Annotated in this window: 95 protein-coding genes, 1 tRNA gene and 14 pseudogenes (2 of these 110 cut by a window edge); 36 read left to right on the top strand and 74 right to left on the bottom strand. The window is 67.9% G+C overall.

The window, feature by feature from the left end; translation table 11 throughout:
• The 3 genes from ACFQE0_RS11845 to ACFQE0_RS11835 form a co-directional block, all read right to left on the bottom strand.
• On the bottom strand, positions 1–298 hold the 5' portion of the coding sequence (locus ACFQE0_RS11845; protein WP_378969801.1) for a hypothetical protein. It extends 122 nt beyond the left edge of the window; the window shows 298 of its 420 coding nt (coding positions 1–298); it begins with the start codon at positions 296–298; its stop codon lies off the left edge, out of view.
• A gap of 101 nt (positions 299–399) precedes the next feature.
• On the bottom strand, positions 400–1767 hold the full coding sequence (locus ACFQE0_RS11840; protein WP_378969799.1) for a glutamate--cysteine ligase: 1368 nt from the start codon (positions 1765–1767) through the stop codon (positions 400–402).
• A 280-nt stretch (positions 1768–2047) separates the two neighbouring features.
• The gene (locus ACFQE0_RS11835; protein ID WP_378969796.1) at positions 2048–2800 is read right to left on the bottom strand and encodes a 16S rRNA (uracil(1498)-N(3))-methyltransferase; all 753 of its coding nucleotides are present in this window, start codon (positions 2798–2800) and stop codon (positions 2048–2050) included.
• Positions 2801–3017: 217 nt separating this feature from the next.
• On the opposite strand from ACFQE0_RS11835, the gene ACFQE0_RS11830 reads away from it, so the two are divergent.
• Entirely contained in the window at positions 3018–3566 is a 549-nt protein-coding gene (locus ACFQE0_RS11830; protein ID WP_378969794.1) for a hypothetical protein, read from the top strand.
• Positions 3563–4527: pseudogene (gene ubiA / locus ACFQE0_RS11825) on the top strand (4-hydroxybenzoate octaprenyltransferase). Before ACFQE0_RS11830 ends, ubiA begins: the two are co-directional and overlap by 4 nt.
• Positions 4528–4539: 12 nt before the next feature.
• Here ubiA and ACFQE0_RS11820 read toward each other — a convergent pair.
• Positions 4540–5016, bottom strand: coding sequence for a DUF6101 family protein (locus tag ACFQE0_RS11820; RefSeq protein ID WP_378969792.1), 477 nt, complete (start codon positions 5014–5016; stop codon positions 4540–4542).
• A 406-nt stretch (positions 5017–5422) separates the two neighbouring features.
• On the opposite strand from ACFQE0_RS11820, the gene ACFQE0_RS11815 reads away from it, so the two are divergent.
• Positions 5423–6238, top strand: coding sequence for an inositol monophosphatase family protein (locus ACFQE0_RS11815; protein WP_378969790.1), 816 nt, complete (start codon positions 5423–5425; stop codon positions 6236–6238).
• A 16-nt stretch (positions 6239–6254) separates the two neighbouring features.
• Here ACFQE0_RS11815 and ACFQE0_RS11810 read toward each other — a convergent pair whose 3' ends face one another.
• Together ACFQE0_RS11810 and ACFQE0_RS11805 are read right to left on the bottom strand one after the other, a co-directional pair.
• Positions 6255–6485, bottom strand: a complete 231-nt coding sequence (locus ACFQE0_RS11810) for an AsnC family transcriptional regulator (protein ID WP_378969788.1) — start codon at positions 6483–6485, stop codon at positions 6255–6257.
• 153 nt (positions 6486–6638) lie between these two features.
• Positions 6639–6848, bottom strand: a complete 210-nt coding sequence (locus ACFQE0_RS11805) for a cold-shock protein (RefSeq protein ID WP_378969785.1) — start codon at positions 6846–6848, stop codon at positions 6639–6641.
• Positions 6849–7212: 364 nt separating this feature from the next.
• On the opposite strand from ACFQE0_RS11805, the gene ACFQE0_RS11800 reads away from it, so the two are divergent.
• Positions 7213–7608, top strand: coding sequence for a hypothetical protein (locus ACFQE0_RS11800; protein ID WP_378969783.1), 396 nt, complete (start codon positions 7213–7215; stop codon positions 7606–7608).
• A 15-nt stretch (positions 7609–7623) separates the two neighbouring features.
• Here ACFQE0_RS11800 and ACFQE0_RS11795 read toward each other — a convergent pair whose 3' ends face one another.
• Positions 7624–7827 (bottom strand): hypothetical protein, encoded by a 204-nt coding sequence (locus tag ACFQE0_RS11795; RefSeq protein ID WP_378969781.1) that lies wholly within the window; start codon positions 7825–7827, stop codon positions 7624–7626.
• A 164-nt stretch (positions 7828–7991) separates the two neighbouring features.
• Between ACFQE0_RS11795 and ACFQE0_RS11790 the strand changes: the two are divergent.
• Positions 7992–8571: pseudogene (locus ACFQE0_RS11790) on the top strand (type 1 glutamine amidotransferase domain-containing protein).
• 6 nt (positions 8572–8577) lie between these two features.
• Here ACFQE0_RS11790 and ACFQE0_RS11785 read toward each other — a convergent pair.
• Positions 8578–10209: a calcineurin-like phosphoesterase C-terminal domain-containing protein gene (locus tag ACFQE0_RS11785; protein WP_378969778.1), complete on the bottom strand. Its 1632-nt coding sequence runs from the start codon at positions 10207–10209 to the stop codon at positions 8578–8580.
• A 124-nt stretch (positions 10210–10333) separates the two neighbouring features.
• Positions 10334–11662, bottom strand: coding sequence for a L,D-transpeptidase family protein (locus ACFQE0_RS11780; RefSeq protein WP_378969776.1), 1329 nt, complete (start codon positions 11660–11662; stop codon positions 10334–10336).
• Between the two features lie 412 nt (positions 11663–12074).
• On the opposite strand from ACFQE0_RS11780, the pseudogene rcdA reads away from it, so the two are divergent.
• Positions 12075–12606, top strand: a pseudogene (gene rcdA / locus ACFQE0_RS11775) (protease adaptor protein RcdA).
• 31 nt (positions 12607–12637) lie between these two features.
• On the opposite strand, the gene ACFQE0_RS11770 reads toward rcdA, so the two are convergent.
• From ACFQE0_RS11770 to rpmE, 8 genes are all read right to left on the bottom strand, one after another.
• The gene (locus ACFQE0_RS11770) at positions 12638–13891 is read right to left on the bottom strand and encodes a cytochrome P450 (protein WP_378969773.1); all 1254 of its coding nucleotides are present in this window, start codon (positions 13889–13891) and stop codon (positions 12638–12640) included.
• Positions 13892–13916: 25 nt separating this feature from the next.
• The gene (locus ACFQE0_RS11765) at positions 13917–15206 is read right to left on the bottom strand and encodes an NAD(P)/FAD-dependent oxidoreductase (protein WP_378969771.1); all 1290 of its coding nucleotides are present in this window, start codon (positions 15204–15206) and stop codon (positions 13917–13919) included.
• A complete protein-coding gene (locus ACFQE0_RS11760) occupies positions 15199–15396 on the bottom strand; it encodes a ferredoxin (protein WP_378975436.1) in 198 nt (65 codons plus the stop codon). The genes ACFQE0_RS11765 and ACFQE0_RS11760 overlap by 8 nt, the downstream gene beginning before the upstream one ends.
• An 829-nt stretch (positions 15397–16225) precedes the next feature.
• The gene (locus ACFQE0_RS11755; protein ID WP_378969769.1) at positions 16226–17683 is read right to left on the bottom strand and encodes a peptidoglycan L,D-endopeptidase MepK; all 1458 of its coding nucleotides are present in this window, start codon (positions 17681–17683) and stop codon (positions 16226–16228) included.
• A 182-nt stretch (positions 17684–17865) separates the two neighbouring features.
• Positions 17866–19878, bottom strand: coding sequence for a L,D-transpeptidase family protein (locus ACFQE0_RS11750; RefSeq protein WP_378969767.1), 2013 nt, complete (start codon positions 19876–19878; stop codon positions 17866–17868).
• Positions 19879–20145: 267 nt separating this feature from the next.
• Complete coding sequence (locus tag ACFQE0_RS11745) at positions 20146–21513, bottom strand: ABC1 kinase family protein (protein ID WP_378969764.1); 1368 nt, start codon at positions 21511–21513, stop codon at positions 20146–20148.
• A gap of 90 nt (positions 21514–21603) precedes the next feature.
• A complete protein-coding gene (locus ACFQE0_RS11740) occupies positions 21604–22011 on the bottom strand; it encodes a type II toxin-antitoxin system death-on-curing family toxin (protein ID WP_378969762.1) in 408 nt (135 codons plus the stop codon).
• A gap of 104 nt (positions 22012–22115) precedes the next feature.
• The gene (gene rpmE / locus ACFQE0_RS11735; RefSeq protein ID WP_378969760.1) at positions 22116–22415 is read right to left on the bottom strand and encodes a 50S ribosomal protein L31; all 300 of its coding nucleotides are present in this window, start codon (positions 22413–22415) and stop codon (positions 22116–22118) included.
• 240 nt (positions 22416–22655) lie between these two features.
• Between rpmE and ACFQE0_RS11730 the strand changes: the two genes are divergently transcribed.
• Positions 22656–24515 (top strand): ABC transporter transmembrane domain-containing protein, encoded by a 1860-nt coding sequence (locus ACFQE0_RS11730; RefSeq protein WP_378969757.1) that lies wholly within the window; start codon positions 22656–22658, stop codon positions 24513–24515.
• Between the two features lie 8 nt (positions 24516–24523).
• Here ACFQE0_RS11730 and ACFQE0_RS11725 read toward each other — a convergent pair whose 3' ends face one another.
• The 3 genes from ACFQE0_RS11725 to ACFQE0_RS11715 form a co-directional block, all read right to left on the bottom strand.
• Positions 24524–25537: a peptidoglycan -binding protein gene (locus ACFQE0_RS11725; RefSeq protein ID WP_378969755.1), complete on the bottom strand. Its 1014-nt coding sequence runs from the start codon at positions 25535–25537 to the stop codon at positions 24524–24526.
• The gene (locus ACFQE0_RS11720; protein ID WP_378969753.1) at positions 25537–26526 is read right to left on the bottom strand and encodes a flagellar motor protein MotA; all 990 of its coding nucleotides are present in this window, start codon (positions 26524–26526) and stop codon (positions 25537–25539) included. Before ACFQE0_RS11720 ends, ACFQE0_RS11725 begins: the two co-directional genes overlap by 1 nt.
• Before the next feature lie 82 nt (positions 26527–26608).
• Positions 26609–27277, bottom strand: a complete 669-nt coding sequence (locus ACFQE0_RS11715) for a class II aldolase/adducin family protein (RefSeq protein ID WP_378969751.1) — start codon at positions 27275–27277, stop codon at positions 26609–26611.
• Between the two features lie 481 nt (positions 27278–27758).
• Between ACFQE0_RS11715 and ACFQE0_RS11710 the strand changes: the two genes are divergently transcribed.
• Together ACFQE0_RS11710 and ACFQE0_RS11705 are read left to right on the top strand one after the other, a co-directional pair.
• Positions 27759–28802: an HD-GYP domain-containing protein gene (locus tag ACFQE0_RS11710; RefSeq protein WP_378969748.1), complete on the top strand. Its 1044-nt coding sequence runs from the start codon at positions 27759–27761 to the stop codon at positions 28800–28802.
• Positions 28803–28920: 118 nt separating this feature from the next.
• Entirely contained in the window at positions 28921–29415 is a 495-nt protein-coding gene (locus tag ACFQE0_RS11705) for a CAP domain-containing protein (RefSeq protein WP_378969746.1), read from the top strand.
• Positions 29416–29419: 4 nt separating this feature from the next.
• On the opposite strand, the gene ACFQE0_RS11700 is transcribed toward ACFQE0_RS11705, so the two are convergent.
• The 7 genes from ACFQE0_RS11700 to ACFQE0_RS11670 all read right to left on the bottom strand — a co-directional run bounded on the left by ACFQE0_RS11700 (position 29420) and on the right by ACFQE0_RS11670 (position 37492).
• Entirely contained in the window at positions 29420–30376 is a 957-nt protein-coding gene (locus ACFQE0_RS11700) for a right-handed parallel beta-helix repeat-containing protein (protein WP_378969743.1), read from the bottom strand.
• A 9-nt stretch (positions 30377–30385) separates the two neighbouring features.
• Positions 30386–32203: a single-stranded-DNA-specific exonuclease RecJ gene (gene recJ, locus ACFQE0_RS11695; RefSeq protein WP_378969741.1), complete on the bottom strand. Its 1818-nt coding sequence runs from the start codon at positions 32201–32203 to the stop codon at positions 30386–30388.
• A 103-nt stretch (positions 32204–32306) separates the two neighbouring features.
• Positions 32307–33707, bottom strand: a complete 1401-nt coding sequence (locus ACFQE0_RS11690; protein WP_378969738.1) for an NAD(P)(+) transhydrogenase (Re/Si-specific) subunit beta — start codon at positions 33705–33707, stop codon at positions 32307–32309.
• A gap of 4 nt (positions 33708–33711) precedes the next feature.
• Complete coding sequence (locus ACFQE0_RS11685; RefSeq protein WP_378969736.1) at positions 33712–34167, bottom strand: proton-translocating transhydrogenase family protein; 456 nt, start codon at positions 34165–34167, stop codon at positions 33712–33714.
• A gap of 21 nt (positions 34168–34188) precedes the next feature.
• Entirely contained in the window at positions 34189–35334 is a 1146-nt protein-coding gene (locus tag ACFQE0_RS11680; RefSeq protein ID WP_378969733.1) for a Re/Si-specific NAD(P)(+) transhydrogenase subunit alpha, read from the bottom strand.
• A gap of 181 nt (positions 35335–35515) precedes the next feature.
• On the bottom strand, positions 35516–35809 hold the full coding sequence (locus ACFQE0_RS11675; protein ID WP_378969731.1) for an aa3-type cytochrome c oxidase subunit IV: 294 nt from the start codon (positions 35807–35809) through the stop codon (positions 35516–35518).
• Positions 35810–36007: 198 nt separating this feature from the next.
• On the bottom strand, positions 36008–37492 hold the full coding sequence (locus tag ACFQE0_RS11670; protein ID WP_378969729.1) for a sigma-54-dependent transcriptional regulator: 1485 nt from the start codon (positions 37490–37492) through the stop codon (positions 36008–36010).
• Positions 37493–37741: 249 nt separating this feature from the next.
• Between ACFQE0_RS11670 and ACFQE0_RS11665 the strand changes: the two genes are divergently transcribed.
• Positions 37742–39622 (top strand): M3 family oligoendopeptidase, encoded by a 1881-nt coding sequence (locus ACFQE0_RS11665; protein WP_378969727.1) that lies wholly within the window; start codon positions 37742–37744, stop codon positions 39620–39622.
• A 62-nt stretch (positions 39623–39684) separates the two neighbouring features.
• Here the strand turns inward: ACFQE0_RS11665 and ACFQE0_RS11660 are convergent, their stop codons facing one another.
• From ACFQE0_RS11660 to ACFQE0_RS11590, 15 genes and pseudogenes are all read right to left on the bottom strand, one after another.
• Positions 39685–39939 carry a hypothetical protein gene (locus tag ACFQE0_RS11660; protein WP_378969725.1) on the bottom strand — a complete coding sequence of 85 codons (255 nt, stop codon included), beginning with the start codon at positions 39937–39939 and terminating at the stop codon, positions 39685–39687.
• 193 nt (positions 39940–40132) lie between these two features.
• Positions 40133–42819, bottom strand: a pseudogene (gene ppdK / locus ACFQE0_RS11655) (pyruvate, phosphate dikinase).
• Positions 42820–43170: 351 nt separating this feature from the next.
• Positions 43171–43323, bottom strand: a complete 153-nt coding sequence (locus ACFQE0_RS11650; RefSeq protein ID WP_378969723.1) for a DUF3096 domain-containing protein — start codon at positions 43321–43323, stop codon at positions 43171–43173.
• A 136-nt stretch (positions 43324–43459) separates the two neighbouring features.
• On the bottom strand, positions 43460–44572 hold the full coding sequence (gene pufC, locus ACFQE0_RS11645; RefSeq protein ID WP_378969721.1) for a photosynthetic reaction center cytochrome PufC: 1113 nt from the start codon (positions 44570–44572) through the stop codon (positions 43460–43462).
• 10 nt (positions 44573–44582) lie between these two features.
• Positions 44583–45561 (bottom strand): annotated as a pseudogene (gene pufM / locus ACFQE0_RS11640) (photosynthetic reaction center subunit M).
• An 85-nt stretch (positions 45562–45646) separates the two neighbouring features.
• On the bottom strand, positions 45647–46471 hold the full coding sequence (gene pufL / locus ACFQE0_RS11635; protein ID WP_378969718.1) for a photosynthetic reaction center subunit L: 825 nt from the start codon (positions 46469–46471) through the stop codon (positions 45647–45649).
• Between the two features lie 66 nt (positions 46472–46537).
• Positions 46538–46726: a light-harvesting antenna LH1, alpha subunit gene (gene pufA / locus ACFQE0_RS11630; RefSeq protein WP_243958276.1), complete on the bottom strand. Its 189-nt coding sequence runs from the start codon at positions 46724–46726 to the stop codon at positions 46538–46540.
• Between the two features lie 10 nt (positions 46727–46736).
• On the bottom strand, positions 46737–46973 hold the full coding sequence (gene pufB / locus ACFQE0_RS11625; RefSeq protein WP_238204760.1) for a light-harvesting antenna LH1, beta subunit: 237 nt from the start codon (positions 46971–46973) through the stop codon (positions 46737–46739).
• Positions 46974–47097: 124 nt separating this feature from the next.
• Positions 47098–47319 carry a hypothetical protein gene (locus ACFQE0_RS11620; protein WP_378969716.1) on the bottom strand — a complete coding sequence of 74 codons (222 nt, stop codon included), beginning with the start codon at positions 47317–47319 and terminating at the stop codon, positions 47098–47100.
• A gap of 29 nt (positions 47320–47348) precedes the next feature.
• Positions 47349–48814, bottom strand: a pseudogene (gene bchZ, locus ACFQE0_RS11615) (chlorophyllide a reductase subunit Z).
• Positions 48814–50367 carry a chlorophyllide a reductase subunit Y gene (gene bchY / locus ACFQE0_RS11610; protein ID WP_378969713.1) on the bottom strand — a complete coding sequence of 518 codons (1554 nt, stop codon included), beginning with the start codon at positions 50365–50367 and terminating at the stop codon, positions 48814–48816. The pseudogene bchZ and the gene bchY overlap by 1 nt, the downstream one beginning before the upstream one ends.
• A gap of 3 nt (positions 50368–50370) precedes the next feature.
• Complete coding sequence (locus ACFQE0_RS11605) at positions 50371–51375, bottom strand: chlorophyllide a reductase iron protein subunit X (RefSeq protein WP_378969711.1); 1005 nt, start codon at positions 51373–51375, stop codon at positions 50371–50373.
• Entirely contained in the window at positions 51372–52310 is a 939-nt protein-coding gene (bchC, locus tag ACFQE0_RS11600) for a chlorophyll synthesis pathway protein BchC (RefSeq protein WP_378969708.1), read from the bottom strand. The genes ACFQE0_RS11605 and bchC overlap by 4 nt, the downstream gene beginning before the upstream one ends.
• Before the next feature lie 98 nt (positions 52311–52408).
• Positions 52409–53542: a methyltransferase gene (locus ACFQE0_RS11595; RefSeq protein WP_465264088.1), complete on the bottom strand. Its 1134-nt coding sequence runs from the start codon at positions 53540–53542 to the stop codon at positions 52409–52411.
• A gap of 14 nt (positions 53543–53556) precedes the next feature.
• Complete coding sequence (locus ACFQE0_RS11590; protein ID WP_378975432.1) at positions 53557–54426, bottom strand: polyprenyl synthetase family protein; 870 nt, start codon at positions 54424–54426, stop codon at positions 53557–53559.
• Between the two features lie 100 nt (positions 54427–54526).
• On the opposite strand from ACFQE0_RS11590, the gene crtD reads away from it, so the two are divergent.
• Together crtD and ACFQE0_RS11580 are read left to right on the top strand one after the other, a co-directional pair.
• Positions 54527–56062 carry a 1-hydroxycarotenoid 3,4-desaturase CrtD gene (crtD, locus tag ACFQE0_RS11585; protein WP_378969706.1) on the top strand — a complete coding sequence of 512 codons (1536 nt, stop codon included), beginning with the start codon at positions 54527–54529 and terminating at the stop codon, positions 56060–56062.
• 20 nt (positions 56063–56082) lie between these two features.
• A pseudogene (locus ACFQE0_RS11580) lies at positions 56083–56918 on the top strand (carotenoid 1,2-hydratase).
• On the opposite strand, the gene ACFQE0_RS11575 reads toward ACFQE0_RS11580, so the two are convergent.
• Both ACFQE0_RS11575 and ACFQE0_RS11570 read right to left on the bottom strand, forming a co-directional pair.
• Positions 56890–57120: a hypothetical protein gene (locus tag ACFQE0_RS11575; RefSeq protein WP_378975745.1), complete on the bottom strand. Its 231-nt coding sequence runs from the start codon at positions 57118–57120 to the stop codon at positions 56890–56892. The pseudogene ACFQE0_RS11580 and the gene ACFQE0_RS11575 overlap by 29 nt on opposite strands.
• Before the next feature lie 152 nt (positions 57121–57272).
• Positions 57273–57782: pseudogene (locus tag ACFQE0_RS11570) on the bottom strand (glycosyltransferase family 87 protein); the annotation flags it as partial.
• A gap of 84 nt (positions 57783–57866) precedes the next feature.
• On the opposite strand from ACFQE0_RS11570, the gene ACFQE0_RS11565 reads away from it, so the two are divergent.
• From ACFQE0_RS11565 to ACFQE0_RS11520, 10 genes and pseudogenes are all read left to right on the top strand, one after another.
• Positions 57867–58016: a hypothetical protein gene (locus tag ACFQE0_RS11565; RefSeq protein ID WP_378975743.1), complete on the top strand. Its 150-nt coding sequence runs from the start codon at positions 57867–57869 to the stop codon at positions 58014–58016.
• A gap of 370 nt (positions 58017–58386) precedes the next feature.
• The gene (locus tag ACFQE0_RS11560; protein WP_378969703.1) at positions 58387–59592 is read left to right on the top strand and encodes a glycosyltransferase family protein; all 1206 of its coding nucleotides are present in this window, start codon (positions 58387–58389) and stop codon (positions 59590–59592) included.
• Positions 59589–60848, top strand: a complete 1260-nt coding sequence (locus ACFQE0_RS11555) for a glycosyltransferase family 4 protein (RefSeq protein WP_378969701.1) — start codon at positions 59589–59591, stop codon at positions 60846–60848. Before ACFQE0_RS11560 ends, ACFQE0_RS11555 begins: the two co-directional genes overlap by 4 nt.
• On the top strand, positions 60845–60979 hold the full coding sequence (locus ACFQE0_RS11550; RefSeq protein ID WP_378969699.1) for a hypothetical protein: 135 nt from the start codon (positions 60845–60847) through the stop codon (positions 60977–60979). The genes ACFQE0_RS11555 and ACFQE0_RS11550 overlap by 4 nt, the downstream gene beginning before the upstream one ends.
• 20 nt (positions 60980–60999) lie before the next feature.
• On the top strand, positions 61000–62745 hold the full coding sequence (locus ACFQE0_RS11545) for a glycosyltransferase (RefSeq protein ID WP_378969697.1): 1746 nt from the start codon (positions 61000–61002) through the stop codon (positions 62743–62745).
• Complete coding sequence (locus ACFQE0_RS11540) at positions 62742–64583, top strand: ABC transporter ATP-binding protein (RefSeq protein WP_378969694.1); 1842 nt, start codon at positions 62742–62744, stop codon at positions 64581–64583. Before ACFQE0_RS11545 ends, ACFQE0_RS11540 begins: the two co-directional genes overlap by 4 nt.
• Positions 64583–65452, top strand: a complete 870-nt coding sequence (locus ACFQE0_RS11535; protein ID WP_378969692.1) for a hypothetical protein — start codon at positions 64583–64585, stop codon at positions 65450–65452. The genes ACFQE0_RS11540 and ACFQE0_RS11535 overlap by 1 nt, the downstream gene beginning before the upstream one ends.
• Positions 65449–67329, top strand: a complete 1881-nt coding sequence (locus tag ACFQE0_RS11530) for an ABC transporter substrate-binding protein (protein WP_378969690.1) — start codon at positions 65449–65451, stop codon at positions 67327–67329. The genes ACFQE0_RS11535 and ACFQE0_RS11530 overlap by 4 nt, the downstream gene beginning before the upstream one ends.
• Positions 67326–68341 (top strand): annotated as a pseudogene (locus tag ACFQE0_RS11525) (ABC transporter permease). Before ACFQE0_RS11530 ends, ACFQE0_RS11525 begins: the two are co-directional and overlap by 4 nt.
• Positions 68338–69482 (top strand): annotated as a pseudogene (locus ACFQE0_RS11520) (ABC transporter permease). Before ACFQE0_RS11525 ends, ACFQE0_RS11520 begins: the two co-directional pseudogenes overlap by 4 nt.
• A gap of 4 nt (positions 69483–69486) precedes the next feature.
• Here the strand turns inward: ACFQE0_RS11520 and ACFQE0_RS11515 are convergent.
• Both ACFQE0_RS11515 and ACFQE0_RS11510 read right to left on the bottom strand, forming a co-directional pair.
• Positions 69487–71670, bottom strand: coding sequence for a sensor histidine kinase (locus ACFQE0_RS11515; protein WP_378975430.1), 2184 nt, complete (start codon positions 71668–71670; stop codon positions 69487–69489).
• Positions 71671–71764: 94 nt separating this feature from the next.
• Entirely contained in the window at positions 71765–72031 is a 267-nt protein-coding gene (locus ACFQE0_RS11510) for an Rdx family protein (protein ID WP_378969687.1), read from the bottom strand.
• A 226-nt stretch (positions 72032–72257) separates the two neighbouring features.
• Between ACFQE0_RS11510 and ACFQE0_RS11505 the strand changes: the two genes are divergently transcribed.
• The 4 genes from ACFQE0_RS11505 to ACFQE0_RS11490 all read left to right on the top strand — a co-directional run bounded on the left by ACFQE0_RS11505 (position 72258) and on the right by ACFQE0_RS11490 (position 74891).
• Positions 72258–72332, top strand: a tRNA-Val gene (locus ACFQE0_RS11505).
• Between the two features lie 161 nt (positions 72333–72493).
• Positions 72494–74026 carry an acyl-CoA carboxylase subunit beta gene (locus ACFQE0_RS11500; protein WP_378975428.1) on the top strand — a complete coding sequence of 511 codons (1533 nt, stop codon included), beginning with the start codon at positions 72494–72496 and terminating at the stop codon, positions 74024–74026.
• A gap of 5 nt (positions 74027–74031) precedes the next feature.
• Positions 74032–74307 carry a hypothetical protein gene (locus ACFQE0_RS11495; RefSeq protein ID WP_378969685.1) on the top strand — a complete coding sequence of 92 codons (276 nt, stop codon included), beginning with the start codon at positions 74032–74034 and terminating at the stop codon, positions 74305–74307.
• The gene (locus ACFQE0_RS11490; protein ID WP_378969682.1) at positions 74304–74891 is read left to right on the top strand and encodes a transporter substrate-binding domain-containing protein; all 588 of its coding nucleotides are present in this window, start codon (positions 74304–74306) and stop codon (positions 74889–74891) included. Before ACFQE0_RS11495 ends, ACFQE0_RS11490 begins: the two co-directional genes overlap by 4 nt.
• A gap of 50 nt (positions 74892–74941) precedes the next feature.
• On the opposite strand, the gene ACFQE0_RS11485 is transcribed toward ACFQE0_RS11490, so the two are convergent.
• Positions 74942–75394 (bottom strand): ABC transporter ATPase, encoded by a 453-nt coding sequence (locus ACFQE0_RS11485; RefSeq protein ID WP_378969680.1) that lies wholly within the window; start codon positions 75392–75394, stop codon positions 74942–74944.
• A gap of 47 nt (positions 75395–75441) precedes the next feature.
• Positions 75442–76356 carry a metallophosphoesterase gene (locus ACFQE0_RS11480; protein ID WP_378969678.1) on the bottom strand — a complete coding sequence of 305 codons (915 nt, stop codon included), beginning with the start codon at positions 76354–76356 and terminating at the stop codon, positions 75442–75444.
• Positions 76357–76547: 191 nt separating this feature from the next.
• Here ACFQE0_RS11480 and hemC point away from each other — a divergent pair, with 191 nt between their 5' ends.
• Positions 76548–77471: a hydroxymethylbilane synthase gene (gene hemC, locus ACFQE0_RS11475; protein ID WP_378969676.1), complete on the top strand. Its 924-nt coding sequence runs from the start codon at positions 76548–76550 to the stop codon at positions 77469–77471.
• 109 nt (positions 77472–77580) lie between these two features.
• Here the strand turns inward: hemC and ACFQE0_RS11470 are convergent, their stop codons facing one another.
• Both ACFQE0_RS11470 and ACFQE0_RS11465 read right to left on the bottom strand, forming a co-directional pair.
• On the bottom strand, positions 77581–78657 hold the full coding sequence (locus ACFQE0_RS11470) for a phytoene/squalene synthase family protein (protein ID WP_378969674.1): 1077 nt from the start codon (positions 78655–78657) through the stop codon (positions 77581–77583).
• Complete coding sequence (locus tag ACFQE0_RS11465; protein WP_378969671.1) at positions 78638–80158, bottom strand: phytoene desaturase; 1521 nt, start codon at positions 80156–80158, stop codon at positions 78638–78640. The genes ACFQE0_RS11470 and ACFQE0_RS11465 overlap by 20 nt, the downstream gene beginning before the upstream one ends.
• A 130-nt stretch (positions 80159–80288) precedes the next feature.
• On the opposite strand from ACFQE0_RS11465, the gene ade reads away from it, so the two are divergent.
• Both ade and ACFQE0_RS11455 read left to right on the top strand, forming a co-directional pair.
• Entirely contained in the window at positions 80289–82007 is a 1719-nt protein-coding gene (gene ade / locus ACFQE0_RS11460) for an adenine deaminase (protein WP_378969669.1), read from the top strand.
• A gap of 110 nt (positions 82008–82117) precedes the next feature.
• Positions 82118–82543 carry an organic hydroperoxide resistance protein gene (locus ACFQE0_RS11455; RefSeq protein ID WP_378969668.1) on the top strand — a complete coding sequence of 142 codons (426 nt, stop codon included), beginning with the start codon at positions 82118–82120 and terminating at the stop codon, positions 82541–82543.
• Between the two features lie 61 nt (positions 82544–82604).
• Here the strand turns inward: ACFQE0_RS11455 and dprA are convergent, their stop codons facing one another.
• From dprA to petA, 12 genes and pseudogenes are all read right to left on the bottom strand, one after another.
• Positions 82605–83792 (bottom strand): DNA-processing protein DprA, encoded by a 1188-nt coding sequence (gene dprA, locus ACFQE0_RS11450; RefSeq protein ID WP_378969667.1) that lies wholly within the window; start codon positions 83790–83792, stop codon positions 82605–82607.
• Positions 83793–83799: 7 nt separating this feature from the next.
• Entirely contained in the window at positions 83800–84405 is a 606-nt protein-coding gene (gene plsY, locus ACFQE0_RS11445; protein WP_378969665.1) for a glycerol-3-phosphate 1-O-acyltransferase PlsY, read from the bottom strand.
• Positions 84402–85706 carry a dihydroorotase gene (locus ACFQE0_RS11440; RefSeq protein WP_378969662.1) on the bottom strand — a complete coding sequence of 435 codons (1305 nt, stop codon included), beginning with the start codon at positions 85704–85706 and terminating at the stop codon, positions 84402–84404. The genes plsY and ACFQE0_RS11440 overlap by 4 nt, the downstream gene beginning before the upstream one ends.
• Entirely contained in the window at positions 85703–86497 is a 795-nt protein-coding gene (hisF, locus tag ACFQE0_RS11435) for an imidazole glycerol phosphate synthase subunit HisF (RefSeq protein ID WP_378969660.1), read from the bottom strand. Before hisF ends, ACFQE0_RS11440 begins: the two co-directional genes overlap by 4 nt.
• A 37-nt stretch (positions 86498–86534) precedes the next feature.
• Positions 86535–87269, bottom strand: a complete 735-nt coding sequence (hisA, locus tag ACFQE0_RS11430) for a 1-(5-phosphoribosyl)-5-[(5-phosphoribosylamino)methylideneamino]imidazole-4-carboxamide isomerase (protein WP_378969657.1) — start codon at positions 87267–87269, stop codon at positions 86535–86537.
• Positions 87270–87303: 34 nt separating this feature from the next.
• Positions 87304–87965: pseudogene (gene hisH, locus ACFQE0_RS11425) on the bottom strand (imidazole glycerol phosphate synthase subunit HisH).
• Between the two features lie 16 nt (positions 87966–87981).
• Positions 87982–88467, bottom strand: a complete 486-nt coding sequence (locus ACFQE0_RS11420; RefSeq protein ID WP_417568581.1) for a DUF2628 domain-containing protein — start codon at positions 88465–88467, stop codon at positions 87982–87984.
• A gap of 18 nt (positions 88468–88485) precedes the next feature.
• Positions 88486–89073: an imidazoleglycerol-phosphate dehydratase HisB gene (gene hisB, locus ACFQE0_RS11415; RefSeq protein ID WP_378969652.1), complete on the bottom strand. Its 588-nt coding sequence runs from the start codon at positions 89071–89073 to the stop codon at positions 88486–88488.
• 84 nt (positions 89074–89157) lie between these two features.
• Entirely contained in the window at positions 89158–90033 is an 876-nt protein-coding gene (locus tag ACFQE0_RS11410; protein ID WP_378969650.1) for an S-methyl-5'-thioadenosine phosphorylase, read from the bottom strand.
• Positions 90034–90141: 108 nt separating this feature from the next.
• A complete protein-coding gene (locus ACFQE0_RS11405) occupies positions 90142–91050 on the bottom strand; it encodes a cytochrome c1 (RefSeq protein ID WP_378969648.1) in 909 nt (302 codons plus the stop codon).
• 14 nt (positions 91051–91064) lie between these two features.
• Entirely contained in the window at positions 91065–92351 is a 1287-nt protein-coding gene (locus tag ACFQE0_RS11400; protein WP_378969645.1) for a cytochrome b, read from the bottom strand.
• A gap of 14 nt (positions 92352–92365) precedes the next feature.
• Complete coding sequence (petA, locus tag ACFQE0_RS11395; protein ID WP_378969643.1) at positions 92366–92938, bottom strand: ubiquinol-cytochrome c reductase iron-sulfur subunit; 573 nt, start codon at positions 92936–92938, stop codon at positions 92366–92368.
• 371 nt (positions 92939–93309) lie between these two features.
• On the opposite strand from petA, the gene ACFQE0_RS11390 reads away from it, so the two are divergent.
• Positions 93310–95229, top strand: a complete 1920-nt coding sequence (locus ACFQE0_RS11390) for a methyl-accepting chemotaxis protein (RefSeq protein WP_378969640.1) — start codon at positions 93310–93312, stop codon at positions 95227–95229.
• A gap of 4 nt (positions 95230–95233) precedes the next feature.
• Here the strand turns inward: ACFQE0_RS11390 and ACFQE0_RS11385 are convergent.
• From ACFQE0_RS11385 to ACFQE0_RS11355, 7 genes and pseudogenes are all read right to left on the bottom strand, one after another.
• Positions 95234–97098, bottom strand: a pseudogene (locus tag ACFQE0_RS11385) (ABC transporter ATP-binding protein).
• Between the two features lie 85 nt (positions 97099–97183).
• Positions 97184–97774, bottom strand: a complete 591-nt coding sequence (locus tag ACFQE0_RS11380; RefSeq protein ID WP_378969637.1) for an AprI/Inh family metalloprotease inhibitor — start codon at positions 97772–97774, stop codon at positions 97184–97186.
• A 179-nt stretch (positions 97775–97953) separates the two neighbouring features.
• Positions 97954–98778, bottom strand: coding sequence for a succinate dehydrogenase iron-sulfur subunit (locus tag ACFQE0_RS11375; RefSeq protein WP_378969635.1), 825 nt, complete (start codon positions 98776–98778; stop codon positions 97954–97956).
• 84 nt (positions 98779–98862) lie between these two features.
• Complete coding sequence (gene sdhA / locus ACFQE0_RS11370; protein WP_378969632.1) at positions 98863–100677, bottom strand: succinate dehydrogenase flavoprotein subunit; 1815 nt, start codon at positions 100675–100677, stop codon at positions 98863–98865.
• 23 nt (positions 100678–100700) lie between these two features.
• Positions 100701–101123: a succinate dehydrogenase, hydrophobic membrane anchor protein gene (gene sdhD / locus ACFQE0_RS11365; RefSeq protein ID WP_378969630.1), complete on the bottom strand. Its 423-nt coding sequence runs from the start codon at positions 101121–101123 to the stop codon at positions 100701–100703.
• Positions 101124–101134: 11 nt separating this feature from the next.
• On the bottom strand, positions 101135–101536 hold the full coding sequence (sdhC, locus tag ACFQE0_RS11360; protein WP_378969628.1) for a succinate dehydrogenase, cytochrome b556 subunit: 402 nt from the start codon (positions 101534–101536) through the stop codon (positions 101135–101137).
• Between the two features lie 130 nt (positions 101537–101666).
• Positions 101667–102918, bottom strand: a pseudogene (locus tag ACFQE0_RS11355) (SLC13 family permease).
• A gap of 627 nt (positions 102919–103545) precedes the next feature.
• Here ACFQE0_RS11355 and ACFQE0_RS11350 point away from each other — a divergent pair.
• Both ACFQE0_RS11350 and ACFQE0_RS11345 read left to right on the top strand, forming a co-directional pair.
• Positions 103546–104274, top strand: a complete 729-nt coding sequence (locus tag ACFQE0_RS11350) for a TonB-dependent receptor plug domain-containing protein (RefSeq protein ID WP_378969625.1) — start codon at positions 103546–103548, stop codon at positions 104272–104274.
• The gene (locus ACFQE0_RS11345; RefSeq protein ID WP_378969623.1) at positions 104241–105548 is read left to right on the top strand and encodes a TonB-dependent receptor; all 1308 of its coding nucleotides are present in this window, start codon (positions 104241–104243) and stop codon (positions 105546–105548) included. The genes ACFQE0_RS11350 and ACFQE0_RS11345 overlap by 34 nt, the downstream gene beginning before the upstream one ends.
• Position 105549: 1 nt before the next feature.
• On the opposite strand, the gene ACFQE0_RS11340 is transcribed toward ACFQE0_RS11345, so the two are convergent.
• Positions 105550–107043 carry an AMP nucleosidase gene (locus tag ACFQE0_RS11340; RefSeq protein ID WP_378969621.1) on the bottom strand — a complete coding sequence of 498 codons (1494 nt, stop codon included), beginning with the start codon at positions 107041–107043 and terminating at the stop codon, positions 105550–105552.
• A gap of 119 nt (positions 107044–107162) precedes the next feature.
• Between ACFQE0_RS11340 and tsaA the strand changes: the two genes are divergently transcribed.
• The 3 genes from tsaA to ACFQE0_RS11325 are packed head-to-tail and all read left to right on the top strand — an operon-like array spanning position 107163 to position 108396.
• A complete protein-coding gene (gene tsaA, locus ACFQE0_RS11335) occupies positions 107163–107660 on the top strand; it encodes a tRNA (N6-threonylcarbamoyladenosine(37)-N6)-methyltransferase TrmO (protein WP_378969618.1) in 498 nt (165 codons plus the stop codon).
• Positions 107657–108184, top strand: a complete 528-nt coding sequence (locus tag ACFQE0_RS11330) for an SGNH/GDSL hydrolase family protein (protein ID WP_378969616.1) — start codon at positions 107657–107659, stop codon at positions 108182–108184. The genes tsaA and ACFQE0_RS11330 overlap by 4 nt, the downstream gene beginning before the upstream one ends.
• On the top strand, positions 108121–108396 hold the full coding sequence (locus ACFQE0_RS11325) for a hypothetical protein (RefSeq protein ID WP_378969613.1): 276 nt from the start codon (positions 108121–108123) through the stop codon (positions 108394–108396). The genes ACFQE0_RS11330 and ACFQE0_RS11325 overlap by 64 nt, the downstream gene beginning before the upstream one ends.
• On the opposite strand, the gene guaA is transcribed toward ACFQE0_RS11325, so the two are convergent.
• From guaA to ACFQE0_RS11310, 3 genes are all read right to left on the bottom strand, one after another.
• On the bottom strand, positions 108351–109907 hold the full coding sequence (guaA, locus tag ACFQE0_RS11320) for a glutamine-hydrolyzing GMP synthase (protein ID WP_378969610.1): 1557 nt from the start codon (positions 109905–109907) through the stop codon (positions 108351–108353). The genes ACFQE0_RS11325 and guaA overlap by 46 nt on opposite strands.
• 66 nt (positions 109908–109973) lie before the next feature.
• Complete coding sequence (locus tag ACFQE0_RS11315; protein ID WP_378969608.1) at positions 109974–110393, bottom strand: hypothetical protein; 420 nt, start codon at positions 110391–110393, stop codon at positions 109974–109976.
• The gene (locus tag ACFQE0_RS11310; protein ID WP_378969605.1) at positions 110390–110746 is read right to left on the bottom strand and encodes a hypothetical protein; all 357 of its coding nucleotides are present in this window, start codon (positions 110744–110746) and stop codon (positions 110390–110392) included. Before ACFQE0_RS11310 ends, ACFQE0_RS11315 begins: the two co-directional genes overlap by 4 nt.
• Positions 110747–110903: 157 nt before the next feature.
• Here ACFQE0_RS11310 and ACFQE0_RS11305 point away from each other — a divergent pair, with 157 nt between their 5' ends.
• The gene (locus ACFQE0_RS11305) at positions 110904–111041 is read left to right on the top strand and encodes a hypothetical protein (RefSeq protein ID WP_378969603.1); all 138 of its coding nucleotides are present in this window, start codon (positions 110904–110906) and stop codon (positions 111039–111041) included.
• 6 nt (positions 111042–111047) lie between these two features.
• Here the strand turns inward: ACFQE0_RS11305 and ACFQE0_RS11300 are convergent.
• Positions 111048–113500: pseudogene (locus tag ACFQE0_RS11300) on the bottom strand (efflux RND transporter permease subunit); it runs 601 nt beyond the window's last position.

Here is a 113500-nt window from a genome sequence, read left to right as displayed (position 1 = left end):
CGTAGCCGTAATCGTAGTAGCCGTAGCGCGGGGCGGCGCTGGCAGCGAGCGCGCCGCCGATGATGCCGAGGGCGGCACCCGCCGCGAGGGCACCAGCAGCCCGGCCGCCGTAGCCGCGGCGGTAGCCGTAACCATAGCCGTAGCCGCGATAGCGGACATGATCGACGGTGGTGTTTTCACCGGCGACCTTCACGGCGCTCTGAGCCGGCAGCGGAGCCGCCTGGGCCGTGGTGAGCGTACCGGCGACCAGCGCCAGCGACGTGACCGTGCCGACGGCGAAGGTAGCGATGCGAGACATGGCCTTATCCTTCAGTTGAACGTATCGGACCCAAAACCACGAGTCCTGCCAAGTCGTTCCACCTGAAATTTCGCGCCCGTCTGCCGCACCAGAGATCAGGATTAAAATACGCACTCGCTGAAGGCGGGATCGACTGACGATTCCCAGCGGGACTCGTATGCGTCGAGCCAATCTTGGCCCCGGGTGCGTCCGGCGGCCACGATCATCTCCAAAGGCTGGAGATAGCCTGTCTCGTCATGGCCGTTGGCATCGCGGCGCGCGCGAGCCTTGAGCCCCGAGCGGGCGATGGCCAGGGCTTCGGCGGCGACCTCACCCAGGGTTCGCTTGGCGATCGGCGTGGCGAGGCCGAGGCGTGGTGCCGTGGCCCGAGCGGCCTCGCGCTGCGAAGCGGTCCAGCCCTTCACAAGGTCGAGGGCGGCATCGAGGGCGCCCTCGTCGTAGAGGAGTCCGACCCAGAATGCGGCCTGCGCGGCAATCATGTCAGGGTCGCCGACGTCGGCTCCGCGCATTTCGAGGAAGCGCTTGAGCCTGACCTCGGGGAAGGCGGTGGAAGCGTGGTTCACCCAATCGGACATCGTAGCCCGCTCGCCCGGCAATTGCGGCAGTCGGCCTTCCATCAGGTCGCGGAACGAGGCGCCCGACACGTCGTGATAGGTGTCGCCGCGCTTCACGAAATACATCGGCATGTCGAGCAGCCAGTCGGCATAAGCTTCGTAGCCGAAGCCCGACTCGAACGCGAAGGGCAGCATCCCGGTGCGGTCGCCATCGGTATCGCGCCAGATCTCCGAGCGGCGGGACAGGAACCCGTTCGGACGCCCGTCGGTGAAGGGCGAGTTGGCGAACAGGGCCGTCGCCACCGGCTGGAGCGCGAGGGAGGCGCGCATCTTCCGCGCCATGTCGTCCTCGGAGCGGAAATCGAGGTTCACCTGCACGGTGGCGGTGCGGAGCATCATGTCGAGGCCGAGACTGCCAACCTTCGGCATGTAGCCCGCCATGATCTTGTAGCGGCTCTTGGGCATGACGGGCGTTTCATCCCGGCGCCATTTCGGGCTCATGCCGAGGGTGAGGAACTTGATCCCCATCGGATCGGCCACGCGCTTGACCGCATCGAGATGTGTCGCGAGCTCGGCCGCCGTGGCATGCACGTCCGGCAGGGCCGCGCCCGACAGCTCGAACTGGCCGCCGGGCTCGATCGAGATCGCGCCACCCTCGCTCGCCGCCAGCCCGATGACGGCGCCGCGGTCGGTGATCGGCTCCCAGCCGGTCTCGCGGCCAAGACCTTCCAGCAACGCACCGATCCCGGCCTCGCCCGCATACGGCACCGGGCGGCGGTCGGCCGCGTAGAACGGGATCTTCTCGTGCTCCGTACCGATGGCGAACCGCTCGCGCGGTTTCTCGCCGGCGGCGAACCACTCGATCAGTTCGGCACGCGTGGTCAGCGGCGTCGTGTCATCGGAGTCGCGCGCCATGCGCTGCCCACCCAGGAAATCTGATCGTTCGGATGGCGGCGCGCCGGTCGCCCGGTCGTCCCGCCCGGCTATACCTCGCCCCGATACCGGGACGTCGGACGGGCGACCGCCAGCCGCGACGGGTCGGCGGCGCGGGCGGCGTCCGACCACGCACATAATTGAGAGCGCCCTGGGGGACAACGCAGACGCCCGCTTCGAGAAAGCGCAGCTGTGGGCGATGTCAGGTCGTTATTCCCAGCCTGGAACCGCGATGTGCGCAGGCACACCAGAAATTCCGTCGTCAGCGACCATCGCCCAACACCGCCTGAACCAGCGCCAACACCGCCACCGCCGCCGTATCGGCCCGCAGGATGCGCGGGCCGAGCGACAGGGCCACCGTGTTGGGCCGGGCGCGGACCGCCACCCGTTCCTCCTCCGAGAAGCCCCCCTCCGGCCCCACCAGCACGGCCAGCGGCGGGCGTCGAGCGGGATCCGCCGCCTCGGACAGGGCCCGCACGGGGTCCGAGATCGGCGCATCCTCGTCACAGAAGACGAGGAGCCTGCCCGGGTCGAGCGTGGTCAATGCCTCTGCCAAGCGAAGCGGCGGGGCGAGTTCGGGGATCGCCAGGATGCCGCATTGTTCCGCGGCCTCGATGGTGTTGGCCTTGAGCCGGTCCATGTTGATCCGGTCGCCTTGCGTGAACCGGGTCAGGACCGGGCGGATCGTCCCCGCCCCCATCTCCACCGCCTTCTGGGCGAGGTAATCGAGCCGCGCGCTCTTTAATGGGGCGAACAGGTAATGCAGGTCGGCGGCGGGATGCTGCGGCCGTGTCTGCTTCACGAGGCGAAGCTCGCCATCCTTGCGGCCCGTGGCGACGAGGCTCGCATGCCATTCCCCGTCGCGGCCGTTAAAGACGAGGACGGGGTCGTCCTCACCGCGCCGCAGGACGTTGATGAGGTAATTCGCCTGGGCCCGCTCCAGAGGGAGCACCGTCCCTACCGCGAGGGGCTTCTCCACGAAGAGGCGTGGCGCTTTGAAATCGTAGGCGGGCATGGCCGGGTGGTCGCGCGGGCCCACGCGCGAGTCAACGGAGCACGCTCCCGTGGGTGTGGCCGTGATGCGACAGAGAGAGGATTTCGCAATCCTCCCCAGGGGCACACGAGAGAAGCACCCGACCGCTCGATTGACGCCACATTCCTATGGCGAAGGCGGTAGCAACGTTCTCGTAACGCTTCGGCGGCACGAGGCAGCGAGCCGAGGGAGTCTCGAAATGACCTACAGGAGCTTCGTGCTGGGAGCGGCGTCGCTGACGGCCGGCCTCCTGGTGTCCGGCAATGCTTCGGCGCAGTCGATGACCATGCCGATGCCTCAGCCGTCGATGTCGCAGCCCGCGCCCGCACAGGCCGCGCCCCAGGCTGCGGCCCCGGCGGGGAACAGCGATTGCGGCGCCATCCAGAAGACGCTGGCCGAGCGCAAGGCGCTGGTGGGCCGGGCCAATGCGGCCTCGACCTCCAAGAAGAAGATGACGCCCGGCGAGGCGTGCAGCCTGTTCGGGCGCCTCGTCTCCAACGGCGCCGAGGGCATGAAGTGGATCGCCGCCAACCGTGAATGGTGCTCGATCCCGGATTCCTTCGCGGAAGGCTTCAAGGCCGACCACGCCAAGGTCAGCGGCATCCGCACCCAGATCTGCGGCGTCGCGGCCCAGGCTGCGAAGATGGAAGCGCAGGCCCGCGCCCAGGCGCAGAATGGCGGCGGCGGCGGCCTGCTCGGCGGACCCGGCCTCAGCGGTTCGTTCAAGCTGCCGCAGGGCGCGCTCTGAGCCCGCTTCCACCCGCCAACGGGGCCTCTTTCCCGGACGGGCGCCCCGCCGACGCGGTTGCGGGCCATTGGGTCGACCGCCACGCGCCACCCGCGTGGCGTCCCTACCTGCGCCTCGCGCGGATCGACCGGCCGATCGGCTGGTGGCTCCTGCTGCTGCCGTGCTGGTGGTCGGCCGCCCTCGCGGCCATCGCCGCCGACCGGACCTTTCCCGACCCGATCGATTGCCTGCTCTTCCTGATCGGCGCCATCGCCATGCGCGGCGCGGGCTCGACCTATAATGACATTGCTGACCGCGACCTCGACGCCAAGGTCGAGCGGACGCGCCTGCGCCCCCTCCCTCCGGGCAGTTGCGGGTACGGCATGCGGCCCTGTTCCTGTTGGCCCAGGCCCTCATCGGCTTCGCGGTGCTGGTGCAGTTCAACGGCCACGCCATCGTGGTCGGCCTGTTTTCGCTGCTGCCGGTGGCGATCTACCCGTTCATGAAGCGGGTGATGTCCCTGCCGCAATTCGTACTCGGGCTTGCCTTCGCCTGGGGCGCGCTGATGGGCTGGGCCGCCGTCTTTGCGCGGCTCGATGCTGCGCCCCTATTGCTCTATGCCGGGACGGTGGCGTGGATCGTCGGCTACGACACGATCTATGCCGTGCAGGACATCGAGGATGACGAGATCGCCGGGATCCGTTCCTCGGCGCGCCTCTTCGGCCGTCGCCTCAAGATGGCGGTGGGCCTCTGCTACGGACTTGCGGCCCTGTTCGTGGGCCTCGCCGCGTGGCGGGCTGGCGCGGGGCTTGTCGGCGCCCTCGGCGTCGCCGCCTTTGCCGGACATCTCGCGTGGCAGGTCCGGCGGCTTCAGGAGCGCGACGGCGTTGGTGCGCTGCGCCTGTTCCGGTCGAACCGGGATGCGGGGCTGATCCTGTTCGTCGGGCTCACGGCCGACGCGCTCGTGAAGGGACTCTCCTAAAGACTGGACCGCTTACGAGCGGGCGATGATCTCGGCCTCGCCGCGGAAGATCTGCGGGCGGGCGGGAAGACGGCCGGTCTTGCGGCGGGCCAGGAAGCGCGGACGGCGGGCGCCGAGACCGGCATGACGGCGGCGAATACGGATACGCCCGAGGCTGAGACGGCCGATCTGCTGCGACACGGGCACGAGGACTCCGTCCTCACGGACGATCATTCGTAAGAGACCGGTGCTGCTGGCGAGGTCTCGCCACGTCGCGACGACATCCTCTTCCATGAATGGGCCGAGGCGCTGGAGCGTTTGCCCCTCTGCGTCGACGAGCAGCAGGTGGAAGCGATCCTCTTCGCAGATCTCGGCATCGTCGTCGGCATAGGCCAGCGCGATGCCGACGGCCGGGCGGGCGGCGGCGAGGCGACCGATCACCGGCAGGGACGAAACCGCGAAGGCGGGCATCGTCAGGGCCGGTTCATTGCGGTGGTCACGCATATCCATCGTTCGAGCCTCAACGCCTTTTCGCGATTCTCGCAAGTGGCGGCCCCAGTCGGGCGATCCGTTATGCGCAGCAAATTCGCATCGCTCTTCCTCGTTACGGCTTAGGGCTCTAGTTAAGCGATTCTGGACAGGGACTTCACTGTCGGAATGCTCAATGCTTCCTTGAATGATCAACGATTTCTTGCGAGCGAGCTTCAACTTCGATTCATCATGCCGTTTGCGGCCATCCAGGCCCGGCCGGTGCGGCGGCACGGTCTTGACGGTCACGCTTGTCGCGATGGGTCATGCGGCTTAGAACGATGGTGAGGATCGGCACCGGTTTCCCCTAGATCGCAGATTTCGGCGTCGGTCGTGCCCTGCACGACGGGCTCCGCGTCGGCGCCGACAAGTCCCGCACAGGACCGCGATGTTGAACTCCTTCACCGACGCGAGCGTGGCAGGCCTGATGCCCGAACTGCGCGCGGTGATGCGCGAGGCGGCCGCCATCGCCAAGCCCTTCTTCAGGCACGGCTCGCAGACCACCGCGCGAATCTGGTCGAAGGCGGGAGGTTCACCGGTGACGGAGGCGGATGTCGCCGTCGACACCTTCTTGAAGATCCGCCTGAGCGAGATGGTGCCGCAGGCCGCATGGCTCTCGGAAGAGACAGCGGATGACCCGGCCCGGATCGGGCGTGACCTCGTCTGGATCGTCGATCCGATCGACGGTACGCGTGCATTCCTGTCGGGGCACCCCGACTGGTCGATCGCGGTGGCGCTTCTCTACAAGGGCGAGCCGCTGATCGGCTTCGTCCACGCCCCCGCTCTCGGCGTGGCCTACGAGGCGGTGCGAGGCCAGGGCGCCTTCCGGGACGAGCAGAAGATCGTGGTCGATCCGCGCACGACGCTGCGCTCGGCGCGGATCACCGGCCCGAAGCCGATGCTCGATCGATTGACCCGCGGTGCGGGCCCGGATCCGGATTTCGTGCGCATCGACCGAATTCCGTCGCTCGCCTTGCGCTTGGTGCGCGTGGCCGAAGGCTCGGTCGATGTGGGGATGATCTCATCGGACGCGCGAGATTGGGATCTCGCGGCGGCCGATCTCATCTTACGGGAAGCGGGCGGTTTGGTCGGCACGATGAACGGCCAAGCGACGGTCTATAACCGGCCCGAACCGATCCACGGCGAACTTGTCGCCCTGCCGACGGCCCTGCGCGATCCCGTGATCGCGGCCTGGGGCGCCTGACGCGCCCCGTTTCCGCTTAGGCGGCCGCCACGGTTTCCCGCAGCGAGACGGCGTTCGGCGCAAGGCCGAGCCGGTCTGCGAGATGCCAGTGAAGCTCGCGCGAGGAATGGTAGTTGTAGGAGCGGTCGATCAGGTGGCTCATGTCCCGGCCGGTACGGCCGGCGTCAGCGAGGCGGCCGACCTTGAAGGTGGGCGCGTCGGTGACGGGAGAGCGAACGCTGCGGCGCCGCGTGTATTCGAACTGCATTAGAATATCGACTTCTTTTCTTGTCTGGACCGGCGCGTCGCTGCGCGCGCGGCGTCGTTTCTCGTTATGAGTCTTCTGCGCTGTCCCGGACGCGCAGGCGCCCGGGACGGCTGTCGAGGGAGCCGGTTCAGGCGGCTCCGGAACCTCGGCCGATCAAGCGGCCTGGAGGTTTGCGGCAGCGTCCTTGCCGCTGCGCTTGTCCTGCAGGATCTCGTAAGAAATCCGCTGACCTTCGACTAGGTTGCGCATTCCGGCGCGCTCGACCGCGGAGATATGGACGAAGATGTCCTTACCGCCGTCATCGGGCTGGATGAAGCCATAGCCCTTGGTCTCGTTGAACCACTTTACAGTGCCGGTATTCACGTAGTGTACCTCGTTCGTCCATAGCTCGTGCGCGCAGCATCGCTGCCGCGAATGCACGACGGTCTGTCTGGCTTTTTCCAGAGCGGCGGGGCGCGAGACATGGAACCTCTCGCGTGAGCGTCGGTCTCGACCGGTGTTGCCCCCCGAGGACTTAGATAGGCCGCCGCTGCGGCAGCAACAAGGCATGGCCGACGTCGCAACTGGACCGGGTATCCGCCGCACCCCTCCGGCCCCTGTGATTTCCCGCCCCGGCGGTGCATATAGAACAGAGGGAACAGCCTCTTACGGCTGGGACAGGGCCTTGCCGCGATCCGACCGAAAAAGTCGGCCGGGGCGGGCGCACACATCGGCTTCCGGGCGGTATATGGCAGGCATCTCGGTCTCGCTGGATGGCGCGAACATCCAGCTTTCGTTTCAGAAAGACGATCAGGCGACGGCCGTGGTGATGGACGCCCGTGCCGCCCGCGCGCTGGTGCGGGCGGTCGGCCAGTTGCTCACCGCGATCGATGATTCCGACGAGGGCGACGAGCCGGAGGGCGCGGACTCGATGGGAGAGGACGTCGCCATGCTCGACGTGACCTCGGCCGCCATCGAGGTCGGCACCGACGAGGATGGACAGGCCGTCGTCGCGTTCCAGGCGGGGGCGCTGCCGCCATTCCAGTTGCGCCTGACGGACGAAGAGGCCCGTCACGTCGCGACGAGCCTCTCCGAAATCCTTAATGCGCCCCGTGACGTGCGCGCCTCTCATGGCGGGCACTGACGCGGGGGCCGAAGGCTACATCCGTGTGCCGGGATCGGTCGGAGAGCCTGGGAACACGTCCGGCTCCGAACCTGGGCCGCCGGGCTCTCCCACGCCGGGATCGTTCACCGGATAAGGCGTGCGCGGTCCGGTCGGGCCGATATCGGGCTCCTGATCGGGCGGCGGCGGGGGCGGCGGCAGATCTCCGGGTATCGGATCGGGGATGCCTGGATTGACCATGAGAATTCTCCTGAGGCGTCCGGGTGAGGGTCCAACGGGGTCGGCACGGCCTTGTTCCGGCGTCTCCGGCGCAGGGCTGATGGGGCCAAGCGTCCCGGTTTGGGACGGGAACGTGCGGTGTGCTGACCCGTTGGCGGGACAAATCAACGAACGGGAGATCCCCCATGACCGACATCAAGCAAGCCAAGGTTCTCATCATCGCCACGGACGGCTTCGAGGAGAGCGAGCTCGACTGTGCCGCAGTCGAAGCTCAAGGAAGCGGGCGCTACCGTCACCGTCGCCGCGCCGAAGTCCCGTCAGGGCGAAACCAGCATCCGCGGCTGGGATAAGACCGATTGGGGCAAGGACGTGAAGGTCGATGCCGACCTCGACTCGGTCGATGCTTCATCCTTCGACGCGCTGGTCCTGCCGGGTGGCCAGATCAACCCCGACAAGCTGCGCCTTGAGCCGAAGGCGCTCGAGATCATCAAGACCTTCCTGACGAGCGGCAAGGTCGTCGCCGCGATCTGCCACGGCCCGTGGCTGCTGATCGAAGCCGGAGCGGCCAAGGGCCGGGACATGACGTCCTTCCCGTCGATCAAGACCGACGTGATCAACGCGGGCGGCAAGTGGCACGACAAGGAAGTCGTCACCGATCAGGGCATCATCACCAGCCGCAACCCGAACGACCTCGACGCATTCTGTGCGAAGATCATCGAGGAAATCGGTGAAGGAAGCCACGGCCAGCGTCAGCTCGCGGCCTGATCGACCCTACCCGCCGCGGGTCACTTCCAGGACCGCGGCGGACCGGATGGGACGTCCGTATTCGTCGCTTCCCTCCACACTGATCCGGTGCGCGCCCGGCGCCAGGTCCGCCGGGAGGCGCGCCGTCCAGATATGGCTCGAGGGAATGGCCTGGACCCACGGCTTCTTCGCCTCGGGATAGCGGGCGAAGAGTTCGGTCACGAACGGGTCGGGTCGTCGCGTGCGGATCATCGGCTCGGGATCACGCCCACCGACTCGTATGGTGAGACGCGTTTTCGGCCCGCCATCGAACACGTTCACCACTGCGATTCCATCGGCGAGGGCGTCCTGCGGGATCGGTGATCGCAGGCCCTCCATCGGCCGCGTGGCGCGCACGATTTCCGTAGCGCCCGTGCGGATCTGGCTCTCGAAGGCGATCCGCATCGTGCCGTCGGGCTCACCTTGGGCGGGTACGTAGCGGGTCGTGTAGGCCGTGCCGCGCACCGAGAGGACATGGAAGCCGTTCGGCGTCCCGTCGCGGCTATCGGCGGAGGGGATACCGGTGCGGGTCTCCGGCCCGCTCCACCACGATCCCGAGACGGCGGTGAGAACGTGGTGGTGCAGATCCTCAGTCAGGTAATGGTGCTCGGTCGTGTGGGTGTGCCCACAGATCGCAAGCACCTTCCGCCCCTTCACGATCTCCAGAAGTGCTGCCCGGTCGGCGGTCTCGTTCTGCTTGCTGCCGGTCGCCGAATCGGTGTGCAGCGGAATATGGGTCGCCAGGACGATGAGGGTGTCGGACGGCACCTGCCCCAGGAGGTTGCGCAGGAACGCGAGGTTCCGCTCGCCGATCCGCCCCTCGTAGGTGTTCGCCCCCGTGGCGACGGGCGGCCCGAGCCAGACGACGTTATCGAGCATCACGAACAGCGCCTTGCCGTGCCGGAAGGCGAAGGACGGCACACCGAAGACGCGCTTCCACGTCTCGCGACTGTAGCGCGCGTCGGGCGCCTGCATGTTCAGGTCGTGGTTGCCGGGGAGAGAGTACCAGGGGATGCCGATCCGCCCGACGATGGCGTTCGACCGGCCGTAGAGCGACAGGTCGTCGAATAGGACGTCCCCGGTAGTGATGCCGAAGGCCGCCGGAATGGCCATCGCGCGGTTCACGGCCGTGTCGCGAACATGATCGAGTTCGTGGCGGCTCTCGGGCTGCGGATCGGTGAAGAGCAGGACGTCGAAATCCTCCGGCTCGTCCTGCTTCGTCAGGATGAAATCAATGGCGGAGGGAAGCGGACCGGTGGGGTCGACGCCCCGGTAGCGCAGGCCGAGGTCCTTCGGCGTGCCCTCCGGCTGGTGAATGAAGCTGTGGCGGACGACGTTGTCGGCGTCGCACGGCAGGGCGTAGCCCGGCGGCTTGATCACGAAGACCGCCCCGTCGCCCGGCATCGGCAGGCGGTAGCGCCCCTGCGCATCGGTGCGGGCCACCTCCTGCCCGTTCGACACGAGCACGCCCGGCAGCGGCGCGCGGCCCGCACCGTCGAGGGCGTAGACTGTGCCCGTCGCCTCGCCGGACTGCGCCGAGGCATGCCCAGCCGCGAGCGTCAGGACGGCGGCACCGGCGATGGTACCGGCAAGGGTCTCGCGACGGGTCAGGGGCGGCATCGTCGGCTCCTCGATTGCGCGGCCGAACCACCAGATTTACGCGACCGTCGCATGACAATTCGACAACGAAAAAGGCCCGCGCTTCGGGGAAGCACGGGCCTTTTCGATTCAGGGGGTCGAGCGATCAGTTGGCGTCTTCGTCGCCCGGCTCGAAGGTCTGCGGCATGGTCGACTCGGCGCTGGCGACCGGGGTCGGGGCGCTGATGGTCGAGGGCACATTCACGCCGTCACGCTTGTAAATGTCGTCGCGGAACTGCACGACGCCGTCCGGGGTCGCCCAGGCGGTGATGTAGGTCCAGTAGACCGGCACCGGCGCCGACAGGGTGGCATCAACGCGCTTGCCGCTCTCGATCGCCTGCTCGACCTGCTCGCGGCCCCAGCCGGGCGTGTCCTTGAGCAGCCACGTGATGTACTCGCGCACGTTCTGCACGCGCACGCAGCCCGACGAGATGAAGCGGAAGTCGTCGCCGAACACGCCCTTGGTGTTCGTATCGTGCATGAACACGCCGTAGGGGTTCGGGATGTTGATGCGGACGATGCCCATCGAGTTGAAGTCGGCGCCCGAATCCTGGCGGTAGGTGTAGCGGGTGCCCTCGTCCGAGTTCCAGTTCACGGCCTTCGGCGAAACTTCCTGACCGTTCGACAGGATGCGGATCCGGTTATCCGTGAGGTAGTTCGGATCCTTCTGCATCTTCGGGATCAGGTCCTTCTTCACGATGGAAGCCGGGACCGTCCAGGTCGGGTTGAAATTGATCTGCGTCGCCTTGGTGTTCATGATCGGCGACTGGCGGTCGATCTTGCCGACACCCGCCGCATGCAGCGTCACGATGCGGCCGTCCTCGACGGTCTGCACCAGGGCCGCCGGGATGTTGGTGATGACGAAGCGGCGTCCGAGATCGCCCGAGTAGGAGCGCAGGCGCAGCACGTTGGTCTCGAGCTGGCGCAGGCGGATTTCCGCCGGCACGTTCATGGCCTGCTCGGTCGCCGCGCTCATGGCGCCGGTCTGGCTGAGGCCGTGACGGGCCTGGAAGCGCTTCACGCCCGCCGCGACGTAGGAATCGAACACGCCGGTATTGGCGGAGGCCGGGTCGAGATCGCCCGTCACGATCAGGCGCTGCCGGACGGCGGCCACGGCCGGGCCCTTCGAGCCGATGCGCAGGCGCTCGGCGCCATTCACCGGGCGCCAGCCGCCGCGCGAGACGATCTCGCGGTACTTCTCGACCATCTGCTCGGTGGCCGCCACGGTCTGGGGCGAGAGGATCGGCACGGTCTCGCGCTGAACCTGCATCGCGGCGGGCGCCGCGTAATCCTGCGCCCATTCGGCCTGGGCGTAACCGGATTGGTCCCGCGCCGGGGCGGCCATGGCGGCGGACGCCGCGGCCGTGCCGAGGGCGAGGCCGAGCAGGGCCGTGAGGCGGGGGGTGGTGAACCGGGTAGGTGCCTGATTGCGCATCGGTGGCTGGCTCTGGTCCAGATTTCGTTTGGCACGGACGGCCTGTGAAGGTGGCCGCACCGTGTCGTGTCGGGTTTTAATACTCCCTATCGAAGGGGCCGGAATGTGGCGCCGCCGTGCGGCGGCGCACGTCGACGTCCGCCTTCCCCCGGGTGCGGCCTGCGCGCCACAGTCGATGAGCCGGATTTGCGATCCACAGGCGGCTACGCAGCGCCGATCACGGAGAGGGCAGCGATCTGCTCAAATTCTCTCGCAGATTCGGCGAACGGCCGATTTGGCGGTTTAAGGTTAACGAGAGGTCAACTTCGCATCGGCGCGTGTAAGGCGCTAGGATTGCGTTGCCACCGCGAGATCCGCCGGGGGTTGGTCCGGCCCGGGACAGACGGGGCCGCTCCGCGGCACAGGAGGCACGATGAACGGATACGACGTCACGTTTCGGGACAACCGGGACTGGGTGGAGTTCGGCGCCAGCTACGTTCACTCGGACGCGTTCAAGGCTTTGTTCCGCGACGGCATGGCCCTCGTGGAAGAGACGGCGGGCTACCTCGACGGTGACGGACGCGACGAGTCGCGCCTGGTCTCGCGGGACGCGACCCTGAGCTACGCCGCCGAAAGCATGCGGCTGACGACGCTGCTCATGCAGATCGCCTCGTGGCTTCTGGTCCAGCGCGCCGTGGCCGAGGGTGAGATGACGCCCGCCCAGGCGACCGAGGAAAAGCACCGGGTGAAGCTCGGCGCCACCGAGCCGCCGAAGGCGGAGGCGTTCGCGCTGCTGCCGCTGCGGCTCCAGGAGCTCGATCATGCGCACCCGCCGCTTGCACTCGCGCATCCTGCACTTGGACGGGCTGATCACCGAAGACCGGCCGACGCCCCGCCCGGTGGAGAGCCCGGTCGCCGCCCAGCAGGGTCTGCTCCATGCCGTGTTCGGGCGGCGCGAGGGCTGAGGGGCCGAGCCCCCGGCCCGAAGCCAAGCCGCTATTCCATCCCCTCGATGGCGACATGCAAATGCTTCGGCCCGCGCAGGGCCGCGCCTGGCCGATAGGGCGGCGGGTCCTCGACAAGGCGGGGGCTCTTCAGGCGGCGCGTCAGGGCGGTGAGGGCCGACTCGGCCTCGAACCGAGCGAGGGGCGCCCCGACGCAGTAATGAAGCGATCCGCCGAATCCGAGATGGCGGATGCCGACCCGATCCGGATTGAATCGGTCGGGCTCGGGGAAGACTGACGCGTCCCGATTGCCGGCAGCGAGCAGCAGCACGAGGTCTGCGCCCTCCGGGATCGTCACGCCGGCGATGTCGATCGGGCTCAAAGTCGTCCGGGTCCGGAACTGGACCGGCGGCTCGTAGCGCAGCAGTTCCTCGACGACCTTTGGCGCACGGGCGGGATCGGCTCGCAGCTTTTCGAACTCATCCGGGTGGCGCAGCAGGGTCAGTAGGCCGTTAGTGATGAGATTCACCGTGGTCTCGTGGCCTGCGACCAGCATCAGCACCGACGTGGCAATCAGGTCGTAATCGCCCATCTTCACCCCCGAGGGCGTCGCCTCGTTGGCGAGACCCGAGAGCATGTCGTCCTTGGGATGGCGTCGCTTGTCCTTGATCAAACCCGCCATGTAATCGGCGATGGCGTCGAAGGTCCGGCTGTTCTCCGCCCGGGTCTCGTCATCCGTAAGGCTGTCGGGTTCGAGCGCCGTGGCGAGCTGCGTCGCCCAGGAATGGAATTGCGGCTCGTCCTCGCGGGGCACGCCGAACAATTCGCAGATCACGGTTACCGGCAGGGGATAGGCAAGGTCGTCCACGGCGTCGAAGCGATGGGCGTCGCGCTTGGCATCGAGCAGTTCCGCCACGAGCCGGTCGGATCGCTCGCGCATCCCCTGCACGCGCTCCCGCGTAAACTGGTGCATCACCGCCGCGCGCAACGTGTCGTGGTCGGGGGGATCACGGAAGATGAAGGGGCGGTGCTGGTCGGTGATCCGGTCCTTGATCGGCTTGATCAGGTAATCCTTCAGCGGATTGCCGGTCTTCGGCCTGTCGGCGGGTGGAAGCGTTTCCGAACTCACCCGCGGGTCACCGAGCAGGCTCGCAACGGCGCTATGACTCGCAGCCACCCACGTGCCTTCCGGCGTGCCGTCATCCTGTCGCGAGACCGGGTTCTGGCGCAGGCGCGCGTAGAGCGGATAGGGATTTGCCCGGTTCGCGGGGTCCTTCACCTGCGACAGGAGGGTGGCGTCGGCCATCTTTTCTAGGCTCCTTGCCCTTTGGTCAGGCGAAGCCCGGATCCTGGATCTCGGGCTCGCGCAGGGGGCGGTCGGTGGTAGCCTCGACCGGGGGGAACGGCGCGGCGGTCGCCACCTTTTCGGCATAGGCGGGAAGCCAACGGGCGCTGTCGACGGACAGGGCCGCGATACAGCGCCCGGCCCGCCCGTAGAGGGCGATGAAACGGCGCTCGGCCGGGTCGCCCTGCACGATGGCGACGGCATCCGCCCCATCGGTGAGACCGACCGACTTCACGACCATGTCTCCTTGCGTCGACCAGAAATTCGGCACCGCCGCGTAGGGCGCGACGGGCTCGACGCCCGCGAGCAGCCGCCCCGCATACTCCGCCTGCGCGACCGCATGGCCCCAATGCTCCAGCGCGACCCGGCGCCCGCCATAGAGCGGGTGCGGAAAGCGGGCGACATCCCCTGCCGCCGCGATGGTGTGATCCGGGTTTCCCAGTTCATCGAGGACGAAGCCGTGCTCATCGCAATCGACCCCGCCCTCATCCGCCGAGAGGCCGGACCCGGCAAGCCACTCGACATTGCGCACGGCGCCAAGGGCGACGACGACGACATCCGCCGAGAGGCGCTCGCCATCTGCGAAAACCGCGCCCGTCACGCGCCCGTCCCGATGGTCGAGATGCGTAACCTCGGTACCGAAGTGCATCTCGACGCCCCGGCTCTTGTGGACCTCGCCGATCAGCTTTCCGATCGTCGCGCCGAGCACTCGCGTCAGCGGGGCGGGCGACGGATCGATGAGTGCGACGGGAATGTCGAGTTCGCGACAGACCGAGGCGACCTCGCAACCGATGAAGCCCGCGCCGATCACGAGCACCCGCTGGGGCCGCTTGGCCAGAGCGAGCCGCAGCAAGGCCGCGTCGTCGCGGGTGCGGATCGTGAAGACGTTGCCGAGCCGCGCCTCGTCGTCATGGATCCACGGCCGGGCCCGCGTTCCGCTCGCGACGAGCAGCCGGTCGTATTCGAGGCTCTGACCGTCCGCGAGATGGAGTTGCCGCGCCACCCGGTCGAGGGACCGCGCCCCGATGCCGAGACGCCACGTGACGGTGTCATCGAGTTCGCTCGGAAGGCGGCTCGCCTCCGCGGGGACCAGCCCCAGCAGCACATGCTTCGACAGGGGTGGCCGGTCATAGGGCCGGTGCGGCTCATCCCCGACGATGGTCAGCGTGCCCTGAAAACCGGCGGCACGGAGGGCCTCGGCCCCGCGCAGGCCCGCGAGCCCCGCGCCGACGATGACGATCCGCTCCGGCGGTGGTTCGGATGGGCGGTCAGGCATTGGGATCCTCGACGCGGATCGCCTGAACCGGACATGCCAGACGCGCGCGCTCGATATTGAGGCGGTCGGCGGCGGAGGGGGCTGGATCGTAGAAAAGTGCCTCGCGCCCCTCGATGCGAAAATGACGCGGCGCCGCGTAGCAGCACTGCGCATACGCCTGGCAGAGGTTGAGGTCGACGCTGACCCTCAGGGGGTGGCGTCAGGTGAAGTGTCCGTTGGCATCGGCCAGCAAACCGCGCTCAGCCATCGCGGTTCCGTCCCAGAACTTCGCAACGCACCAGAAGGGGAGACGTTCGTGCCGAAACGGACGAAGTGCGTCGAAAGGGATCAATCCTTTCGCGGCGACGGGATTAACTTAAATGCCGGATCGACTGACAATCCATCTATAAAAGATTGTCGTTCATTGCGGCGCGCCATATCTCGAATCATGCAATTGCTGTATAGAGTTTGGCAATCTTGCGCCGCTCGTGCGGCAGCACCTTTTCGGGAGGTCTCCATGCCGTTCGGCGTGCGCTCCAGCCTCGTCATTGCCCTTCTTTGCAGCACGATCACAGCGTATGCGGCGGATGGCTCCACCTGGACCGATCCGCCTCCACGGGCACCGGAGACCGCCAAGGCGGCCCCTGCAGCTCCGGCGCCTCAAGCCGCCGCGACCGATACTCCGGCCGCGCTTTCCGACTCGACGCGGAAAGCGGCAAAGGTCCAGCGCAGGAAGGTGGTTGCGCAGAAGCGGCTCGCCCCGCGGCCCCGGCCGGTGGTGGTGGTGCGCACGATCCGCCATCCCACCCGGATCGTCACGATGCAGCCGATGCGGCCTGCGCCCCGTCGCTACGCCTATCCGGTCTATAGCCAAGCGGGCGTGCCGGTGGATTACGACGATCCGCGATTCGACCGGCTCGGATCGGCGGTCGGCTCAGGCTACCTCGTGATGCACCGGCGCACGGTCGAATATCCGGACGGGCGGATGATCCGATACTACCGGCCCGTGGAATCTGACGGCGACGAGTGAGGCCCAGGCCTCACTGGCCCCGGCGTAACGGGGCCGAGCCCGGAGCCGTGAAGCGGTCGCCGGAAAGCGCGCCTTCCGGCACGTCCCGCGCGAAGCGGGTGGTCACGCCCGATGTCGCGGCAACCGGTACATCCGGCGCTGCCGCTCGCGGTTTGGTGGTCGCCACCCGCACCGGCACGTCACGCCCGGCCGGCTTGGCGACGGACCCCATTGAGACCGCCTCGAACAGCGAGCGAAGCTGCGCCTTGGCGTCGGCGTCCGGCCCGACGAGCTTCGCGTGCGGAGTCGGCGCGACTTGGGCAGCGGGCACGGCGGGAGTCGAAGGCCGGAGCGGCAGGGCCATGCCGCCATCCAGTGCAGCCAATTGGACCGGGCGCGGCGGCGGCAACGGCATGGTGAGCGCGGCGGTGGCGACGATGGCGGTCTCGCTCGGACGGCGCGGCGGCAGCGGCGCGACGACGGTGGGCATCGCGGATTCGGACGGTGCGGCGGCACGCTCGGCGGTGAGCATCGACCGGACGTCGGCCGATGCGGATGGCGGCGCAACGGCGACGGGCGCCGCATAGGCCAAGGCGGCCTTGGCGGCGGTGGTGTCTTCGGCGTCGGCGCTCGCGACGGCGACAATCGGGGCACGTCCGCCCTTGCGCGAGGCCACGACCGGAGGCGGAGCGACCGTTTCCGGCTTCGACCCGCCGAACAGCCCGGCGAGGAAGCTCATCAGGCCGGGGCCGTCCTCCTCCTCCCCAGCGGCAAGCTGAGTGGTGATCCCCGCAACCGTACCTCCACGCGCCAGGATCTCGGCCTTCGCCTCCTCGTAGCGAGGCATCGGCCGTCCCTCGGCGGGCAGGTGCACGGTCTTTCCGTCCGGGAAGAGGCGGGCCAACTGGTCATGCGTCATGCGCGGCCACGAGCGCACCGAGCCGACATCGAGATGGATGAAGGGGTTGTGAGCGCGCGGATACCAGCCGACGCCGCCGCGCGACATCAGGAAGCCGACTTCGCGGATCCGATCGATCGAGACATCGGGAAGGTAGAAATCCATCGCCTTGCCGAGCATGTGCTGGCTGTACTCGGCGACCATCCGGGAGCGCCGCCGCAGCATCGCGTTGGTGCCGGGTGAGCGATAGGCGGAGACGATGTTGATCGGCTGGCCGGAGCCCACCTGCCGGTAAGCTTCCCACACCGTATCGAACAGGCGCGGGTCCATCTTGGTCGGCTCGTTGATCCGCCAGTCCCGCAGCAGCCAGTTCAACTGGTCGAGCGCTGCCCGGTCGTAGCGCCCATCACGCTTGAATGTGATGGTCGCGCTTTCCTGCGTATGGGTGTGGTAGATGGAAAGGGTGCGCGTATCGCCGTTGGCTACGGCGTTCTCGGTCTCGGCCGTGCCCGCGATGATCGCCACGAGGACGGCCGACGCGGCCGCGAACCATCGGCGGGCGAAGCGGGCGGACACGCGACTGGTCGGCACGGCACATCCTCCCGGAGCCCGCCCGATGCGGGGTGATCCGTGGCTGCACCGTGTCCGGCCCGGCCACCGAGGGGACCAGACCGCCGCGCGGCCATCTGCCCCAAACGGCTAAGCATGGACCGTGGCGAAATCGTGCCCTGTCGTGCGAACCCGCACGCTTCCGCGTGGAAGCTTGGCCGACGCTACCAGAAAGAGCGCGTGACGGGCGCGGGCGCCGGGGTCCACAGGCCGGGCTCGCCGTATTCCGGCCGCCCGCCACGTGAGGCACGTGGCGAATCGAACGCGTCCATCTCCGGCTGCGCGTAGGTGCGAGCGTGGGCGCGCACGGGAGCGGGAGCCGCGCGGCGCGACGGCCCGTGGCTGTGCGGAGCGGTGGATCCGGTCTCCTCGGCAACCTTGCGCGCAGGCTCCTTCGGCAGCTTGGCGATGGCCGGACCACCACCGCCCGGCAGGCCGAGGGCGGCCCGCATCGGCGCGTCGTAGCCATAGAGGTCGGGCGCCCGGCGCAGGGAGCCGAGATCATCCACGTAGGTGGTGAAGTAGGCGATATGGACCGGCAGCTTCTGCGGCAGACGGATGGTCCGCTCCCCCTTACCGATGAGCTTCTTCAGACGCTCCTCGGTCCAGTCCGGCAGCACCGTGTCGGCGAAGCGGAATGGGTCGTCCACACGCACACAGCCATGGCTGAACGCCCGGGTCGAAGCCGAGAACAGCGAGCGGTTCGGCGTGTCGTGCAGGTACACGGCATGCTGGTTGGGGAACATGAACTTGATGAAGCCGAGGGCATTCTTCTCGCCCGGCGGTTGGCGCAGAGAGATGTGACCGCCGCGGCGCACGATTTCGTACCCGCCCCAGGTCTTGCCGCCGTAGCTCGCGAGCTTCGGCGCCATGGTCTTCAGGATGGAGGGCGGCACGTACCAGGACGGGTTGACGACGGCATATTCCATCATCCCCGAGAAGATCGGCGTGGGCGATTCCGTCTTGCCGACGATCACGCGGGTCTCGTCCCGCATCTTGCCGTCGCGGAAGACACGCAGGCGGAATTCCGGCACGTTGACCAGAACGTAATCCGGCCCGAGCTCGTGCGGCAGCCAGCGCCAGCGTTCCATGTTCACGAGCAGTTCCGGCTCGTCGGACGACTTGGCCGCGCGGCCCGTTTCCGCAAGCGCCACAACGGTGCGCTTGTTGAGCACCCCGTTGCCCGGCAGGCCCCGAGCACGCTGAAACGTCGTCACCGCGTCGGCCACAGCGGAATCGTAAAGAGTCGGCTCGGCGGAGTTGCCATCGAGCTTGAAATAGGTCCGCAGAGCGGGCACGCGAGGATCGCGCATGCCGACCTTGAGGGTCGTACCCGGCGGCAGGGTCAGGGGCTTGGCCTCCTGCACCTTCGGCCCGCGAAGACGCGCAAGTTGTGCTTTCAGCGCACGATAGCCCTGTGAGGCGGGGTTATAGGCCGCGAGCACATCACCCGCCTGCTGGCCCGCCTCGGACAGCTTGCTCAGCACCGCGTCGTCCGTGGGCAGGTCGAGCGTCGGCGTGATCAAACGGGAGATCGAGGACGGGTTCGTGCGCCCTCCCCTCGCGTCCCGCGCATAGAGCACGGCCGCCGCCGAGAGGCGCAGTTCGGCCTCGGCCACGGCCTTGTCTTCGGGCTTCTCCGACAGCGAGGGGACCGGATAGGCACGGGGATCGAGCCCATCCTCGTCCGCAGCGGCGAGGCGAGACGCGATGGCCTTGGCGGCCGGCGTCCAGGCACCGTCCGCGATCCAGACCGGTTTGTCGCCACGCGCCTCGTAGAAGGCTTTGATCGCCGCCCGCTCCTTCGCGCCGAGGCGGGTCAGCAGGGGAGCGGACTCACCGAGCCGCGCGAAGATCGCTGCCGGGATCGGCTCGGCCGGACTCGTCGGCGCGGAGGCCGTCGGCGCCGGGGTCGGCGCGCTGTCGGGAGCTGGTTCCGGCGGCTTGTAATCGGTGACAGGGTTGGCAGGCGTCGTCGCCGCGTCATCGCTGACCACGCCCGTCGCGTTGGAACCAGTGATGGAAGCCGGATTCGGCGACGGCACCACGGTGGGCGTCGATGGGACATCGACGGAGGCCTGGGTCGGTTCGGGAGAGGCGGCAAGGCCTGGTCCGCCGGCCATAAGCCCGGCAAGGAGGGCAGCCAGCGCGACCTGGTTGGAGCGCGGGATGCGCATCGGATCCTCCCACCGGCGGCCGAACTGCCGCCACCCAACGGGTAGCTGTATCCCCTTAAGCCAAGCTTTAAGCAACGGCGATGGACGGCAACGCTCCCGGAGCTCTCGTCTCCCGGCGCGAATCCGCTTTCGTTTCACGCCGCTTATCCTGCCAGAATGCAGAACTGTTCGGGGCCAATGAGACCGGAACAGCAGCGAATTCTGGGGGCTAGGCGCAGATACTGACCCGGCGGCGGCGTGCGGTGGCGCACGCCGTCCTTCCATGGCTTACACGGGCTGGGGAAGCCCCGCTTCGTTCAAGGCCTTGGCCTGCCGCTTCGCGAGGGCTTCGGTCGAGAAATGCTCGATCTCGGCCTCGAACAGGCGGTGGTAGTTCAGCTCCGAGCGCAGGTGCAGGAACACCGCGCCGAGCCCCACCGCCGCCCGATCCATGAAGACGAATTCCTGCGGCACGGTCACCGGCCCGCGCTCCTTAAGCGCCTGGTGCACCTGGAACGCCTGCCGACGCCCGTATTCGCCGGGTTTCACCCCATCCGCCACGGTGCGCACACGGTCTTCCAGAAGCGGCCCGTAGATGAAGCGCGCCCAGATGTTCAGGATCTCGATCTTCTCCCGGTCGAGATCGCGGAAGCCCCACACCTCGTAGGCGTGGACGATGCGCGCCTCATCGTTCTCCAAGAGACCGCGATAGAGATCGACTACGCCGCCAACGAAGCGCGGGTGGAAGATGCGCACGCATCCGTAATCGAGCAGGTTGATGCCCGCCGGCTCGTCGCCATCGCGGAAAATCGTGTAATTGCCGAGATGCGGGTCGCCATGGATCACCGCCGCGCGGCTGAACGGGTGCCACCACGCCTTGAACATCGCCTGGGCGATGCGGTTGCGGATTTCGACCGACCCTTCCGTGAAGCCGAGGATCTTCTCGCCGTCGAGCCAGCCGAGGCTGAGGAGCCGCCCGGTCGACAGATCCGGGAACACCTCCGGCACCCGCACGGCATCGATGTCCTTCAGCACCGCACCGTACAGGCGCGCGTGCTTGGCCTCACGCTCGTAATCGAGCTCCTCACGCACCCGCGCACCGATCTCCTTGGCGATCTCGCGGGTATCGAGCCACGAATTCATCCGCCGGTGTAGGGCAAAGGCGAGCTCGAGCTGCTTCAGATCGGCCTCAACGGCCGATTGCATGTCCGGATACTGGAGCTTGCAGGCGAGGTTCCGGCCGTCCTTCGTCGTGGCCCGGTGAACCTGCCCCAGCGAGGCGGCGGCAGCGGGCTTCAGGTCGAAGCTGCCGAAGCGGCTCGACCAATCGGCGCCAAGCTCGGCTTGCATGCGGCGCTTCACGAAGGCCGCGCCCATGGGCGGCGCGTCGGCCTGGAGCTTCTGCAACTCGGCCGCATATTCGGGCGGCAGCAGGTCCGGCACGGTGGCCAGAAGCTGCGCCACCTTCATGATCGGCCCCTTCAGCCCGCCCAGGGCCTCGGCCAGGGCCGCGGCGTTGGTCGTGCCTTCCTTTCCGAACAGGCGGGACATGGCCATGCGCGCGGCGACACCGCCCACATTGGCGCCCACGCTGGCATAGCGCCCGGCGCGGGCGGTGAAGCGGTTGGCTTCGCGGTCTCTCTCGGCGCTGGACATCGTCTCTGGCATCTCGACTGTGATTGACAACGAGATATGGCTCGACCCCGCCCGCAGAAAGGCACCGGGACGCCGGGACGCGGGGCAAACTCAGGATGGGACCCAGTAGTCCCGGATCCAGCGGGTGAGACTCGCCTCGTCGATCTCGCCTGAGGCGAGACTGCGGATCATCACGACGACTTCCGCTTCGTCGGTGACGAAGACGAGGCCATTCGAACCGAGAAAGGCGACGAGAGCCGAAAGGATAACGCGCTTGTCTCCATCCAAGAAGTAATGATTCTTCGCAATGCCGAACGCGTAAGTGGCGGGCGATTCGGAAAGATCTGGTTCCTTGTAGGCGACCCGGTCAATCGCGCGACCCAACGCAGAATTCTCAGTGATCTGTAGCCAGTCGCCCTGAGGCAGGTTGAGCCGACTCACAAATTCCTTGAGCAGGATGGCCCCGTCGCATTGCCGATCTTCTTCACCTCGAGCTTCACGGCAGCCTCCGCCACCCACGTTCAACCAACGTATAACGCTGGGCAGGAAAGCCTTTCACCAACGAAAACGGGCGGCCCCGAAGGACCGCCCGCTCGAACATCCACTGCAAATTCGGGGGTCGCTTAACGACGACCGCCGAGGTTGCCGAAGCGCGAGGTGAAGCGCGAGACGCGGCCGCCGCGATCGAGCATCTTCTGCTCGCCGCCGGTCCAGGCCGGATGGGTCAGCGGGTCGATGTCGAGGTTCAGCGTGTCGCCCTCGGCGCCGTAGGTCGAACGGGTGCGGTACTCGGTGCCGTCCGTCATCACCACCTTGATGAAGTGGTAATCGGGGTGCTCGGTCTTCGCGCCCTTGGCCTTCGTCGGGGCCTTGGCCGGGACGGCCGCTACATTGGCCGGTGCCTTCGCCGGTGCCTTCGCCATGACTCGTGATCCCTATTGTTCTCGCACTCGGCGGGAGGCACGAAGGGCGCCGCCCGACCCGGTTGCCACTTTAAAACGGGTCTACGCGGTTGCGTCGAACGGGGAGTTCATGGCAACCGCGCGTCGGAAGCCGACCGGGTGGCGGCCCGCGGCCATTGAACACACGCAATCGGACAAGGGGCGGCGTATACCCCAGCCGTCCCGCCGGAACAAGCGTCGGGGAGTGAATGATGAGGCGTGATGGCCCGCAAAGGTAGAGCCGCCGACGGTGCCGCCGGTCCGGCACGGCCGAAGGCGCCGATCAAGGCGTTGCGCCCACTCATTCCCTTCGCCCTGCGTTACCGGGTCCGCATTGCGGCGGGCCTCGTGGCGCTCGCCTGCGCCTCGGCCTCGACCCTGGTGGTGCCCATCGCCATGCGGCGGGTGATCGACCACGGTTTCTCCGAGGACGGCAGCGGGGTCATCGATGCCTATTTCGTCGCTCTGCTCGGGGTGGTGTTGTGCTTCGCCCTCTCGAGCGCAGCCCGGGTCTACACGGTCGTCACCCTCGGCGAGCGCGTCGTGGCCGACCTGCGCTCCGCCGTCTTCGCGCGGCTGACGGTCCTCGACCCCGCCTTCTTCGACAAGGCGCAATCGGGCGAGATCGTCTCGCGCCTCACCGCCGATGCAACGCAGATCAAATCCGCCTTCGGCGTGTCGATCTCGATCCTGCTCCGCAACCTGTTCCTATTCATCGGCGCCATCGCGATGATGGTGATCACCAGCCCCAGCCTCTCCGTGCTGGTGCTGGCGGCGATACCTGTGATCGTCTTTCCCCTGATCTTCTCCGGGCGCGGGGTCCGTCGCCGCTCGCGGGCGGCGCAGGACCGGCTTGCGGAGGCTTCGGCCTACGCGGCGGAGGCGGTCGGCGCCGTGCGGACGATGCAGGCCTTCGGGCGCTCGGCCGACGCTGCTGCCCGCTTCCGGGCGGCCTCCGAGGAAGCCTACGGCGCGGCACGGGCCTCGATCCAGGCGCGCGCCATCCTCACGGGCGTAGCGATCTTCCTGATCTCGGCCTCGGTGGTCGGCGTCATGTGGTACGGCGCGCAGGGCGTACTCAGCCACAGCATGACCGGCGGTCAGCTCTCGCAATTCGTGCTCTACGCGGTGTTCGGCGCCGGGGCCCTGGGCCAATTGTCGGAGGTCTACGGCGACCTCGCCATGTCGGCGGGCGCCGCCGAACGGCTGACGGAAATTCTCAGCGCGGAACCGGCGGTGAAGGCCCCCGTGCCCGCCCTGCCCATGCCGGAGCCCGCACGCGGCTCCGTCGAGTTCGACACGGTGCGCTTCTCGTATCCGACTCGGCCCGGCCACCTGGCCCTCGACGGCTTGAGCTTCACGGCCGCGCCGGGCGAGCGCATTGCCCTCGTCGGCCCCTCGGGCGCGGGCAAGTCGACGGTGCTTCAGCTCCTGCTGCGCTTTTATGACCCGCAGGGCGGACAAGTGCGGATCGACGGCGTGGACGTGACGCGCGTCGATCCCGAGGCGCTGCGCGCCCGGACCGCCCTGGTGCCGCAGGACCCGGTGGTGTTCTCCGGCACCGTGTCGGAGAACATCCGCTACGGCCGGACGAATGCCTCGGACGCGGAGGTGCGTCATGCGGCGGAACTCGCCAACGCGCATGCCTTCATCGAGGCCCTGCCCCAGGGCTACCAGACCCAGGTGGGCGAGCGCGGCGTGACCCTCTCGGGCGGTCAGCGCCAGCGTATCGCCATCGCGCGCGCGATCCTCAAGGACGCGCCGATCCTGCTCCTCGACGAAGCGACATCGGCCCTCGACGCGGAGTCAGAGCGCGCGGTGCAGGCGGCTCTAGGCACATTGATGCGTGGGCGCACGACCATCGTTATCGCCCATCGCCTTGCGACGATCCGCGCCGCCGATCGCATCCTCGTCATCGATGACGGGCGCATCGTGGAATCGGGCACTCACGAAAGCCTGCTCGCCTACGGCGCCCTCTACGCGCAGTTGGCCAGCCTGCAATTCACCGACGCCCTCGACGAGACGGCGCGTGGGTTGGACACGGGCCGGAGCCGGACGGTGCCGAGCGAGGCGGCGCAGTAGGCGACGCGCTACCGCTCGGTGAGCTTCAGCTCGATCCGGCGATTGCGGGCATAGGCGTCGTCCGTCGTGCCCTGGTCGATCGGCTGGAACTCACCGAAGGCGCTCGCCAGCAGGTTCTGCGGCGGGATTCCTTTGCTTGCGAGGTACTGCACCACCGCGATGGCGCGGGCAGCGGAGAGCGCCCAGTTCGACGGGAATTGCGCGGTCGCGATGGGGCGGGCATCGGTATGCCCGTCAACCCGCAGCACCCAAGGTAGATCGGCCGGGATCTGCTTGGCGAGGTCGGACACGGCGCTTGCGATCCGGTCGAGTTCCGGCGCGGCCTCCGGCTTGAGGGTGGCCGACCCGCCGGGAAACAGAACCTCTGATTGCAGCACGAAGCGATCGCCGACCACGCGTATGTCGGGGCGGCTGCCGAGGATCTGCCGCAGGCGGCCAAAGAAGTCGGATCGGTAACGGGCGAGCTCCTGCACCTTCTGAGCAAGCGCGACGTTGAGGCGGCTGCCGAGTTCGGCGATGCGTGCCTGACTTTCCCGGTCGCGGGTCTCGGAGGCTGCTAGCGCGTCCTCCAGCGCGGCGAGTTGACGGCGCATGGCGGCGATCTGCTCGTTGAGCAGATCCACCTGGGTCAGGGCTCGCTTGGTGGCGCCGCGCTCGGCCTCCAACTGTTTGTCCAGCACGCCGGTCGCGCCCTGGCTCACCGTGGCGGCTTCGGCCTGGGTCTTGGCCTGATCCCGTTCGGCCTGAACGGCGGCGAGCGTCGAGCGCAGGCTCTGCAACTCGCTCTCGGTGCCCTGCTTCTTCGAGCGTTCGAGGGCGAGGAGATCCGTCAGATCGGCCAATTGGCGGTTGAGGCGAGCAAGCGTCGCATCGCGTCCCGTCAGTTCCTGCGAAACGAAGAACTGCCCCACCACGAAGACGGTGAGCAGGAAGACGACCGACAGCAGCAGCGTCGCCAGCGCATCGACATAGCCCGGCCAGACATTGATGCCACGTCGGCTGCGGGCGACGGTCGAGGCCATCAGACCCGCTCCCGGCCGAGCCGGTCGAGCACCTGCTTCAGTTCACGCTCGCGGCTCGCCTGGGCCTCCACCCAGTCGCGGATCATCTGCTGTTCGGCCCGCATGTGCTGGACGAGGCCCTGAATACCCTCCGCGAGGTTGGTCATGGCGAGCGTCGTGGCGCGGTTGCTGCCATTCTCGGCGATGACGGCGGAGAGATGATCCACCGCTTCCTTGAGTTCCTGCGAACTCGGCCCAGCGCGGACGGGCACGGGCGCAGCGACGGCCACGCTGGGCTCGGACGCCACCCCGACGGCCATCAGCCAATCCTGCAATTCGTTGTGGAAACGGGCATGCGCCTGCCCCGCCTGCAACTCAAGAAAACCGGTGATCAACGACGAGGCGAGGCCGAACAGCGAGGCCGAGAAGGCGAGGCCGATGCCCGAGAGCGGCACGGCGAGGCCTGATTTCAGCTCATCGAACATCACGGCGGCGTCGCCCCCGCCGCGCATGCCCTTGATGACGCCGCCCACGGCCGACAGCGTGTCGATGAGGCCCCAGAAGGTGCCGAGCAGGCCGAGCAGGATGAGGATGCCCGCGATATAGCGCAGCATCTCCCGCCCCTCGTCGAGCCGCGCGGCGATGGTGTCGAGGAGCGTCACCGTACCGGGAACGGCATTGCCCCCGGTGCGGGCGGCGATGGCCCGCGACAGCGGCTTGAGAAGGTGCGCGGGCCGGCGCGCGACCTCGCCCGCCGCTGCCGCGTTGACGAAGGCGACCTCCCGCGAGAGCCGGAAGACCTGACCGAAGGCGATGATGATCGCGATGAGCAGGACGCCCAGGATCAGACCGTTGAGACCCGGATTGGCCAGGAAGGCGGGTGTGACTTGCTTGAAAAGGATGAAGGCGAGAAACCCGACAAGGGCGAGGAAGATGACCATCCGCGCCAGGTAAATACCGGGCTTCGAAAGCGGCCTGTACTGGGTTTCGCGGGTATCGCGCGCGGCCATCGGTCTGTCTTGCCTACGGAGACGGGATGCCGGACTTCGCGGAGCCGGTGCGCGCGCACTCTGGCGGCATGATCCTGCCCAATCAAGTCGCGCTCTTTGCCGGGTTGCCGGCATTCAGCCCGTATCCACGGAAGCGCTCGACCGTCTCGGCGATCTCTGCATCCGAGAGTATTTGCGGCGTCCCAACTTGCAACGCGACCGCGTATTGCTGGCACAGGGTCTCCAATTCCTGCGCGAGCCAGAGCGCCCGCCGGAGATCGGCCCCTGCGGCAATCATGCCGTGGTTCGCCAGGAGGCAGCAGGACCGGTCCTCCAGGGCATCCAGCGCCAAGCGGGACAGGGCCTCCGTCCCATAGGGCGCGTAGGGCGCGCAGCGCACGTCGGGGCCTCCGAAGGCCGCGATCATGTAATGGACCGCCGGGATCGGCCGTCCGCAGATCGCGAAGGCGGTGCAATGGACCGGATGGGCATGCACCACCGCGCCGACTTCCGGCCGCGCGGCGAGGATATCTCGGTGGAAGCGCCATTCCGAGGAGGGCTTGGTGCCCTCCGGATAGGAGCCGTCGAGCCCCATCGGGACGATGCTCTCCGGCGTCAGTTCCGCCGTCGGCACGCCGGAGGGCGTGATCAGCAGACCATCGCCGAAGCGGCAGGAGACGTTGCCCGAGGTGCCGCGGTTCAGACCCAGCGCGTCGAGTTCGCGCGCCGCGGAGACCACCCCCTCCCGTAGCTGCCGCTCCTGCTGATCCATGGCGAGCCCCGTCCCGTTTTTCTCAAGGCGTGACGGCGTCCCGCGGAGGCCGCCATGCCCGTGCATCTTGATCGCCTCGCCTAGTCTCGCGCGCGGCTTTGGTCCAGGCAGAGCGAGATCGGGGGCGGACGAGGGACACGGCCTCGGCAGCCACGGCGTGCCATTGGGCAACTATTTGAGCCGTGCGAATAACTATTGTCTGCTCAAGCTGAAGCAGGAATGAGCGAGAATTTTCGCCAATTGTCGGCTAAGATCCCTGTTCCCGGCACTGATGCCGATATACTATCTCACCAATTATGGCCGCTTCCGCATCACGAAAAGGTGTCCGCGCCCTGCCTTGAAATTGGTGCCTCTGCGAAGCGCGACTGCGACATAGTTAAGCTTTCCATAGGAAGGCACTGATAGTCTTATCCAATCAGCGACCTTCTTCCACACCCACGAGGTTCGCGTGTCGTCGTCTACGGACAGGACGCTTCCTCCTGTGAGAGAAGCGTTCGTCCTTCTGGTCTCCGACCGGCCATCGGAACGCGCCGCTCTCGCGCGAGCGATCGGCTTCGTCACGAACTGCCGGCCCCATGCGCCGGGAGATTCGCCTCACCCGGGGCGGCCGGTCTTTGCCCTTCTCGATCTCCCGCCTCCGGCACTGGCGAACTGGACCCGTCGCCTGGACCGCTTCACCCCCGCCGTGCCACGCATCGTTCTCGCCAGAGGCGAGGGCATCAAGCCGGATGCCAACACCCTCGTTCTTCCGGCCGGGGCCACGCGTGAATCCATCCTGAGCCGGGCCTTCGTCCTGATCGAGGCGGCCACGCGGGCGGCCGAGGCCCTGTCCCGCCGACTGAACGAGCGGGCCAAGGCCGCCAGGACCCTCGTGACCGACCTGTTCGACAGCGCGGCCATCGGCGGCGCACTCCCACCGCAGGACATCGAGCGCGGCACGGAGTTGGTGCTTGCTGCGGTTTCGGAAGCCGGCATCTCGGCTTGGCTTGCGGAACTCTGGCAGCACGATGCGGGAATCTACGAGCACACGCTGAGCGTGGCGGGCCTCTGCGCGTCCTTCGGCGCGCGGATCGGCCTGTCGCGGGCGGATCTCACACGGCTCGCCCGCGCGGGCCTGCTGCACGATCTCGGCAAGTCCCGCATCCCGAAGGAGATCCTCGACAAGCCGGGCCGCCTGGATGCGAATGAGATGCGGCTGATGAAGCGCCATCCCGAGATCGGGGCGTCCCTTCTCATCGCGGAGGGCGGGTACGATGCCGAGGTGATCGACGTGGTGCGCCACCACCACGAGCGGCTGGACGGCACCGGCTATCCCGACGGGCTGAAGGGCCCGCAGATCGCCGACCTCGTGCGGATCGTCTCGATCTGCGACGTGTTCTGCGCCCTCACCGAGCGCCGGGCCTATCGCCAGCCCGCCAAGCCCGCGGAGGCCCTGGCCATCATGGTTGAAACACGGGGCCATCTCGATCCAGTGCTGCTCAAAGCGTTCACCCCCTCGATGCTGGCCTGCGAGCCCTTCGCCTGAGGGGCGTGGCGCCTGCGCAACGCGATTGCGCCGCGCGACTGTAGGAACGTCTCTCGCCGCGCTTTCGCCGCATCGGCCCCGGAGGGACCCACGATCCGTTTCGACAGCAGCCGATCCCGTGACGCCGATCCGCCTTCTCCCCCTCGCCCTCATCCTGTTGCCGCTGGCCGGCTGCGGAAGCCTGCCCCTGACCGAGGAGCCATCGGCCCGCTATTCGACCCGTACCACGGTGCTGGACGAAGTCGCCGCCGCCGCCGCGATTTCGGCCTACCGCGTGCAGCACGGTCTGAGCCCGGTCGTCGTCGATCCCGGCCTCGTGAAAGCCGCCTCGTTCCAGGCGGGCAACAATGCGCGGCATGGGCAGCTCAGCCACGATGTCGGGGGCAGCTTCACCTCGCGGATGAACGCGGCGGGCCTTGCCCGCTCTTACGCCGCCGAGAATCTCAGCGCGGGCGCGGAGAGCTTCGATGAGGTGTTCGCCCGCTGGAAGCGCTCGACCGAGCACAACAAGAACATGCTGATTCCGCAGATCCGCCGGATCGGCATCGCGCGGGTGGACGCACCCGATACCCGCTACAAGCGGTTCTGGGCTCTGGTGATGGCGGGCGGCTGACCGGTCACTCGATCCGGTTGGGCTCGACGACGTTGCCCGCGCCGTTGTCACGGTTGTCGGCGCTGCTGCCGAACGGGTAGCCGGAATCGTCCCAGCAATGGATGTCCCAGCCGTTGCGGGAATTCACGACGATCGGCGCGGTGAAGTACCCTGCGCCCCGGAAGCTGTTGTTGGTCACTACATTTTCAGAGGGCGTCTGGTGGCGCACCGTGCCGCCCTCGCCGCAATTCCGGTAGAGGCGCACCCCGCCCTCCCCGTGCAGGGCGAAGCGGTTGCCGGTGATCCGGTTGCGGGCCGAACCATCGACCGCAACGATCTCCCGGCCCGTCCGGATCTCGAAATCATTGTCCGCGATCACGTTGTCCGCGCTCTCGGCATCGAGATAGACGGCGGTCGCGGATGACATGCCGCCGATCCGCGAGCCCTTCAGGGTGAAATGCGTCACCCCCGGCCCGAGATAGATCGGGATCCGGCCGAAGGCGGTGATCGCCGCATCGAGAATGCTCACTCGGGTCGGCGCCGCCGCTTGGGCACGCTCTGTATGGCCGAGGCTGCGAGACGAGTCCCGCACCAGCGGACCCTGGCCGTTCATACCCATTCCCCAGATCCGAATATGCCCGAGGATGGCGCAGGCCCGGATCGTGATGTCCTCCGGCCGGTCCCAGGTCGGAAAATCCTGCGTGGGCGGTCGCGAGCGGATCTCGACCGCGAAATCGGTGAGACCGGTGGCTGTCTCACCGGGGCCGATGGTACCGCCGTCGCAGATCACCCGGACGCCCGAGGCCTTTGCCCCCTCGAGGAGGAGTCGCTTCGTCACGCGCTCATTCCGCCCAAGGTGCAGGCTACAGGTGAGCGCGACGACGTCGTCCCCGGGCTTCCGGGGCGCGAGGATGCGGGCGCGGGTCGCGCCGTCGCAATCCGGCGCCGGGCGCACGATGGCAGGAGGTGGGGAGGCGTCCATTTCCGGCAATCAATCCGCCGGGGCGAGATCGACGATACGCAATTGCGCCCGATCGGCGCCCCGCCACTGATCGCGCGAGAGCGTACCCACGGCGTGGACCTCCCGGCCGACACTGTCGAGGATAGCCCGGCCGAGTGGCCTCTCGGCGGCGCGGAAGCAGATGGCCCCCACTGCCTGCCCATCGCGACTGCGCAGCCGGGCGCGGACATGGCCAGTACCGACGATGCCCGCATCGACAATGCGATGGCGGGCCAACGCGAAAAGCGGCTCCGGTGCGCCCTGGCCGAAGGGCCCCGCACGCTGGAGCAGCCGCACCGTCTCGGCCGTCGCGCCCCCGGCGCTGAGCGTGCCGTCGATGAGCAGGGCGTCTGCGGCGCGAGCCTTTTCCACGGCCGCGCCCAGGTTGGAGGCGAGATGCGCCTCGAACGCCGCGATCGCATCGCCATCCAGGGTGACGCCCGCCGCCATGGCGTGGCCGCCGCCCTTGCGCGCCCTCCCCGCCTCGACGCAGGCGCGCACCGCCTGCCCGAGATCGACCCCCGGCACGGAGCGGCCGGAACCCGTGGCGCTGCCATCCGGCCGGATCGCGAAGGCGAAGGCCGGGCGGCCGAACCGCTCCTTCAGCCGCGCCGCGACCAAGCCGACGATGCCGGGGTGCCACTCCGCATTGCCCATCACCAGAACCGGCAGGTCAGGATTTTCGGTCAGAGCCCGGTCCATTTCGGCCTCGGCCGCGGCCACCGCCTGTGCTTCGATCGCCTGCCGCTCGCGGTTCAGCCGGTCGAGATCCACGGCGATGCGCGCGGCCTCCACCGGGTCACGCGTGGAGAGCAGCCGCGCACCGAGGGCGGCATCGCCGATCCGGCCGCCCGCATTGATGCGTGGCCCCAGCACGAAGCCGAGATGCCACGCCTCCGGCGGCTCGGAGAGCGAGGAGGCATCGAGCAGCGCCGCAAGGCCGGTCCGCCCCCGGTGGCGCATCACCGAAAGGCCCTGCACCACGAAGGCGCGGTTCAGATCGCGCAGCGGCACGACGTCGGCCACCGTCGCCAGGGCGACGAGATCGAGGGAATCGGTCAGTCGCGGCTCGGGCCGCTCGGGGCCGAAAAAGCCCTCGATCCGAAGGTGTCGGTTCAGGGCGACCAGGGTGAGGAACACCACCCCCGCCGCGCAGAGATGCCCGAGGCCGGACAGATCGTCCTGCCGGTTCGGGTTCACCACCGCATGGACCTGCGGCAGGATCTCGGACGCTGCGTGGTGATCGAGCACGATCACGTCGAGCCCGTTCCGGGCGGCCTGCTCAAGGGGGCCATGGCCGCTCGTGCCGCAATCGACGCAGACCAGAACCCGCGCCCCTTCGGCGGCGAGCGCCGCGATGGCACCCTCGTTCGGGCCGTAGCCCTCCGCGATCCGGTCGGGGATATGGACCGGCACGGTGAGGCCGAAGCCGCGCAGATATTCCGCCAGCATGGCCGCGCTGGCTGCGCCGTCCACGTCGTAATCGCCGAACACGGCGACGGTCTCGCCTTTGCGCACCGCCTTGGCGAGACGGCGAACGGCCCTCTGCATGTCGAGAAGACTGTCGGGATCGGGCATCAGGTCGCGCAGGCGCGGCGCGAGATACGCTTCGGCCGCATCGGGCACCACGCCGCGCCCGGTGAGCACGCGGGCGAGCAGCTCCGGCAAGCCGTGGGCCTGCACCATGCGGGCAATGGCGCGGTCGCTTTCCGGGCCCGCGCAGCGTTCCGCCCAGCGTCGGCCGGTCACGGAGCACTCGACGCCGAGAAGGGATGTGGTGGGTTCGATCAGGGCGGAGGCGGCAGACACGCACGCATCCTACACCGCCTGCTCGGGCAATGCTGTGGCACCACCCACACGAAAAAGGGCGGCCACAAGGCCCGCCCCCGATTCCGCTCCCGCTTTGGGGAGATCAGAACGCCTTGAGGATCTGATCGACCACTTTCTTGGCGTCGCCGAACAGCATCATCGTGTTGTCGCGGAAGAACACCTCGTTCTCGACGCCCGCGTAGCCGGAGCCCATGCCGCGCTTGATGAACAGCACGGTCTTGGCCTTTTCCACGTCGAGGATCGGCATGCCGTAGATCGGCGAGGTCTTGTCCGTCTTGGCCGCCGGGTTGGTGACGTCGTTGGCGCCGATCACGAAGGCCACGTCGGCCTGCGGGAACTCACCGTTGATGTCTTCCAGCTCGAACACCTCGTCGTAGGGCACGTTCGCCTCGGCGAGCAGCACGTTCATGTGGCCCGGCATGCGGCCCGCCACCGGGTGGATGGCGTACTTCACGTCGACGCCTTCCTTCTTCAGCATATCGGCCATCTCGCGCAGGGAGTGCTGCGCCTGGGCGACCGCCATGCCGTAGCCGGGGACGATGATCACGCGCTCGGCGTTCTTCATGATGTAGGCCGCGTCGTCCGACGAGCCCTGCTTCACGGGGCGCGTCTCCACTTGGCCGCCACCGGCAGCAGCGGCGGCATCCCCACCGAAGCCGCCGAGGATGACCGAGATGAACGACCGATTCATCGCGTGGCACATGATGTAGGACAGGATGGCACCCGAGGAGCCGACCAGCGAGCCCGTGATGATGAGCGCGAGGTTGCCCAGGGTGAAGCCGATACCGGCCGCCGCCCAGCCCGAGTAGGAGTTGAGCATCGACACGACCACCGGCATGTCAGCGCCGCCGATCGGGATGATGATCAGGCCGCCGAGCACCAGCGACACGATGATGATCAGCCAGAAGATGGCCTTCGACTCGGTACCGATGAACAGAGCGATCAGCAGCACGAGGCCAGCCGCCAGCGCGGCGTTGATCAGGTGACGCTGCGGCAGCATGATCGGCTTGCCGGACATGCGGCCGTCGAGCTTCGCGAAGGCGATGACCGAACCGGTGAAGGTGATGGCGCCGATGGCGACACCCAGGCCCATCTCGAACAGCGACTGCTTGTGGAAGTGGCCGTTCTCGATGATGCCGAAGGCCTGCGGAGCGTAGAGAGCACCCGCCGCCACGAAGACCGCCGCGAGGCCGACCAGCGAGTGGAAGGCAGCGACGAGCTGCGGCATCGCCGTCATGGGCACGCGCTTGGCGATGACCGCGCCCGCGCCGCCGCCGAGGCCCAAGCCGAGCAGCACCAGGAACCACGCGCCGATCCCGGCGGGCGGATGGCCGACGAGGGTGGTCAGGATGGCGAGCGCCATGCCGACCATGCCGTACATGTTGCCCTGGCGGGAGGTGGTCGGGTGCGAGAGCCCCCGAAGCGCCATGATGAACAGGACGCCGGCGACGATGTAGAGGAGTGAGGAGACGTTCTCAGACACCGGCTCAGCCCTTCTTCTTGTACATGCCGAGCATGCGCTGCGTGACGAGGAAGCCGCCGAAGATGTTCACGCTGGCGAGCACGATGCCGATGAAGCCGAAGAAGCGGGCGACGCCCGTACCCTTCTCGATGAGCGGCACACCCACGGCGAGCAGGGCGCCGACGATGATGACCGACGAGATGGCGTTGGTGACGGACATGAGCGGCGTGTGCAGCGCCGGGGTCACCGACCACACGACGTAGTAGCCGACGAAGATCGCCAGCACGAAGATGGCCAAGCGGAACACGGTCGGATCGACGGCACCGCCGGTCGCGGCATGAATGCCGTGACCCATGCCGTCTGCGATGGCCTGCGCCTGATCGGCGGCGTTACGGGCGACGGCAGCGGCGGCGCGGGCGGCGTCCGACAACACCCGGGCCTGTTCGGCTGCCTGATCGGGAGGAACGACAACGTTTGCCATGAGTGAAATCCCCTCGACGGATCAGGCGGCCGGCTTAGGCTGGAAGGAGGCGTGGACGACGGAGCCGTCGCGGGTGAGATTCGTGGCCTTCACGAGCTCGTCGTCCCACTTGATGGCGAGGGCCTTGGATTCCTTGTCGACCAGCGTCTCGATGAAGGCGAACAGGTTGCGGGCGTAGAGGCTCGACGCCGTCGCCGCGAGGCGGCCCGCCACGTTGAGGTGGCCGACGATCTTCACGCCGTTCTCGGTGGTGACGATCTCGCCCGGCTTGGCGCCCGCGACGTTGCCGCCGCGCTCGACGGCGAGGTCCACCAGCACCGAGCCGGGCTTCATGGAGGCGACCATCTCCTCGGAGATGAGCTTCGGGGCCGGACGGCCGGGAATGAGGGCCGTGGTGATGACGATGTCCTGCTTGGCGATGTGGCCCTTCACCAGATCGGCCTGCTTCTTCTGGTACTCGGCGGACATCTCCTTGGCGTAGCCGCCGGAGGTCTCGGCCTGCTTGAACTCCTCGTCCTCCACGGCGACGAACTTCGCGCCGAGGGATTCGACCTGCTCCTTCGTGGCGGGGCGCACGTCGGTGGCGGTCACCACGGCGCCCATGCGGCGAGCGGTGGCGATGGCCTGGAGGCCGGCGACGCCGACGCCCATCACGAAGACGCGGGCGGCCGGGACGGTGCCCGCCGCCGTCATCATCATCGGCATGGCGCGGCCGTATTCGGAGGCGCCGTCCACCACGGCGCGATAGCCCGCGAGGTTAGCTTGCGAGGACAGGACGTCCATCACCTGCGCGCGGGTGATGCGGGGCATCAACTCCATGGCGAAGGCATCGATGCCCGCATCCGCCATCTCCTTCAGGGCCGCCTCGTTGCCGTAGGGGTCCATGATGGCGATGACGACGGCGCCGCGCTTGAGATGCGGCAGTTCCTCGGCGGCGGGACGGCGGACCTTCAGGACGAGGTCGGCGTCACGGGCGGCCTCTTCGGCGCTCGCGGCGATGGTGGCACCGGCGGCCTCGAACTCACCGTCCGGGATACCGGCGCGCTTGCCCGCACCGGCCTCGACCACCACGTCGGCCCCTAGACCTTTGAATTTTTTGACCGTCTCCGGCACCGCCGCGACCCGCGGTTCCGCGGAGTCCCTTTCGGACAGCACAGCGATGCGCATGCGACGTACCTCAGACAAAAGCGGACCAGATCCCGCCATGCTCCAAGCTGAGCAGGTTTTCGAGGGAACTAGTCAAGTTGCGATAGGAGTTTGTGAGCCGTTGTAACCCGTCAGCCGTCATGCCGACGGGCACTCCAGGGGGATCGAACGATCCCCCGGTTCGCATCGTTCGCCTGAAGCGTCAGGCGAATGCGAGGTAGAGGGCGAGCAGGATAGCCACCACGAGCGGGGCGCGCCAGCCGACAGCCGGGGCCAGAGCGCCGACGGCGCCCGCCGCGCCAGAGACGACGACGCCGAGAATCGCCAGCATCCACGCTTCGCGGATGCCGCCAACGGCAAGGGCGAGAACCCAGCAAATGACGACGCCGGTGCCGATTTCAACGAAACGGACGAATCCGCGGTAGGTCTGCTCGTGTGTCGACCCGTCCATAGCCGGGCTGTAGGCGTGCCCCGACACGGTGTGACTCTCGGCCATTTGATGCGGATCCCTTGGGCGCAACTGTTTTTGTTGTTAGCTTATCTACCCCACGGGCTCAATCGTCGCAATTGCTAGCTTTTCCAAGGAGGAAGGGCTTCGACAGGCGATTTCCCGTACCAAAGTCGAATTGCCGCCTCGCCCTTGGGTTGCGGGCAGGCGGATTCGATTCGGGCTCTGTTCGGCGATTCGATAGAATCAGGCGGCGTCTTCGGCCTTTTCATCTCCTTCGAGACCGAGATCTTTCAACTTACGGTAGAGAGTTGAGCGGCCAATACCGAGCCGCCGAGATACCTCCGACATCCGGCCCCGGTAAAATTGCAGGGCGAAGCGGATGATGTCGGCTTCGAGGGCATCCATCGTCTTGATCTCGCCGGTCTCCTCGGTGACCAGCGAAAGGGCGTGCGGATCGCGTACCTCGACGCGGACGATCTCGCGAACCGGCTCCGGCACGTAGGTCGGCATGACGGGCTGGTTCGGCGCGGCTGGGATCCGGACGTCGAAGCCCTCGACCTGCGCAGCGATCTGGGGGAACTCCGCGAGCGTCAGCTCATCGCCATCGGCCAGCACGACCGCGCGGAACAGGGCGTTCTCCAGCTGGCGCACGTTGCCGGGCCAGGGATAGCGGGTCAGCAGGGCCATCGCCTCCTGGCTGATGCCCCGGACGCGCTTGCCCTCCTCGGCGGCGAACCGGGCGCAGAAGGAGCGCGCGAGATCAGCCACGTCCTCCCGGCGCGCCCGCAGCGGCGGCAGGGTCATCGGGAAGACGTTGAGGCGGTAGAACAGGTCCTCGCGAAAGCGGCCCTGCTTCACGAGATCGAGGAGCGAGCGGTTGGTCGCCGAGATCAGGCGGATGTCCACCCGCACCGAACGCTTGCCGCCGACGGGATCGACCTCGCCCTCTTGCAGCGCGCGCAGCAGCTTCACCTGCGCATCGAGGGGCAACTCGCCGATCTCATCGAGGAACAGGGTGCCGCCCGAGGCTTCCACGAACTTGCCGGCATGCTTCTCGGTGGCGCCGGTGAAGGCCCCCTTTTCGTGGCCGAACAGGGTCGATTCGACGAGGTTCTCGGGGATGGCGCCGCAATTGACGGTGACGAACGGCTTGCCCTTGCGGTCGCCGGAGCCCTGGATGGCCCGCGCCAGCACTTCCTTGCCGACGCCCGACTCACCCTCGATCAGAACCGGAATGGTGGATTTCGCCGCGCGTTCGGCGAGGCGGATCACCCGCTCCATGTCGGGGCTGCGGGAGGTGAGGTCCTTGAAGGTCAGGGCGCCGGAAGCCCGGCGCCGCATCCGGCGGACCTCTTCCTCCAGGTGATCGACCCGCAGGGCGTTCTTGATGGAGACCTGGAGCCGCTCCGCCCCCGCGGGCTTCACGACGAAATCCACCGCTCCGGCGCGCATGGCGTTCACGACAGCGTCGATCGAGCCGTTCGAGGTCTGCACGATGACCGGTGTGTCGAGGCCGCTGCGACGCATCTCCGCGAGGACACCAAGACCGTCGAGGCCCGGCATCACCATATCGAGCAGCACCACGTCGGCGCCCTCGGAGCGGAGGAGCGCGAGCCCATCCATTCCGTTCTCGGCCACGCGCGCCTCGAAGCCGAACCGGCGCACGGCGGCTTCGGTCAGGCGGCGCTGGACCGGATCGTCGTCGACGATGAGGACGGCGGTCGACATGGCAGCATCCCTGAGGCCGCGCGATCGGGCTCTGCCCCGGATGGCCGGGGTGCGTCCGATTCGCTGGCTGTTTCGTTTCGAGCCGTAAGGTCGCCGATATCCGTAAAGTCGCGCTTAACGACGTTTTGTGTTCCCGGCGGATGGCCGCTTGGAGCATGAAGGCGGCGCTTGCGTTGAACCTTGGCGCCTTTCGCTCGATATCCCACGAGTGCGCGCCGCCCCTTCGCGCTCCCGAGGACACTGGAACCGATGAGACTGAGTCCCGCCGCCCCGATGCCCGCAGCGACGGCAGAAGGAGCCGACGCCGCACGCGCGGCCGCCAAGGCCGCCGATCTCGGACAGATTCTCGGTCCGCTGCCCGAATGGGACCTGTCCGACCTCTACGCCGGTCTCGACGATCCGAATTTCTCCCATGACCTCACCCGGGCTGAGGAGGAGTGCCGACGGTTCAGCGAGGCCTATGCAGGCAAGATCGCCGGGCTCGCCCAGGGTCCGGATGCCTCGTCCCGCCTCGCCGAGGCGGTTTCGGCCTACGAGCGGATCGAGGATCTGCTCGGCAAGCTCATGTCCTATGCCGGGCTCGTCTATTCCGGCGACACGACGGATGAGACCCGCGCCAAGTTCTACGGCGACACCCGCGAGCGGTTGACCAACGCCTCCGGCGATCTGCTGTTCTTCGGGCTCGAGCTGAACCGCGTCGATGATGCCGCTCTCGATGCCGCCAAGGCTCAGGCGCCCCTCTCGCGCTACGCCCCCTGGATCGATGATCTGCGCCGGGAGAAGCCGTTTCAGCTCGAAGACCGGATCGAGAAGCTGTTCCTCGAGAAGTCGGTGACGGCCAACGCCGCCTGGGACCGATTGTTCGATGAGACTATCGCGGGCCTGCGCTTCACCGTCCAGGGCGAACGCCTGTCGCTGGAGCCGACCCTGAACAAGCTTCAGGATCCGGACGGCGCGATCCGCAAGGAAGCCGCCGGGGCGGTGAGCGAGGTTCTGCGGGCGAACCTGCGGATCTTCACGCTGATCACCAACACGCTCGCCAAGGACAAGGAGATCTCGGATCGCTGGCGCGGCTTTCGCGATGTCGCGGATGCCCGGCACCTGTCGAACCGGGTCGAGCCGGAGGTGGTCGCGGCCCTGGTTGATGCCGTACAGGCTGCCTATCCGCGCCTGTCGCACCGCTACTACAAGCTGAAGGCGAAGTGGTTCGGGAAGGACGCCCTCCCCTACTGGGACCGCAACGCCCCGTTGCCCAAGGTGGATCAGCGCACCATCCCCTGGACCGAGGCGCGGGACACGGTGCTGACCGCCTACGAGGCGTTCTCCCCCGACATGGCGGGGATTGCTCGGCGGTTCTTCGACCGCAACTGGATCGACGCGCCGACCCGACCCGGCAAGGCTCCAGGCGCCTTCGCGCATCCGACCGTGCCGTCCGTCCATCCCTATGTGCTGGTGAACTACCAGGGTAAGCCGCGGGATGTGATGACCCTTGCCCACGAACTCGGGCACGGGGTGCATCAGGTTCTCGCCGGGCCGAACGGCGCGCTGATGGCGCCGACGCCATTGACCCTCGCCGAGACGGCCAGCGTGTTCGGCGAGATGCTGACCTTCCGCAAGCTTCTCGCGGCGACGACGAACACGTCCCAGCGCCGGGCGATGCTCGCGGCGAAGGTCGAGGACATGATCAACACGGTGGTGCGCCAGATCGCATTCTACCTGTTCGAGCGGAAGGTCCATCTCGCCCGCGCGAAAGGCGAATTGACCACGGAGCAGATCAACGCCCTGTGGCTCTCCGTACAGGCGGAGTCCCTTGGCCCAGCGATCACCCTCGATGCGGGTTACGAGCCCTTCTGGGCCTACATCCCGCACTTCATCCACTCGCCCTTCTACGTTTATGCCTACGCTTTCGGCGATTGCCTCGTGAATTCGCTATACGGGGTCTATCAGAAGGCAGGCGATGGCTTTGCTGAGCGTTACATGGCCCTGCTCGCTGCGGGCGGCGCGAAGCCGTACGGCGAATTGCTGACGCCCTTCGGCCTTGATGCGCGCGATCCCGGCTTCTGGCAGGTCGGGCTCGGCATGATCGAAGGAATGATCATCGAGCTCGAATCAATGGAAGGGCAGGACTGACGACGAAAGGGGGGCGGTTCACCGCCCCTCCCTTGCCTGCTTGAGGTAACCGTCCGGCTGCGTCAGCGCAGCGGCTTGGCGAGATTCACCGCCAGGGCGGAAACCAGCGTCAAGGCGTAGCCGTCATCGCGGGTATCGGCGATGCGTTCGGCTTCCCCGCCACTATTGGCGGCTACCGACATCATCAGCATCAAACCGGTCACGATTGCGCCGAGGCCGGCGGAAAGCGCCAGATACGCGCGCACTGCGGCGCGCGGAACAATGGTCTCGGGGGCGCAAGGGCCGAGAGCCAACGGGGTCGGGCTGCTGTCGCTCATGGGAGTAAGCTTCACCCGCGACGCCATCGACCGGACGATCCGGCCACGCTCATGCGGACGGTATGGGTCGCTAGCATGCAACGTGCCGTCACGGCAAAGGTTCAAGCGTGACAATTGCCGGTTGCGTAGTTTTTTGCACCGTTCTGTTTGAACAGAGCTTTGCGGCGCCCCTTCAAGGGGCGCCGCAAGCGTCTTAGCCCTCGCCCGCGTGGGCCTTGCCGAGGGCGGCCTGGGCCGCGGCGAGACGGGCGATCGGCACGCGGTAGGGCGAGCACGACACGTAATCGAGCCCGACCTTCTGGCAGAAGTCGATGGAGGCGGGATCGCCACCATGCTCGCCGCAGATGCCGAGCTTGATGCCCTCGCGAGTGGCACGGCCGCGCTCGCAACCGATCCGCACCAGTTCGCCCACGCCTTCCTGGTCGATCGTAATGAACGGATCGGCCGGGAGAATGCCCTTCTGCGTGTACGGGCCGAGGAAGGTCGCCGCGTCGTCGCGGGAGATGCCGAGCGCCGTCTGGGTCAGGTCGTTCGTCCCGAAGGAGAAGAACTCCGCCGTCTGAGCGATCTCACCAGCCTTCAGGGCGGCGCGCGGCAGCTCGATCATCGTGCCGACCTGGTAGTCCAGCTTGGCCGACTTCTCCTGCTCGACGGCCTTCGCCGTGGCGTCGATCCGGCCCTTCACGAGGTCGAACTCGGCGCGGGTGAAGACCAGGGGCACCATCACCTCCGGCGTCACCGGGCTACCGGTCTCGGCGGCGGCCTGAATCGCGGCTTCGAAGATGGCGCGGGCCTGCATCTCCGCGATCTCCGGGAAGGCGATGGCGAGGCGGCAGCCGCGGAAGCCGAGCATCGGGTTGTGCTCGGAGAGTTCGCGGGTGCGGTGGCGGATCTTGTCCTCCGTCACGCCTGTCGCCTTCACGACCTCCTGCACCTCCTGATCGGTGTGCGGCAGGAACTCGTGCAGCGGCGGGTCGAGCAGGCGGATCGTCACCGGCAGGCCGGACATGATCTTGAACAGCTCGACGAAGTCCTGGCGCTGGTAGGGCAGGATCTTCGCCAGCGCCGTCTTCCGGCCCTCGGCATGGTCGGCCAGAATCATCTCGCGGACGGCGATGATCCGGTCGCCCTCGAAGAACATGTGCTCGGTGCGGCAGAGGCCGATGCCCTCGGCGCCGAAGTTGCGCGCGGTGCGAGCGTCGTTGGGCGTGTCGGCGTTGGCGCGCACCTTCATGGAGCGGATGCCGTCGGCCCATTCCATGAGCGTGGCGAAATCGCCGGACAGTTCCGGCTCCAGCATGGCCACCTCACCCAGGATCACCTGGCCCGTCGAGCCGTCGATGGTGATCTTGTCGCCCGCCTTCAACGTCTGGCCGCCGACCGTCATGGTCTGGGCCTTGTAGTCGATGCGGATCGTGCCGACGCCGGAGACGCAGGGTTTGCCCATGCCGCGGGCCACCACCGCCGCGTGGCTGGTCATGCCGCCACGGGTGGTGAGGATGCCCTCGGCAGCGTGCATGCCGTGGATGTCCTCAGGAGAGGTCTCGACACGCACGAGGATGCACTTCCGCTCGGCCTTGCGATGGGCTTCCGCATCCTCGGAGTTGAACACGATCTCGCCCGTGGCGGCGCCCGGCGAAGCGGGCAGGCCATTGGCGATGACCTTGCGCTCGGCTTTCGGGTCGATGGTCGGGTGCAGCAATTGGTCCAGCGCGGAGGGCTCAACCCGGCCGATGGCCTCGTCGCGGGAGATCAGCCCCTCGGCCGCCAGATCCACGGCGATGCGCAGGGCCGCCTTGGCGGTGCGCTTGCCGTTGCGGGTCTGGAGCATCCAGAGCTTCCCCTTCTCGATGGTGAACTCCATGTCCTGCATGTCGCGGTAATGGCTCTCCAGGATCCCGTAGATCCTGGTCAGCTCCGCGAAGCTGTCGGGCATGGCCTTCTCCATCGAAGGCTTGTCGCTCTTGGCCTCCTCACGGGCCTTCTCGGTGATGTTCTGCGGGGTCCGGATGCCCGCCACCACGTCCTCGCCCTGGGCGTTGATCAGGAACTCGCCATAGAGCGCCTTTTCGCCGGTGGACGGGTTGCGGGTGAAGGCGACGCCGGTCGCCGACGTGTCGCCCATGTTGCCGAACACCATCGCCTGCACGTTGACGGCGGTGCCCCAGCTCTCGGGGATGCTGTTCAGCTCGCGGTACTTTTTCGCGCGCGGAATCATCCACGAATTGAACACGGCGCCGATGGCGCCCCACGCTGATCATCGGCTCCCTGCGGGAAGTCGGAGCCGTGCTCCTTCTTCACGATCTCCTTGTAGGTCTTGATCAGGGTCTTCCAATCCTCGGCGCCGAGTTCGGTATCGAGGTCGAAGCCCTTCTGCTCCTTGTAGTGCTCCAGCGCCTCTTCAAAGGCGTGATGCTCCACGTTCAGCACCACGTTCGAGTACATGGTGATGAAGCGGCGGTAGGAATCGTAGGCGAAGCGCTCGTCATCCGCTTCCTTGGCCAGCGCCGTCACGGTCTCGTCGTTGAGGCCGAGGTTCAGCACCGTGTCCATCATGCCGGGCATGGAGGCGCGGGCACCGGAGCGAACCGAAACGAGAAGCGGCGCCTTGGCATCGCCGAAGGAGCGGCCGGTCAGCGTGCCGACCTGCGCGAGCGCGGCGGCGACTTGGTCCCTCAACTCCGGCGGGTATTGCTTGCCGTGATCGTAATAATACGTACACACCTCGGTGGTGATGGTGAATCCGGGCGGTACGGGCAGCCCGAGGTTGGACATTTCAGCAAGGTTCGCACCCTTGCCGCCCAGCAGATCGCGCATCTGCGATTTGCCCTCGGCCTTGCCGTCACCGAAAGCGTAGACCCATTTTGCGTCGCCAGCCATCTCGATACCGCTCGTCGCTTGCCGTTGGGCCGTCGCTGCCCTTCACGGCGGGGTGAACCATCCTGCACTGCAACGCAAGATGAACGAAGGGCTGAACACGCCCAATTTTCGAAACGAAAGAGGCGTCCTGAACGGGGATGACGACCGGCTTGCGCGGGAGCGACAATTTTCACCGTCAGAAAAACAGAAACGCCCCGTCCAAAACGCTCTTTTTCCACACGCTGTTCATTTGATTGCGCACGACAATAATACGCGGCTCAGTACCAATCCGTGTGGACAGTTCCGGGGATGCCGCCGATCGGTCCCGCATCCGCTGATCGTCCCTCGTTCCGGCCTCGGAACGGGCGAGCCTCAGGTCAGGCCTCGGAGCAACCCGAGCCCCAGAACGCCGACGGCGATCAGATAGATCGCGACGATGTAATTCAGCAGGCGCGGCATCACGAGGATCAGGATGCCGGCGATGATGGCGATGACCGGTTGCAGGTTCGAGATCGTAATCGTCATGGCTCACCCTCCCGCCAAGCTCGGCGGTACGACGTAGACTCCCGGGGGCTTTCCCCGGTTCCGCAGCGCAACATACGAGAAGGAGGGCGCATGGCCCCCTTCCGCATTCGTCAGAGATATTGCGCTTGGCCCGGCTCTACATCGGCGGCTTGACGGCCGGCAAGGTGGTGCCCGGGATCGGGTCCTTCGCCTCGCCCGTCGGCAGGCTCACCTGCGTCGTGGGCTTGGCGAGTTCCGGGTAGGGCTCGATTACTTTGGCGCCGTTGAGCGGCTTGTTGGCGCCGTTGTGACAGGTGGCGCAGCTGACCTTGGCGACATCGCCCGTCGGCCCGAGACGAGTGGCCGGGAAAGTCGTCGTCAGGGGGTGCATGTAGTCCTGGTTCAATTCGCGAACCATCTGGACGCCGTACCACGCATGGACCCGGTTCGGCGTGCTGGTGTCCCATTGCGCCACAGAGCGGGTGTTGTGGCAGAAGGTGCAGTTCACCCCCAGCGCCTGGGACATCGTGATCATGATCGCGAAGGTCCGCTCGGCGTCCTGGATCGGCTTGCTCTTGGCCTCGGGCAAGGCGGTTGTGGCGTTCACCCGCACGTAGGATTGCGGGGTGTCCTTGTTGGCGTAGTAGTCGTCGAAGACGGCGTAGGGCAGCGAGGTCAGGCCGACATTCGCGGAAGCGAGGTTCTGACCGTTGTTGCGCGGGATGAACTTGGCGCCGACCGACGGAGCGGGCGTGTCGAACCAGATATTCGCCGGAACCGGGTTGCCCCGGTGGCAGGTGTAGCAGGTCACGCCCGCTTCATGGACGTGCTTTTCCTTCCAGGTCGAGTTGATGTGCTGGGTCATCTGGAGCATGCGCCGGGCGACACGCTTCTGGTAGAGCTCGTCGGAGGCCATGTTCTCGGTGGAATGGCAGTAGGTGCAGCCCTGTTGTGGGGCCACCCATTCCGTCATCGACACCATCACCCGGTTGAACTGCTCGGCAGAGAGGTCGCCGAGCACCTGCACGTTCTCGTAGACGGCGGAGGCCTTGTCGCCGCCCGCTTCCGCCGGGTCGGCGGGTGCCGGCGCCCGGTTGGCCTCAGCCAGTTCCTCGTTCCCGGCCTTGGTCCGGATGAGGTCCATGCCGGTGCCGCGGAAGCCTGTCTGCTTGTTGGCCATGGGCGGGTGGGTCCAGCCCGCCCCGCCGAACATCGCGATGGTGAGGAAGAGGGCCAGGGCGGCCCCCGCCACGGAGAGAACGGTCTTCATGGCGTTCTCCTCACGGCTTCACGACGGGGGCGAGATGAGCCGGATCGACGATCGGCCCGTACACCTGCGGGTAGGCCGGCGCGACGCCGTGCTTGACCGCCCAGAGGTACCAGTTGTCGACCACCGTTCCGGTCAGCAGGATGCCGATGCCACCCGTAAGCGTCGTCAGCACCGCGAACCACCACGCCCAGCGGTGGATCGATTCCATCGTGGCGTTGAAGCCCATGGTCCAGCGCCAGAACAGGGCGGCACGCTCGGTCGCCGTGCCGCGATCCACGATCTGATCGATCTCGCGGTCCGCGCCGTAGCGGGAGCAGGCCAGGATGGTCCCGCCATGCATCGCGAAGAGCAGCACCGACCCGTAGAGGAAGGTGATCGAGAGCATGTGGAACGGGTTGTAGAACAGGTTGCCGTAGCGCAGCGAGAACGCGGCGGTCCAATCGAGATGCGGGAAGATGCCGAAAGGCACCGCCTCGGACCACGAACCCATCATGATCGGCCGGATGAAGCCGAGCACGAGGTAGAGCCAGATGGCGCTGGCGAAGGCCCACGGCACGTGGGTACCGAGCCCGAGCGCCTTGGCGCGTCGGTAGAGGTGGACCCACCACAGCAGGATCGAGGCGGTGAGGAAGAAGCCCGCGATCAGCCACCAGCCGCCCTCGGCGAGGGGGGCAGGATGCGCAGGCCGTATTTCGGCAGCGGCGGCTCGAGGGCGAGCCAGGGAGCTGGCGCACGAACTGCACCGGATCCCAGTTCACCGACGCCCACATGTTGAGGCCGATGATCTCGAACGCGATCACCCCGCAAGTGATCGACAGGGCCGCGATGTAGCCGATGTAGATCGGCCCGACCTGGCTGTTGCCCAGCAGGCCGAACAGGTAGCTGTTGAACGGCTTGCCGACGCGGCCATCGACGGGGACGGGAATCCCCATCTCCGGCTCGAGGGGCCGGACCTGAACCGCCGTGAAGAAGTTTTGATAGTAAGCCATCGTCCGATCCCCCCGAGGCCGGTCGGCCGTGCCGACCCGGCTCGTAGCATCCGCGTCAGACCCCGCGCGGACTGCGGGACATTCTTCAGCGCCACACGGGCAGGTTGAGCCACCAGCCCCACCATTCGGGCCAGCCCTGGGTCCAGAAGGGACCGCTGATCACGATGCAGACCGCGCTCCAGAAGCCGGCGGCCAGGGCGAGGTACCAACCGAGGCGGTGCACGCCGAGCGTGCCGATCGAGTAGCCGATCGCATCGCGGAAGAACGTGTCCTCGTGTTCGGGGGTCTTCACCGTCTCGCCCTTGGCCGGGTTGGTCGAGGACAGGATCAGGCCGCCATGCATGGCGAGCGCGAGCGTCGTAGTGAAGAAGAACGTCACCGCGAGCATGTGCGCGGGGTTATAGTGGAAGTGGAGATACTGGTATCCAGTGTTCGACACCCAATCGAGGTGCGAGAGAATACCGTAGGGAAAGCCGTAGCCCCAGGCGCCCATCAGGAATGGGCGAATGACCACCAGGGTGAAATAGGCGAAGATCGCCATGCTGAAGGCGATCGGCACGTGATAGCCGATGCCGAGCTTGCGGCAGATCTCGACCTCGCGCAGCGCCCAGGAGCTGAACGAGCCCAGCGCGCACATGGTGATGATCTGCCAGAGCCCGCCCTCCTTCAGGGGCGCGAGCTTGAGGCCGTAGGAGATGTCCGGCGGCGCAATGTTGATCTGCCAGATGTTCCAGGTCGGGCCGAGGGCCGCGCCGTAGATCACCAGGGCCGTGCCGAGCACGGTGAAGAACAGACCCGTCACGCCGAAGAAACCGACGAAGAACGGGCCGATCCAGAAGTCGAACAGGTCGCCGCCGAGCAAGGTGCCGCCGCGGACCCGGTATTTGCGCTCGTAGCTCAGCATCGCCATGGCGAAGGCCTCCCGTTCGATATTCGGAGGGGCGGGCGTGCGAGGTCCGCCCCCCGGTTACTGTTGTCAGGCCGGCATTTCCGGCAGCGCGAGCGTGATGGCGTTCGCGGCCTTGTTCGCCTTCGGACCTTCCAGCCAGTTGAACCGGTCGGTCGAGAGCAGAATGAAGTGGATCAGCAGCGCGAGGATGAAGAGGAAGGTGAACAGAGCCACCAACGTGCGCCGCGGATCGAACAGCAACCAAACCTTGTGCATCCGATCCTCCTCAGCCGATCATCGAGACAAGAGCGCGGGCCGTGTCGGTCACGCCTTCGAGCGAGGCGTAGCCCTGCGGTCCGGGCAGCCACGGGCGCCACAGCCAGACGAGGATGTGGGCGACCACGGCAATCGCCGTGAAGATGAGGAAGCTCGTCAGGAAGATCGCGTGGAACTCCTTGGCCTCCGGTTCCGTCAGCCCGGACAGGCTGCTCGGTCTTTCTGTCGTGATGGGTCCACCAGCCATGGTTTCGACCTCCGTGTGTTGGCCGCGCCTTACGGCGCGACGGGTGCTGCCGCGTGTTGCGCGGCCTCACTTCCCCCGCGTCACCGGACGGAAGCGTCTCCTGAAAGGCCTGCCCTGACGGGCTTCAGCCCATGAACGCGAAGGGGATGGCCTGGACGGCCATGGCGCGAGCCTCCCCGAAGATCGAGCGGTGCGGCGTCGGCACGCCGACGCGGGGGGCCGCGCGACCCGGCGAGAGCCGGTGGAACGCTGCGGCGGCCAGGAAGAAGGGATAGGTGGCCGCCAGGATCAGACGGAACTGGAGCGCCTCCTGATGCAGGCGCGCGGTCGGGGCCATCGTACGCATCGACAGGTCTCCTCTCGGAAAGGACGGGCTCATGCGGGGACTCCCGCAGCGAGTTCGGAACGGGCGGCGGTCACGTCGTCGGACGTGACGGAATTGGCCCCCGATTGACGCGCCCGGCGCTCGGCCGCGTCGCGCAGGCGCTTGGCGGCGGAGATGCGGGCGAGGACAGGCTGCGCCTCGACGGCGCCTTCCAGGGCCGACAGGGCCGCCGCATCCCAGGGCATCTCCCGGTGCGAGCGGGCCGGGGTCGGGTCGACCCGGTCCATGTCGCGGGCGAGCGGAAGGATGTGGAAGAGGGTGTCGAAGAGGGCGTTGCAGACCTCTTGGACGAGGTAGGTCGCACCCGCGTAGCCCATGAAGGGCGTGCCGGTGTGCCGCCGGATGATCGCGCCGGGGAAGGAGGCGGGCACGTAGGTCGCCCGGCCGCCCGCTTCCGCGAGGTACATCCGCTCGTTGAATGAGCCGAACAGCACCAGCGGCGGGTTCTTCGCGATGGCCTCCCGGACCTTGGCGTTGTCGGGCTTCAGCCCGGCCGAACGGCCGAAGGCGAAGTGGCAGGGCAGACCCATCTCCTCCTCGAGGAAATGGCGGACACCGCGCGCGTAGGTATCGGTGGCGACGATGCCGAAGCTCGCCGTGCCGAAGAAGTCCTGCGTCACAGACCGCCACAGGTCCCAGACCGGCTTGATCGTGGTGTGGCGCTCGCGCTCGATGAACGGCTCGGGGTCGATCTCGAGAATCTCTCCCAGCGCTCGCAGAAACTTGGTGGTCGAGAGCACGCCGATAGGCGCCTGGAGATACGGGCGCTCCAGCGCCTCGCAGAGGCCCCGGCCGAATTCCCGGTAGAGGCAGATATTCGCGTCCGCGTTGACGAGCTTCGGCACATCCGCGAGATGCGAGCCCAGCGGGAAGGTGAGATTCACCTCGGCGCCGATGCCTTCGACCAGCCGACGGATCTCGGCGAGGTCGCTCGGCATGTTGAAGGTGCCGTAGGCAGGGCCGATCAGGTTGACGCGGGGGCGCTCCCCCTCCTTGCGGGGGCCCTCGCGGGAATGCCCTTCTTGGCGAACTTCTTCGCCCCGTATTCCTGCCAGAGCCAGGTCATGGCCCGGTCGGCCGCCTGCCACTGATCCTCATCGATGGTACGCGGTAGGAAGCGCTGGAGACCGGTGCCCTCCGGCGTCACGCCGCCGCCGATCATCTCCGCGATGGAGCCGGTGACGACGACGCTCGGCAGGCCAGGATCGAGGGTGGAATGGGCGCGCTTCATCGCGCCCTCGGTGCCGTGGCGACCGAGCTCTTCTTCCGCCAAGCCTGTCACGACGATGGGCAATTCGTGCGGCGGCAGGGCGTCGGTGTAGTGCAGCACCGACGTGACGGGCAGGTTTTCACACCCCACGGGGCCGTCGATGACGACCTGCAGGCCCTTGATCGCCGTGAAGACGTAGACCGCGCCCCAGTATCCGCCGGCCCTGTCGTGATCGAGGATCAGCATTATGCCATCTCCCCGATCGGCTTCTTGGGCGCTTCCGCCTTCGGAGCTTGCTTGATTTGCGGAACGTCCTGCCAGACGCCTGCCGCGTGGCCGGTGCCGACGCCTTCGAAGAAGTCATGCATCGCGTCGAAGCGCGGCTTGTTGCGTAAAGCCGCGTTGACCACCGTTGCGAGCGATCCGGCACCCGCCGCACCCATGAGCGGGCGGGCCGAGATCAGGTTCGTGAAGTAGAGGGCTGGGGTCGCGGCCTCCTTGGCCTTCTGCACCACCGGGGTCGTGCCGATGGCGAGGTCGGGCCGGAAATGTTCGAAGGCGTAGAGGTCGTCTTCGAGGGAAGCCCGGTAATGGACCTCGCAACCATGGGCTTCGAGCCAATCCCGATCCGCCTCGGACCAAGGTGTGCGCGGGCAGGCAGAGCCGACATAGGGCACCTCCGCGCCGCTCTCGATGAGCAGGCGCGCCACCAGAAGCTCCGAGCCCTCATAGCCGGAGAGCGTGATCCGGCCCTTGATCGGCGAAGCCGACAGGGCGCCGCGGATCCCGGCGAGGATACCGGCCTTGGCCTTGTCGATCGTCTCGGTGGAGACGTTGCAGGCCGCGCCGATCCGCTCCAGCCAAGCGGCCGTGCCCTCGACGCCAACGGGGGCCGAGCCGACGACGGAGCGTCCCGCCGACTCGAACTCGCGGATGCTCGCCGTGTAGAACGGGTGGATCGCCGCCACCGCCGTGCAGTCGAGGGCGGCGTAGAGTTCGCGCCACTCGCGGGTCGGGACGACCGGCCCCGCCGCGAGGCCGAGCGGCGCCAGCAGGCTGCCGATCACCATCGGATCGGCCGGGAACATCTCGCCGAGCAGCGCGACGGTCGGGCGCTCGGAGCGACCACCCTTCGGAGCCTGGACCGGACCCTGCTCGGCCTCGGCGCGGGCGACCTTCAGCATGGCCCCGGCGAGGACGTCCTTCGCTTCGGCATGGGTCGGCACGCCGAAGCCCGGCACGTCGATGCCGATGACGCGGACCCCGTCGATCTCCTTCGGCAGGAGACGCAGCGGTACGCCCGAGGCCGTGGGTACGCAGAGGTTGATGACGACGACGGCGTCGTAATCCTCAGGCTTCGCGGTGGCGTGGACCGCGTCGCGGATATCCTCGAAGAGCTTGCCGGTAACGAGCGTTTCGGAATTGAACGGGACGTAGCCGACGCTACGGCGGGCGCCGTAGAAATGCGAGGTGAAGGTCAGCCCGTAGACGCAGCAGGCCGAGCCGGAGAGGATCGTCGCGGTGCGCCGCATCCGCAGGCCGACGCGCAGCGATCCGAAGGCCGGACACATGCTCTGCGGCTGGTCGTGCGGACCCTGCGGATAATCCTCGCGCAGCTGCGCCAGGGTCTCGGACATCCCGGCCGCCTCGGCGGCCTCCCGCATCGCGTCCTTGCCCGCATGGCAGCCGAGCCCGTCGCCCTTGGTGGCGGCGATGTCGATGGCTTGCGCAGCGCCTTGGGCAGCGGATTGGGCCGCCTTGCGGGCCCGCAGTTCGGCGATGTCGAGGGAGACGGCCATGCCCTAGACCTCGTCGTAGACGACTTCGAGGGACGGCTTGGACAGAGGGGCGACGCCGCACATGTCCTCGTGAGTCGCGGGCACCAGCACCACGTCGCGGCCGGTGGTCTCGCTGGAGAACAGGCCGAGCAACCCATCCTGCGAAAGCGGCGTCGGGCGGTGCGGTGCAGCCTCCGCGACGTTCGCGGCGAGTTCCGAGAACAGGTCGCCCCAACGGCCATCGGGCTTGCCGATGATCTCGTAATTCGCACTCTTCTTGCGAATGTCGTCGTCGGCCGGGATCGAGGCCAGGACCGGGATGCCCGCCGCTTCGGCGAAAGCCTGCGCCTCGCCCGTACCGTCATCCTTGTTGATGACGAGGCCGCCGACACCGACATTGCCGCCGAGCTTGCGGAAATACTCCACCGCCGAGCAGACATTGTTGGCGACGTAGAGCGATTGAAGGTCGTTCGAGCCGACGACGATGACCTTCTGGCACATGTCGCGGGCGATCGGCAGGCCGAAGCCACCGCACACGACGTCGCCCAGGAAGTCGAGCAGGACGAAGTCGAAGCCCCATTCGTGGAAGCCGAGCTTCTCCAGCAACTCGAAGCCGTGGATGATGCCCCGGCCGCCGCAGCCGCGCCCGACCTCGGGGCCGCCGAGTTCCATGGCGTACACGCCGTCGCGCTTGAAGCAGACATCGCCGATGGCGACCTGCTCGCCCGCGAGCTTCTTCTTCGTCGAGGTCTCGATGATGGTCGGGCAGGCCTTGCCGCCGAACAGCAGGGAGGTCGTGTCGCTCTTCGGATCGCAGCCGATGAGCAGCACCTTCTTGCCCTGCTGGGCCATCATGTAGCTGAGGTTGGCCAGCGTGAAGGACTTGCCGATGCCGCCCTTCCCGTAGATCGCGATGATCTGAGTCTCCTTCTTCGCCGGGGCGGTGGAGACGGGATCCGGCTCGATCGCGGCCTCGGCCCGCAGGCGCTCGGCGTTGGCGAGGGCAGCCTTGTCGATCTGGACGTTCATGCGGCGTCCCTCCAATCCAGGACCATCTTGAGGCAGGCCGGATCGGCGAAGGCCGTCCGGTACGCCTCTTCGGCCCGCGCGGCGGGCGCGCGGTGAGTGATCAGGCCGTCGAGGGACAGCCGCCCGCCCTCGATGAGGCAGGTGACGGCGGCGAGATCGTCCGGCCGGAATTCGGCGGAGATGCGCAGGCGCGCCTCGCGCATGAAGGCGGGCGGAAAAGCGAAGGAGAGCGGCGCCTCGTAGAAGCCCGCGAGCACGATCTCGCCACCGGGGGCGAGACGCGCAACCAGCCCGTCGAGCCCGGCGGAATCGCCGCTGACATCGAGAATGCGCCCATAGTCCCGGCGAAAATCGGCCTCGGGCGAGAGGCAGGCATAGGTGCCGTCCGTGTCCCGGCGGGTCTCGTCGGTCTCCCACACGGTCGGCTCGGCGCCCATCGCCACGGCGACACGGGCGAGCAGACGGCCGAGGACGCCGTGACCCACGACGAGAGGACGCTCACCCTCCGCGATGCCGCGGGCCGCGCGGTGGGCGGTGGCTGCGAGGGCCAGGAGGCAGGCCCGCTCACCCAACGCACCATCGACCGGCAGGAGCTTGTCGGCGGGGGTGACGAGGCGGGAGGCGGCGCCACCGAACAGGCCCCGGACGGTGCCGAAGCAGCGGGCGCCGGGAACGAAGACCCATTGGCCCGCACGCACGGACGCCCCGGCGGGCGCCTCCGCCACCTGACCGACGGTCTCGTAGCCTGGCACGAGGGGATAGCCCATCCCGGGGAAGTTCGGCATCCGGCCGGACCAGAGAAGGCGCTCGGTTCCGGTGCTGATGCCGCTCCAGGCGACATCAACGACAGCGTCTCCAGCAACCGCATCCGTCAGCGGAAGGCGCCGCAGGGCCAACTTTTCCGGCTGTTCGAGGATGACGGCGAGAGCGTCCATCAGAGGAATTCCGCCCGACTCAGACGAAGCGCCGCAGGGGCGACGTCTCGATGTGTCATTCTAGATAGACACTAATCCGCGTCAACTGATGTTGACGCTCAAGCGCCGCTTTTATGTGCGACCAGCACCCGGGCGAGGAGCGGACGGCGCGTTCCGTATTCACGGACGCCCGCGAAACCGGCAGCCCGAACCATCCGCGACAGCTCGTCAGCCGTCCGGGGACGTCCGGAGCCCATCGCCATAAGGTAAAAGCCGAAATAGGCGTCACCGACTGGCTCCGCGCCGGGGGTACCGGCCATGGGCTCGGCGATGATCAAGCGGCCGTCGGGCGCGAGCGCCGCATGAGTTGCCCGCAGCAGATCCTGGACGGGCGCGTCATCGTGATCGTGGAGGATCCGCACCAAGGAGATGGTATCGGCCCCGATCGGAAGCCCATCGTGGAAGCTGCCGCCACGGCACTCCACTCGATCCCCGAGCCCGGCCCGTCCGAGGCGGGACGCGGCTCTTTCCGCGACGGCTGGGAGATCGAACAGCGTCAGGCGTCGGCCGGGCAGATGGGCGGCGGCGGCTTGCAGGAAGGCTCCCTCACCGCCCCCGACATCCATGAGATGGCGGATCGGGGACAGATCGCAGGCTTCGAGAATATCCTCGGCGATCATCGCCTGGGACGTACCCATCAAGGCGCTGTAGGGCGCCGCCTCGCCGGGAGCGACGGGGGCGCCCTCGGCATAGGGCCAATAGGCAGCGAGTTGCGTCCTCTCCGGCCGGCCCTTCAGCAAGGCGACGGGATCGGCGAGGTCGGCGTAGAGCAGCGTATGGTGCTCGACCATCGCGGCGATGCCGGGATTGCCGACCACGGCAGCGCCGAGATCGGCCAGGGCAAACCGGTCCCCAGGCACGAGCCGGACGAGGTCGAGGGAGCGGGCCGCGAGCAGAAGCGTACGCGCCTTCTCCGGCGACAGGCCGAGACGCGGAGCCAGGGCATCGATGGCCATCGGCCCCTCAGCCAGGATCGCGAAAAGGTCGAGACGGACGCAGGCGGTCAGCACCTGCGCGTAGACGAAGCCCGCGCAGAGATCGAACAGCGTGCGCGTATTGCGATGGGCGATCCGCCGTGTGAACGGAAAGCCTGCCGCCCAGCGCTGGAAGCGCGGATTCGCCACGAGGCGGTTGCGGAAGGCGAGCCAGCGCTCCGACAGCGGACGCGGCCGGGAGGCCGGGGGTTCGGCCAGGGCCGCGCCCCGGCTCAGGCCGACACCGCCCGCAAGCTCGCCGGCAGGAATAGCCGGGCCTGCGCCTCGATCTCGGTCGTGAGCCGCGCCGCGCCAGGGCAATCCGGCACGGCCGCGATGGCCTCGCGGGTCAAGCGCTTGAGCCTGTCGAGGGCGCCACCCGTACCGAGCAAGGCCGCCGCGTTGGGTCGCCCGAGGGTCGCATCGCGACCGGCGGGTTTGCCGATTTCCTCCTGGCGGCAGGCGACGTCGCGCAGATCGTCGGCGACCTGATACGCCTCGCCCAGGGCTTCGCCGAGGCGCCGCCACGGCTCGGCATCGGCACCTGCGGCCGCCGCGCCCAGCACGGTCGCTGCCGCGAACAGCGCACCGGTCTTGGCCTGCTGGTAGGCGCTCAGATCCACATGCGCCTCGGATTCCCAGGCCTGCCCTGCGGCGATGCCCGAGGGCGAGCCCGCCGCCCGTCCGAGAAGGCTCACGAGGCGGGAGAGACGACGGGGGTGCCGCCAAGCGCCGCGCGCCAGTGTCTCGAAGGCCAGCACGATCAGTGCATCACCGGTCAGAACGGCGATGGGCGTGCCGAAGGCGACGTGGACCGTCTGTTTCTGGCGGCGCATCGGCGCGTCGTCGAAGCAGGGAAGATCGTCGTGGACGAGGGAGGCGCAGTGCAGCAACTCGATCGCCGCCGCCGCCGAATCGGCACCGACGGGATCGTCGTCGCCGCAGGCCAGTGCCACCGAAAGGCAGAGGCGGGGCCGGATGCGGTGACCGCCGGGGAAAATCGCGTAGCGCATGGCGTCCGCCAGCAATGGCGGCGCTCCGGGCGCTTCGGCGTGAGCGACGGCCCTATCCAGGGCCGATTCGATCCTCGTGCCGGGCTCCATGCCGCCCTCCCTGTCATGGCGGGTTGCCATCGCCATGTGTCACTTATAATTGACACTTGAGAACGACAAGATCAATCCCGTTCAGGGAGGCTCCGCAACCGTGTCGCCAGCGCGCGCCGTCGTGATCGGAGCCGGAATCGGTGGCCTTGCCGCCGCTCTGAAACTCGCCCGAGCCGGATTGCCGGTGACAGTGGTGGAGAGCGCCGAAGCGCCGGGCGGCAAGATGCGCTCCGTGCCGGTGGACGGCACCCGCATCGAGGCGGGGCCCACCGTTTTCACCATGCGCTGGGTCTTCGATGAGTTGCTGGCCGAATGCGGCACGCGGCTCGAAGAGCGGGTGCGCCTGCGGCCCGCGAGCCTGCTCGCCCGCCACGCCTGGAGCCGCGAGGAGCGCCTCGACCTCCATGCCGACATCGATGCCTCGGCCGATGCCATCGCGCGATTCGCGGGTGGCGCGGAGGCCGAGGGTTACCGCCGTTTCTGCGCCCGTGCCGCCGAAGTCTACCGCACCCTGGAAGGCCCCTTCATCCGCTCCGGTCAGACCGGGCCGACGGGCCTCGCCAAGCGGGTCGGCCTGACGGGGATCGGCGATTTGTGGCGCATCCAGCCCTTCGCGACCCTCTGGTCGGGGCTGAAGGAGTATTTCCGCGATCCGCGGATGCTTCAGTTGTTCGGTCGCTACGCCACCTATTGCGGCGCCTCGCCCTTCACTGCGCCCGCGACGCTGATGCTGGTATCGCATGTGGAGCAGGCGGGCGTCTGGACAGTGGACGGGGGCCTGAGCGCGCTGGCTGCCTCGATCGCCGAACTCGCCGTCGCGAATGGGGCGGAGTTCCGCTACGGCGCGCGGGTACAGGAGGTGCTGGTCTCGGGAGGCAAGGTCACGGGCGTGGCCCTGGCCGGGGGCGAGCGCATTCGGGCCGACATCGTGGTCTGCAACGGCGACGTGGCGGCGCTCGGGGCCGGTCTCCTGGGCCGCGCGGTAGTCCCGGCCGGGGACAGGGTCGCCCGTGCCGAGCGCTCGCTGTCGGCGGTGACCTTCTGCGTGCGGGCCGAGACGGCAGGGTTTCCCCTGGCCCACCACACGGTCTTCTTTTCCCGCGACTATCGCGCCGAGTTCGACACCATCCTGCGCGACCGCCGCCTGCCGCCCGACCCCACGGTCTATGTCTGCGCACAGGATCGCAGTGCCGAAGGCGCCTTCGCCGGCGGGGCGGAACGCCTCCTCATGCTCGTCAACGCTCCGGCCGACGGATCGGAGCGCCCCCTGTCAGCCACGGAGATCGCCCGATGCGAGAGCAACCTGAAGGCACGGCTGCAGGCGTGCGGCCTTTCCCTGACACGGGAATCGCCGGCGACGGTGACGACGCCGGACGGGTTCGCAGCTTTGTTTCCGGGCAGCCAGGGCGCCCTCTACGGGCGGGCGTCGCAGGGCTGGGCGGCGACCTTCAAGCGGCCCGGCGCACGCACGAAGATTCCGGGTCTCTACCTGGCGGGGGGATCGGTCCATCCGGGGCCGGGCGTGCCGATGGCGGCGCAATCGGGGAGGCTCGCGGCGGAAGCGATCCTCGCCGACCTCGGTTCGACGGGGCGGTCGGGCGCGACGGCTATGCCTGGTGGTACGTCGACGCGGTAAGCGACGACGGCACGCAGGGGCTGACGATCATCGCCTTCATCGGCAGCGTGTTCTCGCCCTATTACGGCTGGAGCCTGGACAAGAACCCGTTCGACCATTGCGCGATGAACGTGGTGCTGTACGGCCGCCCCAGCCGCTTCGCCATGACGGAGCGGAAGCAAGGCTCCCTCGCCCGCGGTGCCGACCATATCACCATCGGCCCGAGTTCGATGGAATGGGACGGCAGCGAGCGACCGTGCGGATCGACGAGCGCGGCGCGCCCCTGCCCCGGCGGATCAAGGGCACGGTGCGCCTCCGCCCCTCGGGGATCACAGCCGGACCGTTCCATCTCGACACGGCAGGGCGCCACCGCTGGTGGCCCATGGCCCCGGCTTCGCGAGCCGAGGTGTCGCTGAGCGAACCCGGACTGTCCTGGCAGGGCAGCGGCTATTTCGACACCAACGACGGCGACGAGCCCCTTGCGGCGGCCTTCACCCGCTGGACGTGGTGCCGGGCCGAACTGCCGAGCGGAGCCGCGATCCTTTACGACGTGAGCCACCGGGGCGGCGGCGGGCGAAACCTGTCCCTCGGTTTCGCCTTTGACGGCACGCGGCGGGATATCCGCCCGCCGGTCCCCGCGCGCCTCCCGCCCACCGGGTTCTGGCGGATGCCCCGCGAGACCCGCAGCGACGACGGCCGGGCGCGGGTGATCACCACCTTCGAGGACACGCCGTTCTATTCCCGCTCGCTCCTGGCCTCGACCCTGGCGGGCGAGCCGGTGCGCGCGGTCCACGAGAGCCTGTCGCTCGATCGCTTCCGCAATCCGCTGGTGCAGCTGATGCTGCCCTTCAGGATACCGCGCCCACTCGGGGGGTGACTGCACGGGGCCAGAGCCCCGCACGCCACGCGACGCAGGCGAAGGTGGCCAGCGCCAGAACGAAGCCGAGGGCGAAGCCCGTCGTGTCGGCGACGATCCGCACGAGCGACGCGAACGGGCTGAGGACGAGCAGGATCCGCTCATGGGCGGCGAGCCCACCTGACTTCGCGGCGGCGAGCCCGAGGAAAAGCATCGCAGGCACGACGGGCACGAGGTCGTAGACCGGGACGTAGGGCGACAGGAGTGGAGCGGCGGCGAGGCACGCGGCGGCCCGGAGCCCGGCGAGAACGCCCCGCGCCAGAGCCGCAGGACGACGGCAAGGACCACGAGCGAGACGAGGCCCTGTGCCGTCCAGGCCATACTGATTGATCCGCCCAGAAGCCGCATCGCGCCGAAGGCACTGGCGTTGAGATCGAGACCGGCGATCGCGTCCTCCAGGATGAGGCGATTGGTGTAGCTCAGGGAGTGCAGGAAACCGATCCACGGCTCGACCCCGAAGAGCGCGAGGGAGGCGAGGCAGGTGACGATCACCGTCGCCACGCAGGAGGCGAGCGCCGTCCACCGTCCGCTGACCAGCAACAGCAGCGGCGCCAGCAGCGCGAAATGCGGTTTGAAGGCGAGGAGGCCAAAACACAGCCCGGCGAGAGCGGGCCGCCGGTCGAGGAGCACGAGCCCCAGCGTCATCAGTCCCGCCGTGAACAGCCCGTTCTGGCCATAGGCGAGGTTGGTGAAGACGAGCGGGTGGGCGAAGGCGATGAAGGCGAGGTCTAGACGGCCCGCTGCGCGGCTCAGGGCGAGGAAGAACAAGGCGCTCGAGAGGGCACACCAGCCGAGATAACCTGCCTGCGGCTCGAACAGAGCCATGGCGGCGGACGGCAGAAGGAAGACCGGCGGGTAGTGCCATGCGAAACGGCAATCCGGTCCGAAGGCGGCCTTCAGGTTCTCGAGGTGGCGGGCAAGGTCGTACGACTCGGCGGCACGTCCTTCCAAGGCGGCGCGACCAGCCACCCACACTTGCGTGAAATCGTTGCCCAGGATCTCGCCGTACCAGTTGCGGCGCGGCACCGGGCCGGTGCCGAACAGCAGTACGACGAGTGACAGAGTGAGCGGCACGAGGAAGATCGCCGCCAGCCGCCCGAAGGCCAGGAGTCGCGCATCTTCGAAGACGATGGCCGAGAGCTCCGCCAGCGGAGCAACCCTGCGGCCGCGCTCGGCATGCGGAACGGTGGCGTCCATGGTCTGCCCCGGCAGGGGCCGTGGCGAAGACCCCGCCGAACCTTAGGCGCCAAGGGTTCCGCTGCCGTTAACGATGGGATTCGCGCCGCCGTCACACTTGTGCAGCCTGGATGTGGCTGCAATGGTCGCCTCACGAGCGCATCGCACCATACGCGCCGCCAGGCAGGGGCATGGGGTCATCGTCCGAACTTCCCCTGACAGGGGCACGGCACGGCCAGGCGGGGCTTTCGCCTTGCGCGTCCTGATCTACAGCCACGATACGTTCGGCCTCGGCCATCTGCGTCGCTCGCGGGCGATCGCGCATGCGCTCGTGGCCGCCTGCCCCGGGGCACGGGCTGTCATCGTCTCGGGCTCGCCCGTGGTGGATCGCTACGCCTTCGCACCCGGCGTTCAGGCCGTACGCCTGCCGCCAGTGACGAAGCTGCCCGACGGCTCCTATGCCAGCGGGGACACCGCGACCCTGGCCGACACCATCGCCGCGCGCAAAGCGGCCCTCTCACGCACGGCCGAGGCCTTCCGACCCAACGTGGTGATCGTGGACAAGGAGCCTGCAGGCTTCCAGGGCGAGATGTTGCCCGTGCTGGAACGCGAGGCGGCACGGGGCACCAAGCTTGTGCTCGGCCTGCGCGACGTGCTCGACGAAGCCGACCGCCTCGCCCCCGAATGGGAGCGCAAGGGTGCGGTGGAAGCGATGGACCGCTTCTACGACGAGATCTGGGTCTATGGGCTCGGCCGCATCCACGAGCCGTTGGCCGGGCTCGCCTTAGCGCCGGACCTTGCCCGCCGGATCGGAGACCGGCTCATCTATACCGGCTACCTTCGCCGCGATCTGCCGGAGGCGCGGGCCGACCGAAGCGAGCCCGCCATGGCCGACCGGCCGTTCCTGCTCGTCACACCGGGTGGCGGCGGCGACGGCGCGGGGCTGATCGACTGGGTGATCGCCGCCTACGAGGCCGATCTCGCAATCCCCCTGCCCTGCCTGATCGCGTTCGGGCCGTTCCTCGATCCTGCGCTCCGCGAGGGTTTCGACCGGCGCATCGCCGCGCTGGCGGGGCGTGTGGCGGCGATCACCTTCGACAGCGAGATCGAGTTCCTGATGCGCAAGGCGGCGGGCGTCGTCGCCATGGGGGGCTACAACACCTTCTGCGAGATCCTGTCCTTCGACCGGCCCGCCGTGCTGGTGCCGCGCACGGAGCCCCGGCGAGAGCAGGCGATCCGCGCCCTCGCGGCGGAACGGCTCGGCCTCGTGCGGGTGCTGATGGAAGAGGATGGCTGCGCGCCGCAGCTCATGGCGGACGCCCTGCGCGCTCTTCCCGCGCAGCCCGCGCCGTCGCGGGTGGTCGTACCGGGCCTCCTCGACGGGCTGGACGCCGTGGTGCACCGCATGCGGCACCTCGCCTGCCAAACGCCCGAGGCGCCTCGCCGGGCGATGTCATGACCGCGCGCCGCATCGCCGTGGTGCTGAAGGGCTACCCACGCCTGTCCGAGACCTTCATCGCACAGGAAATCCTGGCCCTCGAACGGAGGGGAATCGGCCTCGACATCTGGTCGCTACGGCGCCCGACCGACCGGTTCCGGCATCCGATGCACGAGGCAATCAGGGCGCCGGTCGCCTACCTCCCGGAATATTTGCGCGACGATCCGCGCCGGGTGTTGCGCGGCCTCGCCTGGGCCTGCCGCCAGCGCAGCTTCGCGGCGCTCCTGCGCGTCTTCCTGAAGGACCTGCGCCGCGATCCGACCGCATCGCGGCTGCGGCGGCTCGGGCAAGCGCTCGTTCTCGCCCGCGAGGTCTCGCCGGAGGTGGCTCATTTCCATGTCCACTTCCTGCACACGCCGGGCAGCGTGGCACGCTACGCCGCGCTTCTCTCGGCCCGGGGCTGGAGCTTTTCAGCCCATGCCAAGGACATCTGGACCACGCCGGATTGGGAGCTGACCGAGAAGCTCGCGGATGCGCAATGGGGCGTGACCTGCACCCGCGACGGGCTCGCCCGCCTCGACGCCCTCGGCCCCGGGCGAACGCGGCTCGCCTATCACGGCCTCGACCTTGCGCGCTTTCCGGCAGCGCCCGCAGACAGGCCCCCGCGAGACGGGCGAGACCCCGAAGCGCCGCTCAAGCTACTCTGCGTCGGCCGCCTCGTCGCCAAGAAGGGGCATGACGACCTGTTCGCGGCGTTGGGCGCCCTGCCCGCCGGGCTGCAATGGCGTCTCGACCTGATCGGCGCCGGCGAATTACGCGCCGAACTCGAACGGCTCGCCAGGGAGCGGGGGCTTGCCGCGCGCATAACCTTCCACGGAGCGCTGCCGCAGCCGGCGATCATCGTGGCGATGCGCGAGGCGGACCTGTTCGTTCTGCCGACGAAGCCTGCGGAGGGCGGCGACCGCGACGGCCTGCCGAACGTGCTGATGGAGGCGGCAAGCCAGGAACTGCCAGTCCTCGCCACTGCCTTCGCGGGCACGCCCGAGTTCATCACGGATGGGACGCACGGCATCCTCGTGCCACCGGGCGAGCCGAAGGCGCTGGCGGATGCGATGACGGCTCTGTTCTCCGACCCCGAAAAGCGTCGCCGCCTCGGGCGTGCGGCGCGGGCGCGGCTCGTGCAGGATTTCTCGGAGGATGCGGGCATCGACCTGATCGCCGCCGCCCTCGCCCGTTCGGCCGGGATCGCCCTGCCTGCCCGCGAGGACGCAGCGTGAGGGTCCTCATCGCGGTCACGCATCTGCTCGGCGCCGGTCATCTGACCCGGGCGGCCGCGCTGGCCCGCGCCTTCGCCGCCGCCGGGCACGAGACGGCTCTGGTCTCGGGCGGGCATCCCGCCCCCTCGTAAGACTCGATGGCGTACGCCTCGTGCAGCTTGCACCCCTGCGGATCGAGGGTTTCGATTTCGGCCGCCTGATCGGGCCGGATGGCGAGCCGGCGGCCGCCGAACTCTTCGCCGCGCGTCGGGACGCTCTCCTCGCCGCCTTGGACGAGACGACGCCTGACGCGGTCATCACCGAACTCTTTCCGCTAGGACGACGGGGCCTCGCCGCTGAATTCCTGGCGCTGGTCGAAGCCGCCCGCGCGAGTGAGCCGCGACCTCTGATCCTCTCGTCCGTACGCGACATCCTCGTGGCCCCGGATCGCCCCTCCAAGGTGGACGAGGCCCATGAGCGTATCGCGGCGCTCTACGATGCTGTGCTCGTCCACGGCGATCCGGCGCTCGTGCCCCTCGATGCGTCCTGGCCCGTGGATGCGCGCCTTGCGGACAAGCTCCGCTACACCGGCTACGTGGACGAGGGTGGCGTTCAGCCTGTCACCGCCGAGCGGAAGGGCATCCTCGTGGCGGCCGGTTCCAGCGCAGCGGGGCTTGGCCTGTTCCGCGCGGCAGTCGAAGCGGCGCGGTTGCGGCCGGATCTCGGATGGCGCCTCCTCGTCGGCCACGGCATCCCGGACGAGACGCTGGCGACCCTCTCCGGCTCGCTTCCGCCCGGCACGGTGATGCGGGCGCGGCCGGATTACCGGGCGCTTCTCGCGCAGGCGTCCGTGTCCGTCAGCCAATGCGGCTACAACACCGCCGTCGATCTTCTGGTTACGGACACGCCCGCCGTGCTCGTCCCCTTCGAAGCGGGCCGCGAGACGGAACAACGCCTGCGTGCCGAACGCCTCGCAGCCTTGAGCCGGGCGCGGATCGTCCCTGAGGAAGAGCTGTCGGCGAAGGCGCTGCTGGCGGCAATCATCGGCTTGGGCGGTCCCGCGCTTGCGGGGCAGGCGATCGCGCTCGATGGCGGCGCGCGCACGGTCGCCATCGTCCAGGCGATGCACCGGGAGACGCTGTTCGACCGGCTTCGCACTGCCCTCGACCGGGCGGCGCGGGACGGGCGCGCAGTGTGCCTATGGTGGCGGGACGACGATGCCGTTGCCGCGACGCCCGCCCTCGACAGGCTTCTGAGCCTGGCGGATGGCCGCCCGCTTCTAATCGCCGCGATCCCTGCGGGAATCGAACCCTCCCTCGGCCAAAGACTGGCACGGGCGCAGAACGTGAGCGTTGCCGTCCACGGGCTCGGGCACGACAACCACGCGCCATCCGGTGAAAAGCCTGCCGAGTTCGGCCCCCGCCGCGACCGTTCGCGGCTGCGCGAGGAGGCGCGCCGCGCCCTCGATCTCGCTCGGGGAGCCCTGCCCGCATCCCTCTTGCTGCCGGTCTTCGTGCCGCCGTGGAACCGCATGGATGCGGCTTTCGCAGCAGAGCTAGCGGGTCTCGGTTATTTCGGCTTGTCGGCGGCGGGTGGCGCCCCGGTGCCGGGGCTTGCCCGCGCCGATGCTACCCTCGACGTGATCGATTGGCGGGGCACCCGTTCCCTGCGTGATCCCGCAAGCCTCATCGCAGCGCTCGCGGCCCATGCCGAGACCGGGGCGGGCACGACGCTCGGCCTGCTCACCCACCACCTCGCTCACGACGAGGCGGTGTGGGATTTCCTCGAAAAGGTGCTGCCGGTCCTCGACCATCCGGCGATACGATGGTGCGATCCGCGCGACCTGTTCCTCGAAGCGGTGGACGCCACCGGGACCGCGCCTATCTCCCCTCCTGCCGAGTGGCCGAGGGCCGGTTGAGCGCACTTCTGTCGATCCGCGACCTCGCCGTCGCCTTCCGCACCGAAACGGGCCGGTTCGAGGCCCTGCATGGGCTGTCGCTCGACATCCAGCGGGGCAAGACCCTGGCGCTCGTCGGCGAATCCGGTTCCGGCAAGTCGGTGACGGCGCAGGCGATCCTGCGGATCCTCCCGCGCTCCGCTGAGATCACGCGCGGACAGATGCTGTTCTCGACGGGCGACGAGACCGTCGACCTCGCGCGCTTGGCCGAGGAAGGCTCGGCCATCCGGGATATCCGGGGCCGCCGGATCGCGATGATCTTCCAGGAGCCGATGACTTGCCTGTCGCCCCTGCACACGGTGGGCGACCAGATCGGTGAGGCTCTGCGCGTCCATACCGGAGCCGACCGCAAGGAGGCCGATGCGCAGACCGAGGACGCCTTGGCGCGGGTCGGCTTCCCCGATCCGAAGCGGGCCCTGAAGACCTACCCATTCGAGCTGTCGGGCGGCCTGCGTCAGCGGGCGATGATCGCCATGGCGCTGATCATGAAGCCCGCCCTCCTCGTCGCAGACGAGCCAACGACCGCGCTCGATGTGACGACCCAGGCGCAGATCCTCGCCCTCCTCGGCCGGTTGCAGGACGAGACGGGCATGGCGATCCTGCTCATTACCCACGATCTCGGGGTAGTCGCCAACATCGCCCACGACGTGGCCGTGCTCTACCGGGGGCGGCTGGTCGAGTCCGGCCCCAAAGACGAGGTGATGCGCCGACCCGGCCACGCCTACCTGAAGGCGCTGATCGAGGCGGTTCCACGTTTCGACATGGCGCCGGGCGAGCGGCTGACGCCCATCCGCCCCGCCCGCGCGACGATCCCGCCGAGGCGGGAGGCGCCGCGACTGTCCGGGCCGGTGCTCAAGGTCGAGGGCGTGAGCAAGACCTTCACGCTGCGCGCAGGCCGTCTCTTCGCGCGCCCGCGGACGGTGCGCGCGGTGTCCGACGTGTCCCTGACCCTGCAGGGCGGCCGTACCCTGGGGCTCGTCGGGGAATCCGGGTCGGGCAAGACCACCGTCTCCAAGATGATCATGCGGGCCATGCCACCCGATGGCGGTCGCATCCTCTTCGACGATGGAGCAGGCCTGAAGGACGTGCACACGCTGAAGGGCGATGCGCTCTTCACCTATCGCCGCAACGTCCAGTTCGTGTTCCAGGACCCCTACGCCTCCCTCGATCCGCGCATGACCGTGCGCCAGATCCTGTCCGAGCCGATGGAGATCCACGATGTGCCGCAGGGCAAGCGGCGGGAGCGGTGCCGCGAGCTGATGGCCATGGTCGGGCTGGAGGAGTCGGCGCTCGGCCGCTACCCGCATGCGTTCTCCGGCGGCCAGCGCCAGCGCATCGGCATCGCGCGGGCGCTCAGCCTCGAACCGCGCCTCCTCGTGCTGGACGAGCCGGTCTCGGCGCTGGACGTCTCGGTGCAGGCACAGATCCTGAACCTGCTGAAGGACCTGCAGCAGGCGCTCGGCCTGTCCTACCTCATCGTGTCCCACAACCTCGCGGTGGTGGACTACATGGCCGACACGATCAGCGTGATGTGTCGCGGCCGTATCGTGGAGGAGGCCGACCGGGCCACGCTCTTCCGGGCTCCGATCCACCCCTACACGAAGGCGCTTCTCGCCGCCGTGCCGGACCCGAGCCTCGACCATCCCCTCGATTTCACGAAGGTGACCGGCGAGGCCTCCGACCCCGCGCGCTGGCCGGACGACTTCGCCCTCGCCCCCCACGAAGCCGGAATGATGATGGAAGTCGAGAAGGGGCACTGGGCCCGCTACCGGTCCCTCGACGAGCGGAGCGCCGCCTGATGCAGCCGCGCCCGCCCATCGTCCTCGAACGCCTGCGCCGGAAGGTGCTCGGTCCGCTGTTCGACCGCCTTGGCTATGACCTCGTGCCCGCCGCGCCGGACTGGACCCATCGGCCGACCTCGCCGCGCGAAGTCGCTCGCCTTCTCGACGCAGCGGCGGACATCCTTCATTCCGACCTGCGCGCCTCCGGCCTGCGCGTGGACGAGGACGTTCGCGCCCTAGTGGAGCGCTTCTGGCACCTCATCCCCACCGCCCCCGTGCGCCAGCGGCGCGGGGGCAGCGGCTTCAACGGGGCGCTACAACTCTACGTGGCAATGCGGGTGCTGCGCCCGGATTTCGTCATCGAATCCGGTGTGTTCCGGGGGCTCACGACCTGGGTGATCCGGCAGGCCTGCCCGGAGGCGCAGATTTTCTGCCACGACCCCGACCTGTCGGGGCTGCAATACCGCGACGGCCAAGCGCGCTACAGCCGGGAGGATTGGTCCCGCGCCGACTGGTCGATGCTCGATCCCGCCAGGACGGTGGCGTTCTTCGACGATCACGTCTCCCAGGCCCGCCGGGTGGTGGAGGCGCATGTGCGCGGCCTGACGCGCCTGCTCTTCGATGACGATGCGGCGGCCCACCGGATCCACGCCCATGGCGGGCCGGCCCATCCGACCATCGCGATGATCACGACGCTCGACGCGAGTCCGGAGCCGATCCGCTGGACCCGCAACGGCCGTCCCTTCGAGCAGCCCGCCGGAGACGCGGAAGCGCGCCAGGCCAGCGACCTGATCGTCCGTTCCCACGCCTTCGACGACATGCACCGCGCCACAGGCTACTCTCCCGCGCGGCTGACTTACGTGGAGTTGCACGGGGGCAGCCCGTGAGTGGCGCCGGGTTTTCGCGCCGCACGCTCCTCGCCGGCCTCGCCGCCGCGACCGCTCTTCCCCGTCGCGCCCTCGCCGAGGACGCCCCCGCCCCGCCCGCGACGCCCTTCGTCGCTGACCTCGCTGCCAAGGGCAGGCGTCTCGGCAAGCAGGGCGGGACGATCCGTACGCTGATCGCGAAGGCACGGGACGTCCGCTACCTCTCGGTCTACGGCTATACCCGCCTCATCGGCTACGACGCCTCCCTGACCCTACGGCCCGATGTGCTGGAAAGGGTCGATGTGGAGGGCGGGCGCTTCACCTTCACCCTTCGCGACGGGCACCGCTGGTCGGACGGGCATCCCTTTACCAGCGAGGATTTCCGCTATTATTGGGAGGATGTCGCCCACCAGAAGGAACTGAGCCCCGAGGGGCCACCCGCCTTCTTCATGGTGGACGGGAAGCCGCCGCAGGTCGAATTCCCGGACGCACGGACGGTCCGCTACACATGGCCCCGTCCGAATCCGATGTTCCTGCCCGCGCTCGCCGCCCCGCGCGACCCGCTCATCTATCGCCCGGCGCATTACCTGAAGCCCTACCACCCACGCTATGCGGGGAAGGACGAAGCCGAGGCCAAGGCGAAGGCCCTGAAGCTGCGCGGCTGGGCGGCCCTGCACAACAAGCTCGACGACAATTACGAGCTGATGAACCCGGACTGCCCGACTCTTCAGGCTTGGATTCCACGCACGCGGTCCCCGGCGACGCGCTTTTCCTTCGAGCGCAACCGCTCCTATCACCGGGTCGACACGGCCGGGACGCAGCTGCCCTATGTCGACCGCATCGTGATGGATGTGGCCTCAACCGGTCTTCTCGTCGCCAAGACCAACGCGGGCGAGGCGGATCTGATGTTCCGCGGCCTGTCCATGCCCGACATCCCGAGCCTCAAGGAAGGCGAGAAATCCCACCGCTACCGCACGAACCTGTGGCCGGTGGCGCGGGGCTCCGAACTCGCCCTCTACCCCAACCTCACCACCGTCGATCCGGTCTGGCGCGCCCTGAACCGCGATGTGCGCTACCGGCACGCCCTGTCGCTCGCCACCGACAGGCGCACCCTCAACAACACGCTGCTCTTCGGCCTTGGGACCGAGGGCAACGACACGATCATCGCGGAATCTCCGCTCTACTCGCCCGAGTACCGGACCCTCAACGCCTCCTACGATCCGGGACAGGCGAACAGACTTCTCGATGAGGCGGGCCTCGACAAGCGCGACGGCTCCGGCATCCGGCTCCTGTCCGACGGGCGCCCCCTCGAGATCGTGGTGGAGAGCGACGGCGAAGCGTCAGAGATCCTCGACGGCCTGACGCTCATCGCGGAATTCTGGCGCGAGGTCGGCATCCGCCTCGTCACCAAGCCACAGGAGCGCACCAACCTGCGCCGCCGCTCCATCGGCGGGCTTACCGTGATGGTCGCGGCCCAGGGGCTCGATCTCGCCGTGCCCACGGCCATCATGCCGCCGACCGGTCTGAGCCCCGCCCAGCCCGACCATTATTCCTGGCCGCGCTGGTCGATGAATGTCGACAGCCGGGGGCGCAGCGGCGAGGCCTGCGACATGCCGGAAGCCCGCCGCCTTCTCGAACTCGACCGGGAATGGCGCGGCACCGACGACGCCACGCGTCAGGCTGCGATCTGGCGTGAGATGCTCATGAATCACGCGCGGAACACCTGGGTCATCGGCACGGTGGCAGGAGCCTTGCAGCCGGTCGTCACGGCCGACAGGCTCGTGAACCTTCCGCAGAAGGCGCTCTATTCCTGGGAGCCCACGGCCTTGATCGGCGTGCAGCGCCTCGATGAGACGTTCTGGGACGAGGCCGCCGACAAGCGGGCAGAGGCACGATGATCGTCCAGATCCTGCGCCGCCTGCTCACCATGGCCGTCACGCTGCTGATCATCTCGGCCCTGGTCTTCTTCGTCATCAAGCTCCCGCCGGGGGATTACCTGACGAACCGGATCATGGAATTGCGCGCCACGGGAGAAGCGGGTTCGGTCGCGAAGGCCGAGTTGCTGATCCGCCAGTACGGGCTCGATCGACCCGTCTGGGAACAATACCTGATCTGGGTCGGGCTGATGCCGGGGCCTGCCGGCTTCTCCGGGCTGTTGCAGGGCGATTGGGGTTGGTCATTCGAGTATGACAAGCCCGTGGCCGACGTCGTCGGAGATGCTTTGTGGCTGACGCTGCTCGTGAATGTCACGGCGGTGATCTTCGTCCACCTCGTGGCCATCCCGGCCGCGATCTACTCGGCTACCCACCGGCACACGGTCGGGGACGCGGTGGTGACGGTGCTAGGCTATATCGGGCTCGCCGTGCCGGGCTTCCTTCTGGCCCTCATCATGCTGTTCTACGCCAACCGCTGGTTCGGCCTGTCGATCGGCGGGCTCTACGATGCCTCGCTCACCAACCGGCCATGGGACGGGGAGAAGATCCGCTCGCTGGCCGCCCATCTCATCGTACCGACGCTGGTGATCGGCCTCGGCGGAACGGCGGCGATGATTCGCCGGATGCGGGCGAACCTGCTGGATGGCTCGCCAAGCCCTACACGGTCACCGCCCGCGCCAAGGGCATGGCGCCGACGCGGGCGCTGCTGAAATATCCGTTCCGCATGTCGCTGAACCCGTTCGTCGCGGATATCGGCAACCTGTTGCCGCATCTCGTCTCGGGCTCCGTGCTGGTCTCGCTGGTGCTGAGCCTGCCAACCGTCGGACCGCTGCTGCTGGAGAGCTTGCGCAACCAGGATCAGTTCATGGCGGGCTTCATCCTAATGTTCGTCGCCGCGCTGACCCTCGTCGGCATGCTGATCTCGGACCTCGCCCTGGTCTGGCTCGACCCGCGCATCCGCATGGGCCTGCGATGAGCGATGCCCTGCACCAGCGGCACTTCGTCGATCCGGCGCCCTTCGCGCCCGACGAACGGGCCGACAATCCGGCCGGGAGCGCCTCCGCGTGGCGCCTGATCGCGCGCAAGTTCCTGCGGCACCGGCTGGCGGTGTTCTTCGCGCTGGTCCTGCTGGTGCTCTACGCGCTCATCCCCTTCGTAGAGATGATCGCGCCCTACGGGCAGGCGCGGCGCGACGGCGACTTCCTCTACGCCCCGCCGCAGGGCGTGCACCTGATGCACGAAGGCCGCTTCGTCGGCCCCTTCGTGTATCCGTACAAGTCGCAGCTCGACCTCGACACGTTCCGAAGGGACTACGTCGCCGACACGTCGAAGCCCCAGCCCCTGCGCTTCTTCTGCCAGGGCGACGGCTACGACTGGCTCGGCCTGATCCCCATGAACCGCCATCTCGTCTGTGCGCCGGAGGGGGAACGCTGTTCCTGCTCGGCACCGACCGGCTCGGGCGGGATCTGTTCTCGAGGATCGTCTACGGCACCCGCGTTTCGCTCACGATCGGCCTTGTGGGGGTGGCGATCTCCTTCGTGCTCGGCCTCTTCTTCGGCGGTATCGCGGGCTATTTCGGCGGCGTACTGGACGCCGCCGTGCAGCGCCTGATCGAGATCGTCCGCTCGATCCCGGAACTGCCCCTTTGGCTCGCCCTGTCGGCGGCGCTCCCCGCGAATTGGAGCCCGCTCCTCGTCTTCTTCGGCATCACCGTCATCCTCGGCCTGCTCGACTGGCCGGGGCTCGCCCGGGCGGTGCGCAGCAAGCTGCTGGCGCTGCGTGAGGAAGATTTCGTGCAGGCCGCCGAACTGATGGGTGCCTCACCGGCACGGCTGATCGGGCGGCATCTCATCCCGAACTTCATGAGCCATCTGATCGCCTCGGCGACCCTGTCGATCCCGACGATGATCCTGGGCGAGACCGCCCTGTCCTTCCTCGGCCTCGGCCTGCGTCCGCCGGTCACCAGCTGGGGCGTGCTGCTCAACGAGGCGCAGAATCTGGCGGCCGTGCAGCTCTATCCGTGGCTGCTCCTGCCGGTGGTGCCGGTGCTGGTGACGGTGCTCGCCTTCAACTTCGTGGGCGACGGCCTGCGCGACGCGGCCGATCCCTACAACTGACCGGTCACCCCGCCAGCGGCAGGGGCGCGATCCGGGCGGGCGCCGCGATGGTCTTGCGCTCCAAAAGGCCCGGCGGCGGGACCGGAGCGTCGATGGTACAGACGACGCCGTCCGGCTCGAAGGTAAGCCGCACGTCCCCGGCGAGTTCGCGGGCAAGGCTGCGCTCGATGAGGCGCGAGCCGAATCCGGTGCGCGTCGGCTTCTTCACCGGCGGACCGCCACTCTCGCGCCAAGCGAGGTTGAGCGTAATCGGCTCGCCCCGTCGCACGGTCCAGGCGATGGTGATGATGCCCGCATCGTTCGCGAGGGCGCCGTACTTCACCGCGTTGGTGCCGAGTTCGTGCAAGGCCATGGCGATGGACAGGGCGAGGCGCGGCGGCAGGCGCAGCGGCGGTCCGCTGACCCGGAAGCGCGACGGCGCATCGCCGCCCGCGTCGAGGGGGCGGATCGCATCCGCGACCACGGCCGACAATTCCGCGCCGTCCCAGCTTTCGCGGGTGAGCACGTCGTGGACGCGGGCGAGCGCCAGAAGCCGCGCCTCGAAGGCCGCCCTCGCCGCCTCCGCCTCGGGCCCGTCGAGGCCGCGCAGAGATTGCATGGCGATGGATTGCACCGTCGCCAGGGTGTTCTTCACCCGGTGGTTCAGCTCGTGGATCAGCAGAAGGAGGTGCTCCTCCGCAAGCTTGGCATCGGTGATGTCGACGTTGCAGCCCGTGTAGCCGAGGAAGCGCTGGGCATCATCCAGGCGCGGTACGCCCTCGCAGCGCAGCCAGCGTACGGCGCCGGTCCGGTCGACGATGCGGGTCTCCATCCGGAAGGGGCCGCGCGCAGCGAAGGCGTCCTCGAAGGCACCCCGGAAGGCTTCCAGATCGTCCGGGTGAATGATCCGCTCCCAGCCGGCATCGGCCAGGGCGGCGGCGGGCATGCCGAACAGGTGGTCGAAATGCAGGTTGGCGAAGCTCACCTCGCCGGTCTCGTCGGTCATCCAGATCAGGGCGGGCGCGGAGTCGGCCATATGGCGGAAGCGCGCCTCGCTCTCCTTCAGCGCCGAGAGGCCGCGCTTCGTTTCCTCCAGGGCGCGGTCGCGCTCCTCTTCGCGGGTGCGGATGCGGAGCGACGCATCCGACAGGACCGTCGCGAGGCGTTGGATTTCGTGGACCGGCGAGGCGACGCGCGGGATCGCCTCGCCCCGCGCGAGCGCCGGGCCCGAAGCCGCGAGATGGCGCAGGGGCCGCGAGACCCGCGACCACAGGCTCATCGCGAGCAGCGAGGACGTGGCAAGCACGAGAAGGCCGAACCCCGCAAAGGCCCAGATCCAACGGCGCACCCGCGCATCCACGAGGTTCTGCGGGATGCTGGTCGCTACGGTCCAGCCGGTGAGGCGGGAGCGCGCCTCCACGACGACAACGGGACGCCGCTGGCGGTCCTGCCCCTCCCACACGCCGGAGGTGCTGGTCTGGACCTGCCGCAGGGTGGCGAGGCGTGGGCGGCCGATCACTGACTGGGGATCCGGCAGGCGCGCCAGGACGAGGCCGTTGCGGTCGGAGATGCCGGTCGTCCAGCCCTGTACGACCTCGCGTGCCAGGATGCCCTGAAGCCGCGATAGCGGCACCGTGAAGCTCAGGATGTAGGTGACCTCGCCGTCCGAAATCACCGGAACGCCGACGGCGTAGCTGGCATCGTCCGAACTCATCGCGGCGACATAGCCGCTGACGAGGGCCCGCACCTGCCCCTTGGTGAGTTCCGCATCGATCGGCAGGGGCGCCACCGGCAGGGGCGCCCCACGCGGCACGCCGGTATTGACCACCTCCTGCCCGTTCGGACGGCGCAGCAGCACATCGAGATCGAGGGAGGATCGAACGAGGCGAGCCTGGGAATCGAAGGCCGAGAAGTCGCCGTCCTTCAGCCGGGGCGAGGTCGCGAGGGTCTGCAGCACGGAGACGAGGCCCGCCACGTCCCTGTCCAGCGACAGGCTGATGCCGCGGACGTTCTCACGGGCATCCTGCTCGAACCGCGCCCGCTCGGCCGAGGCGTAGCGCATCAGCAGGATCGCCGTGAACAGCAGGCCAGGGCCGATCAGCGCCACGACCAGTGCCACGAGGTAGACCTGGGTGGAGAACCCGTTGCGGCCGAACCTGTGCAGGCGGCGCACGAGCCACGAGCCGCGCCGCGGCGGCGGGACGTGCAGCGGATCCTGACGCGGGCTCACCGCCTGCGCTCTCCGGGCTGCCGGTGATCCATGCGCCGGTGATCCATGCGCCCCTGCGCGTACGCCACCATCATCACCTGTCGATATGGCCGAGATCGCGGGCCGGGTCGAGCCGGTCTCGCACTCGCTGCTTGAGGGCTTTTACGTCCGGAAACCCGCCGTCGCGCACCCTCTCCCAGAGGAGGACGCCGTCGGCCTCGATGCGGAAGGCTCCGCCCGTTCCCGGCACGAGGGCGACCTCACCGAGATCGTCCTTGAAGGTGGACAGGAGTTCCTGAGCCATCCAACCCGCCCGGAGAAGCCAATTGCACTGCACGCAATAGGTGATCGCCACACGCATCCGCGGTGTGGCCGTTTCCCCCGCGCCTCCCCCGGCGCCGGACCCTCTTGTGCTCGATCCATGGTTCCAAAGCGCACTCGCCGCCGCCGAAAGTCAACCTTGCGACGCAATCGGCGGATCCCGGCTTGACGGGGCGGGGGCGAGAGCAATAGAAGCCGCTCATCCGGTCGCGGGCGGCATCAGCCCTCGCCTCCGCGCGGCGCCCGTTGCTGACGGGTCGCGCAACGGACGGTTAGCACAGCGGTAGTGCGTTCCCTTCACACGGGAAAGGTCGCAGGTTCGATCCCTGCACCGTCCACCATCTCTCCCCTTCGTTCGAGGCCCTTCGCGAAGTCGCCGAAACGGCACTTTGTGGTCTGTTTGCGGCCGTCGAAGCCCGTGCTAAGGCCCGACCGATAGCAACGCTCAAGGTCGATCCGGACACACCGGGTGGCCGAGCATGCCCAGGGGCGGACGACGATCATGAAGGATATCCTCGACAAACTTGCCGAGCGCCGCGACCAGGCTCGCCTCGGCGGCGGCGAGAAGCGCGTCGAGGCTCAGCACAACCGCGGCAAGCTCACGGCGCGCGAGCGCATCGAACTCCTTCTCGACCACGGGTCGTTCGAAGAGTTCGACATGTTCGTGCAGCACCGCTCCACCGATTTCGGCATGGAGAAGCAGAAGATCCCCGGCGACGGCGTCGTGACCGGCTGGGGCACCATCAACGGCCGCACGGTCTTCCTGTTCTCGAAGGACTTCACGGTGTTCGGCGGCTCCCTCTCGGAGACCCATGCCGCCAAGATCGTGAAGGTGCAGGACATGGCGCTGAAGATGCGCGCCCCGATCATCGGCATCTTCGATGCCGGCGGCGCACGCATCCAGGAGGGCGTGGCCGCGCTCGGCGGCTACGGCGAAGTCTTCCGCCGCAACGTGATGGCCTCCGGCGTGATCCCGCAGATCTCCGTCATCATGGGCCCCTGCGCGGGCGGCGACGTGTACTCGCCTGCCATGACCGACTTCATCTTCATGGTCCGCGACACGAGCTACATGTTCGTGACCGGCCCCGACGTGGTGAAGACCGTGACCAACGAAGTGGTCACCGCCGAAGAGCTCGGCGGCGCCAAGGTCCACACCACCAAGTCCTCGATCGCCGACGGCGCCTTCGAGAACGATGTCGAGGCGATCCTCCAGATCCGCCGCCTGCTCGACTTCCTGCCCGCCAACAACATCGACGGCGTTCCGGAGATCGAGTCGTTCGACGACGTGAACCGTCTGGACATGTCGCTCGACACGTTGATCCCCGACAACCCGAACAAGCCCTACGACATGGGCGAGCTGATCCGCCGGGTGGTCGATGAGGGCGACTTCTTCGAAATTCAGGCGGCTTACGCGCGCAACATCATCACCGGCTTCGGCCGCATCGAAGGCCGCACAGTCGGCTTCGTGGCGAACCAGCCGTTGGTGCTCGCGGGCGTGCTCGATTCGGACGCCTCACGGAAGGCGGCCCGCTTCGTGCGCTACTGCAACGCCTTCTCAATCCCGATCATCACCTTCGTGGACGTGCCGGGCTTCCTGCCAGGCACCGCGCAGGAATACGGCGGCCTTATCAAGCACGGCGCCAAGCTGCTCTTCGCCTACAACCAGGCGACCGTTCCGCTGGTCACGATCATCACCCGCAAGGCCTTCGGCGGCGCCTATGACGTCATGGCCTCGAAGCATGTCGGCGCCGACGTGAATTACGCCTGGCCGACCGCGCAGATCGCGGTGATGGGCGCCAAGGGCGCAGTGGAAATCATCTTCCGCAACGAGATCGGCGACTCGGACAAGATCGCCGAGCGCACCAAGGAATACGAGGATCGCTTCCTGTCGCCCTTCGTGGCGGCCGAGCGCGGCTACATCGACGAGGTGATCATGCCCCATTCCACGCGTCGGCGGATCGCCCGCGCGCTGGGCATGCTCCGCACCAAGAAGATGGAGCAGCCCTGGAAGAAGCACGACAACATCCCGCTTTGAGCGTGATGAAGGCAAAGGACGGCGGTCGGCCTCCAGCGGGCCGCCGTCTCGCACGTCGCGTCACCGGCGCGGTTCTGTGGGGCACGCTGTCCGTTCTCATCGCCTGCGAGGGCAAGGCCATGGCTGAAGACGTCTCCCCTGCCCTGGTCCGCGCGATGGCTCCCACGGGGACGCTGCGTGCCGCGATCAATTACGGCAACATCGTCCTGGCGCAGAAGGGGGCGGACGGGGAGCCTGCGGGCATCTCGGCGGATCTAGCCCGGGGCTCGGACGGCGTTTGAAGGTCCCGGTCGCCTTCGCGACCTATGACACGGCCGGAAAGGTCGTCGACGCGGTCGGCGGCGCTCAGCCCTGGGACGTGGCGTTCCTGGCGATCGATCCCCAGCGCGCCCAGACCATCGCCTTCACCCCACCCTACGTGATCATCGAAGGCGCCTACATGGTGCCCGCTTCTTCGCCGATCACGCAGAACGATCAGGTTGATCGACTTGGTGTGAGAATCGCGGTCGGGCGGAATACGGCCTACGACCTGTACCTCAGCCGCCATCTCAAACATGCCGAGCGCGTCTTCGCCCCGACATCGGCGGCGGCCCTGGACGTGTTCCGGCAGGACCACACCGATGTGGTGGCCTCCGTCCGCCAACCCCTCGAGGCCTATGCGCGGGACCACGCGGACGTGCGCATCCTCCCAGGTCGGTTCATGGCTATCGAGCAGGCTGTCGCATCGCCAGCGGGTCGCCCTGAGGTGCAAGCCTACCTGAGCCGTTTCGTCGAGGAGATGAAGGCGTCAGGGTTCGTCGCGGACGCCCTGGAGAAAAGTGGACAACACGACGCCACCGTCGCCCCGAAGGCGGAACGCCCGTAACGCCTCGGTCCTAGGGCATCTTCTGCGATCCAGGCTCGACCGAAGTCGCTTCAGCTCTTGTCGCTGTGCTCGATCACCGCGCACAAAGTCAGGGGCCCCTTGTCGGGCGAGACCATCGACGAGCAGGTCACCAGCGCCCCGCCGAGATCGATGTTGCTGTGGCGCTTCCGGCTGGCCGTCGCCTGCGCCTTGTGGGCCGCATCCACGATGACCTTGGCATCGATGCCGGTGACGGCCTGACCCGCCTTGGCAAAAGTGGTGTAGTACTCGTCCGGCGGCGTCTCGCCCTTGTACTGCGCCCCCACCGAGGAGAGCGCGGGCGCGCCGCAGGCGAGCGACATGGTCATGTCGGGACTGACGGTGAAGGTGGCGTAGTCCGACCGCTGCAGGTCGGCCTTGGCGCCGGTCTCTGCGATGATCTTCGAGACCAGGGTCTGGCACTCGTCCGCCCGTGCGGACCCGGCAGCGAGGCAGAGGATCGGAAGGAGAAGAAGCGCGCGCATAGGCTCTATTTAGCGCGCGGGATTCGGATTGGGATCGCCCTCGAGCCTCAGGATGTCGTGGCGTCCGGCGCGGATTGTCCCAGTTCCACCATCACGATTTCCGGAGGAACACCGAAGCGCACCGGGATACGGCTGACCCCGAACCCGCCCGAGACGATGATGTGACGCCCGTCGATGACGCGATGGCCATAGGCGAGATCATGGCCCGCCACCGGGCGGATGGCCGGGGAGCGTCCGAAAATCCGCACCTGCCCGCCATGGGTATGGCCCGACAGGGTAAGCGCGACGCGCTCGGACACCCAAGGGAAGATCTTCGGCTCGTGCGCCATCATCAGGACCGGCGCGTCGTCGGTGACCTTCGCCAATGTGCCGGGGAGATCGGCGATGCTGATCGGCCGGTGCTCGAAGGGCTCCTGATCGCCCAGCCCGGCGAGCCAGAACGGCTTGCCGTCCTTGGTGAGCCGGATGACGTCGTTCTCGAGGACGGGAATGCCCCGCGCCTCCAGGATCTTGCGAACACGGGGCGTGCCGCCGACGGCGAGTTGCGTCGCCTCGTCGTCCCACCAATCGTGGTTGCCGAGAATGGAATAGGTGCCGAGCGGCGCGCGAAGCCCCTCCACGAGCCGGGCGAAGTCCGCCAGGGGCAGCTTCCGCCACGCGACCTTTCCGGCCGGATAATCCCCGAGCATCAGGACGAGGTCCGGGCGGAGTGCGTTGGTCGCGTCCACGATCTGCACCACCCGGTCGAAGGGCATGAACGGCTCGCAGATGTGGAAATCGGCCAGCACGGCGATGCGAAGGGACGGGCCATTCGCCCAGGCCGGGATCGACGGAGCGTAGCGCGTCACGACCAGGCGATGCAGGGGCTCGATGCCGAAGCCATAGGCCCCCGTCGTTCCCGCGACGCCGACGGCTGCACCGAGACCGGTGAGGAATTGGCGCCGGCTCGGCAGGATCAGCATGACCTCGTTCCGCTTCGTTTCATGACCTCGCCGATCCATTCCCGTTGCGGGATCATCTGGTCCATAATGGGTCTAGAACACCTTCGGTTGACGGCGCCTGAACCGGACTGCTCAAGATGATGGAAGCGGAGCATTCGCTTCTGTAAGGTCGCGCTGCCGCCCCCGTCCGTGAGAAGCGACACACACTCGACATGCTGAACCGCCCCCTGCGCATCGGCACCCGCGGCAGTCCGATGGCTCTCGCCCAGACGGGCATGGTCCGCGACAAGATCGTTGCCGCCAATCCAGGCCTGGAGACCGAACTCGTCGTCGTCACCACCGTGGCCGACAAGATCCTCGACCGGCCGCTCTCCGAGATCGGCGGCAAGGGCTTGTTCACCAAGGAATTGGAACAGGCGCTCTACGCGAACGAGGTCGACGTCGCCGTTCATTCGATGAAGGATGTCGAAACGTGGCTGCCGGAAGGGCTCGCCATCGCCTGCATCCTCGAACGGGACGATCCGCGCGATGCGTTCCTCTCGCCCCACGCCGAGACACTGCTCTCGCTGCCCGAGGGCGCGCGCGTCGGCACGTCGTCGCTCCGCCGGGCGGCGCAGGTGCTGATGCATCGGCCCGATCTGAAGGTCGTTCCCCTGCGCGGAAACGCCAATACCCGCATGCGAAAGCTCGAATCGGGCGAATGCGACGCGACGCTTCTGGCGCTTGCGGGGCTCCAGCGCCTCAGCCTGGAATCCATGGCACGCTCGGTCCTGCCGGTGGAGACCATGCTGCCCGCCGTGGCGCAGGGCGCGCTCGGCATCGAGTGCCGGGAAAACGATGCGGAGATCCGCGCGTTGCTCGCGCCCATCGCCTGCGAGACCACCACCATCGCCGTTGGCGCCGAGCGGGCACTCCTGGCCGAACTCGACGGGTCCTGCCGGACCCCCATCGCGGCGCTGGCGCAGATCCAGGGCGACCGCCTGCGGATCGATGGACTGCTGTTCCTGCCGGACGGAAGCCAGCATTGGGCGGCTTCGGGCGAAGGCCCTGTGGCCGATGCCGAGCGCATCGGGCGGGAGGCGGGCGCCGCGCTCAAGGCGCAGGCGGGCGACACCTACACCAAGCACCTTCAGTAGAAGGGGCTAGCGCGCATTCCGACGAAGTGGATATCAGTTCGTCGCAAGAATGCGCATCAAAACAAAAAGCGAGAGCCGCCGGCCTGATGCAATCAGGCCGGATACGGCTTTAGCGAGCGATCTCCGACTGGGCCCCCTGCGCGAAAGCTTCGCGCTCGCGCAGGGTCTCGATCAGGTCGAGCACGTGGAGTACGCGGCCACGCAGATCCCACCATGACGGCAGGGCGCGGGGGCCGCGCGGCATGGGATAGGCCGCGACCGCCTCGATGAGAAACGCCGTCTGCGCCAGCGGCGGCAGGGCGAGGTCCCGACCGGCCGGACGCGGCACGGAGGCGGCCAGCGCGTGGCCGAGCTTCGCCCAATCGCCGACCCTGGCCCGGTGGGTGACGCAATCGTAGCCGTTACGGGCGACCGACAGGCCGATGCGGGAATAGATCCGCGAGGCGGCACGAATCGCCGGCCGACAGCGTGGCGGCAACGCGGCGATGCCGGATTCGGCGCGGGCATAGAGCCTGTCGGCCTCCGCAAGCAGACGGGCCACCACCTGAGCCAGGGTGGGCGACGGGCGCGGATGCTCCAAGAACGCCTCGGCGTCGAGCCCGGCCTCGTCCATCCAGTCTCTAGGCAGATAGAGACGGCCCATGCGGGCATCCTCGCCCACGTCGCGGGCGATGTTGGTGAGTTGCATCGCGGCGCCGAGATCGCAGGCGCGGGCCAGGGCTTCCTGTCCCCGCACGCCCATGATGAGGGCCATCATCACCCCGACGGAACCCGCCACGCGGGCGGCATAGGCGTGCAATTCGCCGATATCCGCATAGGAGCGCCCCTGCGCATCCCATTCCAGTCCTTCGACCAGGGCGAGCGGCAGCGCCTCGGGAATGGCGTGGGCGGCGATGGTCGTGGCGAAGGCGCGGTCCGCGGGATCGTCGACCGGACAGCCGGCATAGGCGAGGCGGATCCGTTCGCGCAGACGCGCCACCGCCCGGTGGCGGCCATGAACGTCGTCGTTCTCGTCCACGAGGTCGTCGGCCAAGCGGCAGAACGCATAGAGTCCGTGGGCGGGCTGGCGCACCGACGACGGCAGCAGCAAGCCCGCCGCGTGGAAGCTCTTGGAGCCCGCGCGGATCGCGGTGCGACAAGCCGCGCGATCATCGGCGCGGATCGGTTCAGGCCGTGACACGGGCATCCGGCACCACGCGATCGAGGATACGAGCGGACGAGAGAACGCCGGGCAGACCGGCACCCGGATGGGTGCCCGCGCCGACGAGGTAGAGGTTCGGCACCGAGGATCGGTTGTGCGGCCTGAACCATGCCGATTGGGTCAGCACCGGTTCCAAACCGAAGCCGGAGCCGCGGAAGCTCAGGAAGTCGTCCTGAAAATCCTGCGGCGTGGTCACGAAACTTGTGGCGAGTTCGGCACGTAGGTTGGGCAGAACGCTCTCTTCGAGCATCGCCTCGATCCGCTGGCGATACGGCTCGGCCAGGGCCGCCCAATCCTGCCCACCCGCGAGGTTCGGCACGGGGGCCAGCACGTAGAAGCAATCCTGTCCCGGCGGGGCGAGGCTGTCATCCGTCGCCGTGGGACGGTGGAGGTAGAGGCTCGCATCCTCCGCCAGGACCTTCCGGTCGAAGATGTCGCCCAAAAGCTCGCGGTAGCGCGGCCCGAGCATGATCGTGTGGTGTGCCACGTCCGGGTAACGGCGGCGGGTCCCGAAATACCAGACGAACAGCCCCATGGACGAGCGAGACCGCTTCAGGCGGCGCGGGCTCCAGCGCAGGCTCTCGGGCAGGAGTTTCGCCTGGGTCAGGGCGGAATCTGCGTTGCTCACCACGATGCCGGCGGGGATAAAATCGCCGCCCGCCAGCCGAACACCGCGCGCCGCTCCGTTCTCGACAACGATCTCGCCGACTTCGGCGCCGAGACGCACCCGGCCGCCCTGCCCCCGGATCAGCCGCACCAGCCCGTCCACGAGCTTGCCCGTGCCGCCCATGGCGAAATGCACGCCCCAACGCCGCTCGAGATCGGCGATCAGGCAATAGACACCGCTCGCCTTGAACGGGTTTCCTCCGATCAGGAGCGGGTGAAAGCTGAACACGGTGCGCAGCCGCTCGTCGCGGATGAAGCTCGCCACCACCGAATGGACGCTGCGGTGGCCGGAGAGGCGCAGCAGATCGGGGGCGATCTTCAGCATCGCGCCGACCGAGCCGAAGGGCACATGGCCCAGTTGCTCGAAGCCCAGCGCGCAAACCGCGCGGGCATGGGCCATGAACCGCTCGTAGCCCGCCACGTCGCCGGGGGAGAACTTGGCGACTTCGGCGCGCATCCGCTCCGGGTCGCCGCTGTAGTCGAAGGTGGCGCCGTCGCTGAACCGGATCCGGTAGAACGGATCCATCGGGACCATGGTCACGTCATCGGACAGGCGCTTGCCCGCGAGTTCCCATAATTCCTCGAACAGGAACGGCGCGGTGACGATGGTCGGCCCGGCATCGAAGGTGAAGCCGTCCCGGCGGTGGACGCGGGCGCGCCCGCCGGGCTGCTCCAGCCGTTCCAGCACCGTCACGCGATAGCCGCGCGCGCCGAGGCGGACCGCGGCGGCCAATCCGCCGAATCCCGAGCCGATCACCACGGCGTGAGGCCGCGGATCGCTCGTGTCCCTCGACTCCGGTCTGGCCGCGAGTGTCAACATTGCTTGACAGTGCCCGGCGATGTTCCGGCGCGCAAGAGAGAAAATCTCGCATGCGGCACCGTTGGCACCGGGTTCTCACGCGTTCGCCGAAGCTGGCACAGTCCTGGCAGCGCAGCCGTCGGAGGTGAGCATGAGCGTGGACTTTCTCAGGCGGGCCATCACGCAGGGAGCGGGGCGGGGCGAAGCCGATCTCGTCCTCAAGAACGGCCGCTTCCTCGACCTCGTGACAGGCAACCTCGTCCCTTCCGACATCGCCATCTGCGGCGGGCGTATCGTCGGCACGTTCGGGAGCTATCGCGGGCGGCGCGAGATCGACATTACCGGCAAGGTCGTGGTGCCGGGCTTCATCGACACGCACTTCCATGTGGAATCGTCGCTGATGCCACCGCTGGAATTCGAGCGATGCGTGCTGCCGCGCGGCGTCACCACCGGCATCTGCGATCCCCACGAGATGGCCAACGTCCTCGGGACGGACGCTTTCGCATGGTTCCTCGAATCGGCCGAAGCAACGATCATGGACCTGCGGGTCCAGCTTTCGTCCTGCGTGCCTGCGGCGGCGCATCTCGAAACCTCCGGCGCCTGCATCGAGGCTGCCGACCTCCTGCCCTTCGCGAGCCATCCCAAGGTGATCGGGCTCGCCGAGTTCATGAATTTCCCCGGCGTCCTCGCCTGCGACGAGGGCGCGCTGGCCAAGCTCGCGGCCTTCCAGGACCGCCATATCGACGGACATGCGCCGCTCCTGCGCGGGAGCGCCCTCAACGGTTACATCGCTGCCGGTATCCGGACGGAGCACGAGGCGACGACGCCCGAAGAGGCGATGGAGAAGCTCTCCAAGGGCATGACCGTCCTGATCCGCGAGGGCTCGGTCTCGAAGGATCTGCACGCCCTGGCGCCGATCCTCGATGAGCGCACGGCGCCGTTCCTGGCCTTCTGCACCGACGACCGGAACCCCCTCGACATCGCCGAGGAGGGGCATCTCGACTTCGTGGTGCGCACGGCGATCCGGCTCGGATGCCCTCCGCTCGCCGTCTACCGCGCCGTCTCATGGTCGGCAGCGCGGGCCTTCGGGCTGCACGATCGCGGCCTCGTCGCTCCCGGCCAGCGGGCCGACCTCGTCATCCTCGACGATCTGGCCAATTGCTCGGTCTCGGGCGTCCTTAGCGCCGGACGGCCGGTGGACGATGCCGCGTTCGCCGAGCGCCGGGCGGTCGCGCCGATCGGGCGGAACAGCATCCGCAGCCGCCGGGTGAATGCCGCTGATTTCGCGGCGCCCGGTTCCGGCCCCTCCACGCCGGTGATCGGCGTGGTGCCGGGCAAGATCATTACGCTGCGCCACGACCTCACCCTCCCCTACTCGGACGGGGAGCGGAGGATCGACCTCGATCAAGACGCAGTGAAGGTCGCGGTGGTGGAGCGGCATGGGCGGACACGACCGGGCGAAACCGGCATCGGCGTCGCCTTCGTGAAGGGCTTCGGCCTGAAGCGCGGCGCCATCGCCTCCTCGGTCGGGCACGATTGCCATAACATCACGGTGGTCGGTGCCGATGAGGCGGATATGGCGGTGGCCGTGAACCGCCTCGGCGAGATCGAGGGCGGCTTCGTGGTGGCCGAGGGGGGCCGGGTGCTCGCAGAGATCGCCCTACCGCTCGCCGGGCTGATGAGCCTGCAATCCCATTCCGGTATTGCCGGGTCTCTCCGGCATCTGCGCGGGGCGGCGCGCAGCCTCGGCGTCGTGTTGCCGGAGCCTTTCCTTCAGGTCGCATTCCTACCCCTGCCGGTGATCCCCCACCTGAAGATCACGGATCGCGGCCTCGTCGATGTCGACCGCTTCGAACTGGTCGATGCGTGAAGCCTGCGTGACCGAGAAGCGCAAATTTAGATTGTGCGCAATTTATATTCTGGTTATTGCGAATTCGTCCGCCATCTAAGCGGCACCGCGATTTCGCTGGGGAGACGACGATGTCCGTTGACGTGAAGTACCGCACGACCGCCACCGCCACCGGGGGCCGCGACGGCTCCGCGAAGACCGAGGATGGCAGCCTCTCGGTGAAGCTCTCCACCCCGAAGGAGCTGGGCGGCGGCGGCGGCGAAGGCAACAACCCTGAGCAGCTCTTCGCGGCCGGCTATTCCGCCTGCTTCCTCGGCGCGATGAAGTTCGTGGCGCCGCAGCTCTCGCTGAAGGTTCCGGAAGACACCACCGTCACCGCCACCGTGGGCATCGGCCCGCGCTCCGAGGGCGGCTTCGGCATCACGGCCGATCTCAAGGTCAGCCTGCCGGGCCTCGATAAGGCGGATGCCGAGCGTCTGGTTCAGGAGGCTCACAAGGTGTGCCCGTACTCCAACGCTACGCGCAACAACGTCGATGTCGGCCTGACCGTCGCCTGAGACCCAACCGGCCCGTCCGCGCGTTTTCGCCCCTCCTTCCTCCAGGAAGCGAGGGGCTTTTTCATGCGTGAGGCACTCCGCGGACCAACGCCACCATTCCACTCCCGTGCCGCTCGATATACCCGTCGAGTTCCAGTTCGAGCAGGACGGTCTGGACCGTTCGGATCTCGCATTGCGCCGCGCGGGCGAGTTCGTTGATCGCGACGGGACCAGGACCGAGCAGAGCGAGAATTCGGCTATGCTCGTCACGCGGCTCGGGTTCGGGCTCCGGCGCCGTGTCAGCGACGGGGGCCGAGGCCCCGTCGAAATCCAACTCTTCCCAGAAATCCGGCTGGTCCGCGAGATCCGGACGCCTGCGGGCGGGGGCGGCCTCCGGCACGGAACCGTGCTCGATGATCGGCCCGATCACCTCGAGGATGTGGTCCGCCTCCGTGACCAGGGTCGCACCCTGGCGGATCAAGTCGTTCGTGCCGTCCGAGCGCGGATCGAGCGGCGAGCCCGGCACCGCGAACACCTCGCGGTTCTGCTCCAGGGCGTAGCGCGCGGTGATGAGCGAGCCCGAGCGGCGGGCCGCCTCCACCACGACGCTGCCGTAACTCAGGCCGGACACGATCCGGTTGCGGCGGGGGAAGTCCTGGCTGCGCGCTTGCCACCCCATCGGCATCTCCGCGAGGACGGCGCCGCCCGCATCGAGAATGGCATCGACCAGGGCCGCATGGTTCGCGGGGTAGATCCGGTCATGCCCGCCCGCCATCACCGCCACCGTGCCGGTGGCGAGGCTGGCATGATGAGCGCGGGCATCGATGCCGCGCGCAAGACCGGAGACGATGACGAGCCCGGCCTCGCCCAGACTGCGCGCCAGCCGCTCGGTGAACACGCCCCCGGCGGCGGACGCGTTGCGCGAACCGACGATGGCGATGGCCGGACGCGACAGGATCGCGGGATCGCCCCGCAGGGCGATGAGCGGCGGCGCGGCATCGATGGCCCGAAGCAGGGCCGGATAGGCGGCATCGCCCGTGGCGATGAAGCGGCCGCCGAGGCGGGCGAGCGCCGCTACCTCGTCCTCGGCTTGGGCGCGGCTCGGAGGGATGACCGGCCGCCCCTTGCGACGGCTGAGATCCGGCAGGGCCTCCAGCGCCGCCGCCGCGCCGCCGAAACGGTTGATCAATTGGCGGAAGCTGCGGGGACCGATGCCCTCGGTGCGGATGAGGCGAAGCCAGTCGAGCCGTTGCGCGTCGGAAAGGTCCATCGCGCGTTCACCCCTTCTGGCCGATCCGCCCCTCGGTGCCTGCCGCAAGGCGTTTGATGTTGGGAGCGTGCTTCCACCACAGCAGGAGGCCGAGCACGACGAAGAGCAGGGCGGCGGCGGGCAGGCCGAGCAGCCACAGAACCACGGGCGTCACTGCCGAGGCGGCCAGCGCCGCAAGCGACGAATATTTGAAGGCGAAGGCCAGCCCGAGCCAGACCACCGCGAAGGCCAGAAGCGCCGCCGGGCTGAAGGCGATGAGCAGCCCGATCAGCGTCGCGACGCCCTTGCCGCCCTTGAATCCGAGCCAGACCGGAAAGAGGTGCCCCAGGAAGGCCCCGAGCCCCGCCGCGATCGCGGGCCCTTCACCGAGCTGCGCTGCGATCAGCACGGCGGCGGTGCCCTTCAGGGCGTCCCCCAACAGGGTCGCGAAGGCGAGGCCCTTGCGGCCGGTGCGCAGGACGTTGGTGGCGCCGATATTGCCGGAGCCGATGGAGCGCACATCCCCCAGCCCTGCGATGCGGGTGAAGATAAGCCCGAAGGGAATCGAACCGAGCGCGTAGCCGATACCCAGGCCCGCGAGGGCGGGGAGCGTGGCGAGATCGGCGGGAATCATGCCGCTGCCGCCAGATCATCGACCGCGTGGACGACGCGACCACCGACCATGGTCAGCACCGCTGCACCTTGAAGACGGGCACTGTCGAAGGGCGAGTTCTTCGAGCGGGACTTCAGCCGCCGCTTGTCGACGACATAGGGGAGGTCCGGGTCGATCAGCACGAGATCGGCTGGCGCACCGACCGCCAGCCGCCCGGCGGGCTTGCCAAGGAGGGCCGCGGGATTTGCGGTCATTGCCGCGATCAGGCGAGGCAGGCTGACATCGCCCGTATGGACGAGGCGCATGGCTGCGCCGAGCAGGGTCTCGATGCCGAGCGCCCCATCCGCCGCCTCGGCGAAGGGCAGACGCTTGGTGTCGGCATCTTGCGGGTTGTGATCGGAGACGACGACGTCGATCACCCCGGAGGCCAGGGCGGCCACCATCGCCTGACGGTCGGCCTCGTCGCGCAGGGGCGGGGAGAGACGGCAGAAGGTGCGGTAATGGCCGATATCGTTCTCGTTGAGGACGAGGTTGTTCACCGACACGCCGCAGGTGACGGGCAACCCGTCCTCCTTCGCGCGGCGAACGATCTCGACCGAATCGGAGCAGGAGATCATCGCCGCGTGGTAACGGGCACCTGTGAGGCGCACGAGGCGGAGGTCGCGCTCCAGCATCACGGTCTCGGCCTCGCGGGGCACACCCATCAGGCCGAGACGTGAGGCGAGTTCGCCCTCATTCATCACGCCCTCGGCGGCGAGACTCGCTTCCTCGACATGCTGCATGATGAGCACGCCGAAATCGCGGGCATAGGTCAGCGCCCGGCGCATCACCTGCGCATCGGCCACCGCGCGGAGACCGTCGGTGAAGGCCACCGCGCCCGCTTCCTGCAACAGGCCGAACTCCGTCATCTCCCGGCCCGCGAGGCCCTTGGTGATGGCAGCGGCGGGCAGAACGTTGACGCAAGCCGTGTCCCGCGCGCGCCGCAGGACGAAATCCACAATGGCCGGGCCGTCGATCACCGGATTGGTGTCCGGCATGCAGACCAGCGTGGTCACGCCCCCGGCGGCGGCGGCGGCGCTGGCCGAGGCCAGAGTCTCGCGGTGCTCGGCGCCGGGCTCGCCCACGAAGGCGCGCAGATCAATCAGACCAGGCGCGAGGACGCGGCCCGCGCAGTCGATGCGCTTGGCGCCCGCGGGCGCACCGGGCGCGGCCCCCTGCGCGATGTCGGCGATGACACCGTCCCGGACGAGGATCGCGCCGGGCTTTTCCGTGCCGCACGATGGATCGAGCAGGGTCGCGTTGGCGAGCAGAAGGTCGGTCACGGGCGCGGCTCCGCGAGGGGATCGAGGCGCATGGCGAGGCCGGCGGCGGCCATATGCGCCTTGGCCTCGCTGATCGTAGCTTGGCCGAAATGGAAGATCGAGGCGGCGAGCACGGCGCTGGCCCCGCCCTCGGCGACACCCGCCACAAGATCGTCGAGCCCGCCGACACCGCCCGAGGCGATGACCGGCACGCCGACCGAATCGGAGATCGCCCGCGTGAGCGCCAGGTCGTAGCCGGAGCGGGTGCCGTCCCGGTCCATGGACGTCACGAGCAATTCGCCCGCGCCCTTCTCGGCGACGAGCCGGGCGAAGGCGATGGCGTCGATGCCGGTCGGGTCACGCCCGCCATGGGTGAAGATCTCCCAGCGCAGGGGCTCGCCGGGGGCGGAGACGCGCTTGGCGTCGATGGCCACCACGATGCATTGCGCGCCGAACTTTTCCGCCGCCCGGGCGACGAGATCAGGATCCTTCACGGCTGAGGTGTTGATCGCGACCTTGTCCGCTCCTGCGAGCAGCAGGGCGCGCACATCCTCGACGGCGCGCACGCCACCGCCGACCGTGAGCGGCATGAAGCAGGCTTCCGCCGTGCGGCTCACGACGTCGAGCAGGGTGCCGCGCGCCTCACGGCTCGCCGTGATGTCGAGGAAGCAGAGTTCGTCCGCCCCCGCCGCGTCATAGGCCTTGGCGGCCTCCACCGGATCGCCCGCATCGCGCAGGCCCTCGAAGCGCACGCCTTTGACGACGCGACCGTCCTTCACGTCGAGGCAGGGAATGATGCGGGTCTTGAGCACGGGACGGGCTTCCGTTCTGCCTGAGGTCGCCGCGAGCTTAACGCGAGGCCGCCGCGATCGCGGCGAGCGCCGCGATGGGGTCGATGCGGCCGTCATAGAGGGCGCGGCCGGTGATGGCGCCCGCGATCAACGCGCAATCGGGCTCCAGCAGGCGGTGCACGTCCGCGATGGAGGCGAGGCCGCCCGAGGCGATCACCGGCACGGCGACGGCCTCGGCCAGCGCGAGCGTCATCTCGACGTTGAGCCCCTTCAGAATGCCGTCGCGGGCGATGTCGGTGTAGACGATGGCCGCGACCCCGGCATCCTCGAACCGACGCCCGAGCTCCTCGGCGGTCATGCTGGAGGTCTGCGCCCAGCCCTCGACCGCGACGCGCCCGTCCTTGGCATCGATGCCCACGGCCACCTTACCGGGATGCAGCCGGGCCGCCTCGCGGACGAAGGCCGGATCGCGCACGGCGGCGGTGCCGATGATGACGCGGGCAACGCCCTTGGACAGCCAGCCTTCCAAGGTCTTCATGTCCCGGATGCCGCCACCGAGTTGCACCGGAATGTCGATGGTCGCGAGGATCGATTCGACCGCCTCGGCATTCCGCGGCGCGCCCGCAAAGGCGCCGTCGAGATCGACCACGTGCAGCCACGAGAAACCCTGTCCGGCGAAGATCGCCGCCTGAGCGGCGGGGTCGTCCCCGAAGACGGTCGCCCGGTCCATGTCTCCCTGGACGAGGCGGACGCAGCGGCCACCCTTCAGGTCGATTGCGGGATACAGGATCACCGGGATGTCTTTCTCGTCTGTCCTGCGGCGCCGGTCAGGGGCGCCAGCGGAGGAAGTTGGCGATGAGGGCGAGGCCGAGATGCTGGCTCTTCTCGGGGTGGAACTGCATGCCGGCGACGTTGTCACGTGCCACGGCGGCCGTTACCGGGCCGCCGTACTCCGCCCGCATCACCGTGTCATCGGGATGCTCGGGCGTCAGGGCGAAGCTGTGCACGAAATAGGCATGCAGCCCCCTTCCCCGGTCGGGATGCCCTCGAACAGGGCGTGGGGGCGAACCGCGCTCAGGGTGTTCCAGCCCATATGCGGCACCTTCAACGCAGGATCCGACGGCCGGATCGGCCCGACATCGCCGGGGATCCAGCCGAGGCCGGGCGTCTCGACATATTCGAGCCCGCGAGACGCCAGCAATTGCATGCCGACGCAAATGCCGAGGAAGGGCTTGCCCTCGCGCTTGACCGCGTCGGTCATGGCTTCGACCATGCCGGGAACGGCGTCGAGCCCGGCCCGGCAATCGGCATAGGCGCCTACCCCCGGCAGAACGATACGGTCCGCCGCCGCCACGACCTCGGGGTCGGCGGTCAGGACGATGCGCGTGCCGTCGAGGCCGGCCTCGCGAGCCGCACGCTCGAATGCCTTCAAGGCCGAGTGAAGGTTGCCCGAGCCGTAATCGATGATGGCGACGGTCTGTCCGGTCATTCCCTGTCCCACGCCGTCACCGCAGCCCTTCACGGGCGGGGAACAGACCAATCACCGGTTCCGCCCGGCGCGCGGGGCCGCCTGGGAAGGGCGCGCGCGGCGGCAACGACGCGTTGCTCGGGTCGAGCCAGCGGGCGAGCGCCTTCGCTTCGGCCTCGGCGGCATCCCGCGCCACGATCACGTCGCGGGCGACCCAGCCCTTGCGGGCCAATGTCCAGCGACGCAGGCTCGACGCTTCGAGGCCGATGAGCACGCTCGCGAGCAGAGTCATCAGCGTGCCTGCCCAGCGTGCGAGGCCGAGGGCAAAGCCGCCGAAAGCCAGCAATACCAATCCGGCCAGCACGATGAGGGCCGCGATCCAAAGCCGGTGGTACAGGAACCACAGCACCGAGAAGGCGAAGGCCGGCCGCGAGAACCCGTCGGGCACGAGAACGGCCCGGTCGAGGCCATCGACCTCACCGGGGCGAGCCTCGGGCGGCAGGTGGAGGGTGTAGCTGCGCATGCGCATCAGGCTTGGCCCCTACAATGTTCCCTTGGTCGATGGGACACGGCCCTCTTCGCGCGGATCGATCGCGACGGCCTTTCGCAAAGCCCGGGCCAGTCCTTTGAAGCAACTCTCGGCGATGTGGTGCGCATTCTCGCCGTAGAACGTCTCGACATGCAAGGTGAGCCCCGCATTCATCGCGAAGGCCTGAAACCATTCACGCACAAGTTCGGTGTCGAAGTTTCCGATCTTCTCCACCCGGAACTGCGTGCGGAAGACGAGGAACGGGCGACCGGAGATGTCGACGCAGACGCGGCTCAGCGTCTCGTCCATCGGCAGATGGACGTCGGCGTAGCGCGTCACGCCGCGCTTGTCGCCGAGCGCCTTGGCGAAGGCTTGACCGAGCGCGATGCCGCAATCCTCGGCGGAGTGATGCTGGTCGACATGCAGATCGCCCGCGACCTTGATGTCGAGGTCGAACAGGGCATGCCGCGCGAGCAGTTCGAGCATGTGATCGAGGAAGCCGATGCCGGTGGCGATCGTCGCCTTCCCGGTGCCGTCGAGGGCGACCGACACCGAAACGTCGGTTTCGGCGGTCTTCCGGCTGATACTCGCGCTGCGCATCGTGTCCGTGGCTGGTGTCGGCGGCGAAGGGGCCGCCGGGTGCTTCTAGAATACGTGACGGGAAAGGGAAATCTCGTGCGGGCGTCAGCCCTTCAACACGCGTCCGGCCACGGCATCGAGCTTGGCGAGCAGCGCCGGATCCCGGACGGCGGGCGCCGTCATGATCGCGCCATCGAGCGCCCGGTGCGAGCCTACGGGGCAGAGCTCGCGCTCGGCCGGGAAGTCGCGGGCGAGGCGCGACACCAGACGCGCCGCCTTGTCGGCATTGGCCCGCGCCACGGCGATGACCGCGGCGACGTCGACGGCATCGTGGCCCGGATGCCAGCAATCGTAATCGGTCACCATCGCGATCGTCGCATAGGTGATCTCGGCCTCCCGGGCGAGCTTGGCCTCCGGCATGTTGGTCATGCCGATCACGTCGAAGCCCTGCGCCTTGTAGGCGCGCGACTCAGCAAGCGACGAGAATTGCGGCCCCTCCATGCAGACATAGGTGCCGCCCCGGTGGACGTGGATGTCTTCGGCCTTGGCCGCCTGGGCGATGCGGTCCTGCAGGTGCGGCCCGACCGGGTGAGCCAGGGACACGTGGGCGACACAGCCGTCGCCGAAGAAGGACGAGGCGCGCCCAACGGTCCGGTCCACGAACTGGTCCACGAGGACGAAGAGGCCGGGCGGTAGCTCCTCGCGGAAGGAGCCGCAGGCCGAGAGAGAGACGATGTCGGTAACGCCGACGCGCTTCATCGCGTCGATATTCGCGCGGTAATTGATGCCGGAGGGCGAGAGGCGGTGGCCGCGTCCGTGCCGGGGCAGGAAGACCAGCGTCGTCTTGCCGATGCGCCCGATGCGCAGGGCATCGGAAGGCTCACCCCAGGGAGAGGTGACGCGTTCCTCCCGTACATCCTCCAGGCCCGGCAGGTCGTAGACCCCCGATCCGCCGATCACCCCGAGCACCGCTGCCGTCATTCCGGCGTCTCCGTCACTGTTGTGGTCCGCCGGTAGCATGGTGACCGCGCCCAAAAAGACGGGCCTCCCCGAGGGGAGGCCCGCATATTCGTCCGAGCGTCGGCCGGATCACCAGGCCTTGTGCAGCTCCGGCTGAAGACCGTGGACCTCGCCGCCGGCGCCCGCCCAGACCTTCTTCTTCACGTAGTAGAGCAGCCCCGACATCACGAGCAGGAACAGGATCACCCGGAAGCCCAGGGCCTTGCGTTCCATCATGTGCGGCTCGGCCGACCACATCAGGAAGGCGGCGACGTCCTTGCCGTACTGCTCAACCGTCTCGGGGACGACGGGCTGGTCCTTGTCGTTCTTCGGATAGGTCACCTGACCGTCCGAGATCGGCGGCGGCATCGCGATGATGTGGCCCGGATAGTACAGGTTGTAGTGGCCACCATCCGGCACCTGGAAGTCCTTGGGGGCTTCCTTGTAGCCGTTGAGAAGGCCGTGGATGTAGTCCGGCCCCTGCTCCGAGTAGCCGACGAAAGGCAGCCAATCGTAGAGGAAGGTGAGGTTGCCGCGCGAGAAGGTGCGGGCCTTGGCGATCACCGAGAAATCCGGCGGCGCCTTGCCGCCGTTGGCGGCGGCGGCGGCCTGATCGTTCGGGAAGGGCGGCGGGAAGGTATCGGCCGGGCGACCGGGCCGTTCGAACATCTCGCCCGCATCGTTCGGGCCGTCCTTGACCTGGTAGGTGGCAGCCAGCGCCTTCACCTGGGAGGCCGAGAAGTGCGGGCCGCCTTCCTGCGCGAGGTTGCGGAAGGAGACGAGCTTCATCGAGTGACAGGCGGCGCAGACTTCCTTGTAGACCTGGAAGCCGCGCTGAAGCTGCGCCTCGTCGAAGCGGCCGAACATGCCGGCAAAGCTCCACTTCACCCGCGGCGGGATGGGGCCGCCATGGGCATCCTCGGCCCGCGCGGGCGCACCGAGGAGAAGGGCCGCCACCGTGGCGGCGAGGGTGGTCGAGAGGACGCGCGTCATGGCCATCGTGTCGTCGTCCCTCAGCCCTTGACCTGCGGCGCCGCAGCAGCGCCCGCCGGCATGCCGGCTCCCGAAACCTGCTTACCCGGTCCCGTCACGCTCTCGAGGATCGAGCCGGGCAGCGGGCTGGGGGTCTCGAACAGGCCGCAGAGCGGCATCACGATCAGGAAGTGGGCGAAGTAGTAGGCGGTGCAGATCTGCGAGGCGATCACGTAGCCGCCCTCCGGAGGCTGCGAGCCGAGCCAGCCGAGCAGCAGGCACACGCCCAGGAACACCCACATGAATTGCCGGTAGATCGGCCGGTAGTTGCAGGAGCGGACGCGCGACGTGTCCAGCCAGGGCGCGAAGGCCAAGATGATCACGGCCGAGAACATCAGGATGACGCCGCCGAGCTTATCAGGCACGGCCCGCAGGATCGCGTAGAAGGGCAGGAAGTACCATTCCGGCACGATGTGCGCGGGCGTCACCGCCGGGTTCGCCTGAATGTAGTTGTCGGCATGGCCGAGGTAGTTCGGCATGAAGAATAGGAACCACGCAAACAGGATCATGAACACCACGGTGGCGAACACGTCCTTGATCGTGGCGTAGGGCGTGAACGGAACTACGTCCTTACCGCTCTTCACCGGGATGCCGGTCGGGTTGTTCTGACCCGTGACGTGCAGCGCCCAGACGTGCAGGACGACGACGCCCGCGATCATCCACGGCAGCAGGTAGTGCAGCGAGAAGAAGCGGTTCACGGTTGGGTTGCCGACGGAATAGCCACCCCAGAGTAGGCTCTGGATCGTGTCGCCGACCACCGGGATCGCCGCCAGGATGTTGGTGATGACGGTGGCGCCCCAGAAGCTCATCTGGCCCCACGGCAGGGTATAGCCGAGGAAGGCCGTGGCCATCATCAGCAGGTAAATGATGACGCCGAGGATGTAGAGCACCTCACGCGGGGCCTTGTACGACCCGTAGTAGAGCGCCCGGAACATGTGAACATAGACCGCGACGAAGAACATCGACGCGCCGTTGGCGTGCGCATAGCGCAGCAGCCAGCCGTAGTTCACGTCGCGCATGATCTTCTCGACGGAGGTAAAGGCCCCCGTCGCGGACGGCTCGTAGTGCATCGCCAGCCACACGCCGGTGATGATCTGGATGCCGAGGAAGGCAGCGAGGATCGCGCCGAAGGTCCAGAAGTAGTTCAGGTTCCGGGGGACCGGATACGCGATGAACGACGAGTGGACGAGGCCGACCAGAGGCAGCCGCGACTCAAACCATTTCGCGACGCGGCTCTTCGGGACGTAGGTGCTGGCGGTACCGCTCATGTCTGCCTCTACCCTCAGGCCACGCCCTTGCCGCCAGCCGACTCACCGATGCGGATCTTGGAGTCCGACTGGAAGGCGTAGGGCGGAATCGGGAGGTTGATCGGTGCGGGGCCACGGCGAACGCGGCCCACGGCGTCGAACTGGGAGCCGTGGCACGGGCACGCCCAGCCCTCGAAGTTGCCCTGGTGGCCAATCGGCACACAGCCGAGATGCGTGCAGTTGCCGTAGACCACGAGCCACTGATCGTGGCCGTTCTTCACCCGCGTATCGAAAGCAGCAGGATCGATCTGCTGGTTCAGGGGCACGGCCTTCATGTCGGTGACCTCCTTCGAGGTCAGCTTGCGCACGAAGATCAGCTTTCCGCGCCAGAAGACGTTGATGATCTGCCCGTCCTGGATCGGCGTCAGGTCGACCTCGATCGGGGCGCCCGCCGCGATCACGTCGGCGTCGGGCGCCATCGAGGCCACGAAGGGCCATGCGATGGCACCGGCACCGACGGCGAGGCCGGCGCCCGTAGCCAGAAACAGGAAGTCACGACGGCTGCCGTCGTGGGACGCATCGGCGGGAGCGGCGGTTGAGTTCGCCAAGGGCTCAGCACTCCGAGGTCGTGTGTCACGGATACGAGTCCGCCGGGTGGCGGTCGCCGGGACCACAGCATTATGGTTCTAATCTGTGCAATGCGACCGGCCGTCGCCTCAAGTCAAGCCGGGGTCGCCTTATGGCCAAGCCAAACCGGGGAAAGAGTCCGCGATGTGTGTCAGCGGGCCGCGCGCCCTAGCGGGCGAGCTCAGAAACGGATTGGAAACGTCAATAACGGCACAGCGTCACGGGGCCTTAGTCGAGAATTAAGCACGCTCGTTACAGAATGGCTCAAGGTCGCTCATAGGTTGAGCGGAGTTGCGACGTGCAGCTGTTGAAATTCCGTTTGAAATCGATCGGATCGAAACTGGTCGTGGCGATGCTGGGGGTTTCCCTCGGCTCTGCGGCGGCCGTTGGCATCGCGAGTTACCAAGCGCAGGTCTCCTCCAGTGAGAGTGCGATCAGCGCGAGCCTGCTGCGACGCTACAACGCCGTCTCGGAAGCGATGAACGAGCAGGGCCAGCGCGCCCTGGCCTCCGCCGTCTCTCTGGCCAACGATCGCGGCATCGCCGACGCCTTCGGCCGGGGAGACCGGGCCGACGCCCTCGCCCGCCTCGCGCCGTCCTTCCCGGCTCTCAAGGGCCTCAATCTCGGCCTAGTGACCCTGCACGGGGCTGACGGCAAAGCCTTCGCCCGCGCCCATTCTCCCGAGAAGTTCGGGGACGACGTACTTTTCCGCCGCGGATTGGTGCGCGATGTCATCCAATCGCGTGGGACCCTGACCGGCATCGAGCCCGGCAAGGATAGCATCAGCATCTTCGCCGTGGTGCCCACCTTCTCGGAAGGCCGCTTCGTCGGCGTCACCGATGTCGGGGCCGTGCTCGGCGACGACTTCATCGCCGCCCTCAAGCGCCGCACCGGCGCTGACATCGCCATGCACCTCGTGGGCGAGAATGGCGTTCAGACCCTGGGCGCTACCTTCCCCCAGAAGACGCTGCTGCCCGTCGAGGCGCAGCGCGAGGCGACGGCCGGGCCGATCCCAAAGCGGATGAGCGAGATCGGTGGTCGCCCCTTCGCGGTACTCGCCGGCCCCTTGAAGAATTATTCCGGCAAGACCATCGGCACGCTGGAAGTCGCCCTCGACGCCACGGACCTCATCGCGGCCCGCGATCACGCACTGTTCGTGCTGGCCGGCGTGCTCCTGGCAGCGGCGGCGGCCACGACGGCGGCGGCCTACGCCCTCAACCGGCATATCGGGCGGCCCGTGGCGGACCTGAACACCAGCATGGGTGAGATCGCCTCCGGCCATTTCGACCGGGCGATCCCCGCGATGGGCCGTGAGGATGCCATCGGCGACATGGCCCGCTCGGTCGCCTATTTCCGCGATGGGCTGGTGCAGCAACGTGCCATGGAGGCCGAGAAGGCAGCGGGGACGCTGGAGAAGATGCGGCAGGCCGAGCGGATGAGCGCGCTCATCCACGGCTTCGAGGGTACGGTCGGCTCCATCGTCGGCATCGTCTCATCGGCCGCCACGGAGTTGCAGGCCACCGCCCAGCACCTCACCCAGACGGCGGACGACACCTCGGCGCGGGCCGAGGCGGTCGCCGTGTCCGCCCAGCAGGCTGGGGCGAACGTCACCTCCGTCGCCGGAGCGGCCGAGGAACTGGGCGCCTCGGTGAGCGAGATCGCCCGGCAGGTCGATCATTCGCTGGCGCAATCGACCCACGCCGTGGCCGAGACCCAGGCGTCGGCCATGACGGTCGGCGAACTGAAGGAGGCGATGAGCCGGATCGGCGAGATCGTCGCGCTCATCGACGGAATCGCCTCGCAGACCAACCTGCTGGCCCTCAACGCGACCATCGAGGCCGCGCGGGCCGGGGATGCAGGACGCGGCTTCGCGGTGGTCGCCTCCGAGGTCAAGGCGCTCGCCACCGAGACCAGCCGGGCCACCGCCGAGATCTCGGGGCAGATCGCGAGCATCCAAGCGACCACCGCGCGGGCGGTGTCGGGGATCGGCGGCATCGTCACCACCATCCACGACATCAACCGCGCCGCCTCCGCCATCGCGTCGGCGGTGGAGCAGCAGGGAGCGGCCACCCGCGAGATCGTCCAGGCGGTGTCGCAGGCCTCGGTCGGCACGTCCGAAGTCGGCAGCAGCATCGCCGTGGTCTCGCATGCCGTGTCCGGCACCGGCGCGGCGGCCGGTCAGGTCTTCGCGGCGTCCGAGGAACTGGCTCGTCAGGCCGAAGCTCTCCGCGCCGAGGTGGAAGGCTTCCTCCACGGCGTGCGCGCCGCCTGATCGGCTACTCGGCGGCGTCCTCGAAGGGCGCCGACCGGGCAGGCAGGAACCCGCCCGATTGCCGCGCCCAGAGGCCGGCATAGACCCCGCCCCGCGCCACGAGTTGGGCGTGGGTGCCCTCCTCCACGATCCGGCCCGCCTCGATCACGACGAGGCGGTCCATGGCCGCGATGGTCGAGAGACGGTGCGCGATGGCGAGGACGGTCTTGCCCGCCATCAGCGTGTCCAGGGAGTCCTGGATCGCCGCCTCGACCTGGCTGTCCAATGCCGAAGTCGCCTCGTCGAGGATGAGGATCGGGGCATCCTTCAGGATCACGCGGGCGATGGCGATGCGCTGGCGCTGCCCGCCCGAGAGTTTCACCCCCTCTCCCCAACATGGGCCTCGTAGCCCCGGCGCCCCTTGTGATCCACGAGATCGGCGATGAACCCATCCGCATGGGCAAGGCGCGCCGCCTGCGCCACCTCGGCGTCCGTGGCGTTCGGGCGGCCATAGGCGAGGTTGTCCCGGATCGAGCGGTGCAGCAGGGAGGTATCCTGGCTCACCATCGCCACGGCCTCGCGCAGCGACCCCTGGGTCACCCCGGCGATGTCCTGCCCATCGATGAGGATGCGCCCACCCTCGACGTCGTAGAGGCGCAGCAGCAGCGAGGCGAGGGTCGACTTGCCAGCCCCGCTCACGCCCACCAGCCCGACCCGCTCCCCGGCTCGGATCGTGAGCGAAAAATCCTCGATGATCGAGGCATCACCTCGTCCGTAATGGAAGCCGACCTGCTCGAAGCGGATCTCCCCGCCGGTCACGGCGAGTTCGCGCGCGTCCGGCGCATCCACGAGGCCGTGCGGACGGCTGATCGTCTGCATGCTCTCCTGAATGACGCCGACATTCTCGAACACGCCGCGCACGGTCTGCATCACCCAGCCCGACATGGCGATGAGGCGCAGCACCAGGGCGAGCCCGGCCGAGGCTTCACCCGTCGTGAGGCCGCCGTTTTGCCACAGGAGCAGGCAGGCCCCGGCGGTCGCGACGAGGAGCGCGCTGTTCAGGATTCCCAGTAGCGTCGTGGTCAGGGTGACCAGCCGGAACTGGAACAGATACGTGTCGGTGTTGGTCTGCACCGCATCGCGCACTGCCGCGCGCTCCTCCCGATCGCGGGCAAAGAGCTTCACGGTAAGAATGTTGGTGTAGCTGTCGACCACACGGCCGATCAGGGCCGAACGCGTCTCCGCGGTGGCGTGCGAGCGTGCCCGGGCGCGGGGCACGAACCACGCCGTGAGCCACGCATAGGCGCCGATCCAGACCACTACGGGCAGGGCGAGCCAGGGGGATATGGAGCCGAAAAGGCCGACCGCCGTCACCGCGTAGATCGCGACGTAGAGCAGCGTGTCGATGAACACGACCGCCAGTTCCCGCACCGCCGGGCCGACCTGTACGATGCGGTTCGAGAGCCGCCCTGCGAAGTCACCCTGGAAGTAAGAGAGCGAGTGCCCGAGGGTGTAGAGATGGGCCCGCCAGCGGACGAGGTTGGTCGTCTGCGGCACGACGAGCTGGTTCGAGAGGGCCTCGTGCGCCCAGATCGAGAGAGGCCTTATCAAAGCGACCAGGACCAGCGCGAGGGTAATGCCCGTGGCATGGTCCGAGAGGACCGTCGCCCGGTCGGCCGTGCCGAGCAGGTCGATGAACCAGCGCATGACGAGGTAGAGGGACGCCTCGACCGTGCCCGCGATCACCGCGATGACGAAGAGCGACGCCAGCGCCCAGCGGACCGGGCGCAGGTAGAACCACACGAAGCCGGTGACCGACTTCGGTGGCATCCGCGTCTCATCGAAGGGCGCGAAGGGGTCGATCCGGCGTTCGAGCCAATCGAGAAACATGCTGTACGCGGGTGCTCCGGAGGGAGCCCCTCATGTAAGGGCCGGGAGCCGCGGGCCAAGCAACCGCGACTCCACGACCGGACGACTACCGGTTGAGGGCGAGCGAAGCGCCGGACTTGGTGAGCGCGCCGTCGAGGCCCGCACCACCCTGACGAAGCCGGGCCGCGACGGTGCCGCCGGGCTGATAGAGATAGACCTCGCCATCCCGGTAATCCCAGGCCGAGACGCGGCCGAGTTCCTTGTTCGAACAACCCGAGGTCGAGGCCTTGTAGAGATCGAGGGAGGGCGTGCTCGACAGCGTCACGCGGCGGCTGGCGCCGGTGGCGTCGCGGGCATCCCAGCCGCCGACGACGGCGGCGCGGCCGGTGGTGGTGACCGGCGGCGGGGGCGGAGGCGGGGTCACCGGCTCAGGCACGACGGTCGGCGCCGGAGCGCTCGGATTGAGGCCCGCGACGGGACCGGGCGGGGGCAGATCGGGGCTCGCCGCGGCGCCCGGCGGGGGCGCGAGCGGCGACGCCGTGACGGTGCCAGACGGAATCGCGGTGATGGGGGCATCGAAATCGGCGCGAGGTCCGGGGGCGCGGGTCTTAGGGCCCTCCAACCGGTCGGACGCGCAGGCGCCGAGGCCGGCGCTGAGGCAAAGCACGGCGATCAACGAGGGGCTCGGGCGCAGCATCGTTCCACTTGGCTCGGGCAGTATGGCTCGGACGGACACCTCGCGATGTCGTGTGCCTGCCTCGGCGGGAAATGCGCTCGCCACAAGGCGAGCTGCGCGGTGAACCCGTGTTCCGACGTGAATAGCGGGCTTTTCGCCCCGGTGTTGCCCCGGCGCCGCAGGGGCGCCGGGGAAGGACCTCAGACCTCGCGCTCGACCATCATCTTCTTGATCTCGGCGATGGCCTTGGCCGGGTTCAGGCTCTTCGGGCAGGTGTTCGCGCAGTTCATGATCGTGTGGCAGCGGTACAGCCGGAAAGGATCATGCAGGTTGTCGAGGCGCGCGCCCGTGTTCTCGTCACGGGAGTCGATCAGCCAGCGATAGGCCTGGAGCAGGGCCGCCGGGCCGAGGAACTTCTCACCGTTCCACCAGTAGCTGGGGCACGAGGTCGAGCAGCAGGCGCAGAGAATGCACTCGTAGAGGCCGTCGAGGCGGGCGCGGTCCTCCGGCGTCTGGCGCCATTCCTTCTCCGGGGACGGCGTGTCGGTCTGGAGCCAGGGCTCGATCGCCGCGTGCTGCGCGTAGAAGTTCGTCAGATCCGGCACCAGATCCTTCAGCACCGGCATGTGCGGCAGCGGATAGATGCGGATGGCGCCGTCCTTGTCCTTGCGGGTCAGGATCGGCAGCGCATTGTCAGGGCTCTTGCACTCATCGATGCCCATCGTGCAGGCGAGCGCGTTCTGCCCCTCGATGTTCATGGCGCAGGAGCCGCAGATGCCTTCACGGCAGGAGCGGCGGAAGACCAGGGTCGAGTCGACCTTGTTCTTGATCCAGAGCAGGGCATCCAGGATCATCGGGCCGCAATCGTCCCGGTCGACGAGGTAGGTGTCGACGCGTGGGTTCTTCCCGTCATCCGGATTCCAGCGGTAGATCCGGAAGGTCTGGAGATTCTTCGCCCCCGCAGGCGCGGGCCATGACTTGCCCTGCGTGATCTGCGAGTTCTTCGGAAGGTTGAACTGGGCCATGGGCTTGATCGGATCCGCAAGGGCAGGTCGATGCGGCGGATCGTAAAGTGATCCGCCGCCTGATGGTTCAGCCGAGATGAAGGCTCAGTACACGCGGGCCTTTGGCTCGATGTACTGGATCTCGTTCGACATCGTGTAGGTATGAACCGGACGATAATCGATCGTGACACCGCCCGTATCGCCGATCCAGGCCAGGGTGTGCTTCATCCAGTCCTTGTCGTCGCGGTCCGGGAAGTCCTCGCGGGCATGGGCGCCGCGCGATTCCTTGCGGTTGGCAGCCGATTCCATCGTCACCACCGCCTGGCCGATCAGGTTGTCGAACTCCAGGGTCTCCAGGAGGTCGGTGTTCCAGACGAGAGAACGGTCGGTGATCTTCACGTCCGAGGCGGCGTCGTGGACCTTGTGGATCAGGCCTCGGCCCTCTTCCAGAACCTCACCGGTGCGGAAGACGGCGCAGTTGTTCTGCATGGTCTTCTGCATCTCGGCACGCAGCTCCGCCGTGGCGGTGCTGCCGTTGGCGTAGCGGAACCGGTCCAGGCGCTCGAGGGCCTTGTCGGTGGCGCCCTTCGGCAGCTCCATCGCCCGGCCGTTCGGCTCCACGATCTCGGCGCAGCGCTTGCCCGCCGCGCGGCCGAACACCACGAGGTCGATGAGCGAGTTCGAGCCGAGGCGGTTCGCCCCGTGGACCGAGACGCAGGCCGCTTCGCCGATGGCCATGAGGCCCGGCACCACGGTGTCGGGGTTGCCGTCCTTCAGGGTCAGCACCTCGCCGTGATAGTTCGTGGGGATGCCGCCCATGTTGTAGTGCACGGTCGGGATGACCGGGATCGGCTCCTTGGTCACGTCGACGCCCGCGAAGATCTTCGCGCTCTCCGAGATGCCGGGCAGACGCTCGTGCAGGATCTTCGGGTCGAGATGGTCGAGGTGCAGGAAGATGTGATCCTTGTTCTTGCCGACGCCGCGACCGTCACGGATCTCCATGGTCATGGAGCGCGAGACGACGTCGCGGGAGGCGAGATCCTTCGCAGACGGGGCGTAACGCTCCATGAAGCGCTCGCCCTCGGAATTCGTGAGGTAGCCGCCCTCGCCGCGCGACCCTTCCGTGATGAGGCAACCCGCGCCGTAGATGCCGGTCGGGTGGAACTGCACGAACTCCATGTCCTGCAGCGGCAGGCCGGCGCGCAGCACCATGGCATTGCCGTCACCGGTGCAGGTATGGGCCGACGTCGCCGAGAAATAGGCTCGGCCGTAACCGCCGGTCGCCAGGATCGTCTGCTGCGCACGGAAGCGATGGATCTCGCCGGTCGCCTGATCGAGGGCGATGACGCCCCGGCAACGGCCCTCGTCATCCATGATGAGGTCGAGGGCGAAGTACTCGATGAAGAAGTCAGTCTGGTTCTTCACCGCCTGCCCGTAGAGGGTATGCAGCATGGCGTGACCAGTGCGGTCGGCCGCTGCGCAGGTGCGCTGGGCGGTGCCCTTGCCGTAATCGGTGGTCATGCCGCCGAACGGGCGCTGGTAGATCTTGCCCTCTTCCGTGCGGGAGAAGGGCACGCCCCAATGCTCCAGCTCGTAGACCGCCGCCGGAGCGTTGCGGACGAGGTATTCGATGGCGTCCTGGTCGCCGAGCCAGTCCGAGCCCTTCACAGTGTCGTACATGTGCCAGCGCCAATCGTCCGGCCCCATGTTGCCGAGCGAGGCCGAGATGCCGCCCTGCGCTGCCACGGTGTGCGAGCGGGTGGGGAACACCTTGGTGATGCAGGCCGTGCGCAGGCCCGCCTGCGAGCAGCCGACCGTGGCGCGGAGGCCCGCGCCGCCGGCGCCCACGATCACCACGTCGAAGGCGTGGTCATGGATGGTGTAGGCGGGCGTGCCGCCGTTCGTTCCGTTCACGGCCATGGTCGGCTCCGAAGCTTGCGGTGTCAGACGGGCAGCTGGCCGAAGCCCACGCGCAGGATCGCGTAGAGGCAGGCCACAGCCACGACGACAGCATAGAAATTGTTGGCGAACACGGCCGCGATCTTGGTCGCGGGCGCGTGGACGTAATCCTCGATGATCACCTGCATGCCGAGACGCATGTGGATCGTCACCGACAGGACCGCCAGGATGAGGATCAGCGACACGAAGGGGCTGCCCACGAGACGGATCGCCTCAGGGTAGGGTCGCCCGGCCATGCGGGCGATGATCACCACGAAGGAGAGCATCAGCACCACGTTGGCGACGGCGGTGAGTCGCTGAACCCACCAATGGCCCGCGCCATGGTGGGAGACGCCGAGCCCCCGAACCCGCGCGCGCGGCGTGCGGATCGAGACGGCGGGGTTCTGGCGAATGTTTTCCTTGGCCATGTCGTCCCCCCTCAGCGAGCCAGAAGGCCGATCACCCATACGACGACGGTCAGAACCGTCGAGCCGACCAGGGTGAGGCGGGCGAGACCGAGGCGCTGCGTCTTGTCGAAGCCGATGCCAGCGTCCCACACGAAGTGGCGGATGCCGCCGAGCATGTGGTGAAGCAGGATCCAGGTGTAGACGAACAGGATCAGCTTGCCGAAGATCGAGCCGAAGAAGCCCGCGACCCATGCATAGGCCGCCGGGCCCGAGGCGAGCGCGACCAGCCAAATGGCGACGAGCGCCGTGCCGCCGTAAAGCGCGGTGCCGGTGATGCGGTGGAACACCGACATCGCCATCGTCCACGTCCAGCGGTAGATCTGGAGGTGCGGCGAGAGCGGTTGGGCCACTGTCGGGCGGGCTGTAGGAGCCATGTGCGGGGGAACCTCGCGGTTTCGAACTGGACCGTCTCTAAGGTGGAACCGGTAGTGTCTGGGCGGGAAAGCCGCAAGGCGGCATGGTGCGGCGCAATGCGCACAACCTGCTGACAGTTCATCTATTTTGTCATTTCGGCCATCCCAACAGCCACCACCATCCGAAATCCAGAGGAGCGGCAACCAGAAGCGAGACGAGCCCGAACGGCACCGTCAGTCGTGTGACCCGGCGCAAGGGCACCCGCCCGAGTTCGCTGGCGAAGACGATGGGCGGTGCCTGATAGGGAAAGAACAGGTTCGAGTAGCCGATCACTTGGATCGACACGACAGCGAGGGCGGAGAGGCCGCTTGCCTGCACGATCTCCGGCGCGAGCGCCGTGTAAAGAGCTGGGCGCGCCGTTGGCCGTAACGAGAAGGGTGATCGCCGTGCTGAGGCCCGTCAGCACAGCGAAATTCTGCGCGGTGGCTCCCGGTGTCAGGGGCGCCACGGCGAGCAAGGCATGGCCGAGCCGCTCGCCGAGCCCGGTGGCGTTCACCACGGCGACGAGGCCGAGCAGCGCCGCGATGTAGAAGCAGGTCCGCAGGCTCACCTGCCCGAAGGCATCCGCATTCATCACGCCGACCTTCGGCAAAAGGCAGATCACTGCCGCCACAAGGCCGACCCAAGCCGGTGGAATGCCGTGCAAGCTATCGGTCATCCAGAAGGCGAGCGTCCCGAGGAGGATCGCTGCGAGCCGCCTTTCCGGCCCGGTGAGGGGCAGTAGAGCGGGCAACTCTGTCGTGGGCGCCGAAACCCGATCGGGGAACAGGCGCACCACCAGGGCGATCAGCATCGCGCCTTTGACGAAGGCCAGGACGGGGGCGTGCAGCAGGAAATAGGACAGGTAGGAGAAGTGCAGCCCAAGCAGCCGCTCGGCCGAGCCCGCCATGACGAGGTTCGGCACGTTGGCCGGCAGGATGGCCGCCGACAGGACCGGCGTCGCCACACCGACCGCGAGCACCGCCCCCTCCCGCCCCGGCCGACCGGCCCCGAGACCGAACGCATCGCAGAGCGCCAGCGTCACCGGGATCATCAGGGCGATGCGCCCGAGATTGGACGGCATCACCAGGGCCAGCAGGAAGCTGAGCATGACCAGACCGGCGATGAAGCGCGTGTAGGAGCCGGACAATCGCTGGGCGAGCACACGTGCCATCCGCGCGCCGAGACCGGTTCGGGTCATGCCCTGCCCGACGATCATCCCCGACAGGACGAGCCAGAACGCCTGCGATGCGAAGCCGGAAAAGACCGTCTCGGCCGGGGCGAGCTTGAACAGCATCGCCAGCCCGAAGAAGGCGAGCGCGGTGACGATCTCCGGCAGAAGCGCGCTCGCCCAAAGCCCCATGCACAGGACGAGCAGGAAAGCCGAGCCGAGCAAAACACCCTGTCCGCCCACAGCCAGGCCCCCGTTGTCGTTGGGCGCCGATCCTGCCTTGTTCAGAATCATTCGCAATGCGTCGTCCGTGCATCCAGCCTTCGCCCGCGACGAAGGCTGGATGCAACTCGCTTGGGCGCTAGACCGGAAATCCAACGCTTGCCGCGAAGGATACCGGCAATGCCGCACCAGCCACTCCTTCTGCTGAATGCTGCAGACGGCCTCAGTGATCGGCCCCGGTTTCAACTGCAAGTTAGATCGCACGCAAATTCAAGCACCTAAATGCCTGGACCCCAAAAGCTTTCATTGTAAGAAATCTAACTAAAATTTTTTGATCGCTCATGTTTCCACGTTGTGTTCGGATCTCGAATCTGCGTCATTACGCCACGCCGAACGATCCATCGCGCGCACAGCGCTGAGATAGACACCGACATGGTCGCAATACTTGAACGGACGCATCCGCGCGCGGTCCTATCCTGCATGATTGCCCTGTTGTGCGCGGCCGAACCTGCGAATGCACGGGATCCTCAAGCCACGCCAACCGACGTGACACTCGAAACCTTGACGGTAGAGGGGCAAGCCGGACCGAGGGGTGTCGTGCCGGCCTATGCCGGTGGGCAGGTGGCGCAGGGCGGGCGCCTCGGCCTCCTCGGCAACACCGAGACGGCAAAATCACCGTTCAGCATCTCAAGCTATACGGATACCTTCGTTCGCGATCGGCAAGCCTCGACGGTCTCGGAAGCCTTGGCCCTCGACCCTTCGGTCCGTGCGACGCAGACGACCGGGGCGCCGTTCGACTCCCTGTCCGTGCGGGGCTTTCCCATGAGCGAAGGGATCAGCGGCGAGATCGCCTTCGACGGTGTCTACGGCATCGCGCCGACCTTTCGCGTCTTCGCCGATTATGCCGAGCGGATCGAGGTGCTGAAGGGTCCTTCGGCCGGCCTGTCGGGCATGCCGCCCAATGGCGGAATCGGCGGTGTCGTCAACGTCGTCCCGAAGCGGGCGGGCGAGGATCTGACCCGCGTCACCCTCGATTACGGCTCCCTCGCCCGGGGCGGCGGTCAAATCGATTTCGCCCGGCGGGGCGGCGAAGGCCGCGAATGGGGCGTCCGGTTCGCCGGCAGCCTGCATCGCGGCGACACGCCGATCGACCGTCAGGCCGAAACGACCGGCGTCGGCGCCCTGGCCCTCGATTACCAGGGAGAACGGTTCCGGACGTGGCTCTACCTTCTCGCGCAGACGGACCAGTTTCGTGCCCCCTGCGTCCGTTCCTCCTCAAAGCTGGCGTGCCGGTGCCGAAGGCGCCCGATGGCCGCCTCAACCTGACACAGCCCTGGGAAAGCGGAACAGTGGATGACCACGGCGGGCTGCTCCGCTTGGAATACGACCTCACCGACACGACAACGCTGTTCGCCGCTATTGGCGGGTCCCAGACCAGCGTCTCGCGCATCTTCGCCTCGGCACCGACCATCACCAACGCGCAGGGCGACACGACCACGAATCCGCAATTCTACGGCTTGGAGTCCGGCCGGTTCACAGCCGATGGCGGTCTGCGCACCGGGTTCGATACCGGCCCGATCCACCACGCCGTCGCGGTTCAGGCCTCCTATTACCGCGAGGAGATAGGCCGCTGGCTCTCGCCCGTGCGGTCCAGCTACCGCTCCAACATCTACAATCCCGTCCTCGTCCCCCCGCTCGCCGTGCCGGTGACGGGTGGACGCCCGCGCTTCTTCGACAGCACCCTCACCGGCGTCACGGTGGCCGACACGATGTCCGCCTTGAACGAGCGCATTCTGCTCACCGCGGGCGTGCGGCGGCAGACGGTCGAGGCGCATAACTATGCCGTGAACGTGCCGGTGATCACGGCCTCCTACGACAAGAGCGCCGTCACCCCCTTCGTCGGCCTCGTGCTGCGCCCGTGGGACAACGTGTCGGTCTACGAAAACTATATCGAGGGCCTGAGCCGGGGCGATTTCGCGCCGGCCGTGGCGACCAATTCGGGGACCGCGCTCGCTCCCTATGTCGCCCGCCAAGTCGAACTCGGCGTAAAAGTCGATTGGGGGTCGGTCTCCACCAACCTCGCCGCCTTCCGCATCACCAAGCCGAGCGGCGAACTCGGCCCCGACCGCGCCTATGCGCAGACCGGTGAGCAGCAGATCGACGGGCTCGAACTCACCCTCTACGGCGAGGTCATACCCGGCATCCGGGCTCTCGGCGGCGTCACCTTCTTCGACGGCACCCTCACCCGCACCGTCACCGCCGCCAATATCGGCCATAAGCCCATCGGCGTACCCGGCGTCCAAGTGAATTTCGGCGGGGAATGGGACATTCCAGGCTTGCCGGGCCTCACCCTCGACGGGGCAGTGGTCCATACCGGGCGCCAATATCTCGATGCCGCCAACCTGCAGGCGGTGCCGGATTGGACGCGCTTCGACCTCGGCGCCCGCTACGCCACCCTGATCGGCGGTCACCGTACCGTGTTCCGCGCCAACGTTATCAACGTCGCCAACGCGAAATACTGGACGGGCGTCGCTTCCTACGGGACCTTCTTCCAGGCGGCCCCGCGCACCTACCTGCTGTCGATGTCGGTGGATCTGTAGATCATCGGAAGGGCGGCTCGTCGAAGCTGCGGAGCTTGCGCGAATGCAGCCCCGCCCGGTCGGCGCGAAGCGCATCCAGGGCTGCGAGGCCGACCTTCAGATGCTCCGACACCGCCCGGTCGTAAAAGGCATTGGCCGCGCCCGGCAGCTTGATCTCGCCGTGGAGCGGCTTGTCCGACACGCACAGCAACGCACCATACGGCACACGCAGGCGGTAGCCCTGCGCGGCGACCGTCCCGCTCTCCATGTCGACGGCGATGGCCCGCGATTGGTTGATCCGGCGCCTCTCCTGGGTGAAGCGCAGCTCCCAATTGCGGTCATCGTAGGTCACGACGGTGCCGGTGCGCAGGCGTCGCTTGAGGGCGTCGTCGCGCTCGCCGGTCACCTGAGCAGCGGCCGATTGCAGGGCGACCTGCACTTCGGCGAGCGCGGGGATCGGCACATCCGGCGGGACCAGCTCATCGAGAATGCGGTCGCGCCGGAAGTAGGCGTGGGCCAGCACGTAATCGCCGATGGTCTGGGATTGGCGAAGGCCGCCGCAATGGCCGACCATCAGCCAGCAATCCGGCCGCAGCACCGCCAGATGGTCGGTGATCGTCTTCGCATTGGAGGGCCCGACGCCGATATTGACCAGCGTCGTGCCCTGCATCGACCCGTCGGGGGCGCGGGAGACGAGGTGGTAGGCCGGCATCTGATGCTTGTGCCAGGGCGAGGCCGCGAGCAGCGCGGCCGGATCGGCACTCGCCGCCTCCTCACGCTTCACCACGATGCCGCCGGGCAGCACCAGCCGCTCGAACCCCTCTTCCCCCGAAGCCAGCCGTTCAAGCCCGTGCCGGATGAACTGATCGACGTAGCGGTGATAATTGGTGAGCAGGATCCAGGGCTGTACCTCGCGCCAGTCGCAGCCCGTGTAATGGACGAGGCGGCGCAGCGAGTAATCGACCCTTACCCCGTCGAACAGGGCGAGCGGGCGCGGCTCGCCCTCGACCATGTCGAAGATGCCGTCTGCGATCTCGTCGCCCACGACGGAGAGGAGCGGAACGGGGAAGTAGGTCGCCAGTTCGGCCGCCTCGACCGAGCGCGCCGAAGGGTCGAGCCCAGCCTCTAGCACGTAGGGATAAGGGATTTCCTGCGCGCTCAGGCCCACTTCGAGGGAGACGCCGTAATCGGCGACCAGCGGCTCGAGTTGCCGCAACAGGTAATCCCGAAAGAAGGCCGGATGCGTGACCGTCGTCGCGTAGGTGCCCGCCGCCTGGAGCTTGGCGGTCGCCCGGCGCAGGCGCGGCAGGGGCCCATCCGGCCGGTGCGTCACGCGCAGTTCCGGATAGCGGAAGGCCAGCCGCTCCGAGGCATCGGGCGGCGCGCCGCCTTCCAGATATCGCTCCAAGGCACCGCGCAGCGCCGAGGTCGCACCGTCGTAGAGGGCGACCAGTTGGTCCACCGCCTCCGTAGCATTCTGGACGGCCTGCATCGGCCGCAATTCGCGTTCGATCATATCTCCTCCGGCCCTTCGGATTACACGCTCGCCGCGGCGGGCGCGAGGCGGTCCTTCGGGGGCTCTTGCATCGACAGGCCCCATGGCCGACACCCCGGCGGGAAGGCAGGACACGCTCGATGCAGGCAGACGAATTCGGGGTGCGCCCCGGCGAGGTGATGGCGGATCTGCCGGAGACGTTCGATGCCGGCCTGCACTTCATAGGCCGCCTGCGCACGCCTTGGACCAAGCGCAAGGATTGCCCGAAGAACGGGCTCCAGACACAGGAAATCTGCACGGTCGAAGTCGATCCGGCCTACGCGACGGGGCTCGGCAACGTCACCGGCTGCACGCACCTGATCCTGCTCTATTGGATGGAGCAGGCGACGCGCGGGCTCCTCGTCCAGCAGCCGCGCCACGCCGCCGGGCCGCGCGGCACCTTCTCCCTGCGCTCTCCGGCCCGGCCCAACCCCATCGCACTGTCGGTTGTGGAATTGCTCGGCCGCGAGGGAGACACCCTCCAGGTGCGCGGCCTCGATTGCCTCGATGGGACGCCGCTCCTCGATATCAAACCCTATTACGCCTCGACCGACTCCCGGCCCGAGGCGCAGGTGAACCGTGCGGGCGCCGATCAATGAAGCGGTTCATCGCTCCCGCCCTCGCCGCGCTCATGATGCTTGCGGCGGGGTTCATCGCGGGTTGGACCTCGCACAAGGCCCCGGCCGATGCCCGCGCCTACGCCGCCATGCGCCTCGTGGCGGTGCAGGTGGCCCTGGATGAGGCGCCTGCAGAATACGATTTCCTGGCGGGCGATTCACAGACCGAGTTGCAGCCCGGCGATCAGCGCCCCTGCGGCATCCCCCTCGTCAATGGTGGAGTGAGCGGCGCGACCTCCTCGGCCTATGCGGAGTATGTCGCCAAGCTCACCTTCCCGGTGCGCCCGAAGGCAGCCTCGCTCACCATCGGCACCAACGATCTTCTCCTGAAGAACCGCCCGCAGGGGACCGATGCGGCGTCCCGCTTCGAAGCCTCGGCCGAGCGCATCGTGCGCGGGCTACAGGCCGTGACCGGCCGGGTCGTCGTCACCGCCCTCCCCCGGTGGGGCGCGAGATCGCGGGTTTCGTGGATGCCGGGGCGGTCGGCGATTATTCGGGGCGGCTGAAGGCGCTCTGCGAAAAGCTCGGCTGCACCTTCACCGACCCCTTCGCCGACCTTCGTGACGGCGATACCGGCTACGCCAAGCCCGGCGCGCTCCGCGACGGGCTGCACCTCGCCAAGTTCAGGCCGGCAATCAAGGCACTGGCGCCGGCTTTATGCGGGGGTGAGAATCACTCCCACTCGATGGTGCCCGGCGGCTTCGACGTGATGTCGTAGGTCACACGGTTGATGCCCTTTACCTCGTTGATGATCCGCGTCGCCACGCGGCCGAGGAAGGCCATGTCGAAGGGGTAGAAATCGGCCGTCATGCCGTCCACCGAAGTGACGGCGCGCAGCGCGCAGACATGGTCGTAGGTCCGGCCATCGCCCATCACACCCACCGTCTTGACCGGCAGGATCACCGCGAAGGCCTGCCAGATCGTGTCGTAGAGACCCGCCTGACGGATCTCGTCGAGATAGATCGCGTCGGCCTTGCGCAGGGCGTCGAGCTTCTCGCCCGTGATCGTGCCGGGGCAGCGGATGGCGAGGCCCGGACCGGGGAACGGGTGGCGGCCTACGAAGGCCTCCGGCAGGCCGAGCTCCTTCCCGAGCACCCGGACCTCGTCCTTGAACAGCTCGCGGAGCGGCTCCACGAGCTTCATATTCATGCGCTCGGGCAGGCCACCGACATTGTGGTGGCTCTTGATCGTCACCGAGGGGCCGCCGGTGAAGGACACGCTCTCGATCACGTCCGGATAGAGCGTGCCCTGTGCCAGGAATGCCGCCCCGCCGATCTTCTTCGATTCGGCCTCGAACACATCGATGAACAGGCGGCCGATCGTCTTACGCTTGACCTCGGGGTCGGACACCCCTTCGAGCGCCGACAGGAACATGCCCGATGCTTCTACGTGGACGAGCGGGATGTTGTAGTGGTCCCGGAACAGCGCCACGACCTGCTCGGCCTCGCCGAGGCGCAACAAGCCGTGGTCCACGAACACGCAGGTCAGCTGATCACCGATCGCCTCGTGGATCAGCACCGCCGCCACCGCCGAATCGACGCCGCCGGACAGACCGCAGATCACCTTCTCCGAGCCGACCTGCTCACGGATCTTGGCGATGGCCTCCTCACGGTAGGCACCCATGGTCCAGTCGCCGGAGCAGCCCGCGACGTCGCGCACGAAGTTGCGGATCAGCAGGGCGCCGTGGGGCGTGTGCGCCACCTCCGGGTGGAACTGCACCGCGTAGTATTTGCGTGCCTCGTCAGCCACCGCCGCGAAGGGCGCGTTCTTCGAGATGGCCACCGTGGTGAAGCCGTCGGGCAGCTTCGTCACGCGGTCGCCATGGCTCATCCAGACGGGGTACCTCTCACCCTTGGTCCAGACGCCCTTGAAGAGCGGGCAATCCGCCAGGATCTCGACCTCGGCCCGGCCGAATTCGGCGTGGTGCCCCCCTTCAACCGCGCCGCCGAGCTGGGCTGCCATGGTCTGCTGGCCGTAGCAGATGCCGAAGACCGGCACGCCTGATTCGAAGACCAGTTGCGGCGCGCGGGGCGAGGCTTCGACGGTCACCGATTCGGGGCCGCCGGAGAGGATCACACCCTTGGGCTTCTGCTCGCGGAACGCGGCCTCGGCCTTTGTGAAGGGCACGATCTCGCAATAGACGCCCTCCTCACGCACCCGGCGTGCGATGAGCTGCGTCACCTGAGAGCCGAAATCGACGATCAGGATCTTGTCGTGGTCGGTATTCATCGGCGGCAGTTAAACGACGCGGAGCGGGCACGCAACGCGCATGCCCGCTCGGTCTGGGGACTGGTCTCAGTCGAAGTTGCGGATCTTGGCCGAGCCGCCGAGGCTGATGGCGGGCTTCGCGGCGCCCGCGAGGCTCACCTTCTTCTGGCCGGGCATCGGCTTGTGCTTGGTCAGGGCCGCGGCCGGGTCCACCGCCGGGCGGGACGGCTTCAGATGGGCCTGTCCGTGAATCACCGCGCCGATCTCCCCCGCCACGCGGATCAGATCCTCGCGATCACAGGAGCGGGCGACCTTCAGGCCGAGCTGGTGCGTGTGGCTCTTGCCGTAGAGATAGGCGGCGAACTGCGCGCGCTTCAGGGGCGGAATCTGCTCCAGGATCAGTGGCAGGTCGTAATCGTCGGCCCGGTAGACCGAGCCGAGAGTCTCCAGGCTGACCGGGCAGTCGATCTCAGGTTCGGCGCCGCTGGTCGGGTGCGATTGCGTCATGGTCGCCTCTCGGGGATCGATGGTTCGAAGGTCGGCTCGGATGCCTCACCAGGGCGGTTGGTTTCAAGCCCCCGGACCGCAGGAATTTCAGGCACGGCCGCACTGGCCAGGAGCCGGGCCTGCGGCGGCGTCCAGGGTGCCAAGCATCCGGTGCAGACCGATTCGATGATACGGCGCGCTCTCGCATTGCTGCGCTCGAAAGCGGCTTCGCGAGCGGCGCGTTCGTCGATGGCCCCGCCGCCGACACCGATGGCGGTGGGATCGGGCTGCGGCCGGATGCGGAGGAACAGGGCTTCCTGCGCCTCGGCCGACACCGGAGCGACGAGGATGGCGAGACCGGTGAGAGTGGCCAAGCGACGTCGCGGACCCCTCTGCCGTGCCATGCCCGCCCCCGATCCGCGCCAGCCGCATCGGTGTGCCGGGATGGTAAACGTGCAGTTAACGCCGTCCGGTAACCTTTCGTTAAATCCCTTCCGGCGATCCTGACCCTCAGCGTTCGGAGGTGTCGCCATGGCGGTCCTGAACACCGCGTTGCCCGGTCTCGTCGTCGGTGCCCCGGCCGTCCTCGCTGCGCTCGCCGCAGCGCTCCTCGCGGCCCGCCGAAAGTCCCAGCCGCAGGCGGTCAAGGTGTCCGCCCGCCGCCGGTAAAGACGCTTACGAGGCGGCCGTCTTCTCTTCGCGGATGCGATAGCAGCCGACATAGAGCGCGGGCAGGAACAGCAGCGTCAGGAAGGTCGCGGCCAGGATGCCGCCGATCATCGCGAAGGCCATCGGCCCCCAGAACACCTCGCGGGCGATCGGGATCAGGCCGAGACTTGCCGCCGCTGCCGTCAGCAGGATCGGCCGCATCCGGTGGTGCGTCGCCTCGTAGACGGCATCCCACGGTGTCTTGCCCTCGGCGTGGAACTCCTCGATCTGCGTCACGAGGATCACCGCGTTGCGGATGATGATGCCGACCAGCGCCAGGATGCCGAGGATGGCGACGAAGCCCATCGGCTTGTCGAACAGTAGCAGCGCGGGCACCACGCCGATCAACCCCAGCGGCGCCACGGTGAAGACGAGGAACATCCGCCCGAAGCTCTGCAGGCTGGATCATCAGCAGCGTCGCCATGATGAGCAACATCACCGGAACGACGTTGGCGATGGGCCCCTGGCCCTTGGCCGCTTCCTCTACGGCGCCGCCGGTCGCCAGGGTATAGCTCTCCGGCAGGGCCTTGGTGAAGGCATCGATGCCCGGTTTCAGGTTGGCGACGATGGTGGCGGGCTGCGTGTTGTCGCGGATCGTCGCCCGCACGGTCACGGTCGGCATCCGGTCCCGGCGCCAGACGATGGGCTGTTCCAGTTCGTAGCCGATCCGGGCGAAGGCGAGCAGCGGCACGACCGCGCCATTGGCGAGCCCGACCTGAAGGCTCTGGAGCGTGTCGAGGGAGGTGCGCTCGGCGGCCCGCGCCCGGCCGATCACATCTACGAGGTAGATCGAATCGCGCACCTGCGTGATGCTCTGCCCGCCCGCGATCCCGTTCAGCAGGCCCGCGATGTCCTGGCTGGTCACGCCGAGCTGGCGGGCCTTGTCCTGCAGGATGTGGACGCGCAGCACCTTGCCGGGCTCGTTCCAGTCGAAGGTCGGCACGTCGAGGCGGGAATCCTGCGCGACCACGTTGGCGAGGTCGAGGGCGCGGCGGCGCACGTCCTGCACGTCCGGGCCGCTCAGGCGGTACTGCACCGGCCGCCCCACCGGGGGCCCGAGGCTCAGGGGCTGGACCAGAACATCGGTGCCGACGAAGTCCTGCCGGGCGCGCGCCTGCAGCTTGGCCATCATCCGGTCGCGGACCTCCAGCGACTTGGTGACGATCACGATCTGGCCGAAGAACGCGTTGTTCGAGCTGCTGATCGAGGGGAAGGTAGAAGCGCACGGCGCCCTGGCCGACATAGGACGACCAGCTCGACGACCTCGGGATCGCCCTTCAGCCCCGCCTCGAACCGGTCCATCTGAGCCTTGGTCTCGGCGATGGTGGCGTTTTGCGGCAGCGTGAGATCGACCAGCAGCTCCGGCCGGTCGGAGGACGGGAAGAACTGCTGCTGGACGTGACCCATGCCGACGATCGCCGCCGCCATGAGGCCGATGCACAGAACGACCGTGGTCCAGTGCCAGCGCATGGCGACGCGCAGGCTCGCGAGGAAGGCGCGGGTGAACAGGCCCCGCTTCTCGGCATGGTGCTTCACCGTCTTCGGCAACAGCGTGACGCCGATGAGCGGCGCGAACAGCACCGCCACGATCCAGGATATGAGGAGCGAGGCGGCGATCACCACGAACAGCGAATAGGTGTATTCGCCGGCCCCCGAACCGTTGAAGCCGATGGGGAGGAAGCCCGCCACCGTCACCAGGGTGCCGGTGAGCATCGGAAAGGCGGTCGAGGTGTAAGCGTAGGTCGCGGCCTTTTTCAGAGACTCCCCGAGTTCGAGCCGCGCGACCATCATTTCGACGGTGATCATCGCGTCGTCCACGAGAAGGCCCAGTGCGATGATGAGGGCGCCCAGCGAGATGCGCTGCAGCGTCACGTCCATGATCTGCATGACGACGAACACGATCGCCAGCACGAGAGGGATCGAGACCGACACGACGAGGCCCGCGCGGACGCCGAGACTGACGAAGCTCACGCCGAGGACGATCACCACGGCCTCGACCAGCGCCTCGGTGAAGCCGCCGACCGCCTCTTCCACGATGCGCGGCTGGTCGGACACGAGATGGACTTGGACGCCGAGCGGCAACTCGCCCTCGATGCGGTGCATCCGCTCCTTCAACGCCTCGCCGAAATGCAGCAGGTTCGCACCGGGGCGCATGGCGATGGCGAGGCCGAGCGCGGGCTTGCCGTTCACCCGGAACAGCGGCGAGGGCGGGTCCGCGTAGCCCCGGCTGATCTCGGCAATGTCGGCGAGACGGTAGAAATGGTCGTTCACCCGCAGGTTCACGTCCTGCAAGGAGGTCTCGTTGGCGAAGGAGCCGCTGACGCGCAGCGAAATTCGCTCCGGCCCGGCCTGGACCACGCCGGAAGCCGAGACTGCGTTCTGCGCCTGCAAGGCCTTGGTGATCGCCTGGAGGTCGATGC

The organism is Methylobacterium komagatae (assembly GCF_042661665.1).
In the GTDB taxonomy this organism is placed as follows: Bacteria; Pseudomonadota; Alphaproteobacteria; order Rhizobiales; family Beijerinckiaceae; genus Methylobacterium; species Methylobacterium komagatae.
Note: the sequence above shows the minus strand (reverse complement) of the source record. Positions and strands in the feature narration are given on the sequence as shown.

What these genes read in the sequence shown, in the direction of transcription:
- ACFQE0_RS11840 (WP_378969799.1), bottom strand. Translation starts at nt 1,767, where the DNA reads ATGGCGCGCGACTCCGATGACACGACGCCGCTGACCACGCGTGCCGAA.
- ACFQE0_RS11835 (WP_378969796.1), bottom strand. Translation starts at nt 2,800, where the DNA reads ATGCCCGCCTACGATTTCAAAGCGCCACGCCTCTTCGTGGAGAAGCCC.
- ACFQE0_RS11830 (WP_378969794.1), top strand. Translation starts at nt 3,018, where the DNA reads ATGACCTACAGGAGCTTCGTGCTGGGAGCGGCGTCGCTGACGGCCGGC.
- ACFQE0_RS11820 (WP_378969792.1), bottom strand. Translation starts at nt 5,016, where the DNA reads ATGGATATGCGTGACCACCGCAATGAACCGGCCCTGACGATGCCCGCC.
- ACFQE0_RS11815 (WP_378969790.1), top strand. Translation starts at nt 5,423, where the DNA reads ATGTTGAACTCCTTCACCGACGCGAGCGTGGCAGGCCTGATGCCCGAA.
- ACFQE0_RS11810 (WP_378969788.1), bottom strand. Translation starts at nt 6,485, where the DNA reads ATGCAGTTCGAATACACGCGGCGCCGCAGCGTTCGCTCTCCCGTCACC.
- ACFQE0_RS11800 (WP_378969783.1), top strand. Translation starts at nt 7,213, where the DNA reads ATGGCAGGCATCTCGGTCTCGCTGGATGGCGCGAACATCCAGCTTTCG.
- ACFQE0_RS11795 (WP_378969781.1), bottom strand. Translation starts at nt 7,827, where the DNA reads ATGGTCAATCCAGGCATCCCCGATCCGATACCCGGAGATCTGCCGCCG.
- ACFQE0_RS11785 (WP_378969778.1), bottom strand. Translation starts at nt 10,209, where the DNA reads ATGCCGCCCCTGACCCGTCGCGAGACCCTTGCCGGTACCATCGCCGGT.
- ACFQE0_RS11780 (WP_378969776.1), bottom strand. Translation starts at nt 11,662, where the DNA reads ATGCGCAATCAGGCACCTACCCGGTTCACCACCCCCCGCCTCACGGCC.
- ACFQE0_RS11770 (WP_378969773.1), bottom strand. Translation starts at nt 13,891, where the DNA reads ATGGCCGACGCCACCCTCCTGTCGCAGGTGAAGGACCCCGCGAACCGG.
- ACFQE0_RS11765 (WP_378969771.1), bottom strand. Translation starts at nt 15,206, where the DNA reads ATGCCTGACCGCCCATCCGAACCACCGCCGGAGCGGATCGTCATCGTC.
- ACFQE0_RS11750 (WP_378969767.1), bottom strand. Translation starts at nt 19,878, where the DNA reads ATGCGCATCCCGCGCTCCAACCAGGTCGCGCTGGCTGCCCTCCTTGCC.
- ACFQE0_RS11745 (WP_378969764.1), bottom strand. Translation starts at nt 21,513, where the DNA reads ATGTCCAGCGCCGAGAGAGACCGCGAAGCCAACCGCTTCACCGCCCGC.
- rpmE (WP_378969760.1), bottom strand. Translation starts at nt 22,415, where the DNA reads ATGGCGAAGGCACCGGCGAAGGCACCGGCCAATGTAGCGGCCGTCCCG.
- ACFQE0_RS11730 (WP_378969757.1), top strand. Translation starts at nt 22,656, where the DNA reads ATGGCCCGCAAAGGTAGAGCCGCCGACGGTGCCGCCGGTCCGGCACGG.
- ACFQE0_RS11725 (WP_378969755.1), bottom strand. Translation starts at nt 25,537, where the DNA reads ATGGCCTCGACCGTCGCCCGCAGCCGACGTGGCATCAATGTCTGGCCG.
- ACFQE0_RS11720 (WP_378969753.1), bottom strand. Translation starts at nt 26,526, where the DNA reads ATGGCCGCGCGCGATACCCGCGAAACCCAGTACAGGCCGCTTTCGAAG.
- ACFQE0_RS11715 (WP_378969751.1), bottom strand. Translation starts at nt 27,277, where the DNA reads ATGGATCAGCAGGAGCGGCAGCTACGGGAGGGGGTGGTCTCCGCGGCG.
- ACFQE0_RS11700 (WP_378969743.1), bottom strand. Translation starts at nt 30,376, where the DNA reads ATGGACGCCTCCCCACCTCCTGCCATCGTGCGCCCGGCGCCGGATTGC.
- ACFQE0_RS11685 (WP_378969736.1), bottom strand. Translation starts at nt 34,167, where the DNA reads ATGGCAAACGTTGTCGTTCCTCCCGATCAGGCAGCCGAACAGGCCCGG.
- ACFQE0_RS11680 (WP_378969733.1), bottom strand. Translation starts at nt 35,334, where the DNA reads ATGCGCATCGCTGTGCTGTCCGAAAGGGACTCCGCGGAACCGCGGGTC.
- ACFQE0_RS11675 (WP_378969731.1), bottom strand. Translation starts at nt 35,809, where the DNA reads ATGGCCGAGAGTCACACCGTGTCGGGGCACGCCTACAGCCCGGCTATG.
- ACFQE0_RS11670 (WP_378969729.1), bottom strand. Translation starts at nt 37,492, where the DNA reads ATGTCGACCGCCGTCCTCATCGTCGACGACGATCCGGTCCAGCGCCGC.
- ACFQE0_RS11665 (WP_378969727.1), top strand. Translation starts at nt 37,742, where the DNA reads ATGAGACTGAGTCCCGCCGCCCCGATGCCCGCAGCGACGGCAGAAGGA.
- ACFQE0_RS11660 (WP_378969725.1), bottom strand. Translation starts at nt 39,939, where the DNA reads ATGAGCGACAGCAGCCCGACCCCGTTGGCTCTCGGCCCTTGCGCCCCC.
- ACFQE0_RS11650 (WP_378969723.1), bottom strand. Translation starts at nt 43,323, where the DNA reads ATGACGATTACGATCTCGAACCTGCAACCGGTCATCGCCATCATCGCC.
- pufC (WP_378969721.1), bottom strand. Translation starts at nt 44,572, where the DNA reads ATGAAGACCGTTCTCTCCGTGGCGGGGGCCGCCCTGGCCCTCTTCCTC.
- pufL (WP_378969718.1), bottom strand. Translation starts at nt 46,471, where the DNA reads ATGGCGATGCTGAGCTACGAGCGCAAATACCGGGTCCGCGGCGGCACC.
- pufA (WP_243958276.1), bottom strand. Translation starts at nt 46,726, where the DNA reads ATGCACAAGGTTTGGTTGCTGTTCGATCCGCGGCGCACGTTGGTGGCT.
- pufB (WP_238204760.1), bottom strand. Translation starts at nt 46,973, where the DNA reads ATGGCTGGTGGACCCATCACGACAGAAAGACCGAGCAGCCTGTCCGGG.
- ACFQE0_RS11620 (WP_378969716.1), bottom strand. Translation starts at nt 47,319, where the DNA reads ATGCGTACGATGGCCCCGACCGCGCGCCTGCATCAGGAGGCGCTCCAG.
- bchY (WP_378969713.1), bottom strand. Translation starts at nt 50,367, where the DNA reads ATGGCCGTCTCCCTCGACATCGCCGAACTGCGGGCCCGCAAGGCGGCC.
- ACFQE0_RS11605 (WP_378969711.1), bottom strand. Translation starts at nt 51,375, where the DNA reads ATGAACGTCCAGATCGACAAGGCTGCCCTCGCCAACGCCGAGCGCCTG.
- bchC (WP_378969708.1), bottom strand. Translation starts at nt 52,310, where the DNA reads ATGGACGCTCTCGCCGTCATCCTCGAACAGCCGGAAAAGTTGGCCCTG.
- ACFQE0_RS11590 (WP_378975432.1), bottom strand. Translation starts at nt 54,426, where the DNA reads ATGGAGCCCGGCACGAGGATCGAATCGGCCCTGGATAGGGCCGTCGCT.
- ACFQE0_RS11555 (WP_378969701.1), top strand. Translation starts at nt 59,589, where the DNA reads ATGACCGCGCGCCGCATCGCCGTGGTGCTGAAGGGCTACCCACGCCTG.
- ACFQE0_RS11535 (WP_378969692.1), top strand. Translation starts at nt 64,583, where the DNA reads ATGCAGCCGCGCCCGCCCATCGTCCTCGAACGCCTGCGCCGGAAGGTG.
- ACFQE0_RS11510 (WP_378969687.1), bottom strand. Translation starts at nt 72,031, where the DNA reads ATGCGTGTGGCGATCACCTATTGCGTGCAGTGCAATTGGCTTCTCCGG.
- ACFQE0_RS11500 (WP_378975428.1), top strand. Translation starts at nt 72,494, where the DNA reads ATGAAGGATATCCTCGACAAACTTGCCGAGCGCCGCGACCAGGCTCGC.
- ACFQE0_RS11495 (WP_378969685.1), top strand. Translation starts at nt 74,032, where the DNA reads ATGAAGGCAAAGGACGGCGGTCGGCCTCCAGCGGGCCGCCGTCTCGCA.
- ACFQE0_RS11485 (WP_378969680.1), bottom strand. Translation starts at nt 75,394, where the DNA reads ATGCGCGCGCTTCTTCTCCTTCCGATCCTCTGCCTCGCTGCCGGGTCC.
- ACFQE0_RS11480 (WP_378969678.1), bottom strand. Translation starts at nt 76,356, where the DNA reads ATGCTGATCCTGCCGAGCCGGCGCCAATTCCTCACCGGTCTCGGTGCA.
- hemC (WP_378969676.1), top strand. Translation starts at nt 76,548, where the DNA reads ATGCTGAACCGCCCCCTGCGCATCGGCACCCGCGGCAGTCCGATGGCT.
- ACFQE0_RS11470 (WP_378969674.1), bottom strand. Translation starts at nt 78,657, where the DNA reads ATGCCCGTGTCACGGCCTGAACCGATCCGCGCCGATGATCGCGCGGCT.
- ACFQE0_RS11465 (WP_378969671.1), bottom strand. Translation starts at nt 80,158, where the DNA reads ATGTTGACACTCGCGGCCAGACCGGAGTCGAGGGACACGAGCGATCCG.
- ade (WP_378969669.1), top strand. Translation starts at nt 80,289, where the DNA reads ATGAGCGTGGACTTTCTCAGGCGGGCCATCACGCAGGGAGCGGGGCGG.
- ACFQE0_RS11455 (WP_378969668.1), top strand. Translation starts at nt 82,118, where the DNA reads ATGTCCGTTGACGTGAAGTACCGCACGACCGCCACCGCCACCGGGGGC.
- dprA (WP_378969667.1), bottom strand. Translation starts at nt 83,792, where the DNA reads ATGGACCTTTCCGACGCGCAACGGCTCGACTGGCTTCGCCTCATCCGC.
- plsY (WP_378969665.1), bottom strand. Translation starts at nt 84,405, where the DNA reads ATGATTCCCGCCGATCTCGCCACGCTCCCCGCCCTCGCGGGCCTGGGT.
- ACFQE0_RS11420 (WP_417568581.1), bottom strand. Translation starts at nt 88,467, where the DNA reads ATGCGCAGCTACACCCTCCACCTGCCGCCCGAGGCTCGCCCCGGTGAG.
- hisB (WP_378969652.1), bottom strand. Translation starts at nt 89,073, where the DNA reads ATGCGCAGCGCGAGTATCAGCCGGAAGACCGCCGAAACCGACGTTTCG.
- ACFQE0_RS11410 (WP_378969650.1), bottom strand. Translation starts at nt 90,033, where the DNA reads ATGACGGCAGCGGTGCTCGGGGTGATCGGCGGATCGGGGGTCTACGAC.
- ACFQE0_RS11405 (WP_378969648.1), bottom strand. Translation starts at nt 91,050, where the DNA reads ATGGCCATGACGCGCGTCCTCTCGACCACCCTCGCCGCCACGGTGGCG.
- ACFQE0_RS11400 (WP_378969645.1), bottom strand. Translation starts at nt 92,351, where the DNA reads ATGAGCGGTACCGCCAGCACCTACGTCCCGAAGAGCCGCGTCGCGAAA.
- ACFQE0_RS11390 (WP_378969640.1), top strand. Translation starts at nt 93,310, where the DNA reads ATGCTGGGGGTTTCCCTCGGCTCTGCGGCGGCCGTTGGCATCGCGAGT.
- ACFQE0_RS11380 (WP_378969637.1), bottom strand. Translation starts at nt 97,774, where the DNA reads ATGCTGCGCCCGAGCCCCTCGTTGATCGCCGTGCTTTGCCTCAGCGCC.
- ACFQE0_RS11375 (WP_378969635.1), bottom strand. Translation starts at nt 98,778, where the DNA reads ATGGCCCAGTTCAACCTTCCGAAGAACTCGCAGATCACGCAGGGCAAG.
- sdhA (WP_378969632.1), bottom strand. Translation starts at nt 100,677, where the DNA reads ATGGCCGTGAACGGAACGAACGGCGGCACGCCCGCCTACACCATCCAT.
- sdhD (WP_378969630.1), bottom strand. Translation starts at nt 101,123, where the DNA reads ATGGCCAAGGAAAACATTCGCCAGAACCCCGCCGTCTCGATCCGCACG.
- sdhC (WP_378969628.1), bottom strand. Translation starts at nt 101,536, where the DNA reads ATGGCTCCTACAGCCCGCCCGACAGTGGCCCAACCGCTCTCGCCGCAC.
- ACFQE0_RS11340 (WP_378969621.1), bottom strand. Translation starts at nt 107,043, where the DNA reads ATGATCGAACGCGAATTGCGGCCGATGCAGGCCGTCCAGAATGCTACG.
- tsaA (WP_378969618.1), top strand. Translation starts at nt 107,163, where the DNA reads ATGCAGGCAGACGAATTCGGGGTGCGCCCCGGCGAGGTGATGGCGGAT.
- ACFQE0_RS11330 (WP_378969616.1), top strand. Translation starts at nt 107,657, where the DNA reads ATGAAGCGGTTCATCGCTCCCGCCCTCGCCGCGCTCATGATGCTTGCG.
- guaA (WP_378969610.1), bottom strand. Translation starts at nt 109,907, where the DNA reads ATGAATACCGACCACGACAAGATCCTGATCGTCGATTTCGGCTCTCAG.
- ACFQE0_RS11315 (WP_378969608.1), bottom strand. Translation starts at nt 110,393, where the DNA reads ATGACGCAATCGCACCCGACCAGCGGCGCCGAACCTGAGATCGACTGC.
- ACFQE0_RS11305 (WP_378969603.1), top strand. Translation starts at nt 110,904, where the DNA reads ATGGCGGTCCTGAACACCGCGTTGCCCGGTCTCGTCGTCGGTGCCCCG.